General features: G+C 70.6%; 83 protein-coding genes, 1 tRNA gene and 6 pseudogenes. 52 read left to right on the top strand and 38 right to left on the bottom strand.

Going from position 1 to position 89,578, the window contains the following annotated elements; translation table 11 throughout:
- Positions 1–457: 457 nt before the first annotated feature.
- Both ACZ7OO_RS12435 and ACZ7OO_RS12430 read right to left on the bottom strand, forming a co-directional pair.
- Positions 458–1,972: a DEAD/DEAH box helicase gene (locus ACZ7OO_RS12435; protein WP_471504123.1), complete on the bottom strand. Its 1,515-nt coding sequence runs from the start codon at positions 1,970–1,972 to the stop codon at positions 458–460.
- Between the two features lie 232 nt (positions 1,973–2,204).
- Positions 2,205–2,408 carry a cold-shock protein gene (locus ACZ7OO_RS12430; protein ID WP_030224351.1) on the bottom strand — a complete coding sequence of 68 codons (204 nt, stop codon included), beginning with the start codon at positions 2,406–2,408 and terminating at the stop codon, positions 2,205–2,207.
- A 506-nt stretch (positions 2,409–2,914) separates the two neighbouring features.
- Here ACZ7OO_RS12430 and ACZ7OO_RS12425 point away from each other — a divergent pair.
- Positions 2,915–3,523, top strand: a complete 609-nt coding sequence (locus tag ACZ7OO_RS12425; protein WP_471504122.1) for a hypothetical protein — start codon at positions 2,915–2,917, stop codon at positions 3,521–3,523.
- On the opposite strand, the gene ACZ7OO_RS12420 is transcribed toward ACZ7OO_RS12425, so the two are convergent.
- Positions 3,511–4,485 carry a TolB family protein gene (locus tag ACZ7OO_RS12420; protein WP_471504120.1) on the bottom strand — a complete coding sequence of 325 codons (975 nt, stop codon included), beginning with the start codon at positions 4,483–4,485 and terminating at the stop codon, positions 3,511–3,513. The two genes, ACZ7OO_RS12425 and ACZ7OO_RS12420, sit on opposite strands and share 13 nt — an antisense overlap.
- A gap of 431 nt (positions 4,486–4,916) precedes the next feature.
- On the opposite strand from ACZ7OO_RS12420, the gene ACZ7OO_RS12415 reads away from it, so the two are divergent.
- Entirely contained in the window at positions 4,917–7,079 is a 2,163-nt protein-coding gene (locus ACZ7OO_RS12415) for an ATP-binding SpoIIE family protein phosphatase (protein WP_471504118.1), read from the top strand.
- 69 nt (positions 7,080–7,148) lie between these two features.
- Here ACZ7OO_RS12415 and ACZ7OO_RS12410 read toward each other — a convergent pair whose 3' ends face one another.
- Positions 7,149–8,333, bottom strand: a complete 1,185-nt coding sequence (locus tag ACZ7OO_RS12410) for a beta-ketoacyl-[acyl-carrier-protein] synthase family protein (RefSeq protein WP_471504116.1) — start codon at positions 8,331–8,333, stop codon at positions 7,149–7,151.
- Positions 8,334–8,819: 486 nt separating this feature from the next.
- On the opposite strand from ACZ7OO_RS12410, the gene ACZ7OO_RS12405 reads away from it, so the two are divergent.
- Both ACZ7OO_RS12405 and ACZ7OO_RS12400 read left to right on the top strand, forming a co-directional pair.
- Entirely contained in the window at positions 8,820–10,202 is a 1,383-nt protein-coding gene (locus tag ACZ7OO_RS12405) for a hypothetical protein (protein WP_471504115.1), read from the top strand.
- Positions 10,203–10,414: 212 nt separating this feature from the next.
- Complete coding sequence (locus tag ACZ7OO_RS12400; RefSeq protein WP_471504113.1) at positions 10,415–11,893, top strand: serine/threonine-protein kinase; 1,479 nt, start codon at positions 10,415–10,417, stop codon at positions 11,891–11,893.
- A 226-nt stretch (positions 11,894–12,119) separates the two neighbouring features.
- On the opposite strand, the gene ACZ7OO_RS12395 is transcribed toward ACZ7OO_RS12400, so the two are convergent.
- Both ACZ7OO_RS12395 and ACZ7OO_RS12390 read right to left on the bottom strand, forming a co-directional pair.
- A complete protein-coding gene (locus ACZ7OO_RS12395) occupies positions 12,120–13,061 on the bottom strand; it encodes a M56 family metallopeptidase (RefSeq protein WP_471504111.1) in 942 nt (313 codons plus the stop codon).
- A gap of 16 nt (positions 13,062–13,077) precedes the next feature.
- The gene (locus ACZ7OO_RS12390; protein ID WP_471504109.1) at positions 13,078–13,467 is read right to left on the bottom strand and encodes a BlaI/MecI/CopY family transcriptional regulator; all 390 of its coding nucleotides are present in this window, start codon (positions 13,465–13,467) and stop codon (positions 13,078–13,080) included.
- A 127-nt stretch (positions 13,468–13,594) separates the two neighbouring features.
- Here ACZ7OO_RS12390 and ACZ7OO_RS12385 point away from each other — a divergent pair, with 127 nt between their 5' ends.
- From ACZ7OO_RS12385 to ACZ7OO_RS12370, 4 genes are all read left to right on the top strand, one after another.
- Positions 13,595–14,251: a DedA family protein gene (locus ACZ7OO_RS12385; RefSeq protein ID WP_471504107.1), complete on the top strand. Its 657-nt coding sequence runs from the start codon at positions 13,595–13,597 to the stop codon at positions 14,249–14,251.
- Positions 14,248–15,465 (top strand): glycosyltransferase family 4 protein, encoded by a 1,218-nt coding sequence (locus ACZ7OO_RS12380; RefSeq protein ID WP_471504105.1) that lies wholly within the window; start codon positions 14,248–14,250, stop codon positions 15,463–15,465. Before ACZ7OO_RS12385 ends, ACZ7OO_RS12380 begins: the two co-directional genes overlap by 4 nt.
- Positions 15,466–15,549: 84 nt before the next feature.
- On the top strand, positions 15,550–16,386 hold the full coding sequence (locus ACZ7OO_RS12375; RefSeq protein ID WP_471504103.1) for an undecaprenyl-diphosphate phosphatase: 837 nt from the start codon (positions 15,550–15,552) through the stop codon (positions 16,384–16,386).
- Positions 16,387–16,797: 411 nt separating this feature from the next.
- Positions 16,798–17,469 (top strand): DedA family protein, encoded by a 672-nt coding sequence (locus tag ACZ7OO_RS12370; RefSeq protein ID WP_471504101.1) that lies wholly within the window; start codon positions 16,798–16,800, stop codon positions 17,467–17,469.
- Positions 17,470–17,495: 26 nt separating this feature from the next.
- Here the strand turns inward: ACZ7OO_RS12370 and ACZ7OO_RS12365 are convergent, their stop codons facing one another.
- Positions 17,496–18,182, bottom strand: coding sequence for a hypothetical protein (locus tag ACZ7OO_RS12365; RefSeq protein WP_471504100.1), 687 nt, complete (start codon positions 18,180–18,182; stop codon positions 17,496–17,498).
- Between the two features lie 274 nt (positions 18,183–18,456).
- Between ACZ7OO_RS12365 and ACZ7OO_RS12360 the strand changes: the two genes are divergently transcribed.
- The 7 genes and pseudogenes from ACZ7OO_RS12360 (at position 18,457) to ACZ7OO_RS12330 (ending at position 24,211) form a co-directional block, all read left to right on the top strand.
- Complete coding sequence (locus tag ACZ7OO_RS12360) at positions 18,457–19,662, top strand: permease (RefSeq protein WP_471504098.1); 1,206 nt, start codon at positions 18,457–18,459, stop codon at positions 19,660–19,662.
- A 338-nt stretch (positions 19,663–20,000) separates the two neighbouring features.
- Positions 20,001–20,132 (top strand): annotated as a pseudogene (locus ACZ7OO_RS12355) (helix-turn-helix domain-containing protein); the annotation flags it as partial.
- Positions 20,133–20,346: 214 nt separating this feature from the next.
- Positions 20,347–20,838: a LysR substrate-binding domain-containing protein gene (locus tag ACZ7OO_RS12350; RefSeq protein WP_471504096.1), complete on the top strand. Its 492-nt coding sequence runs from the start codon at positions 20,347–20,349 to the stop codon at positions 20,836–20,838.
- 19 nt (positions 20,839–20,857) lie between these two features.
- Positions 20,858–21,161 (top strand): annotated as a pseudogene (locus tag ACZ7OO_RS12345) (transcriptional regulator); the annotation flags it as partial.
- A 482-nt stretch (positions 21,162–21,643) separates the two neighbouring features.
- Positions 21,644–22,201 (top strand): TetR/AcrR family transcriptional regulator, encoded by a 558-nt coding sequence (locus ACZ7OO_RS12340; RefSeq protein WP_471504094.1) that lies wholly within the window; start codon positions 21,644–21,646, stop codon positions 22,199–22,201.
- Positions 22,198–23,091, top strand: coding sequence for an aldo/keto reductase (locus ACZ7OO_RS12335; RefSeq protein ID WP_471504092.1), 894 nt, complete (start codon positions 22,198–22,200; stop codon positions 23,089–23,091). Before ACZ7OO_RS12340 ends, ACZ7OO_RS12335 begins: the two co-directional genes overlap by 4 nt.
- Before the next feature lie 100 nt (positions 23,092–23,191).
- Positions 23,192–24,211: an NADPH:quinone reductase gene (locus tag ACZ7OO_RS12330; RefSeq protein WP_471504090.1), complete on the top strand. Its 1,020-nt coding sequence runs from the start codon at positions 23,192–23,194 to the stop codon at positions 24,209–24,211.
- 528 nt (positions 24,212–24,739) lie between these two features.
- Here ACZ7OO_RS12330 and ACZ7OO_RS12325 read toward each other — a convergent pair.
- Positions 24,740–25,060 carry a hypothetical protein gene (locus tag ACZ7OO_RS12325; protein ID WP_471504088.1) on the bottom strand — a complete coding sequence of 107 codons (321 nt, stop codon included), beginning with the start codon at positions 25,058–25,060 and terminating at the stop codon, positions 24,740–24,742.
- Positions 25,061–25,484: 424 nt separating this feature from the next.
- On the opposite strand from ACZ7OO_RS12325, the gene ACZ7OO_RS12320 reads away from it, so the two are divergent.
- Positions 25,485–26,240, top strand: coding sequence for an SMP-30/gluconolactonase/LRE family protein (locus ACZ7OO_RS12320; protein WP_471504086.1), 756 nt, complete (start codon positions 25,485–25,487; stop codon positions 26,238–26,240).
- Between the two features lie 56 nt (positions 26,241–26,296).
- Positions 26,297–27,211 carry a CU044_5270 family protein gene (locus ACZ7OO_RS12315; RefSeq protein ID WP_471504264.1) on the top strand — a complete coding sequence of 305 codons (915 nt, stop codon included), beginning with the start codon at positions 26,297–26,299 and terminating at the stop codon, positions 27,209–27,211.
- An 88-nt stretch (positions 27,212–27,299) separates the two neighbouring features.
- Here ACZ7OO_RS12315 and ACZ7OO_RS12310 read toward each other — a convergent pair whose 3' ends face one another.
- On the bottom strand, positions 27,300–28,541 hold the full coding sequence (locus tag ACZ7OO_RS12310) for a PP2C family protein-serine/threonine phosphatase (protein ID WP_471504085.1): 1,242 nt from the start codon (positions 28,539–28,541) through the stop codon (positions 27,300–27,302).
- 948 nt (positions 28,542–29,489) lie between these two features.
- On the opposite strand from ACZ7OO_RS12310, the gene ACZ7OO_RS12305 reads away from it, so the two are divergent.
- From ACZ7OO_RS12305 to ACZ7OO_RS12265, 9 genes are all read left to right on the top strand, one after another.
- Positions 29,490–30,134 (top strand): DUF5994 family protein, encoded by a 645-nt coding sequence (locus tag ACZ7OO_RS12305; RefSeq protein WP_471504083.1) that lies wholly within the window; start codon positions 29,490–29,492, stop codon positions 30,132–30,134.
- A 5-nt stretch (positions 30,135–30,139) separates the two neighbouring features.
- On the top strand, positions 30,140–30,304 hold the full coding sequence (locus ACZ7OO_RS12300) for a hypothetical protein (protein WP_471504081.1): 165 nt from the start codon (positions 30,140–30,142) through the stop codon (positions 30,302–30,304).
- Positions 30,305–30,310: 6 nt separating this feature from the next.
- Positions 30,311–30,511: a hypothetical protein gene (locus tag ACZ7OO_RS12295; RefSeq protein WP_471504079.1), complete on the top strand. Its 201-nt coding sequence runs from the start codon at positions 30,311–30,313 to the stop codon at positions 30,509–30,511.
- Between the two features lie 150 nt (positions 30,512–30,661).
- Complete coding sequence (locus tag ACZ7OO_RS12290; RefSeq protein WP_471504077.1) at positions 30,662–31,033, top strand: STAS domain-containing protein; 372 nt, start codon at positions 30,662–30,664, stop codon at positions 31,031–31,033.
- Positions 31,030–31,728 carry a hypothetical protein gene (locus tag ACZ7OO_RS12285; protein WP_471504075.1) on the top strand — a complete coding sequence of 233 codons (699 nt, stop codon included), beginning with the start codon at positions 31,030–31,032 and terminating at the stop codon, positions 31,726–31,728. Before ACZ7OO_RS12290 ends, ACZ7OO_RS12285 begins: the two co-directional genes overlap by 4 nt.
- Positions 31,729–32,298: 570 nt before the next feature.
- Entirely contained in the window at positions 32,299–33,456 is a 1,158-nt protein-coding gene (locus tag ACZ7OO_RS12280; RefSeq protein ID WP_471504073.1) for a hypothetical protein, read from the top strand.
- A gap of 222 nt (positions 33,457–33,678) precedes the next feature.
- Positions 33,679–34,407 carry a hypothetical protein gene (locus ACZ7OO_RS12275; protein WP_471504071.1) on the top strand — a complete coding sequence of 243 codons (729 nt, stop codon included), beginning with the start codon at positions 33,679–33,681 and terminating at the stop codon, positions 34,405–34,407.
- A gap of 11 nt (positions 34,408–34,418) precedes the next feature.
- Positions 34,419–35,126, top strand: coding sequence for a hypothetical protein (locus tag ACZ7OO_RS12270; protein WP_471504069.1), 708 nt, complete (start codon positions 34,419–34,421; stop codon positions 35,124–35,126).
- Positions 35,127–35,580: 454 nt separating this feature from the next.
- A complete protein-coding gene (locus ACZ7OO_RS12265) occupies positions 35,581–36,303 on the top strand; it encodes a hypothetical protein (protein ID WP_471504067.1) in 723 nt (240 codons plus the stop codon).
- Positions 36,304–36,784: 481 nt separating this feature from the next.
- Here ACZ7OO_RS12265 and ACZ7OO_RS12260 read toward each other — a convergent pair whose 3' ends face one another.
- Complete coding sequence (locus ACZ7OO_RS12260; protein ID WP_471504066.1) at positions 36,785–37,417, bottom strand: DUF6082 family protein; 633 nt, start codon at positions 37,415–37,417, stop codon at positions 36,785–36,787.
- Between the two features lie 411 nt (positions 37,418–37,828).
- Here ACZ7OO_RS12260 and ACZ7OO_RS12255 point away from each other — a divergent pair.
- From ACZ7OO_RS12255 to ACZ7OO_RS12245, 3 genes and pseudogenes are all read left to right on the top strand, one after another.
- Positions 37,829–38,143, top strand: a pseudogene (locus ACZ7OO_RS12255) (replication initiator); the annotation flags it as partial.
- Positions 38,140–38,355 carry an excisionase family DNA-binding protein gene (locus ACZ7OO_RS12250; protein ID WP_471504064.1) on the top strand — a complete coding sequence of 72 codons (216 nt, stop codon included), beginning with the start codon at positions 38,140–38,142 and terminating at the stop codon, positions 38,353–38,355. The pseudogene ACZ7OO_RS12255 and the gene ACZ7OO_RS12250, both read left to right, overlap by 4 nt.
- Positions 38,355–39,548, top strand: coding sequence for a tyrosine-type recombinase/integrase (locus ACZ7OO_RS12245; protein ID WP_471504062.1), 1,194 nt, complete (start codon positions 38,355–38,357; stop codon positions 39,546–39,548). Before ACZ7OO_RS12250 ends, ACZ7OO_RS12245 begins: the two co-directional genes overlap by 1 nt.
- A 79-nt stretch (positions 39,549–39,627) precedes the next feature.
- Here the strand turns inward: ACZ7OO_RS12245 and ACZ7OO_RS12240 are convergent.
- Positions 39,628–39,701: transfer RNA gene (locus ACZ7OO_RS12240), tRNA-Gly, on the bottom strand.
- A gap of 282 nt (positions 39,702–39,983) precedes the next feature.
- On the opposite strand from ACZ7OO_RS12240, the gene ACZ7OO_RS12235 reads away from it, so the two are divergent.
- The 3 genes from ACZ7OO_RS12235 (at position 39,984) to ACZ7OO_RS12225 (ending at position 41,331) form a co-directional block, all read left to right on the top strand.
- Positions 39,984–40,145 carry a hypothetical protein gene (locus ACZ7OO_RS12235; protein WP_471504061.1) on the top strand — a complete coding sequence of 54 codons (162 nt, stop codon included), beginning with the start codon at positions 39,984–39,986 and terminating at the stop codon, positions 40,143–40,145.
- Between the two features lie 99 nt (positions 40,146–40,244).
- The gene (gene dcd, locus ACZ7OO_RS12230) at positions 40,245–40,820 is read left to right on the top strand and encodes a dCTP deaminase (RefSeq protein WP_352221558.1); all 576 of its coding nucleotides are present in this window, start codon (positions 40,245–40,247) and stop codon (positions 40,818–40,820) included.
- 10 nt (positions 40,821–40,830) lie between these two features.
- Entirely contained in the window at positions 40,831–41,331 is a 501-nt protein-coding gene (locus tag ACZ7OO_RS12225; RefSeq protein WP_471504059.1) for a phosphoribosyltransferase, read from the top strand.
- Positions 41,332–41,424: 93 nt separating this feature from the next.
- Here the strand turns inward: ACZ7OO_RS12225 and ACZ7OO_RS12220 are convergent, their stop codons facing one another.
- The 6 genes from ACZ7OO_RS12220 to ACZ7OO_RS12195 form a co-directional block, all read right to left on the bottom strand.
- Positions 41,425–42,447, bottom strand: coding sequence for a Yip1 family protein (locus tag ACZ7OO_RS12220; protein ID WP_471504057.1), 1,023 nt, complete (start codon positions 42,445–42,447; stop codon positions 41,425–41,427).
- A 136-nt stretch (positions 42,448–42,583) separates the two neighbouring features.
- On the bottom strand, positions 42,584–42,754 hold the full coding sequence (locus ACZ7OO_RS12215) for a hypothetical protein (protein WP_471504055.1): 171 nt from the start codon (positions 42,752–42,754) through the stop codon (positions 42,584–42,586).
- Position 42,755: 1 nt separating this feature from the next.
- The gene (locus ACZ7OO_RS12210; RefSeq protein WP_471504053.1) at positions 42,756–44,198 is read right to left on the bottom strand and encodes an FG-GAP and VCBS repeat-containing protein; all 1,443 of its coding nucleotides are present in this window, start codon (positions 44,196–44,198) and stop codon (positions 42,756–42,758) included.
- A gap of 47 nt (positions 44,199–44,245) precedes the next feature.
- Positions 44,246–45,655 (bottom strand): FG-GAP and VCBS repeat-containing protein, encoded by a 1,410-nt coding sequence (locus ACZ7OO_RS12205; protein WP_471504051.1) that lies wholly within the window; start codon positions 45,653–45,655, stop codon positions 44,246–44,248.
- A gap of 95 nt (positions 45,656–45,750) precedes the next feature.
- Complete coding sequence (locus ACZ7OO_RS12200) at positions 45,751–47,232, bottom strand: FG-GAP and VCBS repeat-containing protein (protein WP_471504049.1); 1,482 nt, start codon at positions 47,230–47,232, stop codon at positions 45,751–45,753.
- A 215-nt stretch (positions 47,233–47,447) separates the two neighbouring features.
- Positions 47,448–48,122 (bottom strand): Type 1 glutamine amidotransferase-like domain-containing protein, encoded by a 675-nt coding sequence (locus tag ACZ7OO_RS12195; protein ID WP_471504047.1) that lies wholly within the window; start codon positions 48,120–48,122, stop codon positions 47,448–47,450.
- 237 nt (positions 48,123–48,359) lie between these two features.
- Between ACZ7OO_RS12195 and ACZ7OO_RS12190 the strand changes: the two genes are divergently transcribed.
- On the top strand, positions 48,360–48,689 hold the full coding sequence (locus ACZ7OO_RS12190; RefSeq protein ID WP_471504045.1) for an antibiotic biosynthesis monooxygenase family protein: 330 nt from the start codon (positions 48,360–48,362) through the stop codon (positions 48,687–48,689).
- 435 nt (positions 48,690–49,124) lie between these two features.
- Here ACZ7OO_RS12190 and ACZ7OO_RS12185 read toward each other — a convergent pair whose 3' ends face one another.
- The 4 genes from ACZ7OO_RS12185 to sigJ all read right to left on the bottom strand — a co-directional run bounded on the left by ACZ7OO_RS12185 (position 49,125) and on the right by sigJ (position 52,703).
- Positions 49,125–50,021 (bottom strand): COG4705 family protein, encoded by an 897-nt coding sequence (locus ACZ7OO_RS12185; protein WP_471504043.1) that lies wholly within the window; start codon positions 50,019–50,021, stop codon positions 49,125–49,127.
- 147 nt (positions 50,022–50,168) lie between these two features.
- Complete coding sequence (locus ACZ7OO_RS12180; protein ID WP_471504041.1) at positions 50,169–50,381, bottom strand: hypothetical protein; 213 nt, start codon at positions 50,379–50,381, stop codon at positions 50,169–50,171.
- Between the two features lie 66 nt (positions 50,382–50,447).
- A complete protein-coding gene (locus ACZ7OO_RS12175) occupies positions 50,448–51,647 on the bottom strand; it encodes an NAD(P)/FAD-dependent oxidoreductase (RefSeq protein WP_471504039.1) in 1,200 nt (399 codons plus the stop codon).
- A 111-nt stretch (positions 51,648–51,758) separates the two neighbouring features.
- Complete coding sequence (gene sigJ / locus ACZ7OO_RS12170; RefSeq protein WP_471504037.1) at positions 51,759–52,703, bottom strand: RNA polymerase sigma factor SigJ; 945 nt, start codon at positions 52,701–52,703, stop codon at positions 51,759–51,761.
- Positions 52,704–52,918: 215 nt separating this feature from the next.
- Between sigJ and ACZ7OO_RS12165 the strand changes: the two genes are divergently transcribed.
- From ACZ7OO_RS12165 to ACZ7OO_RS12115, 11 genes and pseudogenes are all read left to right on the top strand, one after another.
- Positions 52,919–55,063, top strand: coding sequence for a SpoIIE family protein phosphatase (locus tag ACZ7OO_RS12165; RefSeq protein ID WP_471504035.1), 2,145 nt, complete (start codon positions 52,919–52,921; stop codon positions 55,061–55,063).
- A gap of 195 nt (positions 55,064–55,258) precedes the next feature.
- Positions 55,259–57,685, top strand: a complete 2,427-nt coding sequence (locus ACZ7OO_RS12160; protein WP_471504033.1) for a SpoIIE family protein phosphatase — start codon at positions 55,259–55,261, stop codon at positions 57,683–57,685.
- 607 nt (positions 57,686–58,292) lie between these two features.
- Positions 58,293–59,345 carry a 2-dehydropantoate 2-reductase gene (locus ACZ7OO_RS12155; RefSeq protein ID WP_471504031.1) on the top strand — a complete coding sequence of 351 codons (1,053 nt, stop codon included), beginning with the start codon at positions 58,293–58,295 and terminating at the stop codon, positions 59,343–59,345.
- Positions 59,327–59,731, top strand: a complete 405-nt coding sequence (locus tag ACZ7OO_RS12150; protein ID WP_471504029.1) for an alpha/beta fold hydrolase — start codon at positions 59,327–59,329, stop codon at positions 59,729–59,731. The genes ACZ7OO_RS12155 and ACZ7OO_RS12150 overlap by 19 nt, the downstream gene beginning before the upstream one ends.
- The gene (locus ACZ7OO_RS12145) at positions 59,617–60,189 is read left to right on the top strand and encodes an alpha/beta fold hydrolase (protein ID WP_471504027.1); all 573 of its coding nucleotides are present in this window, start codon (positions 59,617–59,619) and stop codon (positions 60,187–60,189) included. Before ACZ7OO_RS12150 ends, ACZ7OO_RS12145 begins: the two co-directional genes overlap by 115 nt.
- Positions 60,190–60,714: 525 nt before the next feature.
- Positions 60,715–61,053, top strand: coding sequence for a helix-turn-helix domain-containing protein (locus tag ACZ7OO_RS12140; RefSeq protein ID WP_471504025.1), 339 nt, complete (start codon positions 60,715–60,717; stop codon positions 61,051–61,053).
- Positions 61,054–61,285: 232 nt separating this feature from the next.
- Positions 61,286–61,489 (top strand): cold-shock protein, encoded by a 204-nt coding sequence (locus tag ACZ7OO_RS12135; RefSeq protein ID WP_031482971.1) that lies wholly within the window; start codon positions 61,286–61,288, stop codon positions 61,487–61,489.
- 179 nt (positions 61,490–61,668) lie between these two features.
- Positions 61,669–63,201 carry a DEAD/DEAH box helicase gene (locus ACZ7OO_RS12130; RefSeq protein ID WP_471504023.1) on the top strand — a complete coding sequence of 511 codons (1,533 nt, stop codon included), beginning with the start codon at positions 61,669–61,671 and terminating at the stop codon, positions 63,199–63,201.
- A gap of 220 nt (positions 63,202–63,421) precedes the next feature.
- A complete protein-coding gene (locus ACZ7OO_RS12125) occupies positions 63,422–63,709 on the top strand; it encodes an SCO5918 family protein (RefSeq protein ID WP_352221538.1) in 288 nt (95 codons plus the stop codon).
- A 761-nt stretch (positions 63,710–64,470) separates the two neighbouring features.
- The gene (locus ACZ7OO_RS12120) at positions 64,471–64,623 is read left to right on the top strand and encodes a hypothetical protein (protein WP_471504277.1); all 153 of its coding nucleotides are present in this window, start codon (positions 64,471–64,473) and stop codon (positions 64,621–64,623) included.
- A pseudogene (locus ACZ7OO_RS12115) lies at positions 64,601–64,873 on the top strand (prolyl aminopeptidase); the annotation flags it as partial. The gene ACZ7OO_RS12120 and the pseudogene ACZ7OO_RS12115, both read left to right, overlap by 23 nt.
- 51 nt (positions 64,874–64,924) lie before the next feature.
- On the opposite strand, the gene ACZ7OO_RS12110 reads toward ACZ7OO_RS12115, so the two are convergent.
- Positions 64,925–65,806: an LLM class flavin-dependent oxidoreductase gene (locus ACZ7OO_RS12110; protein WP_471504021.1), complete on the bottom strand. Its 882-nt coding sequence runs from the start codon at positions 65,804–65,806 to the stop codon at positions 64,925–64,927.
- A gap of 22 nt (positions 65,807–65,828) precedes the next feature.
- Positions 65,829–66,848 carry an aldo/keto reductase gene (locus tag ACZ7OO_RS12105; RefSeq protein ID WP_471504019.1) on the bottom strand — a complete coding sequence of 340 codons (1,020 nt, stop codon included), beginning with the start codon at positions 66,846–66,848 and terminating at the stop codon, positions 65,829–65,831.
- Positions 66,849–67,030: 182 nt separating this feature from the next.
- Between ACZ7OO_RS12105 and ACZ7OO_RS12100 the strand changes: the two genes are divergently transcribed.
- From ACZ7OO_RS12100 to ACZ7OO_RS12080, 5 genes are all read left to right on the top strand, one after another.
- Entirely contained in the window at positions 67,031–67,606 is a 576-nt protein-coding gene (locus ACZ7OO_RS12100; RefSeq protein ID WP_471504017.1) for a TetR/AcrR family transcriptional regulator, read from the top strand.
- 10 nt (positions 67,607–67,616) lie between these two features.
- Positions 67,617–69,086 carry an RNA polymerase subunit sigma-70 gene (locus ACZ7OO_RS12095; RefSeq protein WP_471504015.1) on the top strand — a complete coding sequence of 490 codons (1,470 nt, stop codon included), beginning with the start codon at positions 67,617–67,619 and terminating at the stop codon, positions 69,084–69,086.
- 72 nt (positions 69,087–69,158) lie between these two features.
- A complete protein-coding gene (locus tag ACZ7OO_RS12090; RefSeq protein ID WP_471504013.1) occupies positions 69,159–69,929 on the top strand; it encodes an SDR family oxidoreductase in 771 nt (256 codons plus the stop codon).
- Between the two features lie 53 nt (positions 69,930–69,982).
- A complete protein-coding gene (locus ACZ7OO_RS12085; RefSeq protein WP_471504011.1) occupies positions 69,983–70,105 on the top strand; it encodes a hypothetical protein in 123 nt (40 codons plus the stop codon).
- 192 nt (positions 70,106–70,297) lie between these two features.
- Complete coding sequence (locus ACZ7OO_RS12080) at positions 70,298–70,924, top strand: TOPRIM nucleotidyl transferase/hydrolase domain-containing protein (protein ID WP_471504009.1); 627 nt, start codon at positions 70,298–70,300, stop codon at positions 70,922–70,924.
- A 283-nt stretch (positions 70,925–71,207) separates the two neighbouring features.
- Here ACZ7OO_RS12080 and ACZ7OO_RS12075 read toward each other — a convergent pair whose 3' ends face one another.
- Positions 71,208–72,056, bottom strand: a complete 849-nt coding sequence (locus ACZ7OO_RS12075; protein WP_471504007.1) for an LLM class F420-dependent oxidoreductase — start codon at positions 72,054–72,056, stop codon at positions 71,208–71,210.
- 224 nt (positions 72,057–72,280) lie between these two features.
- Between ACZ7OO_RS12075 and ACZ7OO_RS12070 the strand changes: the two genes are divergently transcribed.
- Positions 72,281–73,453, top strand: coding sequence for a right-handed parallel beta-helix repeat-containing protein (locus tag ACZ7OO_RS12070; RefSeq protein WP_471504005.1), 1,173 nt, complete (start codon positions 72,281–72,283; stop codon positions 73,451–73,453).
- Between the two features lie 75 nt (positions 73,454–73,528).
- Here the strand turns inward: ACZ7OO_RS12070 and ACZ7OO_RS12065 are convergent, their stop codons facing one another.
- From ACZ7OO_RS12065 to ACZ7OO_RS12055, 3 genes are all read right to left on the bottom strand, one after another.
- Positions 73,529–76,063: a hypothetical protein gene (locus ACZ7OO_RS12065; RefSeq protein ID WP_471504003.1), complete on the bottom strand. Its 2,535-nt coding sequence runs from the start codon at positions 76,061–76,063 to the stop codon at positions 73,529–73,531.
- 136 nt (positions 76,064–76,199) lie between these two features.
- Positions 76,200–76,583, bottom strand: a complete 384-nt coding sequence (locus ACZ7OO_RS12060; protein ID WP_471504001.1) for a hypothetical protein — start codon at positions 76,581–76,583, stop codon at positions 76,200–76,202.
- Positions 76,584–76,712: 129 nt separating this feature from the next.
- Entirely contained in the window at positions 76,713–77,765 is a 1,053-nt protein-coding gene (locus ACZ7OO_RS12055; protein ID WP_471503999.1) for a chitinase, read from the bottom strand.
- Positions 77,766–77,986: 221 nt separating this feature from the next.
- On the opposite strand from ACZ7OO_RS12055, the gene ACZ7OO_RS12050 reads away from it, so the two are divergent.
- Positions 77,987–79,027 (top strand): C40 family peptidase, encoded by a 1,041-nt coding sequence (locus tag ACZ7OO_RS12050; protein ID WP_471503997.1) that lies wholly within the window; start codon positions 77,987–77,989, stop codon positions 79,025–79,027.
- A 6-nt stretch (positions 79,028–79,033) separates the two neighbouring features.
- On the opposite strand, the pseudogene ACZ7OO_RS12045 reads toward ACZ7OO_RS12050, so the two are convergent.
- Positions 79,034–79,695 (bottom strand): annotated as a pseudogene (locus tag ACZ7OO_RS12045) (response regulator).
- Between the two features lie 28 nt (positions 79,696–79,723).
- Positions 79,724–79,891: pseudogene (locus ACZ7OO_RS12040) on the bottom strand (sensor histidine kinase); the annotation flags it as partial.
- A 162-nt stretch (positions 79,892–80,053) separates the two neighbouring features.
- On the opposite strand from ACZ7OO_RS12040, the gene ACZ7OO_RS12035 reads away from it, so the two are divergent.
- Entirely contained in the window at positions 80,054–81,007 is a 954-nt protein-coding gene (locus ACZ7OO_RS12035; protein ID WP_471503995.1) for a glycoside hydrolase family 26 protein, read from the top strand.
- Positions 81,008–81,013: 6 nt separating this feature from the next.
- On the opposite strand, the gene ACZ7OO_RS12030 is transcribed toward ACZ7OO_RS12035, so the two are convergent.
- The 9 genes from ACZ7OO_RS12030 to ACZ7OO_RS11990 form a co-directional block, all read right to left on the bottom strand.
- Positions 81,014–81,295: a hypothetical protein gene (locus ACZ7OO_RS12030; protein WP_471503993.1), complete on the bottom strand. Its 282-nt coding sequence runs from the start codon at positions 81,293–81,295 to the stop codon at positions 81,014–81,016.
- 59 nt (positions 81,296–81,354) lie between these two features.
- On the bottom strand, positions 81,355–82,779 hold the full coding sequence (locus ACZ7OO_RS12025) for a zinc ribbon domain-containing protein (RefSeq protein ID WP_471503991.1): 1,425 nt from the start codon (positions 82,777–82,779) through the stop codon (positions 81,355–81,357).
- Positions 82,776–83,345 carry a phage tail protein gene (locus ACZ7OO_RS12020; RefSeq protein WP_471503989.1) on the bottom strand — a complete coding sequence of 190 codons (570 nt, stop codon included), beginning with the start codon at positions 83,343–83,345 and terminating at the stop codon, positions 82,776–82,778. The genes ACZ7OO_RS12025 and ACZ7OO_RS12020 overlap by 4 nt, the downstream gene beginning before the upstream one ends.
- Positions 83,346–83,373: 28 nt before the next feature.
- Entirely contained in the window at positions 83,374–85,335 is a 1,962-nt protein-coding gene (locus tag ACZ7OO_RS12015; protein WP_471503987.1) for a putative baseplate assembly protein, read from the bottom strand.
- Positions 85,336–85,340: 5 nt separating this feature from the next.
- Complete coding sequence (locus ACZ7OO_RS12010; RefSeq protein WP_352221522.1) at positions 85,341–85,784, bottom strand: GPW/gp25 family protein; 444 nt, start codon at positions 85,782–85,784, stop codon at positions 85,341–85,343.
- A gap of 40 nt (positions 85,785–85,824) precedes the next feature.
- Complete coding sequence (locus ACZ7OO_RS12005; RefSeq protein WP_471503985.1) at positions 85,825–87,735, bottom strand: VgrG-related protein; 1,911 nt, start codon at positions 87,733–87,735, stop codon at positions 85,825–85,827.
- Complete coding sequence (locus ACZ7OO_RS12000) at positions 87,735–88,457, bottom strand: CIS tube protein (RefSeq protein ID WP_471503983.1); 723 nt, start codon at positions 88,455–88,457, stop codon at positions 87,735–87,737. Before ACZ7OO_RS12000 ends, ACZ7OO_RS12005 begins: the two co-directional genes overlap by 1 nt.
- 60 nt (positions 88,458–88,517) lie before the next feature.
- Positions 88,518–88,940, bottom strand: a complete 423-nt coding sequence (locus ACZ7OO_RS11995; RefSeq protein ID WP_093500599.1) for a phage tail protein — start codon at positions 88,938–88,940, stop codon at positions 88,518–88,520.
- 37 nt (positions 88,941–88,977) lie between these two features.
- Positions 88,978–89,578 (bottom strand): hypothetical protein (locus tag ACZ7OO_RS11990; RefSeq protein WP_471503981.1); only part of this gene is annotated, 601 nt, incomplete at its 5' end.

The following is an 89,578-nucleotide window of genomic DNA, read 5'->3' as shown; positions in this document are numbered from 1 at the left end:
CTACCCAAACACCCTTAATCTTCCCCCCCTGTCTCCCACCGACCTTCCCCCCTCCCCCCCCCCCAACACAAACAGCCCCCCGGCGAGGGGGGCCCCCCCCCCGACGCGCGTCGGCAGGGCCCTCACCGGGTCTCTGGTGGCGGTTTTCCGCCTGTCCTTGAATGCGGTCTCCGCCTGTCCTTCACGCCTCCAGGGCCGGCTGGGTTGGATCAGCGGGCGAGGGCGAGGACGGGCGGTCCGGCGAGTACGTCCCGTAGGCGGCTCCAGGGCCTGTCTGACAATTCCCGTCGTCGCCCGAAGGGCGGCCTCGCGGCGTCAGGTGCGTGCTCTCGGCGTTGCCGGGCGTAGGCCCTCGTACTGGACACGTACTTGTCTGCGGCGAGTTGGGGTCCCCCCGGCCGGAGGCTGGGGGAGCGTGCATGGCGTCGCGAGACGGACGGGAATTGCCAGACAGGCCCTAGGCGGCCGAGGCGACGCTGGGCCGCTGCTGGGCCCTGCGGCGCGCCGCTTCGCCGACGGGCCGGCCCTGGCCTGCGCGGCCCCGGCGGCCCCGACGTCCCTGGGACCGCCCCTGGGACGAAGAAGACGCGCCACCGGGACGTTCCACGGCCGGCGCGCTGACGACGACCGGGACTCCCGACGGAGCCTGGGCACCGGTGATGCGGCTCAGCTCCGCCTCGCCCGAACGTACCTGGGCGACCTGGGGGTTGATGCCTGCCGAAGCCATCAGCCGGCTCATGTCGCGACGTTGATCAGGGGTCACCAGGGTGACGACGCTGCCGGACTGGCCGGCGCGGGCCGTACGACCGCCACGGTGCAGGTAGTCCTTGTGGTCACTGGGCGGATCCACGTTGACGACCAGGTCGAGGTTGTCGACGTGGATCCCGCGTGCCGCGACGTTGGTCGCCACCAGTACCGTCACATGCCCGCTCTTGAACTGGGCCAGAGTCCGTGTGCGCTGCGGCTGGGACTTGCCACCGTGCAGGGCCCCGGCGCGGACACCGCTGCTCAGCAGGTGCTTGGTCAGCCGGTCCACCGCGTGCTTGGTGTCGAGGAACATGATCACTCGACCGTCTCGCGCCGCGATCTCGGTGGTCGTCCGATGCTTGTCCGCGTCGTGCACATGGAGGACGTGGTGCTCCATCGTGGTGACCGCGCCCGCCGACGGATCAACGGAGTGGACCACCGGGTCCGTCAGGTAGCGGCGGACCAGCAGGTCGACGTTGCGGTCAAGGGTGGCCGAGAAGAGCATCCGCTGCCCGTCGGGCCGCACCTGGTCGAGCAGGGCCGTGACCTGGGGCATGAAGCCCATGTCGGCCATTTGGTCGGCCTCGTCGAGGACTGTGATGGCGACCGCGTCCAGTTGGCAGTCGCCCCGGTCGATGAGGTCCTTGAGCCGCCCGGGTGTCGCGACGACCACCTCGGCCCCGGTGCGCAGCGCACCGGCCTGCCTGCCGACGGACATCCCGCCGACGACGGTGGCCAGCCGCAGGCTCACGGAGCGGGCGTACGGCGTGAGCGCGTCGGTGACCTGCTGGGCGAGTTCGCGGGTGGGGACGAGGACGAGAGCGAGCGGCTGCCGTGGCTCGGCGCGCCGCCCCGCCGTGCGGGCCAGTGCGGCGAGGCCGAAGGCGAGCGTCTTGCCCGAGCCGGTGCGGCCACGGCCGAGTACGTCACGACCGGCCAGGGAGTTCGGCAGGGTCGCCGCCTGGATCGGGAAGGGCACGGTCACGCCTTCATGGCCGAGCGCGGCCAACAGCCTTGCAGGCATGGCCAGTTCACCGAACGATTCGACGGCGGGCAGCGCGGGCGTGATCGTCTTCGGCGGCGCGAACTCGCCCTGTACGGCCTGTGCGGGCCGGCCGGCCTGTCGATTTCCGTAGCCCTTGGAACGGCGCGGACCAGCGGAGCGGTTGGCGCCGGCAACTCCTCCGAAGCGGTCATATGTTCGGGATTTCTGGGCACGGTTCATGCGGAACCTTCCTTGGTGCGGCGCGTAGCAAGGAATTCCCGCAGCAGAAGAGCGGCGCAGAGAATTTCGAGACGAGCCGAAGTCGATGTGGGTCGAGTCGGACCGACGGGGAATGCGTCACCGGCCGGTGACCTGGTGGAACCTTCCCGTCGCGCGCCCCGAAATGCAGCGAGCTGGGGCCCGCACCCCAGAGGTGCGGGCCCCAGCTGCGAAGTATGCGTCAGCGCCGGCGTCAGGCGGGGACGATGTTCTCGGCCGTCGGGCCCTTCTGGCCCTGCGCGATGTCGAACGACACCTTCTGGCCTTCCTGCAGCTCACGGAAGCCCTGGGCGGCGATGTTCGAGTAGTGGGCGAAGACGTCGGCGCCGCCGCCGTCCTGCTCGATGAAGCCGAAGCCCTTTTCCGCGTTGAACCACTTCACGGTGCCAGTAGCCATTTCATTTCTCCTTCGGAGACGATGTCAGGAGTTCGCCCTGTGCGAATTCCGTGTCGCCGTGATGATTACCCCGTCGGAAATGAACCTTCTGGCAACCACACCTGCAACTTTGATCGACAGTAGCACGGCGCGATCACCCCTGCACGGTGGCTAATTCCGCTCCGGCCGGCCGTCGAGGAATACTCGCCGTACCCCGCACCTATTTCTCATTCCACGGGCACAGGTATTGCTCTCCCCGCGCACGGCATTCCTGCCCCGTGCTTCCACCCACAGCCCTGTGACCTCCGTCATCGGGAGATGTGTCGTCCCCACCGCCGGCAGCGGACCGCCCGACGGTGAACGCTCCGAGACTCCCCTACCGCGATGAAGGTCACATGGCAGCGGGCCGGTTCCTCCCTCGTGACCTCCTCAAGGCATCGTGAGGGGCGGCAGCGGTGCAAGGCGGGCAGCGGGGCCGGTACCGGGCAACCGTCGCGGTAACGCGGGCCCGTGGGTAACCATGGGGTGTGCGATTCGATTCCGTGCCCATGCCGGCGACCGTCGAGGCCAGACCTCGCGACAGCCGTGGCTACCCCGTACCCGCCATCACTCCGTGGGAGGGGGACGAGCCCCAGTTCGCGATCACCGACTACGGGCGCAGCGCCGAGTGCGCGCGAAAGCGTCTGTGTTCCGTCTGCAACACCCTGATACCCAAGGGCCCGGTGTGGCGGGTGGTCGGCGCCGCGGAGAGTTCCGCGATCCGCGAGGCGCTTGCTGCCGGGCGGCCGTACCGCAACATGGCGGCGACACTGGAAGCTCCGGGGCATCGCGCGTGCATGCTCTACGCCGCGATGGTCTGCCCGTACCTGGCTCGCCCCAACGCGCGGCGGGGGCTGACAGCGGAAAGCCCGGACGACATGACCGCGCATGTCGTCCGGGGTGCCGTCCGGGGTGAGCTGGGCGCCGTGGTGGGGTTCGGCGACTACGAGTTCGCCGTCACCTCGACCCAGGTCCTGTTCCGCTTTCTCGATGTGGTCGAGTACCTGCCGCATGACACAGCCGACCAGCACCTGGCCGAGCTGAGGGCCGAACTCGCCCGCTCCGGCGGCCGTTTGGGCGGCGGTCAGCCGCGGTAGGCGGGCAGGCCGGTGTGCTTGGAGACCTTGACGGGGTTGCCGAAGCCGTGAGCGGTCTTGGTGACGGTGTACGTGCCGGTGGGAGCGCGGAAGGCGATGGTCTTGCCGTTGGGCGACCAGGTGGGCTCGGTGTAGTCGGTGGTGGCGTTGGGGGTGATGTCCTTGACGACGTTGGTGCCGGTGCTGAAGTCCTCGACGAAGAGGTGGTCGTGCCCGTGGACGGACCGGACGAAAACGACCTCCTCGTTGTCGGGGGAGAGTGCGGGCTCGGAACCCTTGGCCAGCGCGCCGCCCTGCTGACGCAGGTAGTCGTCACGGATGTAGACCTCGCCGGTGTGAGTGTTCTCGTAGACGGCCGAGCCGTAGGCACCGCCGACGTTGGGCCAGGCGTTGTCGGTCTGCGGGACGCCGCCGTCTCCCGGGTCTCCGTTCAGGCTGATCTTGGCGGGCTTGCCGTGGTTGCTGGTGGCCTTGATGCCTTCCAGGACGGTGCGGCCGTGGATCTTGGCGGCGAAGACGAGGTTGTTCTTCGCGGGGATCTGGTTCGCCTTGTCGGCCGCGGTCACCTGCCAGGTGGGGTGCGACCAGGTCTGACCGCCCGGGTTGGCGGCGACGGTGACGCGGTGGCTTCCGTCGGGGTTGGAGACGACGAGGTTGCCGTGGCCGTCGATGAAGGCGGCCTTGCTGCCGCTGGGGTTCCAGGCCAGGTCGCGGACGACGGTGCCGAAGTCGATCGACCTGCCGTTGACGAGGACGTGGCGGGTGCCGTCGCTTATGGTCAGCCCCCTGGGCACGGTGACCGTCTGGGTGGACGCGGCTGCGGCGACCATCGCGGCGCCGGCCTTGGCATCGCCCCTGGAGGGAGCGGCCGTCGCGGTGGCGGCCGTGCCGCACAGGGTGAGCAGTGCGGCGGCACCCGCGGTGATGACGGCTGCGGTGCTGCGACGGTTACGAGCGGACATCGAGGTTCCCCCAGGGATGTGGATGACGCTGTGACGAGAGTGCACGGGAACCGCCCGCCGTCCCCGGGACCTGACCGGTCCGCTCGGCTTGCCGCCCCATGCGATCAGAGGAGTCTTCCAATGGAGGATGACGGAGCTGTGCGCCCGCTGTCACAGCTGTGCAATAGCGGGCACAACGGGTGAGGAAACGACAAGAACGGGCGCCGGGCCGCTTCCGCGGGTCAGGTGGCCGCCGTGACGCGCCGGCGCCCGCCACGGGGACATCACCTTCCGTCACTGTCCGCGCCCGCTGTGCGATCCGCTGGTGTAGGCGAAGCGGTCCCGGGTGTTATTGAATGAGGTGTGCGGTCAGGAATTCGGGACCCTGTCGCCCGGGTTCTGGTACGGCCCCGGCGCTGTGCCGGGGCTGGCGAGCGAGCTGAGAGAGCCGCATGGACTCCACCCCCTCCCCCTCGTCTGCGTCGCCGTTCGACATGGTCAGCAGCGCTTTGGGACAGTACATCCCACGCGGCGGAGCGGCAGCGGCCACCGGTTCCGCCGACCCGCAGGGCGACAGCGCCGCCCGCCAGCACGTACCCGCCAACCCGACCCCCGGCCGTCAGGAGCAGATCCTCGGCGCGGTCAGCCTGGACCGGGATCTGAGAATCACCCGCAGCAATCTGGACGCCCCCGTTTTCGCCGGGGTGGAGGCCGTGACCGGGACCCCTTTCGTCGATCTTCTGCCTCCCTGGGACGTACCGGCGGTCACGCGTCGGTTGCAGCAGGTCCTCGAGACCGGTGAGCCGCACGTCGCCCGGGTCCAGCGCCTGCGGCGCGGCGACGGGTCCGAGCTGGTGGTCTCGATGAGCATCCTGGCCGCGGCGGCGCCCCAGGAGGGCCTGACCGTCTCCCTGATCGCCATGGCCAAGAGGCTGCACCTGTACGCCGCCGAGACCGCGATCGGCACGTCGCTGGACATCGGCGAGACCGCGCAGTCGCTGGCGGAGTCCCTGCTGGCCTGGGGAGACGTGACCGCCGTCGACCTCGACTTCGCCGTATGGTCGGGCGAGGTCGTCACCGAACAGCCGCAGGGGCGCATCCGGCTGCGGCGGGCGGCCCTGGTACCGGACCGGGCGTGGCCCGACGGCTACGTGACTCCCGGCGACGATCTTCCCAGCGACGCGAGTCGCCTGCTGTCGCACGCGATACGGCGTGACGATGCCGCGCAGGCCGTCGTCATACCCGACCGGGAGGCGATCGAGCGGGTACTCGCCAGTCCTCAGCTGGTACGTGCCCTGGTGCCCGGTGACCGCGCGGCGGGTGTGGCGTGCATACCGCTGGTCCTGGACGGCGCGCCGCCCGTCGTTCTGGGGGTGGCGGAGGTATGGCGGCGGGCGGACCGCCCCTTCCACGACAGCGAGTTGTTCGACTTGCAGGAACTGGTGTCCAGGACCTCTCATCACGTCGACCTGGCCCGTCAGCACCAGCGCGAGCACAGGCAGGTGCTGGCGTTGCAGCGCCGACTCCTGCCCCGGTCCGGCGGCGACACCATCGAGACGGCCAGCGTCTACCAGCCCGCCACCCCCGACAGCGCGGGCGTCGGCGGTGACTGGGTGAACAGCTTTCCGCTGCCGGACGGCCGTACCGCGCTGGTGGTCGGTGACGTCGTCGGGCACGGCCTCGGAGCCGCGGCGACCATGGGACAGCTGAGCATGGAGGCCCGCGCGCTGCTGTCCGCGGGGCTGGCGCCCGACGAGGTGCTGGAGCACCTGGACGAGACCGTGACGCTGCTGGACGACGCGGAGTCCGGGCTGGCGGCCGGTTACAGCGCCCTCGGGTCGACCTGCTGCATCGCCGTCTACGACCCGGTCAGCCACCGCGTGTCACTGTCCAGCGCCGGCCATCTCCCCCCGGTCCTCATGCCCCCGGACGGGCCCGCCGCCCCGGTCGCGGTACGCCCCCATCCCGGGCTGGGCGCCGAGTTCGCGCTGCGGGAGCCGTACGACGTACACGCGTTCGACGCACCCCCGGGCTCGCTGCTCGCCCTCTACACCGACGGCCTGGTGGAGGATCCCGCCCTGCCGATCGACGAGGGCATCGACAGGCTGTCAGCCGCCGTGTCCACGGTGCACCCCTGGGATGCCCTGCAGCAGGCCGCGCGGCATGTGGTCTCCGCGCTGGCGCCTGTGCGCCGGCGCGACGACGTGACCCTGCTGCTCGCGCGCATGCTCGGCTACCGCAAGGGGGACACCGCGACCTGGCGTCTGCCCGCCCGCGGCGACGCTGCCGCCCGTGCCCGCACGCTGGTCTCCGAACTGCTGGGGCAATGGCGTACCAGAGACGACACCCGGGACAGAGTGCTGCTGGTGGTCAGCGAACTGGTCGCCAACGCGGTCCGCTTCGCCGAGGGGCCCATCACGGTACGGCTGATCAGGGCCGGGCACGGGCTGCTGTGCGAGGTGGGCGACACCGGCAACGGCAGGCCGCGGCTGGGCCCCGGCGGGCTCCTCGACGACGGTGGCCGTGGCTTGTACGTCGTGCATGGGCTCACCTCCCGGTGGGGGGTGCGGTGGACAGACACCGGCAAGGTGGTCTGGGCATCGGTCGAGAGGTGACGCGGCTGCGGGTGGGCCGGGCGGCGTGCGCCACCCGTCAGGCGGCGGTACGGGCGGCGCGAGCTCGCACTACAGCCACTCCCCCGCCAGGGCGGTGGCCGTGAGGCCCGGGGCCGCCGCGTACAGGACGGCACGACTGCCCCGTTTCTGCCCGGCGTCGTGCGCCCTGCGCAGGATGTCGAACACGGCGGCGCCGCCGCGGTTGCCGCTGGTGTAGCTGTCCCGGCTGTAGTCCAGCAGTCCCGACGGCCACCCGTCGGGCATCGTCTGCTCCATGTACTCCAGCACTCGCGTCCCGCCGGGGTGGGCGAGCAGGACGTCGGGGTGCCACGAGTCGGGGTCGTCCTGGTAGCGCAGGCGCAACCACTCCCACATCGCGGTGACCGTCTCCTGTACGGCGCGCGGCCCGCGCCGGTCCATCACGAAGTGCGTGCCGTCCTCCCGTGTCTCCAGGCGGTGCAGGTCCTGGGTGCCCGGCAGGGTGTGGTGCCAGGCGGCGTCCAGCCGCAGCACCGACTCGGCCCTCGGGCGGCCCGTGACCACCGCGGCGACCGCGGTGTCCGCGAACAGCAAGCGGACGATCAAGGACTCCAGAGTCTCGTCCGCGGGCTGGTAGGTCGTGCTCAGTGCCTCCGCGATCACCACCAGGACCACCCGGTCGGGGTCCGCGGCCACGAGATCCGCCGCCAGCGCCAGGGAGCGGGTCCCGGCTATGCAGGCCCACTGGGTGGCCGGCAGCAGCAGCACGTCGTCGCGGAGCGGGAGTCTGTTGGCCAGGGCCACGTCCAGCCCCGGCAGCGCCGGGGTGGTGGAGTGACTGGTGATCAAGCAGTCGACGTCTGCGGCGTCCAGCCCGGCGATCTGCAGGGCCCCCCGCGCCGCCTGCTCCCCACAGGACTGCACGGCCGCCCAGGCCGGTGCGGTGCGCTCCTGGACGGTCTGCGGCGCGGGTATCGCCTCAAGCGCGGCGATCACGCGATCCACGTCCTGCTCGGTGAACCCGTCACCGGCCAGCGCCTCTCGGGCCGGCCCGATGCCGGCAGCCGGCAGACCGCTCCCGTTGCCGGGCGCGACGGCGGTCTCCAGCGGCAGCATCCACCTGCGGGTTTCGATGCCCGTACTGGCCGCGATGCCGTCAATCCGCGGCGCCCACGCCGCGTGCGGGTGCCGACCGCGCACTTCCTCCACGATCTGGCTGGTCTGCACGGTGTGCTCGCCGTGTATCACGGCAGGCGGGCACAGGTAAGCGGCCATGGTTGGCACCTTTCTACGGGGAACGAGGAGAACGCCACGAACGCTGTGTCATAGCCCACTTCGACACAGTTCGTCCAAGTCAGTGGCAGTGCGGTCCACTTCGGGCTGCATCCGTTTCGAGCATGGAGGCTAAACGGGCATTTACGCTGTGACCTGGGCAACTTGGACGACCCTTGCTTGCGTGACACGGCGCACACTGCTCCCCAGGAGGCCGGCGCTGCGCCGCGCGTACCCGACATGCCGTCAGCCCGGCGCCCGAAGGAGGCAAGCACGAGCGGACCCGCTTCCTCTGCGGTGCGTCGAGGAGCGGCGCATCCGACTCGTGAGGGTCAGCAGAACGTCCGCATCCCCGAGAGCCCCCTGTGCCCTTCGCGAGTCCATCGCCTCTCGCACCATGGGCCGCTGAAGAGGCCTCCGTCCCGCTTCGGAAGGGCTGCCGCCTGACGGCCAACAGCAAGGCGGGTGCCGGCGGGCGAGCACGCCATCATGGGCAGGTACCGGGGCTGCCTCTGCTGCACCGCGGCCCTGGCGTACTACCGGAACAAGGCGGGGTTCCGAAACCTCGACTTCGACCCGAACCCGGGCTTCTACTACTGGGAATCGCTCGAGAACCTGTACCGGCACCAGGCGCACGTCGTCAACGACCCCGATTTCAAGCGCTACATGATGGAGCTGGCCTCGCACATGCCGGCCACGCCTGCTCTGTCACGCATGCAACCACCCCTGGATGCCCACGAGAACAACGGCCCGGAGAGCATCGTGGACGCCGGGCTCGCCGCACGGCGGAACTACCGGACCCCGTCCCTCAGCGACATCGAGATGGACTACGACGAGAGCGCGCAACCGGTCTTCTCTTCCTATGACCGCAAGCAGGACGTCGCGGGCACAGAGGCGGGGGCCGCCCGCGTCGGCCACGGATCGGACCAGATCAAGTCCAGGCTCCGCGCCGACCGCATCATCACCCGTCCCGAGGACCGACAGCAGATCCAGAACACCTGGCTCAACGGGACATCGGAAGAGAAGAAGAACCTCTTCAAGTACTGGGAGGAGACGGCAAGGGCAAGCCGTCCGGAACTCGCCGAAATCATCAGCGAGGTGGAGAGCGAGCGGAGCATGGAAGCCATCAAGTCCGCCATCTACCGCTACGTGAAGGACCGAACCGGCCATGAAGCCCGCGACGGTCGCGAAGCCGGCGCGCCCGTCACGCGCAGGCCGGACAAGGGCAAATACGCGGAGAAGAAGACAGAGCCGAGCAAGAAGAAGTCGTCCAAGCCCAGCCGCAAGTCCATGAACAAGGAATCCAGCGGCTGGGCCACGATCAAATCGGTGATGGCGGCTGACGACTACTTCTACTCCGAGTGGCGCCGCAGGGAAAAGGGCAAGGAAGAGTCGTACATCGAGCCGGGGAGCATGCCTGACGCCCTGGCCCGGACCGTGGCCGCACTCAGCAGCGAGTACACCGTGTCGTCGATGGCGCGCATGCTGCACATGGCCGAACGGTCACTCACCCGTCTCGTCAACTCGGTGGAGCCAGCCAATGTGCCGGCCGGCCAGGCGTCCGGGCCGGTGTACGACGAGGACGTCCCGATGTCCGGAACGGGCGGCGACGCTCCGCACGCCGGCTACTCCCGGAGCCTGACCGCCTCGGGCAGTGGTCACCCATATGCGATCCCGGACGTGGGAACGTCCACCGGAGCAGCGCAGCACCGCGACTTCCGGGGCTATACGCGGCAGGTCGACCGTATCGGGCAGGTGACCTACGTCGACAACGAAACCGGTTCCGTCAGCATCTGGGACGAAGACACCCGGCGCATGGTCGTGATCAGGGAACCAGCCCAGCAGAGCGACATGGACTGGAGCTACTCCTAGGACCGAAAGAGGCCGCTGCGGCAGAGCCGCTGTCCGGCTGGCAGCCGGCCGGACCTGCCGCAAACGCGCCGGCCACGGAGGGAGGTAGGGCCGGTTTCGACGCTGCGCCGACTTGGGCCGGATATCTCGCGCAGGCTGGGGGTACCCGCCTCGCAGCATGGCCCATGGCCCATGGCCGAGTCCGGTACGCGGTGACAGCAACGGAGAACCAGATGAAGGCCCGCCAGTCAGCAGCCCCGCCGACACCCGCGTCGGTGCCAGCGGATGAGCAGCCCGCCGAAGTCCTCTCCGGCCGCTACCGGTTGGGCGCGAGAATCGGATCGGGAGGCATGGCCGACGTGTACGAGGGCGTTGACACGCGCCTTCGGCGTCCCGTGGCCGTCAAGGTATTCCGACCCGGTCCGGACCCGCAGACAGAGGACCGTCTCACCGCGGAGGCCGTCCTTCTGGCCCGCCTGCAGCACCCGAACCTGGTCACTGTCTACGACGCCGGCCGCCACGACGACCGCACCTACCTGGTCATGCAACTGATCGAGGGCCCCACGCTGCGCGGCCTTCTGGAGTATGGAGCGCTGCCTGAGCGGCGTGTGGTGAATGTGGGCGCCGCCCTCGCGCAGGCGCTGACCTATGTCCACCGGGCCGGCGTCGTGCACCGAGACGTCAAACCGTCGAACATCCTCCTCGATGCGGCCGGTGCTCCTCACCTGGCCGATTTCGGCATCGCGCGCCTGACCGACGCCACCCGCCACACGGCACCGGACGTGCTGCTGGGCACCGCCGCCTATCTGGCACCGGAGCAGGTTGAGGGCAGGCGGATCGGGCCGGCCGCCGACGTCTACGCGCTCGGCCTGGTCCTACTGGAGTGCCTGAAAGGCGAACTGGAGTACCAGGGCACCCCGTTGGAAGCGACAATCGCCCGCCTGCACCGCCCACCCGAAGTCCCCGCCTGGCTCCCGTCGGACCTCGCGGCCCTGCTGCGGGCCATGACCGCCCAGGACCCCGAGGCCCGCCCGGACGCCGAGCAGTGCGCGCAAGCCCTCGCCTACCGGCATGCCGGACCTGATCCCTACCCCCTGCCGCTCCCGGTGCCCTCCGAGGCGCGCCTTCCGACGCCGCCGGCCGCTCACCCCGGAACGGATGAGCACATACGGTCTCAGGGAGCGGCGGTCACCCGGCGCGACCTCCCCGGCGGCACTCGCCACAGCCGTCGCCTGGCCGCGGGCACGGCCCTGGCCCTCTCCGTGGCTCTGGGCGCGACTCTCGCCGTCACATCGAGCACGAGCGGAAGCGACGACCGGGCAGCGGCGACGCCCGCCGTGACCCCCACCCACCCGCCCTCCGGCACGGCGACTGCCAACAGCGGGCCCGGTGCCCTCCCACCCACCCGATCTCACGGCGCTCAGCCTCCCTCCAGAGCATTCGGCGCCTCCCACGCTGCGGCTGCGCCAACCGGATCTCATGCCCAGCCCGCCTCCAGGACACACGGCGCGGCGGCTGCCCTGAAGTCGAGCCGCAGCGCCTCTGCACCGCCCGCGAGCTCGAGCGGATCGGCGTCACCGCCGCCGGGATCCGTGCCGACCACAGCGACACCAACGGCGACGCCAACCGCTGGCACGGCGACCCCATCACCAACGCCCTCGAAGAGGGACGGCGCTACCGGCGCACCGCCCAGCCCAAGCCCGACGTATTAGAGGCCGTCCCGCGCCCTGCACCACCCGCGAGCGGGCTGCTGTGAGCGGCTTCGGCGAAGTCCGTACAGTTCGGCAGCGTCCAAGAGGTGCGGGCTGCATCGATGTGCGGCTCTCCCGCGGTGGGGTCCTCGCCCGGTTCGGACGCAGCCGAGAACTCGGGGGCGCGAGCGGCCACGGTGGTGCCGCAGGCGACCGACGGCAGAGTGGGGCACCTCCGGCGGAGCGCTCAGCCGACGCCGACGGTCTTCAGCAGGTGGTGGAGGTCGTGGGTGGCCTCGGCGGTGGCGAGCGTCGCGGCGGTCAGGACGGCCGCGGTTGCCGCGGTGAGGGCCGGGTGACGTCCCAGCGGTGGCGCGAGAAGCGCGGCCACGCGGCGGGGAACCGGGCCGGCGCCGGCGGATCGGCCACGCCGGCCGAGGATGCCGAGGGCGGCGCCCGCGGTGCGGGCGAGGGCCGGGGTGCGGTGGGCGGCGAGGGCGGCCTTGCCGACGGTACGGGCGACCCGCTTGCGGTCACCGGTCGAGGCGGCCGCGTTCTCGTCGGCCCAGCGTTCGATGGTGTAGGTGACGGCGGTGGCGAGGGGGCGCAGCAGGGGGTTGGCGGCTGCGCCGAGCTGGGCGAGGGCGACGAAGGCGTAGTGGTGGGCGGTCAGGTGGGCACGTTCGTGGGCGAGCAGGACGTCGTGCTCGGTCTCGTCCAGGGTGTGCAGCATGGCGGTGGAGACGACGACCCGGCCGGGCAGTCCGGGGATGGCGTAGGCGTCCGGGGTGTCGTCGTCGACGATGACCAGGCCGTCGCGCGCGGGCATGCAGGCGGCCTCCCATGCGGCGGCGGCCAGGGAGCGGGCGCGTCGCCACAGCATCCGGGCGGCCATGAGCACGGCGCCGCCGAGCAGCAGGCCGGCGATCAGCGAGATGTAGAGCTCGGCCGGGTCGTCGCGCTGGGCGGTGAGCGCGGACCAGTGGCCGAGAGCGGCGAGTTGCGGGATGCGGATCAGGCCGGCGACGGCCAGCAGGCCCAGGGAGGTCGTGCTCGCCGCGCCCAGGACCAGGGCCAGGGCAGCGAGCAGCCAGGTGGCGAGGCAGGGCTCGCAGCGTTCGGCCAGCGGGCGGGCACCGAGCGGGGCGACGAGCGAGAGCAGCAGCGGCAGGTAGACGGCGACATGCATCCGCGCGGCCCCTTTCCTACTGGCCGGGGTGGGGGTCGGGGCCCAGCAGCTGGCGCAGCAGCTCGGCGTCCGCGCCGGACAGGCCGTCGGCGAAGCGGGCGAGGACGGCCTCGCGGTCGGGCCGCTCCTCCAGGACGGTGCGCATACGGCGGGCGGCGAAGCCTGCCTCGTCGGTGACGGGGGCATAGGCGTAGGCCCGGCCTCGGGGGGTGCGGGCGAGCAGTCCCTTGGTGTGCATACGGGTGAGGATCGTCACCACGCTGCTGTACGACAGGTCGTCGCCGAGCCGCTCGGCGACCTCCCCGGGGGTCAGCGCGCCCTCGGCCCGCTGCAGCAGAGTGAGAATCTCGGCTTCACGCACGCCGTTGGCCCGCTTGGGGCCGCGTCCCTCTGTGTGGGCGCCCATGGGTTTGTCGTTCTCCCGCCCGTCTTCTACAGTCGTGTAAAACTTCTACTGCCGTGTAAATGCTGTCGTCGTCCGAGTGTGCCATGCGGCCGGGCCCGAGGACAGCAGAGGCAGGAAAGGATCCCAGGTGCTTCAGGCACTCAATCCGCTGGATGCCACCTCGGTGCTCACGGCACTCGGCGCCGCGGGCGTCTTCCTGGTGCTGTTCGCCGAGACCGGCCTGCTGATCGGTTTCTTCCTGCCCGGCGACTCGCTGCTGTTCACCGCCGGCCTGCTGGCAACGACAAGCGGCGCCGGCAGCGTGCACCTCGCCCTGCCCTCAGTGCTGGCCGCGGCCGTCTCCGGCGCGCTGCTCGGCGCCCAGACCGGCTATCTCCTCGGCCGCCGGGCCGGGCGCACGCTGCTCGGCCGCAGCCGCAACCGGCATCTGCTCGACGGCATCGCCCGCGCCGAGGACCTCCTCGCCCGCTACGGCCACGGCAAGGCGATCGTGCTCGCCCGCTTCATCCCGGTCGTACGGACCGTGCTCAACCCGCTCGCCGGGATCGTGCAGGTGCCCGCGCGCACGTTCGCACTCTGGCAGACCGTCGGCGGCCTGGTGTGGACGGTCGGCCTGGTGCTCGGCGGATACGCCCTGGGGTCGAGCATCCCGAACGTCGACCGCTATCTGCTCCCCCTGGTGGGTGTCATCGTCGCCGTCTCCCTGCTGCCGCTGGTCCTGGAAGTACTGCGCGCCCGCCGCCGCGGCCGCGCGGCAGAGCCGGCCCGAAGGCACGCGGCATGAAGATCACGTTCCTGATCCACGACATCTACGGGATCGGCGGCACCAACCGCACCACCCTCAACCTCGCCGCGGCGCTCGCCGACCGCCACGAGGTGACGATCGTGTCCGTCCGGCGGCACCGCACCCAAACCAGGTTCGGCATCGATCCGCGGCTGACGGTGGTGCCCCTGGTCGACGTGCGCAAGGGCTCCGCCGACCTGGCCGATCCGCTGCTGCAGGAACCCTCCCTGGCCTTCCCCGCGGCCGAGCAGCGCTATCACCAGTACAGCCGCCTCACCGACCGGCGCGTCGAGCAGTACCTGCGGGACTGCGACGCGGATGTGCTGATCGGCACCCGGCCCGGCATCAACGTCTACCTGGCCCGCTTCGCCCCGCCCCACGCCCTGCGCATCGCCCAGGAACACCTCACCCACGACCGCCACAGCACGAAGCTGCGCGCCCAACTCGCCCGCCACTACCGCGACTTGGACGCGGTGGTCACCACCACGGAGGCGGACGCCACCGTCTACCGGGCGAGGATGCGCCTGCCGGGGGTCAGGGTCCTGGCGATTCCCAACGCTGTGCCCGACTCCGGCCTGCCGCCCGCGGACGGCAGCGCCAAGGTCATCGCCGCGGCCGGACGTCTGGCCCGCGGCAAGCGGTTCGACCTGCTCATCGAGGCGTTCACCGAGGTCGCCGCCGAGCACCCCGACTGGACCCTGCGCATCTACGGTGCCGGCACCGAGAAGGAACGCCTGCAACGGCTGATCGACGACCATGAGCTGGACGGCCGGGCGGTCCTGATGGGCGTGGCCTCGCCGATCGAGGCGGAGTTCGCCAAGGCGTCCGTCGTCGCCTCCGCCTCCGACGCCGAGTCCTTCGGCATGACCCTGGTCGAGGCCATGCGGTGCGGCGTCCCGGTCGTCGCCACCGACTGCCCCCTCGGCCCCGCCGAGATCATCCACGACGGCGTCGACGGCCGCCTCGTCCCCATGGGCGACCGGCAGGCGCTGGCCACCGCGCTGCTCGACCTGATCGCCGACGAACCCGGCCGCCGCCGCATGGGCCGAGCCGCCCGTCAAACCTCCCACCGCTTCGACCCCGAGCGGGTCGCGAAGGTCTACGAGGACCTGTTCGCCGAACTCACCGCCACGCGCAGCTCCCGCGCCCAGCAACGCGCCAAGGCCCGTTGGCGCGGCTGGGCAGGCCGGGCCCTGCACCGACTGCGCCGCTGAAACCCGTACCCGCCCGGGCGGCAACTCCACCGTTCTCCGCCGACCACCGACACCTTCACCCACCCACCGCAGAAAAGGACCCCGATGAGCGCCATCAGCCTCGGTCAGGCCGTCGTCCTCGGAATCGTCGAGGGGGTGACCGAGTTCCTGCCCGTCTCCTCCACCGGGCACCTGAAGATCACCGAGGGGCTCATGAACATCCCGATCAACGACCCCTCCGTGGTCGGCTTCACCGCCGTCATCCAGGTCGGCGCCATCGCCGCCGTGCTCTGCTACTTCTTCAAGGACATCACGCGGATCGTCTCCGCCTGGGGCCGCGGCCTCGTCAACAAGGAGGAGCGTTACCACCACGACTACAAGTTCGCCTGGTGGGTGGTATACGCCACCATCCCGATCGTGGTGGTCGGCCTGGCCGCCAAGAAGCTGGTCGAGGGGCCACTCGGCTCGCTCTGGGTGGTCGCCGGTTCGCTGATCGTCGGGTCCGGCGTGATGTGGGCGGCCGACCAGATGGGCCGGCACAAGCGCGGCGAGGACGACACCACCTTCAAGGACGCGATGCTGGTCGGCAGTTCGCAGATCCTGGCGCTGCTCTTCCCCGGTTTCTCCCGCTCCGGCGCGACCATGTCCACGGCGCTCGTCCTGGACCTGGACCGGGTGGCGGCCACGCGGCTGTCCTTCTTCCTCGGCATCCCCGCCCTGACCGGCGCCGGCCTGTACGAGCTGAAGGACGCCGTGGGCGCCGGGGTCGGTGCCGTACCGCTGGCCGTGGGCACCGCCGTCTCCTTCGTGGTCGCCTACGGCTCGATCGCGTGGCTGCTGAAGTTCGTGGCGCGACACTCTTTCAACGCCTTCGTGATCTACCGCATCATCATCGGCGTGGCACTGCTGGGCCTGCTGACCACCGGGGTGCTGAACGCCTGACCCCGTCGACCGCCTCACCGCCGCGGCCCTGCACCGGACACCGGAGGACGACGGATGAGCCAGGCCCCTACGGTGCAGCCGGCGCCCGCCCGCCAGATGTGGCCGCTGTACGCGGCCGGGTTCACCACCGCCTCAGGGGACCTCCCGCCCCCGGCTACCGCGGCGGGCGGCGCCGAGCGCGGTGGCCGGGGTCAGGGGACCTCCCGCCCCCGGTGGTCAGGGCCTTCCGGCCCCCGGCTCCGCCCCGTGAGGCGCCCGGTCGCGGGCTGACGAAACGGGCGTGATCCGGCCAACAGGCCGCCGGTCCACCGACCTCACTTCTACAACAGGTAGTAGATTTGGCTGACGGTTGCCGTGCCCGGCACCACCGCCCAGTCCGCCCGGTAGCCTCGGTTCCAGAGGTGATCCACGATGACCGCACCTCCGTTGCCCGGCGTATTCGCCGCCCTCGCCCCACTCCTTGACCACTGGGGTTACGCGGCGGTCGGCGGCCTGCTCTTCCTGGAGGACTTCGGCGTGCCGGTCCCCGGGGAGACGGTGCTGATCGCCGCCGCCGTCTACGCCGGAGCGGGTCGGCTGAACGTCCTCGCGGTCGCCGTGATCGCGGTACTCGCCGCCGTCTGCGGCGACAACATCGGCTACGTCATCGGCCGGTACGGCGGCCACCGCCTCGTGACGCGCTACGGCCGCTACGTGCTGCTCACCCCGGCACGTGTCGCCAAGGCCGAGGCGTTCTTCACCCGGCACGGCGGCAAGGTCATCACCGTCGCCCGTTTCATCGAGGGACTGCGCCAGGCCAACGGCATCATCGCAGGGCTGAGCGAGATGCCCTGGCGCCGGTTCCTCGCCTTCAACGCGCTGGGAGCGGGGTTGTGGGTGGGTGTCTGGGTGACCCTCGGCTACGCCGCCGGAGACCACATCGGCACCCTGTACCCGGCCATCCAGCGGTACGAGCTGTACCTGCTCGCCGCGGCGGGCCTCGCCCTCGCCGTCGTAGCCGCACGCCACCTGCTCCACCGTCGCGCCGCTGGCGCGACCCAGTCCTCCCCCGCCCCGGACGATCAGGACACGCCGGCCCCGTGACTCCCGGCCCGCCGCACCGGTGTCCGTCAGCAGCGGCCGGTACCCTCTTCGGCGTCGATGCCGGTGGCGATGGCGGTGTCGATGGCGATGGCGGTGAGGTAGGAGCGCAGGGTGAGGGACGAGGTGGGCCAGGGCCGTGGGTGGGGGCGAAGCCGTCGCCAGTCGTACGGCGGATGGCCCAGCTTCGGGCGGTGCCGGTCGTAGCCGTTGATCAGCGCCCAGCCTCCGACGCACACCACGATCACCACGCGTGCGGCGACATCGACGGGGCGCGCTCCGGGCACCAGCAGGCCGCCGACCCCGGCCGTCCACAGCCAGTATCCGAGCAGCGGGTAGACGACCACTTGATGCCAGATCTTGGTGGGGGCGACCGCCTGCTGACGGGTGAAGAATCCCGACCGCAGCTCCCCGTACCACTGCACCAGACCGAAGACCAGCCAGCCGCCGGCGGACGCCAGTGCCCACCACGGGCCGGCGGGCCCGCTCGGCGGCATCGCACCCATCCGCCACACCCCCAGCCCGACCGCCGCGGCCAGCAGCGGATCGCCGAGCAGCACCGCCACGAACCCGGTGCGAAAACCCATCAGACGGCGCTCCAGCACCAGCGCCAGCACCCACAGACCACCCGGTGTGACCGCCAGCGCCGCGAGGGCCGCGACCCAGGGGCCGTGCTCCAGCGGTACACCCAGCCAGGGAAGATCAGGTCCGCTCACAACAGAAACGATTGCCCGGCGCGCCCGCCCCCATGCCCGGGGTGGAACATCGCCGCTCGCCGGCGCTGTTTTGTGAGAGGTCACCGGTGACAACGGCGGCCCGGACCTGACCTTCCACGCCGAGCTGCCCACCTCGGGCAACTGGCGACTGTCCCTCCAGTTCCAGACCGGTGGCAAGCTCCACCCCGCCGCCCTGACTCTGCGCATCGGCTGACGCCCGGCGGTGCCGCGTGTCGTGACCCGTACGCCGCTCCGGGAAGGGAAGGCTTCACAGATGCACGCCGTCCTGCACGCACTGTCGATCACGGGATCCATGACCTGGGAGATCACCTGGGCCCTGATCCTGGGCTTCGCCCTGTCCGCCGTCGTCCAGGCCGTGGTCCGCAAGTCCACGATCGTCTCCCTTCTCGGCGACGACCGGCCCCGCACTCTCGCCGTCGCCGCCGGCCTCGGCGCCGCCTCCTCCTCGTGCTCCTACGCCGCGGTGGCGCTGGCGCGCTCGCTGTTCCGCAAGGGCGCGAACTTCACCGCCGCGATGGCCTTCGAGATCGCCTCCACCAACCTCGTCGTCGAACTCGGCGTGATCCTCGCGCTGTTGATGGGCTGGCAGTTCACCGCCGCCGAATTCGCGGGCGGCCCGATCATGATCGTCGTGCTGGCCGTACTGTTCCGCCTGCTCCTGCGCGACAAACTGCTGCGTCAGGCCCGCGAGCAGGCAGAGAGGGGGCTGGCCGGGTCGATGGAGGGGCACGCCGCGATGGACATGTCGGTCCAGCGCGAAGGCTCCTTCACTTCTCGGCTGCTCTCCCGCGAGGGATTCACCGCCACGGCGCACGTCTTCGTCATGGAGTGGGCGGCGATCCTGCGCGACCTGGTCGTCGGCCTGTTCATCGCCGGTGCCATCGCCGCCTGGGTGCCCGATGCGTTCTGGCGTGTCTTCTTCTTCGACGGCCACCCGCTCGCGGCCAGGCTGTGGGGCCCTGTCATCGGCCCGCTGGTGGCGATGGCGTCGTTCGTGTGCTCCATCGGCAACGTGCCGCTGGCGGTGGTGCTCTGGAAGGGCGGCATCAGCTTCGGCGGCGTGGTGGCGTTCATCTTCGCGGACCTGCTGATCCTGCCGATCCTGAACATCTACCGGAAGTACTACGGCGCCAGGATGGCCCTCTTCCTCCTGGGCACCTTCTACATCGCGATGGTCACCGCCGGATACGTCGTCGAATTCGCCTTCGGCGGACTCGGCCTCGTCCCCGACCGCAGCCACGCGAAGATCCCCATGGAAGGCGTCTCCTGGAACTACACCACCTGGCTGAACATCGCCTTCCTCCTCCTCGCCGCCGCCCTCCTCGCACGGTTCTTCCGTACCGGCGGCCTGTCGATGCTTCGCATGATGGGCGGATCACCGGACACCGGTCACGATCACGACCCCCACACGCAACACGGGCATCCAGCAGGGGGCGGGCACGGCGAGCACCATCACTGACGACGACGCTCCACCCATGGGTGGAGGGCTCATTCGACCGCCGGCCGATCCACCTGATGTGACGTCGGACTGACCGCAATGGGCCACTGCTGAGCCCGCTCCGCCTGACGGCGAGCCCGGTCCAGTTGCGCGACTGAGGGGGCGACCGTACGAGATCGTGTCGTACGCCGCGTACTGGTACGCCGTCGATTGCCGCCGAGGGGACTCGCTGCGTAGAAGGGGCCGAGCCCGGTCGACATCCTGGCGCCGCCACCGCCCACGCTGAGCCTCGCCGCACGTGGCCCGATCGAGGTGCGCCACTCCACGAGTGGAGACCCGCCAAGCGCCGAGGCATAAGCGTGGCCGACTTCACCCTCACCGGTCTCCGCGTCGTCCAGGCAGTGGTCGACACCGGATCGTTCATCGCTGCGGCCGACGCACTCGGATACACGCAGTCAGCGGTGTCCCGTCAGGCGGCGGCGATGGAAGCCGCCGCGAGCGCACCGCTGTTCGTCCGGGGCCCACGCGGGGTGGCTCCCTCTCCCGCGGGCCTGATGCTCGCCCGCCGAGCCGCGACGGCCCTCAACGAGATCGACGCCGTCAGCACAGACCTCGCCGGACTGCAGGACCACGTCACCGGACGAGTCGCGATCGCGGCGTTCCCCTCGGCCGCCGCCGTGCTCGTCCCCAGGACACTGGCCCGCCTTGGAAACGATCACCCGAGTGGCGGTGATCGGCGTGGGACCGGACCTGCCCGCCTACGATTTCGAGGGCCTGCGCCGCGACCTGCTCCTCGACGGCGGCCTTCTGCTCGCCGTCCCTGCCGACCACCGGTTCGCCGGCCGCGGAACCATCCCGGTGACCGAGCTGAGGGACGAACCCTGGATCGTCGGCAAGGGCCTCCGTGACGACCCCCAGTTCGGCGCCTGGCCCACCCTCGACCACCCGCGGATCGCCTACACCGCCCGCGAATGGCCCACTCGCCTCGGCCTTGTCGCCACCGGTCTCGGCATCGCGGTACTCCCCGAAGTGGCCGCGGCCGCGGTCCCCACCGGAGTCCGCGTCGTTCAAGTCGACGACCCCGCCTGGCTCGGCCGAGCCGTCGTCGCCGTCACGGTCCGCGACCGCTCTTCCGAAGTGACGGCCATCGTGGGGGCACTGCGCCACGAGGCCGCACAGCTTCGTGCGGCGCCATGACGTTCACTCCGCCGTCGCCCCGCTGGGCGTGGTGGTCGTGACCACGTTCGACCAGGACGACTATGTCTACGGGGCGTTGAGCAACGGTGCCTGCGGGTTCCTGTTGAAGGACGCGGGCCCCGGACTGCTGGTGGAGGCCGTACGCGCGGCGACGCGCTGATCTCGCCGTCCGTGACCGTACGGCTGCTGAAGCGGATCAGCGAGCAGCGGCCTGCCTCCAGCGACGAGGTGTCCTCGGGTCCGTTGAGGAACGGGAGTTGGATGTGGCCCGGCTGGTCGCCGACGGGCGGACCAATCAGGAGCTCTGCGCCGAGCTCTGCGTCTGTTCGGGGTCGTCGGCGCGCTGGGCGAGGGCGGAGGTCTCCAGGGCGAACCGGGCCAGGGCTGCGCTGCGCAGGTCGTCGGGTGTGGCGCCGAGATCTGGCGCTGCCCTTGACGGTCCCGACGAGCTTGACGCCCTTCAGCCCCGCCATCGCCTTGAACAGCCCTGCCCGCAGTTTCGGGCTCGCCGGGGACCCGCCGAGCAGGGTGACCGCCTGGTCGAAGGGGGAAATGCTCTTGGGCCTCGGCGGAGTCCGGAGCAGCTTCGCCGGGTCCGTGGTCAGCTGGTCCAGGGACTTCCAGTCGAGGTCCTTCGGCCCGAACTGCCAGTCGGGCCGACGCGCCTGCGCTCGGCCCCGCCGCGAACAGGCTCGGCTGTCACTACCGAGCCTGTTCACGTGCGACGCACCCTCCCCACAAAAGGAACGGACATTCTGTTAGTGTCTCCCTGCAAGCAGAATATCGATTCTTTTTGTGGGGTGTGATGCCGCGGCTCACCGACGCGCGCAAGGAACTCCGGCGCGCCCAGATCACCGAGGCCGCCGTCCGCTGCTTCGGCCGCAACGGCCTGGAACGGACCTCGATCGCCGACATCATCGCCGAGTCCGGACTCTCGGCCGGCTCGATCTACGCCCACTACCGCAACAAGGCCGACCTGGTCCAGGCAGCCGCCCGCGGGGTGCTCGCCGAGCGCGCCAAGGTCCTCGGAGAGCACGCCGCGAGCGACACCCCGCCCGACCCGGACGAACTGCTCGCCCGCCTGATCGCAGCGATCGACCCGGCCGAGGCCCGGGTAGGCGTGCAGACCTGGGGCGAGGCGACCACCAATCCGGCCATCCGCGACATCGTCGTCGACATGACCGACCGGATGCGCGCGATGCTGCACGACTGCGTCACCGCCTGGCTCGTCAAGGTCGAGCACCACGAGCCGGCCATGGCTCGGGAGAGCGCCACCCCGATCGCCCACCGGGTGATGGCGCTCTATCAGGCCGAACTGCTGTACACCGCTTTGCGATCACCGACCGAGGAGACTGCGCCATGACCACCCCGACCGCTTCGTTCGCCGGCCGCACTGTCTTACGCGTCGGCTACGGCGCGTTGCAGCTTGAGCGCCTGCGCGACCGTCACGGCGAGGCCGTCGCGCTGCTGCGCCGCGCGGTCGAGCTGGGCCTCGACCATGTGGACACCGCCGAGTTCTACGGCTTCGGTTTCGCCAACGCCGTGATCCGCGAGGCGCTGCGCCCCGAGGACAGCGTCCTGGTCGTCACGAAGGTCGGCGCCGACCCCGACCCTGGCGGGCGCCGGCCGTTGCGTCTGGCGCAGCGGCCCGAGCAGCTGCGCGCCAGCGTCGAGGACAACCTGCGCAGCCTCGGCGTCGAACAGCTCCCCGTGGTCAACCTCCGCCGTTGCGACTCCGGCCCCGGCCTGCGTCCCGAGGGCGACCAGGTCGTCGACCTCGACGACCAGCTCGCGGTGATGACCGCCATGCGCGACGAGGGCAAGATCGGTGCGATCGGCCTGAGCAGCATCACCCTCGACGGCCTGCACCGTGCCCTGCCGGCGGACATCGTCTGCGTGCAGAACGCCTACAGCCTCGTCTCCCGAGACGACGAGGACATACTGCAGCTCTGCGCGGCCCAGGGCATCGCCTGGGTGCCGTTCTTCCCGCTCGGCGGAGCCTTCCCGGGCCTGCCCAAGGCGACCGACGAACCGGCGGTGCGCGCCGTGGCCGGGTCCCTGGGCGTCACGGCCTCCCAGGTCGGCCTCGCCTGGCTGCTGCACCACGCCCCACATGTGCTGCTGATCCCCGGTACCGCCGACGCCGCCCACCTTGAGGCGAACATGGCGGCCGGCGAGATCACCTTCGACGCCGCATCCCTCGCCAGCCTCGATGCCGTCGAGTCCCGTTCCAGCGAGGTCCCCATCGGCTGACCGGAACCAACGAGACCCGGGCGCGACCACGCGCCGGGCCCCCTGGCGGAACTCCCGGCCGCACCGGGAACCCCTTCTTCACCAGCTACCAGGACGGATCATGAAGGCCATCATTTACCGCGACAACGGCGGCCCCGACGTTCTTCAGCTCGTCGACCGTGACCTGCCCGCGCCCGGCCCCGGCGAGGTTCGGGTCCGGGTCGCCGTGTCCGGGGTCAACCCGACCGACTGGCAGGCCCGTTCCGGCGCCGCCCACCCCAAGCACTTCTCCGAGGTCACCCCGCACCTCGACGGCGCCGGCACGATCGACGCCATCGGTGAGGGGATCGATCAGAGCCGGCTCGGTCAGCGCGTCTGGCTGTTCATGGCCGCCGCCGGGCGGCCCACCGGTACCGCCGCCGAGTTCACTGTCGTGCCCGCCGAACGGGCCGTGCCGCTGCCCGACGAGTCTGATTTGGACGTCGGTGCCTCACTCGGCGTCCCCGCGCTCACCGCGCACCGTGCGCTCACCGTCGCCGAGGACGGGCCGCGTCGTCTGCGGCCCGGGGCGCTCGACGGCAGGGTGGTGCTCGCCGCGGGCGGGGCCGGGGCGGTCGGGCACGCGGTGATCCAGCTCGCCCGATGGGCCGGCGCCACCGTGATCAGCACGGTCAGCAGCCTGGAGAAGGCCCGGCTGGCCACCGCGGCCGGGGCCCACCACGTGATCAACTATCGCGAGGGCGACCCGGCCGCCGAGATCCGCAAGATCGCCCCGGACGGCGTCGACATAGTCGCCGAGGTGGCGCTGGGCGCGAACCTCGCACTGGACCTGGCCGTGCTGCGGACACGCGGCACGATCTCGACCTACGCCAACGATGGTGGCCGGCCGGTCGAACTGGACGTGCTGCAGAACATGGTGCTGAACGCGCGCTTCCAGTTCCTGGTGCTCTACACAGCCGGACCGGAGGCGCTCGCCGCGGCCGTTGAGGACGTCGCCGCCGCAGTGAAGGACGGCGCCCTGCCGGTCGGCGAGGAACACGGTCTGCCACTGGTCCGCTTTCCGCTCGACCGCACCGCCGACGCACACCGGGCGGTGGAGAACGGCGCCGTCGGCAAGGTCCTGGTGGACATCACGCCGTGACGTCCAGCCGGCCGCCGTCGATTCGGCCGAGGCCGGCGCTCCCGGCGAGCTCTCCACCGACCTCCACGGAGCGCAGCGGGTCGGCGACCCGCTCGTCTCCGACACCGGCACGCGCGGTACCTATGACCGGGGCGCGGTCGAGTTCCAGGACCCGCTGGCCCTCGGAATAGCCGTCCGCTCGTCATGGGCCGTGTACGTCGGCGTGCCGGTCACCTTCTCGGCCGCCTTCGTCGACCCGTGGTCGGACTCCCTCGACGGTTACAGCCACACATTCGACTTCGGGGACGGCACCACAGCCACATCCACCACCGGTTCGGCCACGCACACGTACACGCAGCCCACAACGAGCACCAACATCCACGCCACGGTCACGGTGTACCGGCCGGACGGCACCAGGACGGGGACCGAGGTCAGCTCCTACTTCTCCGTCAATCCCCTTCCGCCGCTGACCGGGAACCTCACCTGCCACACCGGCCCGGCTCTCCCGGACACCGCGCTCTGCCACTTCAACGCCTCCGGTTACTGCGGCTATCCGATCACCAGTGACCGGATCACTTCGGCGACGGTTCGGCGGCCGTCTCCGTCACCGGTTCCAAGGGTTATGCGCAGCACGCCTACGCCGTCGCCGGCACGTACACCGTCACCCAGCAGCTCACCGACTCCGACGGACGTACGGCCACCGACACCACCCGGACCACCGTCGGCCCGGCCTACGTCGCCACCAGCCCGAAGCGCATCCTCGACACCCGCAACGGCACCGGCGCCGCCAAGCGGCGGGTGGGAGCCGGAGGCGTTGTCCGTCTCAAGGTACTCGGCCTTCGACGCGAACCCGACGTCGGTGGCGGTCAAGGATGCGACGTGTACGTGGCGAGCGGCGCGTGCTTCACGCCCACGGACCCGAATCTGCTGCTCGCGCACATCAGCTGAATCCGCCGGCCCTAGCGGGCGGCGCGGTCGGCACGGCGATAAGCGGGTTTCTCATGCGAATCCTGGACTGTTCTCAGACAAGGTTGCGAGCATCAGGCCCGTCAACTGCTCGCATCGGTCCACAAACGACCCGGGAGCCATCATTTCCATTCGCCTTCGCCGCTATCGCCGCTCCCTCCTGCTGAGCGCGGTCACGCTCACCGGACTGGCCGTCTGCACACAAACCACAGGCGCCGCTTTCGGTGCCACCGCACCACTGAGCGATGCGCGCGAGGTCGTCCATTTCGACATCGCCACCCTGCAGCAGCCGGAGAACATCACGCTGGAGCCCGGCGGGGCCGCGGATGTGACGTTCCAGAAGTCCCGGCAGGTGGCCCAGGTGGCCACGAGCGGGACGATCACCGTACTGGCGACCCTTCCCGCGCCGACCACCGGCAGCGCGACGGCGTCCGGCATCGTACGCACCGCCGACGGCACGCTCTACGTCAACTACAACGCGGGCGCCCATTCCGGTATCTATCGGATCCCGGCGGGCGGTGGCACTCCCGTGCTGGTGGTGGCGATGCCCGATGTGAAGGTGCTGAACGGCCTGGCGATCGACGCGAGCCATGACACCCTGTACGCGACCGACTCCTCGTCCGGCACCGTGTGGAAGGTGTCGCTGAGGACGAGGGCCGCCTCCCTGTGGACACAGGGAGGCGACTTCCAGCCCGGTTCGACCTCGACGTCCTCGTTGGGGGCCAACGGTGTCAAGGTGCACAACGGCGCCGTGTGGGTGACCAACACCGGCAACGGCACGTTGCTTCGGGTACCGATCAACAAGGACGGCACGGCAGGTACGGACACCGTCAAGGCGACCGGCCTGTCCGGGATCGACGACTTCACCTTCACCGGCCGCGGCGACCAGGTGCTGGCCGCCCAGAACGGCACCAACCAGGCCAGCATCGTCAGCTCGGACGGCACGGTTCAGACGGTGCTGACGGCGGCGGACGGGATCGAGAACCCGACCTCGGTGGCGGTCAAGGGCTCGACCGTGTACGTGGCGAGCGGGGCGTACCTCACGCGCACGGATCCGAATCTGCTGCTCGCGCGGCTGCGCTGAATGCGGGCGGGCCGGGGACAGTGAGCTCTTTCGGTGTGACCACTGTTCGGGTGACGATGTCGGCGTCCGCAACGGACAACACTCTCGCCGCGGACACCGACCCCGACCAGCATCTGACCGTCTGGACCGCCGTGCCCGGCTCCAAGACCGCCACGACCGATGCGGACGCGGTCGACCTCCTCAATCGCATCGCCGAGGTCGCCGCCGCGAAGAAGTCCGTGCGCGTCAGGGACGACCAGTACATCTATGCCCGCACTCAGGGCCCCATGAAGTTCTCAGAGAAGGACATCCGGATCCTGCGGGAAGCGAGTTGGACCGCCGTCGACGGCAAGCGCGCGGGACTGCGCCGGGTCACGGTGCTGGTGGGTCCGCCGTTCCGGCCCCGGGACCCGTTCTCCTCGTACTCCAAGGGCACTCACGACATGAGGCTGAGCCCCGACCCGAACGTCACCACGTTCCGTGAGCTTCAGGCGCTGCCCACCGACCCCGATTCGCTGCTGAAGAAGATCTACGCCGGCACGAGGGGGGAGGGGCAGACCAGGGAGAGCGCGGCGCTGGAGAAGATCGGCGACATGCTGCCCGACGCCGCGCTCTACCGCGCGGCCGCGAAGATCCCGGGCGTCTCGGTCGTCACCGACGCCAAGGACTACACCGGCCGCTCCGGCATCGGCTTGAGTTTCAAGGAGCGCGACGGCCGCACGGTCTGGTCTTCGACAGGAAGTCCCTCGACTTCCTGGGCTCGGCGGACGAGGCGCTGCTGGCTGTCGGGGTCGCAGACAAGGCAGGCGAGACACCGGCCACATGATTGCCTGTTTCTGGAGAGCAGTCCTGTCTCGCAATTGAAGCGGCCTGGACAACAAACAAACCTCAGGTCGCTGACCTGGGGTTTCATCATGGAGCGGGTGACGAGAACCGAACTCGCGCTCTCAGCTTGGGAAGCGGCGGCGCTTGCGCGGCCGTATCGCTTTTGACCTGCGTGGACTCGGCCGAGGCGGCCGGCCGGCAGACCGTGCTGGGGTGGCCGCACCCGCCCAGGCCCGGCGCGTCTTCGTCGCGGGCTCAGTCGAGGACGGCGAGATGGTCGGCGTCGCCGCCTCGCCATTCGATGAGGAAGATGGTCGCGTCGTCGCTCGTGGTGCCGCCGCGTTCCTGTTTCAGGGCGTGGGAGAGGGCTCGCACCACCGCCCGTACCTCGGTGCGGTCGCGGAGGATCCGGTTGGTCCACTCGACGAGCTGCTCCTCACCGAACTGTTCCCCGCCGGCCTGGTGCTCCTCGATCAGGCCGTCGGTGAAGCACAGCAGCCGGTCCCCGGGGCGCAGCAGCCGCTCGGTGACCACCGGCTCCTCGCCGCCGAAGCCGACCGGCAACGTGGTCGGGCTCTCCAGCCGGTCCACCACGGCGCGGTCCCGGATCAGGAACGGAGCCGGGTGGCCGGCGTTGACCCAACGCAGCAGGCCTGTGGCGATGTTCAGAACCATCATCTGCGCGGTCACGAAGTGGTCGGGGCCGAACTGGTCATTGATGGCTCTGTCCATGAACGCGTACACCTGGGACAGATCCGTGCCGGACCGTCGCGTGTGGCGATAGGCGCCGATGGCCACCGTCGCCATCGTCGCGGCATCCAGCCCGTGGCCCATCGCGTCGATCATGGCCACGTGCAGGATGTCGCCGTTGAGGGCGTAGTCGAAGCTGTCTCCGGCCACGTCGTAGGCGGGCTCCAGGATTCCGGCCACCTCGACCTGGGGAACGGTCATCGACAGCGGGGGCAGCAACGACCACTGGATCTCCGCGGCCACGCTCATCGGGGCGCTGCGGCGGGCCTGGAAGAACAGGTCGGTATAGGCGTCCTTGGTGACGATCATGTCCGCGACCAGACCGGCGAGTCTGCGGAGCAGTCGCCGGTCGTCGTCATCGACCCTGTCCAGGGTGACGGCCATCGCCCCGATCTGGTCGCTGCCGTCCAGCAGCGGCAGGTACATCCGCACACTGCCGTCCTGTGGCACCTCCACCGTTCTGCGGCTCAGGAACGCCTCGCCGGCGGGCGAGTCCTCGACCGACTCGGGGCCGCCGACCCTCAGCCTCCGGCCCGGCAGCGGCACCAGCAGCACCTGTTCGTAGTCCTGCAGGAGGATGGAGACCTCCCGCCCCCCGACCCTGGCCACCTCCTCCGCGACGAGTGGGGCGATCAACTCCGGCGGCATCTCGTGGGCCCGGTCCACCAGCACACCCAGCAGTCGTTCGCCGAACCCCTCCGACCGGTCCACCCCGATCCCGCCCGGCTTGTGCCCACCGTCCGTCATCGCTGCTTGCTTCCCTTCGCCCCGCGGCGCGATCCACGGGGGGAACCCATGGGGCGGCCGTGTCCACGCAGTGTTCGCCAAGCGGCCCGGTGCCCCGGCCTCGTCGAACCGCAGCCGGTGGGGGGCGGTGACGGCCGGAACGGGCGCCGGCGCCTACAACGTCCGACCACCTGTTCCGACTCACGGCGCCCTGACGCAACGCGCACCCCGCCCCTCTCGGATCCATCCGGCAGTCAGCGGCGACCGGCGTGGCACAACGCTGCCGACCGGCCCAGGTTTGCACCGCCGACCGGTCCGACGAGCCGATTACGCCATGGGCGGCATGTCGGCCCCCAACTGCCCGTCGCCACAAGACGCCGGGGCGAAGAGGACATCGGTACGCCGGTGAGCGGGCCCGGCCCGGGGTACCGATCTGATCGAACCGGGCCGACGGTGGCCACAACCTGCTTCCGATGGCGCGTCGGCCGTCCTCCAACGACCCCGGCGTATACACACCGGGGTCGCCCTTCCAGGCCGGTCGCACGTGAGAGTGTGCCGACCTGCTTTCACCCTATGCCCGATGCGTATTTCGGGCATCAGGGGTTTCATGCTCCGCTCGGGGGTCGCTGGGAGTGGGACGTATGACCGGGTCCCCCCTTCCCCCGGCGATACGCCGCCTGCAGCCGCCTTGGGGGGACCTCGTCCTCGCCATCGGGCATCGATTGTCTCCGCCTGGTGCTCAGTCGGTTCTCCGGACGGCGTCTTGGGACTGGGCCCGTCCGAAGGAGACAGTCCGGAAGAGGAGCGCGGGGGGCGGTTCATCCGCCGGCACGACGGTCCGTTCGGCTTGTCCGAGGAGTACGGTGGGCTTACCGAGGATATTTCGCGCACCGGCTACCACGCCCGTGTCGTTTTCGGCGATTGAATAGGCCGGGCCGATCGCGGTCGGCCCGGGGCAGGGTTCGCGTCATGACTGCGGCCATCTCCCTCTCGCCGACACTCGAAGACCGGTTGTCGTCGTCGCCCCCACCCTCTTCGCCCCCTCTCCGCCTGTCGCTGGCTCCCGTCGGTCCCGCACCTGCTCTCCTGGACGGCGCATGGTGGCCCCGCTCCCGTGATCTCGGGGCCGAACTCCCCACCCTGACCGCCGTGCTGGATCCGCTGTGGGGGCGGATCACCCGGGTCACGGTGAATCCCACCCACTGGCCGGTCGTTCCACGCAAGGTGCCCGTCGCCGGGCATGTGGTGAAGGTGGGCTGGTTCCTGGCCCAGCAGGACCCGCACGAACTGCTGCTGCTCTCCTACCGCGTGGGCCGGTGGAACCTGCTGGTGATACCGCCGGCGACGGACCAGGTCTCGGCCGCCTGGCTGATGGCCGCCGCGAGCGACCCGCTGGGTACGTCGACCGCGAGCCGGTTGATGGAGGAGGCGGCGCGTCTGCGGACGGTGTCCGAGACCGACCGGGCCGTGGAGGCGGTCTGGGACTCCGAGGGCGGACACGGGGCCCATGATCCCGCCGCACTGCCTCGACCCCGGATCCCGGCAGTCATGGCCACGGGCAGAGACCGATCCGCCGCACCTGCCGCGACTTCCATTCGGCCGTCGGGGATGTGAGGGCCGTGGAGACCTTCGTGGCCGTTGTCGTCGTCATGGCGATGATCGCTCTGGGCGTGCTCCTCATCCACCTGCTCAACCGGCAGCACAGCGACGGCATCGCCGCCTTCCACCACGGCCGCTCCCGGGCGACCGTGCGGGGACGCCCCATCCGGAAGCGAGTGGGGTGAGTCCCCGTGGCTCCCCTGAGGCTTCTGGCGGACACCAGCGGGCAGCCGGTACTCCCCGGCACCGCGGTCCTGCGGATGGAGACGACGCCCGCGATGGCCATGGCCCTGCGGGACGAAAGCGGCGCCTCGGCCGGGCGGCTCCTCACCACCACCGGCGTCACCCCCGCCGACCGGACGCGTGTACCGGCCGGCGCTCCCGGCCCGTAGCCCATCCGATCGCACAGCGCGCAGTCCGTCGCCGGAGGCCGATATCGGGACCGGGTTCATCAACCCGGTTCGCCGCATCGGGAGTTCCTTCCGTCCGTCACCGCGCACGGCCACCCGCACCCACACCCCATACGTCCGAACAGAGGATCCATGCCCCTCCCACAACTGAACGTCTACCGGCACGACCGCGACACCCGCGCTCTGTTCACCCTCGCGGGAGAGATCGACCTCGCCACGGCACCGCAGGTGAGCGAGGCGCTTGCCGAGTGCCTGAGGGACGGCATCCGCAGCATCGACGTCGACCTCACGGCGGTCACCTTCTGCGACGCCAGCGGACTCGACGCCTTCCTCACGGCATTCCGGCTTGTCACGGACGCCGGTATGACCCTGCGACTGCACTACCCGTCGCAGGCCATGGCCCGCGTCATCGAGATCACCGGCTCCGGATTCCTGCTTCACCCGGTACTCACCGGTCGCGCACGATCGCGCCGGATTCCCGTCACCGCGGGCGGTACGCCGTGACGGCCTCGCCCCGGCGGGATCGGCCGCCGCACGGCGACGGAAGCAGACCGCCCACCATCGATGCGCTACGCCTGCGCCGGCTGAACCGCTGGCAGGCCGAGACCCTCAAGGAGGACCTGGCCGATCTGTACGTGGAGTCCTCCCGGGCGCAGCCCGGCGAGGAGTACCGGGACCGGGAGGCGTTTCTACGGCGGCTGACCGGCGCCATCAGGCAGCCCGGCTTCGCCCTGCTGGTCGCGGAGAACAAGGCCTTCGCCGGGTGTGCCTACGGATTCCCGCTACGGCGCGAGGGGACGTGGTGGCGGGGGTTCGGCGGGCCCCTGCCACGGAGCGTCGAACAACTCACCGCGTCCGGACACGTCTTCGCGATCACCGAGACCCTGGTGCACCCTCACACGGACGCCCCGGACCTCGCCCGCCGCCTCCAGAAACGCCTGCTCGCCGACCATCACGCCTCGCTCGGGGCGACGTTGGTGGATCAGGCCGACTCGGCGGCCTGCGACGCCCTCCTGTCGTGGGGCTGGCAGGACATCGGGACGGTCCGTCCACCGCCGGACCGTTCCGGTCTCCGGCCTCCCCGGCCGTCGGACGCGGTTGTGCTCCGGGCCCTGGTGCTTCCCTTCGGGCTCGGGCAGCGTACGGCGGCCCACCCGGACGGGCTGGCTCACGAAAACCGCACACAACGGCCCGACTGAAGCCGACGCTGATCACGTCCGCCGAACGAGCCGCTGCCTCCGCCACGCCAGGGCGATGAGGGCGACTCCGCTGTCCGGCCGGGGATCCTCCGACAACACATAAGCCCCAGGTCACTGACCTGGGGTTCGCTCTGGAGCGGGTGACGAGAATCGAACTCGCGCTCTCACCTTGGGAAGCGACGGCGCTTGCACGGCCTCCTACCTTCTGACCTGCGCAGATTCATTGTGCTGCTACGGGCGTGGGAGCCTGGTGACGCCGTTGTCGACCGTGGTTGTCCGCTCTGAAGGGCACGCTATGGGCACGACGCCGTGACGTGGGCGAGCGCCCTGCCCATGCCGCCTTCTCCCGGTCCGGAGCTCTTTGACGCGCAGGTCGGCTGGGAGGAGCCGTCGACTGCGCATGGGATGGACCGGCCGCATCCTTGCGAGCCTCAGCCTGGCCGGCTCAGCGGCCCGGGCGGCCGCTTCTTACCTTACGCCGAGAACCTGCCCTGCCTTCCGGCCATCTCACAGAGGGGCGCATGACGCAGGGGAACCGAGCAAGGCGACAAGAACCGAAAGTGAGAAAGCGTGTCGGCCATCAGCCAGCGGGTACACCTGCTGCTGCTCACCGCCTGGACAGTCCTCTGGTTCGCCGTGGTCCAGCCGCACGGAGGGTTCTCCTGGCACTACCTGCGTACTGGTGGGGAGTTGCTCTACGCGGGCTCGGGCAGGGCGGATGGCGGCCTGAATCTGTACGCCCACCACCCCGAACTCCAGATGGGTCCCGTCAGCTTCCTGGCGGCGGGCCTGTTCAACCCTCTTTCCGAGTCCGTCGGGCAGTTCCTGGCCGCCGGTGTGATGTCGCTGCTCGGTCTGCTCATCCTGGTGGTGGTCGGACGCAGCGCCGCCTGGCATCTCCTGGGCACGGGCACCAATCACCAGCGACTGCGCCAGCGGGTCCTGATCGCGGGCCTGGCCTTCATCCCGATGTGGATCGAGGTCGCCGTCCGTTTCGGCCATCTCGACGACGTACTGGCACTATTCTTCACGTCCCTTGCCGTATGTACTCTCACCCGCGGCAACCCCGTTGCGACGGGCGTCTTCCTGGCTCTGGCCATGGACTCCAAACCGACCGCGCTGGCCTTCCTGCCGCTGCTGCTCGCACTGCGAAGGGAGCAGTGGCTGCGCGCGGGTCTGTGGTGCGCGGCTCTGGTCGCGCTCGCCTGGCTGCCGTTCCTCCTCAGTGCCCCGCAGTCGTTGACCGCAGCCCAGTTCACCATCCCCACCCAGCCCGCGTCCGCGCTGCACTGGCTCGGCGTCAACAATCCGCGAACCCCTCCCTGGGACCGGCCGGCACAGGCCACGGTGGGGCTGGCGCTGGGTTGCATCGCGGTCTGGCGAGGCCGCTGGCCAGCCGTCGTCCTCCTCGGCGCCAACGCCCGGATCGCCCTGGACCCCAGCGTCTACACGTACTACACCGCCTCCGTCCTGCTGGGCACACTGCTGTGGGATGTGATCGGACAGCGGCGCCTGGTGCCCTGGTGGAGCTGGATCGGTCTGATCACCCTGTACGGCACGGTCTTCGTCGTTCCCGGTGACGCGGCCCGCGGCCTGATCCGGCTGGGCTTCGTCGTCGTCTCCACCGCATATGTCCTGCTCTGGCCGGTACGAGACCGGCGCCGGCGACCCTCCCGGCCCCGCAGCAAACGGATGGGAACCGATCAGGCACTGGGCACGGCGAAATGAACCACGCTCGGCGCGCCGCGCCAGCTCCTGCGCCGTTCGGGACGGGCATGCTGGGTGCTCTCACTGCGCCCACCTGCCGATGGTTGACGTGAAGCCGCAGGTCAGCGCCGTACTCCAACGTGAGAGGGCTGTACCCGAAAGGATCCGGCGCGATGCCGCTGACCACGGCATCCTCCGGCACCAAAGTGCCTCGCATCAGAACACAGGAACATGGGGGAATACGTGAAAGCCAAACTGGCTTCGTTTGTGCTGCTCGGATCCGTGACACTCGGAGCTGCCCCGGCGTACGCCGACGGTTCCGGTGTCACCGACGGGACCACAAACTCGGTACAGACCAGCACTGTTTACAGTACAACGGACGCGGGTGGAGACCGGGGGCAGCTTCTCCTCGCTTCCGAAGAGCAATACGTCCAGACCTTCGGAGCCGCCAGAGCAACCCAGCAGGGGCTCACTTACGAAGCCGTGGCCGATTCGGACTCCGTGGCAGATTCCGCCGCGGCGGACAACACGAACAGGGCCGTCGCCGCTGTCGACTCCGATACCGGCGAGGGTGACGCGGCGGCAGACGATGATGCCGCGAGCAGCCACTGGAGCGTGGTGAAGTTCGTGGCCCATGACAAGGACGGGCGCTACATCCCAACCCGTCAGGGAAACCGGTCCTTCGGCTGGGTCCACTTCTCCGGACCGCACAACATTCACAGCGAGAAAGTCATCAAGGCAGCGGTGAACGAGCATCCCGAGCGAGGGAGCACGAGGACCCGCAAGGTGTACGGCGCTGTGCTGTACGACACCCTCGGGATCATTCTCGCCAAGGTCAAGGTCATTGCGCAGTACCACTGGGAGACCAGCGACCACAAGTACAAGCTCGCCGACACCGACGACAAGATCGGTGTGATCACGGCGTTCTGCCAGGGTGTCAACAAATGCCCGGACGCGTTGAACCGAGTATGACGGAGCACTCGATGGCATGGGACGAGACGGGCCTTTCCGGTCTGCAGGCAGGGCTGGCACACGAAATGCTCAGCCGTGTCACGGCCTTCACGTTCGGACCGGACGTCCGGCTGGTCCGAGGCGTGGTGATCTCTCCGGACCGGCCCGGCGCCGGCCGCGTCGTCCTCTGGGACGGGCAGCGACTCGACAGCTCCGTCGCCTTCGACGTACCGCTCACGGACACCCAGGGCGGGAACATCCCCGCAGGGGACCTAGCAGCCGCGCTGCGCGGCGTGACGGCCGACCGCTCGGAACGCGAAATCTCGGAGGCACCGCGCGACGCCTTCGGGATCCCCGTGATAGACGCATCCGCCCTCGTTCAAGCCTTTGTCGCCGAGCCACGTTTCGAGGTTCCGGACGCACTGCACGCCGCGGCGGCCGCATTCTCCCTCCCTCCGGAGCCGGAAGAGCCTCCAGAACTGCGCCTGCGCGGCTTCTTCCTCCTCGACCGGACAACGTGCCGCCTCTACCTGGACACCCCCGAATCACAGGACGCACCCCCGTTCGGCATCGACCTCCCCCTCCAAGACGAGAAAGGCTCCGTCACAGTCGGCGTAACAGCGGTGCACGCCGCGCTCCCGGTCCTTCTGCTGGGCGAGCTGGAACGCATGCGCAAGGACGTCCACGACCCCTACTGCCACACCGTCTACGACTTGGCGGACTGGCTCTCCGGCAGCTGACCACACGGTACCGAGAACCGCTTCGCACGTATCGACCCGCGCTTGGGGAGTCCATCAGCTCCCCGAGCGGACGGACCTACCAGGAAACTACGGCCATGCGGTACGACAGCGCCGTCGATCCAGACGGCCAACGCTTCGGCACGAATCCGGCACGCGACAACTGATCACGATGGACAGCAAAAAGGCCCGGGTCTCTGACCTGGGCCTTCTCCATGGAGCGGGTGACGAGAATCGAACTCGCGCTCTCAGCTTGGGAAGCTGCGGGCATTTGGGGGTCGTCCAGGCGCTGGCCTGGGCGAACGGTCGGATTATGGCTCCGCCGGGCTGGGCTGCTTTTACCGTGGTTCCCCGCTGTTCCCCGCTCGATCTGGTGCGGTTGTGGTGCGATGCCGTATGCGCATCCTGTCGAAGGCACAGAAGTAGGAGTCTCCGCGCCTCGTGCCATGATCCTCAGGTGCTGCAGATCCCGGGATACGAAGGCGGCCCTCTGGTCGCAGGGAGCGCCTATCTGGACGACCCCTTGTTCTGGCCGGTGCACCTCGGTACTTGCTTGCGCGGTGAGGACGCGCAACGAGCCGCGTTCGGTGCCGACTGGGACGCGGCCATGGAGCTGTACCGCGCACTCTCCGCCGACCATGAGTGGCCGGTGTTTAGCGTGCCCCTGCGCTCCGGCCACACCATCTACGTCGTCTACCGCAACTTCGAGGGAGACCGTGGGGTGGACTACCTGATGCATCACCCCGCTTGGCCCGCAGCGGAAACCCTCGCAGTGGAGGACGGCCACTTCATGGGGCCCGGCACGGCCTGGACGGAACTGCTGTCCGCTGCTCGCCAGCCGGCACCAGAGGGCGTCGGCGATACCGACGCTCGCCTCCTGTTGCTCTTCCCGACGCTCGGCGATGCGCGGCTCCCGGACGACGCGGCGGTTCCCCTCACTGCCGCGCTTGCCACTCTCACCTTGATCGAAGAGCCCGCCGAAGTAGCCGGGATGCTCCTGGAGAACCAGGGCCAATGGGAGCTTGCTCACTGGAGGTCAGCAGACGGCGTCTGGATCAACGACGGCGGGCACTCCTACCGAAACCCCCGCAACGCCTTCGCCCTGACCGAAGGGCGCCTGCGGGAGATCAGCAACGCGTTGAACGCCGAGGAGCGACAACCGCGCCGGGCTTCCAACTGAAGCTCTGAGCTTGGGAAGCTGAGGTGATCCAGGGCCGATCGCTCTGCTGACCTGGGGCGGAGCGGTGTCGGCGTCCGGCCGACCGCTGGCTCAGTCCCCGGTATTCCCCGCTGCTCCCCGCCCGACCTGGCACGAATCTGGCACGTCCAGCGTCGGCACCAGACGTGGCCTCAAGCCCATTGTCAGCGGCGGCTGTTAGCTTCCCTAGCGGAGATGGGCCGGTTCGATGTCCTCACCGAGGAACACGGCGGCCAAGGGGGGTGGCCGGATAGGAGTCTCCGGACCGGCACGGTCCCGGGAAGCCGAATGGCTCCGTACCCACCCCCCTCACACCTTGTGATCCGTAGGTCTATAGAGATCGGTCATTGAAGGTCATGCAGGTTGCCATGACGCTTATGAGAGCCGGTGCGGGGCGTTGCCGTTTGCTGTGGTTGCTGTACTCCGCTGCTGTACAAATTCATCACAGATCCACGCGGGATTATTATCCGGGATCAGTGGCGAAATAAGAGGAGGCTGCTATCGACGGTCCGGCAGCTACAGCATTTTCGTATGCCTCATCCATCAGGCCGACAAATCGAATCTGCCGCGCATCCCCTGTCGCCTCTGCAAACTCGCGCCAACCTACGGAACGATCGACCCAATGATCTCGTGCTCGCTCGCCCCGGAAGTGCAACTCAAGCTGGACGCGCGTTGCCTCGTCATTCACACGCTTGAGCAAGTAATCGGAGTAGTATTGCGTAACGATCAAGTGCGTGAAGTGGAGTTGCCTTGTTAGGGCCAAAGGGAGTGGGCTTTGTGATGGTTGCCAGCAAACGAGAAGCTCAGGATCATTGATCGACATAAGCGCCAGCTCGCGGTGCGCGGCCCGCCGCTCTTCCTCGTTGGATATGTTGGTCTGGTGGGCTTGATAGGTGAGAGATATTGCAACCCCAATTAGTGCTGCGCCCGAGAAGATCACAGATAGGAATCCGTAGGCTTGTCCGACGTTGCTGAGCGATTGCCAGTCTCCTCCGAGGAATGAGAGACCTTTGAGGATTACTGGGGTCAGCGCGACGGTGGCGATTGTAGCAACAGTAATACCCCATGAGAGGTGCCTGTTTCGCCAAAATTCCATGTTTTGCCCCTTGTTTCTTTGTTCTGCCGGAATCTGCTACCAAGCCGTTCGTCCATGCCTCGTTTGAGGGGGATGATTCCCAGCTCTGTGCGGCGCCATACGAGCGGCCGGCGGAGCGATTTTGGGCTGGAGCTGCTTTGGCGCGAGTGATCATGGCCCCGTAAGCTTCCGGCGCGTCGGGCAGGTGGCGGACCTGCCCGGTAAAGCACGACGTTGGGGCCATGATCTTCGAGGCTCGCGCCAAAGTGGCTGCCTAAAATCGCGGAGCTGACCGCCCCAGCCACGACGTACCCCCTCTCTGGCATCAGGCGGCTGATTGCTGTGCGCGGCACGGGCGCCGGCCGGGCTGGAGCGGGGCGGAGACAGGAGCGCAGGCCCGGCCGGGGGCCGGGCCGCGCGCGGTGAGCGGAGCGAGCCGCCTTGACCCTCGGCGCACGCAAAGACCTTGAACACCTCCGCCTGCGCGCCTGGGCCCACATGCTCGGCTTCCGCGGCCACTTCTCCACCAAATCCCGCCGCTACTCGACCACCCTGGGCGCCCTCCGCGACGCCCGCGCCGAATGGCGCCGTGCACAGGCGGCGACAGCAGCCGCCAACTCTCAGCCGGACACGACGTACGTCCTCGCGCACTGGGTCTTCGCCGGCACCGGCCTCAGCGCCGCCGAGACCTGGCTTGCCGCATCCATCGAACCAGCCCTCGGAACGGAAGGGGAACCGACCGCATGACGACCGACCGCTACCTGTCCGTCGACCAGGTCGCCGAGCTGCTCGGCACGTCCGCCCGCTTCCCCCGGCGGTTGATCGAAGAGCGGCGCATCCGGTACGTGAAGGTCGGCCGGCACGTACGCATCCCGGAGAGCGCGGTCAACGAGTACATCGGCGCCCGGACCGTCGAACCCATCCGGCTTCGCCGCACCGTCGTGCGGAGGGCTGCCTGATGGCCAACAAGAAGGGCAACCGCAGACGTTTCGGGGCGGTTCGGCAGTACCGCTCTGGCCGCTGGACGGCTTCCTACCTCGGGCCCGACGGTGAACGCACCCGCGCGGACGACACCTTCGAGACCAAGAAGGACGCGGAGATCTGGCTGTCCCAGGTAGAAGCGGATCTCACCCGTGGCAACTGGCGGGCCCCCGACGCGGGAGCGGTCAACTTCCGGACGCACGCCGAGAAGTGGGTCGAAGAGCGGGAACTGTCCGTTCGTACAGTGGACCTGTACGAAGACCTCCTCAGGGTCCACATCTTCCCGGCCTTCGCCGCCCTCGACCTGGACGAGATCACCGCCCCTCGCGTCCGTGAGTGGCGCACTGAGCGGCTGCGGGCGACCGGTGCCAAGACGACCGTCGCCAAGGCGTACCGGCTCGTCAAAGCCATCATGGAAACCGCCGTCGACGACGAACTGATCAGCCGCAACCCGTGCCGGATCAAGGGCGCGGGCAAGGAGTCAGCCGCCGAACGTCGTATCGCCACCGTCGCCCAGGTCGACGCCCTCGCCGAAGCGATCGGTATCCGCTGGCGCCTCATGATCTACCTCGGCGCCTACGGCCCGATGCGCCCCGAAGAACTCGCGGGCCTGCGTCGCCGAGACGTCGACCCCGACAATCTCGTGATCCGCGTCCGCGTCGCTGAGCCAGAACGGACCAACGGCAAGCGCGCCCCCGGCGAGACCAAGTCGGACGCGGGTGTCCGCACCGTCGTCCTCCCGGCCTTCCTCCACAGGGACGTGAAGCGGCATCTCTCCTGGTACGCCGAGAAGGGGCCGGATGGTCTGGTCTTCGTGGGCGAGAAGGGCGCGCCCTTCCGGCGGACCTCCTTCGGGCGCAAGTGGCGACGGGCCCGCGCGGTCGCCGGCCTCCCGGACGGCTTCCGCTTCTACGACCTTCGTCACACCGGCCACACGCTCTCGACGCGTTCCGGCGCAACCCTCAAGGACACGATGGTCCGCGCGGGCCAGTCCTCCGAGAAGGCCGCGCTGATCTATCAGCACTCCGACGAGGAGAGGCAACGCGAGGTCGCCGCCGGCCTCGACGACCTGGTCCGCGCCGAGCGTGCGAAACGCCACAACGACGAGAGCCACCACGACACCCCCGCGCACCACGACGCGCACCACAACGAGGAGGCCGCCGAGAGCTAATGGTGCGCTAGTGGTGCGCACCCACCCCACCGGTCTAGACAACAAAGAACCCCCGGGCCTCTGGCCTGGGGGTTTCTGCTGGAGCGGGTGACGAGAATCGAACTCGCGCTCTCAGCTTGGGAAGCTGATGTTCTACCATTAAACTACACCCGCGTAAGACGCCGACCCGGTCGGTGCCCGAATGCCCGCTCACTGTACCTCATCGAGGACCCCCGGCGCTCAGACCGTGGGGTTCGCGTGCGTTTCAGGGGTGGGTCAGGGGTGGGATCCGCGTGCGGACGGCCGGAGTTGGGGCGTACGGTGGAGACGTGGGAGAGGGGCCGGGTGAGCCGGAGTGCCGCCTGGAGAGCCGTCTCTTTGATCCCGTAATGTGGCTTTCCGTCGTCACGGCAGTAAGCCCGACGCGGCTCCTGGGGAAGGGACTCAAGGGACTTGATGGAACGCACCGTCGTCCGCTGTGCCGAAGGGCACGTGTTCAGCACCGCTTCGTTCCCGATGCAGCAGGCCGAGCGGCTCGGCCCCGGACGGCTCGTCCGGTGTCCCAAGTGCGCCCGGCTGCGCAGCGTCGTACCCGTCACACTCGAGAAGCAGCAGTAGCGGGAAGCAGTACCGGGCAGAGCAGACAAACAGCAGTACCAGGGGCGCGTGGACTGTCACGATTGTCGTGGGTCCGCGCGCCTTGCGTATCCTCGGGACGTGCTTCTCTCAGACAAGGACATCCGGGCCGAGATCGACGCCGGGCGGGTACGGATCGATCCCTACGACGAATCCATGGTGCAGCCGTCGAGCATCGATGTGCGGCTGGACCGCTTCTTCCGGGTGTTCGAGAACCACCGGTACCCGCACATCGACCCCTCCGTCGAGCAGCCGGACCTGACCCGGCTGGTGGAGCCGGAAGGCGACGAGCCGTTCATCCTCCACCCCGGGGAGTTCGTTCTCGCGTCGACGTACGAGGTCATCTCGCTGCCCGACGACCTCGCCTCGCGGCTGGAGGGGAAGTCCTCGCTCGGGCGGCTCGGGCTGGTCACGCACTCCACCGCCGGGTTCATCGACCCGGGATTCAGCGGGCACGTCACCCTTGAGCTGTCCAATCTCGCGACCCTCCCCATCAAACTGTGGCCGGGCATGAAGATCGGGCAGCTGTGCATGTTCCGGCTCACCTCCCCCACCGAGCACCCCTACGGCAGTGAGCGCTACGGCTCCCGTTACCAGGGGCAACGCGGGCCCACCGCCTCCCGCTCCTACCTCAACTTCCATCGGACGCAGGTGTGAGGGACCGGCCATGAGCAGTGACGTACGGGAGAACCTCACCTACGAGCGGTTCGGCGTCGCCGTGCGCGAGCTCGCGCAGACCATCGTCCACGACGGCTTCGAACCCGACATAGTGCTGAGCATCGCCCGCGGTGGTGTGTTCGTCGCCGGCGGTCTCGCCTACGCCCTCGACTGCAAGAACCTGCATCTGGTCAACGTCGAGTTCTACACGGGCGTGGGGACCACCCTCGAGATGCCGGTCATGCTCGCGCCCGTCCCCAACGTCATCGACTTCAGCGACAAGAAGGTGCTGATCACCGACGACGTCGCCGACACCGGCAAGACGCTGAAGCTCGTCCGCGACTTCTGCCTCGACACGGTCGCCGAGGTCCGGTCCGCGGTGATCTATGAGAAGTCCCACTCCCTCGTGAAGTGCGAGTACGTGTGGAAGCGCACCGACGACTGGATCAACTTCCCGTGGAGTGTGGAGCCGCCCGTGGTGAAGCGGGACGGGCAGGTTCTCGACGCCTGACAGGTGCCGACAGAGGCATCGGACACACCCGAAGGACCATCGCAAGGGCCCCCGGCCGAGTCGCCGGGGGCCCTTCTCGTACCAGCGTGTGGGCTAGAACGTGCCCAGTTTCACGATCGACAGCAGGGCGATCAGCTGGATCGCCGACGCGCCCAGGGCCTTCGGCCAGGGCAGGTCGTGGGACTTGCCGACCATCAGGGTGAGGAGGGCGCCGGCCGCGATCCAGGTGGCCCAGCCGAGGATCTGCACGAAGCCCGCGTCGCCGCCGAAGAACATGGCGAAGAGGAGGCGGGGGGCATCGGTGATCGACATGATCAGCATCGACAGGCCGACCGTCGGCTGCCAGGCGCCGTCGCCACCCAGCTGGCGGGCCAGGGTGTGGGTCACCACGCCGAGCACGAAGGAGGAGAGCACCATCGCGATCGCCGTCGTCAGGACGATCGGGACGGCGTTGGTGAGGGTGGCGTTTATCGCGTCCGCGCGGGCGCCGTCGAAGCCGAAGACCGCGAGCAGGCCGTAGAGGAAGGTCACGATGAGGGCGGGGCCCCACATCGTGTAGTCCCGCATCTGGAGGAACGTCTGGTTCGGGGAGAGGACTATCCCCTTCAGCAGGTCCTTCCAGTGCAGGCGCGGGCCGACGGGGCCGGACGGCGCGGCCGAGCCGGCGTGGTAGGTCGCGCCCCGGGTGTAGCCGTCGGCCTCGTCGACCGAGAACGCCTGGGTGTGGCCCGGCTGGTTCGCCGCGTACGGGTCCGGAGTGCCGGCGCTCTGGCCGCCGTAGCCGTGGTCGTCGCCGAAGTACTCGGGGCCGTCGCCGCCGGGCTGCCCCTGCCCCGGGTGGCCTCCGCGGCCCTGCGGCCAGCCGCCGCCACCGCCGTTCTGCGGGTAGGGCTGCGGGGCCGACGGGTACGACGGTCCCGCCGGCTGCCCGCCGAAGCTCTGGGGCGGCGCCTGCTGCCCGTACGCGGGTTGTTGCGGTCGCGTGTGCGGGGCACGGTCGTCCCGGCCACCGCGTCCGATCCTGAATCCAGCCACGTCATCGAACGTACCTGGTCCCGGAGATCCGTGGGGCGGGCTCGGGCGCCCGAGCCCGCCTTTGCCGCAGAGCTGTGACATCCCCTAAGGGATCCCCAAGGGATGTCCAAGGGATGTCCACGGGGCTCCCCGCGGGGGCCCGGGCGTCACTGGCCGATGGTGAATCCCAGCTGGGGCGCCCCCGCCGTCGACACGCCCACCGACGTCGGCCCGAGGGTCACCGCTCCGGGTTGAGGTCGGCCAGGCGGACGGCGGAGCCGAAGTCGCGGTAGCCGCCGCCGTTGAAGTCGTCGGCGTACCTGGCCGGCGCGGCGGAGGCGGGGCCGGCCAGCGGGACGAGGCCCGCGGTCAGGAGTGCGGCGAGGGCCGCCGCCGTACGCGTACGCATGTCAGCCCTCCAGTACGTCGCCGAAGTAGGCGGTCCCCGACGGGCCGCCCAGGGTGGTGCCGGTGAAGGTCCTGGAGCCGCCCGCAGTGATGCCGGCGGTGGTGGACTTGAAGAGCCAGACGGCGCCGGCGCCCTTGTCCTCGTTCGAGGCGGAGGCGACCAGTTCGGCTCGCCCGTCGCCGTTCGCGTCGATGAGGCGGACGGCCGCGCCGAAGTAGTCGAGGGTCTCCGCGGTGCCGGGAACGCCCGCCGTGTTCTGGGCGAAGAGCTTGGCACCGCCGCCGGTCAGTCCGGAGGCGGAGCCGCGCAGGATGGTGACCGTGCCCGCCTTGCGCGCCGAGCCGAGGGTCTCGTCCTCGGCGCCGACGGCGATGTCCGGGTACCCGTCGCCGTTCACGTCCCCGGCGGACAGGCTCCAGCCGAAGCCGTCACCCTTTTCGCCCTTCTCCGGGACGCCCGCCGTGTCCTGGGTGATCCTGACGGGCGTACGGCTGCTGACGCCGCCGGCCGCGCCGTACGTCACCGTGACCGCCCCGCCGAGGCCGCCGTTCGGCTCGGTGGTCGACTTCTCCATGAAGTTGCCGGTGACGATGTCGCCGTAGCCGTCCTTGTTGATGTCGGCGATGACCGCGTCGTAGCCGCCCGCGAGCTTCTTGCCGACCTTCAGACCACCGCTGGTCCCGGTGTACAGGACGCTGCGGGTGCGGTAGTCGCCGGAGGCGGTCTCCTCCTGGCCCATGACCAGCAGGTCGGTCTTCCCGTCGCCGTTGACGTCGCCCGCGATCAGCTTGTCGGAGTAGATCGTGGTCTGGGCGACCGTGTCGATGCCGACCAGGGCGGCTGCCTTGCCCTTGCGGGTGAAGGGCCCGCGGAAGATGTTCAGGGACGGCGTGGAGTTGTTGCCGACGGCCAGGTCGGTGTGGCCGTCGCCGTCGAAGTCGCCGGCCGCCAGCGCCCAGCCGAGTTCGTTGCGGTACCTCGGCATCGGCGAGGAGAGGTTGCTGGCGCCCTTGAGGCCGCTCGCCCCGCCCCAGAGCACGGTCACGTTGCCGTAGGAGTCGGTGGTGCCGATCCGCTCGCTGTGGACGCCTACGACCAGGTCGGTGTAGCCGTCGCCGTCCAGGTCGCCGGTGGTGATCCGGTCGCCGAAGTAGTCGCCGGAGGCCGGGTTGCCGGGGACGCCGGTGGTGGCCTGGCTGATGATCTGGCGCTTGCTGGTGTCGAGGCCGTTCTTGGTGCCGTAGACGACGGCCACGTAACCGGCGCCGGACTTGCCGGAGATCTTGGCGACGGGCGCGGCGATCGCGAGGTCGCGGTAGCCGTCGCCGTTGAAGTCGCCGGCCAGGCCCGAGGGGGCCGCGGAGGCGGTGGCGGCGGGCAGGGCGGTGAGCAGGCCGGTGGTGGTGACGGCCGTGGCGAGCAGGATCAGGGTGCGCTTGCGCATGGACTTTCCCCGTGAAGTGGTGAGGTGACGGATCCGCTGCGGATGCGTCACTGGGTGATGACGGCGCCGAAGTAGCCGTTGCTCTTGAGGCCCATGTCCGCCGCGGTGAACGTCTTGGCGCCGGACGCGGTCAGGCCGGTGGTGGCGCCCTTGAGGACGGTGAAGGCGCCGCGCTGGCCGTCCTCGCCGCCCGCCCCGACGACCAGTTCGGCGCGCCGGTTCTTGTTGAGGTCGATCAGACGGACCGAGCCGCCGAACTCGTCCCAGGTCTCGGCGGTGCCGGGGACGCCGGCGGTGTTCTGGGTGTAGGTCTTGGCGCCCTTGCCGGTCAGGCCGGCGGCGGAGCCGTACAGGATGGTCACGGCGCCCGCGCTCTTCTTGCCGCTCACCCCCTCGCCGGGGACGCCGACCGCGATGTCGGCGTAGCCGTCGCCGTTGACGTCACCGGCGCTCAGGGCGGCCCCGAAGCGGTCGGCGGCCTCGCCCGTGTCGGGTACGCCGCCCGTGTCCTGGTTGATCACGGTGGGCGTCTGCGCCGGGTCGGGGCCGGTGGCGCTGCCGTACCAGACGTAGATCTGGCCGCCCTTGTGGCCGGAGGGCTTGCCGGTGCTCGGGTCCTCGTAGTCGCCGAGGACCAGGTCGCCGTAGCCGTCACCGTTGACGTCGCCGACCGTCGCGGTGGTGCCGTCGGCCTTCGGCAGTTCCTTCCGGACGTACTTGGCGCCGGTGTACGTGAAGTAGCTGATGGAGCCCGCCAGGTCGTCGTCCGTGGAGACCGGGTAGAGCCACTCCGCCGCGCCGTCGCCGTCGAGGTCGCCCGCGGCGACCTCGAACGTCGAGCCGACGTTGGGGGTGAAGCTGCTCGCCGCGCCCCTGCGGGTGAACGGGCCCTTGTAGACGCGGGTGCCCCACGCGCCGGTGACGGTGACGTCCTTCCTGCCGTCGCCGTCGAAGTCGGCGACAGCGACGGTGTGGCCGTAGCCGCCCCAGGTGGGGAGGTCGGCCGGCTGGCTGAGTGTGGTGCCGCCGGACAGGCCGGACCTGCCGCCCCACAGGACGGTCGCCTGACCGACGCCCCTGCGGCTGCCGAAGCTCTCGAACTCGGCGCCGACCACCAGGTCCGTGTAGCCGTCGCCGTCCAGGTCACCGGTGGCCAGGCCGCTGCCGAAACGGTCGCCGTCCTCGGCGGTGTCCGGGACGCCGGCGGTGTTCTGGGTGATCACCGCGCGCTTGGCGGCCGACACCCCGGTGGCCGAGCCGTAGAGCACCACGACCGCACCGGCGGAGTCCGCGGAGCCGACGGCGATGTAGGGGGCTGCGATGGCGACATCGCGGTAGCCGTCGCCGTTGAAGTCACCGGCCAGGCCCGAGGGGGCCGCGGAGGCGGAGGCGACGGGGAGCGCGGTGAGGAGCCCGGTGGTGAGGGCCGTGGCGAGGAGCAGGGTGCGCTTGCGCATGGGGTCCTGTGTCCTTCGGGAGGGGCGGGCCTGTCGGCCGTACGACCGGCAGGCCCGCCCGACTGCCGGGTGGGAAGGGGTACTTGACGCTCGGGTCAGTCGGCGAAGACGGCGCCGAGCTGCGGGGTGCCGGTCGTCGACACGCCCAGCTTGCTTGCGGCGAGGGCACGGGAACCGGTCGTGGTGATCTTCGAGCCGTTGGACGGCAGGTAGGTGACCGCGCCGTCGGCGCCGTTCTCGTACGAGCCGATGACCAGGTCCGCCCTGCCGTCGCCGGTGACGTCGTCGAGCTTGACGTCGGCGCCGAAGAGGTCGTTCTTCTCGTCGTCGCCGGGGACGCCGGCCGTGCTCTGCGCGAAGGACTGGGCGCCGGAGGTGATGTTGATCCCGGTCTTCGAGCCGTAGAAGACGGTGACCTGGCCGGTGTTGGTGTTCTTGCCGATGTCCTCGTTCGGGGTGGAGACGGCCAGGTCGGCGTAGCCGTCGCCGTTGATGTCGCCGAGGTCGAGGTCCCAGCCGAAGCCGTCGCCCTTCTCGGAGGTGCCGGGGACGTTCGCGGAGTTCTGGTTGAACATGGTGGCCTTGGCCGGGCCGGAGGCGGAGCCGTAGGTGACGGCCACCCGGCCGCCGTTGGCGGAGTCCGGGACGGCGGCGCCGTCGTCGGTGGTGGTGTCCCATGAGGCACCGCTGACGATGTCGCCGAAGCCGTCGCCGTTGATGTCACCGACACCGGTGACGATGCCGTTCTTCAGCGCCTTGGCGCCGGTCGCGGTCAGGCCCCTGGAGGTGCCCGGCAGCCAGTAGTTGGTGTTCCAGTGCCGCGAGGTCTTCGTCTCGTAGCCGTCGACGATCAGGTCGGTGCGGCCGTCGCCGTTGACATCACCGGCGGTGAGGTTCATCGGGCCGTACGGGTCCTTGTCGGTGCCCGGCTCGATCGGCGGCTTGACGGTGTAACGGCCGCCGGGCGTGCCGTTGCTCGCGATTCCGCCCTTGAACACCCACAGGGTGGCCGCCGAGCTGCCGACGGCCAGATCGGCCTTGCCGTCCCCGTCGAAGTCACCGGCGGCGAGGTTCAGCCCCCAGTAGTCGTGGCCGCTCGGGGAGGGGTCCTTGAGGTCCACGCCCTTGCCGGTGAGGCCGCTCTTGGAGCCCCACAGGAGGGTGACCGTACCGCCGTTGGTGTCGCTGCCGACCTTCTCGTACGGGGAGGAGACGGCGAGGTCGTCGTAGCCGTCGGCGTTGAAGTCGGCGTACGCCAGTTCGTAGCCGAAGGCGTCGCCGGCCTCGGCGGTGCCGGGGACACCGGCGCTGTTCTGGCTGAGGGTGGTGCGCTTGGCGGTGGTGACGCCGGAGGCGGAGCCGTAGAGGGCGACGACCTGCCCGGCGTCCTTGTGGCCGCTGACGTAGGCGGTGGCCGCGGAGGTGGCGATGTCGCCGATACCGTCGCCGTTGAAGTCGGCGCGCGCGACCTTGAAGGAGTCCGCGGCCGTGGCCGAGGCCGCCGAGAACGTGAGCAGACCGCCCGTCAGCGCGGCAGCGGTGGCCGTCGCGAGGGCGAGTCGCGGGAACGTGTGCATGCGGGTTGTCTCCTGCGGCATGCGGGGGCCGTCCGCACCCGGCGGACGGCCGGAGTCAATGGTGTCCGGCGATCAGAAGACCCGCGTCAAGAGGTAAGGGTTGTACGTGGGTTGGATGAATTTCTTTGAGGCTGCTGTGGCATGGTCGAACACCCCAGGGATGAACCCGTCGGCGCAGCCAGGAGCGACGTACGGAACGGGAAGGTCGTCGGCGTTCATTGTGCCGGGTTGAGCTGCTTCCAGTGCCCCTCGGAGACGACCTCGACGCCGCCGTCGGTCACCTTGATGGCGGTCTGTGCGTCGATGGCGTACGCCGGACCCTGTATCCCGGCGGCCCACCGTTCCGCCTCGGCCATGGTGTTCTCCGGACAGTCCGGGCTGTCGAGGTGCGGGAAGATGGAGAAATCGACGACTCCCAGTGCGCTGTCGTCACCGGTGGGCGGCTTCCAGCCGATGAATTCCTCCCCGATACGCGGAGTCAGGACCATGCTCCCGGCACTGAGCCCTACGTAGACCGTGTCGCGCAGCGACGGGAAGAGGCCGGCCAGTCCGGACTCCCGCATCCAGTGGCACAGGTACAGCGCGTCGCCGCCGTTCACCAGCAGGGCGTCTGCCTCTCGGACCCAGGAGACCCAGCGTTCGTTGTCGATGCCGGGCAGCGCGGTGAGCTCCAGCACGCCCACCGACTTCCACCCCAACTCGGTCATGGGGCTGGGGGACCGTCCGCTGATGAAACGCCATGGCCCGCCCGGTTCCCCGTACTTGCCCCCGTACCCCGCGGTCGGGATGCAGAGGGCGCCGGCCTCGGCGATCGGTTTGCCCAGGAGATCGACCAGCGCCGCCCGCATGCTTGCGTTCCTGACACCGGAGTCGGTAAGGAGAAGCTTCATCACGCCCCCGCGCTGATTGCACAGTGAAATTAATTGAGCGACGTCAACACAACCGAGTTGCGAAGTAGTTTCACAGTTCGATGGCTGACGTGGGAGACCCGGTGCACCGGTCGGCAGGCCCGATCAACCTGGCGGTCGAGGTGCCGCTGTGGCGAAAGGATGACGAGGTCACCGTCGAGGAAGCGGGCTGGCTGGTCGCTCACGCCCTCCTGATCACCCTTGCGGCAGGATGGGCTCATGAGCGTAGTCAAGATCAACGTACTGACCGTGCCGGCCGAGCAGCGGGAAACGCTGGAGAAGCGGTTCGCCTCCCGGGCCCACGCGGTGGAGAGCTCCGACGGATTCGAGTGGTTCGAGCTTCTCCGGCCGGTGGAAGGCACTGACAGCTACCTCGTCTACACGCGGTGGCGCGACGAGGAGTCCTTCCAGGCGTGGATGGAGGGGCCCATGAAGGCGGCGCACCAGGGCGGCGATTCGGAGCGTGACGAAAAGCCGAAGCCGGCCGCCACGGGGTCGACCCTGTGGTCCTTCGAGGTGGTCCAGCAGGCTGCACCCAAGAACTCCTGAGTGATGTAAGCCCTCCGCTGGGGCGCGATGGGACACGGCAGGGTCCGCACCGGCATCCCGTCCGCGACGACCTGCATCACCGGACCGTCGAGCCGAGCCTCACGCGTTGCCCGGCCAGCGGAACTCCGACGGTGATCTGCTGTCCGGCAGGGCCCACCACCCCGGAGGCATTCACCGTGCGGGCCACCTCGATCGGGCATCGGGCCGCCGGCGGACCCGCACAACCGTTGGTTCCCTTTGCGCTCACGCGCAGACTGGAGCGGCCGGGGCCTCGACCATGTAGTTCATCGGCAGCTCTGACGCGCCTCACAGCACGTGCAGGTGAATCCGAGATCACCGGCTGGTCATGGCCACATCAAGATCACAGACCCCGCCGCGCCATCGGGGACGAGGTCTCCTTTGATCCCGAGTACCGTTCCGGGGCCCGGTTCAAGGTCAGCCTGCCCACTCGCTGACGGGCTCGGGCTGGGCTTGTGCGGCGAGAGCCTTGCGCTCGCGTCGGTGGGCGTAGGCCATCATGCCGAGGAGAACCGCGAGGAGGACGGCGGAAGATCCCAAGGTGCCGAGGTTCAGGCCGCCCTTGGCTACGGGTTTGGTGAGGAAGTCACCCGCGGTGGCGCCGAGAGGACGGGTGAGGACGAAGCCGATCCAGAACAGCGCCACGTTCGGCACTGCGGGCACCTTCATCAGCACGACGAGCACCAGGAGCAGCCCGGTCACCAGGAGCGCGGCGCCGGCGTAGCCGAGGCCGGAACTGTCGGACAGGAAGTCACCCATGGAGGTGCCGAGCGTGTTGGACACGAGGATCGCTGACCAGAACAGGACCTCGCCACGGAAGGTGACGATGTCGCGGATCTGGAACGTCATCCCGCTCAGCTTCCAGACCAGGAAGATCGACAGGAGCATCGAGATGAGGATCGCGGCCCCGGTGGGGTAGCCCATCCCGAGCCCTTGCGGTCCCCACCCCAGGGAAGTCGCGCCCGACGACAGGTACTTGGCGCTGGCGTCGCGGTTCATGAAGTCGGACATCGTGGTCCCGGCCATGCTGGTCGACAGGATCACCGTCCAGTAGAAGAACGGGTTGTAGCGATTGGACCGCAGCTGGACCACCAGGGTGACCACGAAGATCCCGAACAGGGCGATCGTGGTGAGGAAGTAGCCCAGCTTCAACGTCTGCGCGAAGAGGTCGCCTGCCGTCTCCCCGAGAGTCGTCGCGGCGATCTTCATGATCCAGAACGCCAGGGTGACCTCAGGAAGTTTCTTCACCACAGATTTCGTCGTGCTCGCCACACGCGGTGCGTCGAAGTCGGTGGTGGTCTCCGGTTCACCCATCTGCACGCTCCTGTTCGTCCGACGGCAGAGCGCCCACCCCGGCTCTCGGTCGAGCACTCCGTTGAACTGAGCTGCCCCGAAACGGGCGCTATTGTGACAACCGTGACATATCGAACCTGAAATCTGCCTGAATGCCTGCTGGCCGAGTCAGGCCGTGCTGGCGACGCCCTGTGCGTCGTCCTCCGTCCGGAAGAGCGGGGTCAGCCTCGTCCGAACCGGCTTGCGCCGCCCGACTGCCGGGCTGACCAACACCGCCGTGAGTGTCTGCTCTGGCAGGGTGAGCCCCGCCCGGGTCTCCGCCACCTGCCAGGCCGGGTGATGGATCAGGTAGTCCACGCCGTGTCCCGGTATCCGCAGCACGTACGGATCATGGCACGGGCCTGCGGAGCGGCCGGTGAGTCGCGGCTCCCCGGCGCCCGGGGCGGGTCAGGCCGGGGTGGTGGTCTTCTCCGGTGTCCGGGGCGGCTTCGCGACCGCGCGGCGGGTGCGGGTCGGGAGGCCGAGTGTCGGGTTGGCCACGGCCCAGGCCGCGCCCTTGCAGACCAGTTCCTTGTAGAGGGCTGCGGTGCGTCCGGTCAGCGTCGCCCCTACGGCGCGGTCGTCCGCCGTGACGTACTGGATCAGGCCTTGCCCGCGGCCCAGCGAGATGCACTGGTTGAAGTAGCGGAGCGGGACCTTCGGGAGCTTTCCGCCGGTCAGGCGGGCTGCGATGGTGTCGGCTGCCTGCCACGCCATCGGGGCGCCGGTGGCGCACGACATCCGCAGCGGCTTGTCGCCGGGGCCCGTCGCCATCGCCGCGTCGCCGACGGCGTACACGTCCGGGTGCGAGACCGACCGCATGGTCCCGTCGACCACGATCCGGCCGGAGCCGGTGACCTCCAGCGTGGTGGCCCGCGCGAGGGGGTGCACGGTGAAGCCGGTGGTCCACACCGTGACCACCGCTGGGATCGTCCCGCCTTCGGCGGTGGTGACCCGGTCGGCCGCCACGGCGGTGACGGCGGTGTGCTCGTGCACGGTGATGCCGAGCCCGTCGACGACCTTCCGCAGGTGCCGGCGGCCCTTGGGCGAGAGCCGGTCGCCGAGGCCGCCGCGGGCGGCGAGGGCGACGGCGAGGTCCGGGCGGGCCTCGGCGATCTCGGTTGCGGCCTCCAGGCCGGTGAGCCCGCCGCCGACCACGAGCACCGGCTGTCCGGCCGTCAGGGCGGCGAGGCGCCCGCGCAGCCGGAGCGCCCCGGGGCGGCTCGCGATCTCATGGGCGTGCTCGGCGGTGCCGGGTACGCCCTGGTCGTTCCAGGCGCTGCCGAGGGCGTACACGAGGGTGTCGTACTGCAGCATCTCCTCGGCGCCGCCCGCTTCGACCGTGGTGACCGTCTTCCGGTCGGCGTCCACGGCGGTGACCCTCGCGAGCCTCAACTCCACGCCCGTGCCCGCGAACATCTCGGCGAGGGGCCGGCCCCTGAGGTCCTGGCCGGTCGCGAGCTGGTGCATCCGGACGCGTTCGACGAAGTCGGGTTCGGCGTTGACGAGGGTGATGGCGGCGTCTTCGCGGTGCAGCCGCCTGGCGAGACGGCCGGCGGCGATGGCTCCGGAGTATCCGGCTCCGAGGACGACGATGCGGTGCTGCATGTCCGTGCTCCTGTCAGCGGGCTCTGTCAGCGGGTCGCCCCTTGAACCGGACGGCCCACCGTTTCCTGACAGGAACGCGGAGTGAAGCAGCTCACAGCAGATGCCGTGAAGTCAGAAGAGGCGGAGCAACGGCTCGCCGTGGTCGGTGGCCGCCCACCGTCTGGTCGCGCGTTCGAGCTTGTCGGGGTTGACCTGGTTACGGAACGCGGCGATGCCCTCGGGAGTGATCTCCAGGCACACGACGCCGAAGACCCGGCCGTCGACGACCGCCACCAGGGCGGGGCCGCCGTTGGCGGTCGTGGCGTAGAGCTCGACCGGGCCGCCGGCCAGGGCGCGCTGGGCCGGGCCCGGTTTGAACAGGCCCCGCATGAACGTCGCGACCGCGAGGGCGCCCTCGAACGCCTTGGCGCGGGCCGGCACCTTCCCACCGCCGTCGCCGACCGCGACCGCGTCCTGGGTGAGCAGCCGGACCAGCGGCTCGGTCCGGCCGCTGGTGGCGGCCACGAGGAACTCCTCGATGATCCGCCGGGCGGCGGCCTCGTCGACCTCGGCGCGCGCCTTGCCGGCCGCGACATGCTTTTTGGCCCGGTGGAAGGTCTGCTGGCTGGCGGCCTCGGTGATGTCGAGGATGCGGGCGATCTCCCGATGCGGGTAGTCGAAGGCCTCCCGCAGCACGTACACCGCGCGCTCGCCGGGTGTGAGCCGCTCCAGCAGGGTCAGGACGGCGTACGACACGGACTCGCGCCGTTCGGCGGTGTCGGCCGGGCCGAGCATCGGGTCCCCGGCGAGCAGCGGCTCGGGGAGCCACTGGCCCACGTAGGTCTCGCGCCGCGCGCGGGCCGAGGTGAGCTGGTTGAGGCACAGGTTGGTGAGGACCTTCGTCAGCCATGCCTCGGGGACCTCGATACGGCCGGTGTCGGCGGCCTGCCAGCGCAGATACGTCTCCTGAACGGCGTCCTCGGCCTCGCTCGCGGAACCGAGGAGGCGGTAGGCGAGGGCCGCCAGCCGGGGCCTGGCCGCCTCGAACCGGTCAACCTCGCTCATGGTCTGCGCCATGGCCCGGATCCTAGCCCGCACGGTGCACGGCGGCCGCGGCCCCGCCCGCCTCCGGCCGACGACCCGGGCCGCTAGTGCCGTAAGGAGGTAGGCCGGAAGGAGCTAGGCGTGAAGGAGGTATACGCATATTGTCGCGAATGCGTGGTACGCGTCACCCACCGCGGGGGACGGTACGGCGCGTGCCTCCCACGGCACAGGACCGGAGGACGACCGTCATGGGGCACCGTGCCCGGCCCAGGGGTGAGCTGCCGGTCGACGACGCCCTGGGCGTGGCGCTGGCCGGCATGGTGCGCCGGACGGGGGCGGCGATCGGCGGGGTGTATCTCATCGAGGAGCCGGCCGCGCTGCTGCGCCTGGTGGCGCTGTGCGGACTGCCCGTCGGCTTCACCGCCCCGTGGCAGCGGCTGGCGCTGACCGCCCCCGTCCCGGTGGCCGACGCGATCCGCGAGGACCACCTCGTCTGGGTCGGCGGCCAGGAGGAGATGGTGCGCCACTATCCGCGTGCGGCGGCCGTCCTGCCGTACCCCTTCGCGCTCGCCGCGGTGCCGTTGCGCGGGGTGCGCCGCTGCTGGGGCGGGGTCGTGCTGATGTGGCCCGCCGACCATCCGCCCCGGGCCACGGCCCGCGAACGGCAGCACATCACCGCGAGCGCCCGCCGCCTGACCCGGCTCCTGGACGACTCGCCGGTACCGCCCGGCCTCCCCGACCGGCCCCGGGTCGTACCCGTGGAGGTCCCGCGCCATCCCGACCAGACCGGGCTGGCCGCCGCCGACTACCTGGACCGTCTCCCGGAGGGGGCCGTGGCCCTCGACCTGGAGGGCCGTGTCACGTTCGTGTCCGCCGCGGCCGCCCGGCTGCTCGGCCGGGAGCCGGACCTGCTGCTGGGCACCCGGCCCTGGCAGTCCCTGCCGTGGCTGGACGACCTGCGCTACGAGGAGCGGTACCGCATGGCGGTCGTCAGCCGCGCGCCGGTGTCCTTCAGCGCACGCCGCCCCCCGGACCGGTGGCTGACCTTCCATCTGCACCCCGACCACAGCGGCATCAGCGTGCGTATCACCCCCGGGGCGGAGACGGCGGCCGCGCCGCCCGCCGGCACGGAGCCGGCTCCTACCACGCCCGGCCGCCTCTACCAGCTGATCCACCTGGCGGCCGCGCTCACCGAGACGGTGACCACCCAGGACCTCGTCGCTCTGATCGCCGACCAGATCCTGCCGGCGTTCGGCGCCCAGGGGCTGGTGCTCAGCATCGCCGAGGCGGGCCGGCTGCGGATCGCCGGGCAGCACGGCTACCCCGCCGACGCCGTCGAGCGCCTCGACGCCCTCCCCCTCGACACCGGCCTCACCCCGGCCGGCCGGGTCCTTGCAAGCGGCGTCCCGGCCTACTTCGGCAGCCCCGCCGAACTGGCCCACAGCCACCCCCGCGCCCCGCAGATCAGCGGAAAGCAGGCGTGGGCCTTCCTGCCCCTGGTCATCTCGGGACGCCCGGTGGGCTGCTGCATCCTCTCCTACGACCGCCCCCACGCCTTCACCGCCGACGAACGCGCCGTGCTCAACCCGCTGTCCGGCCTGCTGGCCCAGGCCCTGGACCGGGCCCGCCTGTACGACACCCAGCACCACCTCGTCCACCAGCTCCAGCAGGCGCTGCTGCCCCGCGGCCTGCCCGCCCTGCCCGGCCTCGACGTCGCCGCCCGCTATCTGCCGGCCGGGCACGGCATCGACGTCGGCGGCGACTTCTACGACCTGCTGCGCCTCGACGCCACCAACGCGGCGGCCGTCATCGGTGACGTGGAGGGCCACAGCATGGCCGCGGCCGCCCTGATGGGGCAGGTCCGCACCGCGATCCACGCACACGCCACCGCCGGAGCCACCCCGGACCAGGTCATCGCCCGCACCAACCGGCTGCTCGCCGATCTCTCCTCCGACCTCCTCGTGACCTGCCTCTACGCCCACCTGGACCTCGTCCGCCAGGAACTGACCCTGGCCAGTGCCGGCCACGCACCGCCCCTGCTGCGCCCCGCGCCCGGCCGGGCCCACCCGCTCGACCTCGCCCCCGGACCGCCCCTGGGCGTCGATCCACGCGCCCGCTACCCGGTCACCCGGGCCGCGGTCCCGGCCGGCGCCGTCCTGGCCCTCTACACCGACGGTCTGATCGAACGCCCCGGCACCGACGTCGTGCACGCCACCGCCGACCTCGCCGCCCACCTCGCGCGCGCCGGCGTCGACGACCTTGAACACCTCATCGACAGCCTCGTCCACCACGCCTGGCCGGCCGGCGGCCACACCGACGACGTGGCCGTGCTGCTCCTGCGGACGGCGGGGACGGGCGAGGGAGTCAGGCTCAGCCGTGGCCGTGCGTCGTAGTCGTGGTCCCGGCGCGGGTGGCCGTCTCGGCGGCGCGGTTCCTGGCGTGAGCGGCCTCGTCGGCGTGGCCGCCACCGTCCAGCTCGCCCTGCGCACCCTGCCCCCGGCGTCGGTTGAAGGGCGCACGGTGGGGCGGAATGCTGGGAGCGGATGCGGGCACCCGGACAGCCGGGAACCCGGGCATCCGGAGGCACCATGCAGGGACGCGTAACGGAGGACCTGACGGTCGTACCGGATGACCTCGCGGTCGTCGTCGACGCCGACGGGGCGGTCCTGGTGTGGAGCGCCGGTGCCCAGCAGCTGCTCGGGTACCAACCCGCCGAGATCGTCGGCCGTCCCGCCCGGAACCTGCTCGCCGCCGACCTGCCCGCCTCCGCGCGCCGCCACATCGCCAAGGGGCACCGCTGGTCCACCGAGGTTGCGCTGCGGCATCGCAACGCCGACCGGATCCTCGTACGCCTCCAGGGCACCCCCCTCGCGGACGCGGGCGCCAGGCCGCTCTGGCTGGTGACCGGTGCCGCGCGGACGGCCGTGTCCGGGCGGGACCAGCCGGGGGCCGCGGCCCTGTGGGACCTCACGCTCGCCCAGCTGCCCATGCCGGTGGCGATCTACGACCGCGAGGCCCGGCTGGTCGCCGCCAACGAGGCCATGACGCGGATCATGGGCCTGCCCGTGGCGGAGATGCGGGGCCTGACCCTGCGGGAGATCGAGCCCGGCTGTCACTTCGACGAGTACGACCGCCTCCAGCGGCAGGTCCTGCGCACCGGGCGGACGGTCTTCCACGAGCAGCACGGCCAGGCGCCCGGGGAGACCCGGGAGCATTCCTGGTCGATGTACTTGTCCCCGCTGAAGGACGAGTCCGGCACGGTGCAGGGCCTGTCCACGACCGTCTTCGACACCACGGAGCAGTACTGGGCCCGCCGCCACCTGGCCATCCTCAACGACGCCAGCGTGCGCATCGGCAGCACCCTGGACGTGACCCGGACCGCCGAGGAGCTGGCCGAGGCGGCCGTGGGCGGGTTCGCGGACTACGTCACCGTCGACCTGCTGGAGTCCGTCGCCCTGGGCGACGAGCCGGGACCGCTGCCGCCGAACGAGCCGGTCACCGTACGCCGTACCGCACAGCGCTCGGTCCTGCCGGGCTGCCCGGAGAAGGCGGCCGACCCCGGCGACGCGCTCCGCTACCCAGTGGACACGCCCCCGATGAGGACCCTGCTCGCCGGCCACGGCACCCGCCACCAGCCGGGCGACCCCGGCATGCCGGAGTGGATCGGAGCCTCCAAGGCCCGCGCCGACTCCGTCGCCCGGTACCAGATCCACTCGATGCTGATGGTCCCCCTGCGGGCCCGCGGCGTCACCCTCGGCCTCGTGCACTTCCTCAGGCACCGCACACCCGAGCCCTTCACCGAGGACGACCAGCGGCTCGCGGAGGAGATCGTCGCCCGGGCCGCGGTGAGCGTGGACAACGCCCGCCGCTACACCCGGGAGCGCCGCACGGCACTCGCTCTCCAGCGCAGCCTGCTGCCCGGCCGGCCGCCGCCCGGCCTCGAGGCGGCCGAGGTGGCCTACCGCTATCTCCCCACGGGTTCCGGCGGGGATGTCGGCGGCGACTGGTTCGACGTGATCCAGCTGTCCGGCGCCCGGGTCGCCCTGGTCGTCGGTGACGTCGTCGGCCACGGCATCCGCGCCTCGGCGACGATGGGCCGCCTGCGTACGGCGGTGCGGACGCTCGCGGACGTCGACCTCGCTCCCGACGAACTGCTCACCCAGCTGGACGACCTCGTCATCAGGCTCGCCCGGGAGGAGGACCCGGAGGCCACTTCGGGGGACGTCGGCGCGACCTGCCTCTACGCCGTGTACGACCCGGTGTCCCGCCGCTGCACCCTGGCCCGCGCCGGCCATCCGCCGCCCGCCCTGGTCACCCCCGGCGGCGACGTCCGCCTCCTGGACCTCCCGGCCGGCCCGCCGCTCGGCCTCGGCGGCCTGCCCTTCGAGTCCACCGAGGTGGAACTGGCGGAGGGCAGCCTGCTCGCCCTCTACACCGACGGCCTGGTGGAGACGGCCGACCACGACATAGAGGTGGGCCTTGCCCTCCTCCGCCGGGCCCTCGCCACCCCGGCCGCGCCCCTGGAGGAGACCTGTGACCGCGTCCTGCACACGGTCCTGACCGACCGCCCGGCCGACGACATCGTCCTCCTCCTCGCCCGCACCCACGCCCTGGACACCACCAAGGTCCGCACCTGGCAGCTCCCCCAGCACCCGGCGGCGGTCGCCGGGGCCCGCAAGATGGCGGGCGAACAACTGGAGGCCTGGGGCCTGACGGGCGCGGCCTTCGCCACGGAGCTGATCGTCAGCGAGCTGGTCACCAACGCGGTCCGCTACGGCGACGGCCCGATCGCCCTCCGTCTGATCCGCGACGCGTCCCTGATCTGCGAGGTCTCCGACGGCAACAGCACGGCCCCGCATCTGCGCCGGGCCCGGGTCTACGACGAGGGCGGCCGGGGCCTGCTCCTGGTCGCCCAGCTCGCGGAACGCTGGGGCAGCCGCCAGACGCCGACCGGCAAGACGATCTGGGCGGAACAGCCGCTGTCCGCCTCAGCGCTCGCGCGCTGGGCTTCGTGATCACCTTCGCCTTCCGGGTCGAGACCCGCGGCCGCTCCCTCGACGAACTGTCCGGCGCGCAGGCGGCCGCGGTCGCTCCGCGGGTGACGCCGCCGTGAGCCGGCCGGCTGTTCGCCGGCCACCTCCCCGTGACGCGGCCCTTAAGCGGGCCGCGGGATTCGCAGGGGGCGGTGTGCGCGCCGGGCGCGCGGCCAGTTCCAGGAGTTCGTCGACCGACCACTGGTCGTAGCCGTGCTCGCCGTGCTCGGCGGCGAGGACCTGGCCGCCGGGGGCGATGAGGAAGTCGGCGGGAAGGCCGAGCCGGCCGCCGTGCGGTTCTCGGCTGCGGACATGATGTGCTGCTCACCTGACGGAAACTGACGGTGGATCAGGGGCGGACGTGTACATCAGACCGCGAGGGCGGCATGGGCGGCGGGGAGAAACGCCGTCTGCCGGTACGGCGGGCACGACCCCGGAGTCCGGCCCGACGGCGGCCGAGGAGATCCGGACCAGGGTGGCGGCCCTGGGGGACGAGGTGCCGCGCCCCGGATCGCCGCCGGGTGACGCCGTCGCCAAGTGGGCGTGAACGTGAGTACGGTTGATCGTGAGCCTTCCGCAGGAGCCATCCATGCCCCCCGCCCCCGTGCGCCTCGTGCCCAAGCCCCGCTTCGCCGTTCTCGGTGCCGGCACCATCGGCTGTCATCTCGGCGGCCATCTCGCCGCCGCCGGGTACGACGTGACGCTCATCGGCAGGCCCGCCGCCATGGACGTGCTGCGCGAGCGGGGACTCACCCTCAGCACCTCCGTCCGGCCCCCAGTCCAACTGGCGCCGGAGCAGCTGACGTTGGCCACCGGCCCGGAGGCCGCGGCCGGCGCCGACCGTGTGCTGGTCACCGTGAAGACCGCCGGTACCGAGGCCGCCGCCAAGGACCTCGCCGCCCATCTCGCTCCCGGCGCGGTCGTGGTGAGCTTCCAGAACGGGCTGCACAACCCGGCCACCCTGCGCGCCGCGCTCCCCGGACACACCGTGCTGACCGGGATGGTGCCGTACAACGTGGTGCAGTCGGAGCCGGGCACCGTGCACCAGGGCATGGCCGGCAGGCTCATGACCGAGCCGGACGACACGCTCGTCGCCGCCTTCCGCGAGGCGCACCTGGCCATCGAGGCCCGCACCGACATGTCCGAGGTGCAGCACGCCAAGCTGCTGATGAACCTCAACAACGCGATCAACGCCCTTTCCGGGCTGCCGTTGCGCGACCAGCTCGGCGAGCGTGCCTACCGCCGTTGCCTCGCCCTGTGCCAGCGGGAGGCCCTCGCCGTCTACCGCGCCGCCGGGGTCGTCCCCGCCCGTCTCGGCCCCACCGCGCCCGCCGTCACCCCGTACGTCCTCGGGCTGCCCGACGGTCTCTTCCGGCGGCTGGCGGGGGCGACCCTCCGGATCGACGCCCACGCCCGCTCCTCGATGTGGGAGGACCTGCAACGCGGCCGGTCCACGGAGATCGACTCCCTTCAGGGCGAGATCGTCGCCCTGGCCACCGCACACGGACTGAAGGCACCCGCGAACGCGCGTCTGGCCGACCTGGTGCGCGAGGCGGAGACCACGCCGCGCACCTGGCCGGGCCCGGAGCTGTACGCCGAACTGCGCGCGGCACGACGAAAGGCGTGGGCGACCCCGCGATGAACCTCACCGACTGGATCGCCGGCGGCTCCGAGGCCGAGCTGAGGGTCCACCACGTATTCGTCCGCCAAGACGGTCAGGACGGTACGGACAGACCCGTGACCCTCGTCCACGGCTTCCCCACCTCCTCCCACGACTGGGCGCCGACCGTCCCGCACCTGGTCGCGGCCGGATGCCGGGTGACCACCCTCGACCTGCTCGGGTTCGGGCAGAGCGACAAGCCGCGCCGCCACCGGTACTCCGTCCACGAGCAGGCCGATCTGGTCCAGGCCCTTTGGAAGCGGCTGGCATCGGCCGAACCGCCCTGGTCGCCCACGACTACGGCGTCTCGGTCGCCCAGGAGCTGCTGGCCCGTGACCCCGCCCGCATCATCCGCGCCGCCTTCCTGAACGGCGGCCTCTACCCCGACCTCCACCGCCCGATCCCGGTCCAGCGCCTCCTGCACAGCCGTGTCGGCCCGCTGCTGGCCCGGTTCACCGACGAGAAGAGGTTCACGGCCGGCCTGCGCGGCGTACTGGCCCGACCCGTCCCGGACGAACTGCTGCACGAGATGTGGACGGCCATCGCCCGCCAGAACGGCCACCGCCTGGCCCCCCGTCTGCTCCGCTACATCGACGACCGCCGTGTCCACGGCCCACGTTGGACGGGCGCCCTCGAACAGTACGACGGGCCCCTTCTGTTCGTCTGGGGCCCCGAGGACCCCGTCAGCGGAGCCCACGTCCTGGACCGCCTCCGCGAGCGCTGCCCCCGCGCCGCGTTCACCGTCCTGGACGGGGTCGGCCACTACCCGCAGCTCGAAGCACCCGAGGAGACGGCGAGGGCCCTGGCCTCGTTCCTCGCTGACTAGGGACGGGGCCTGGCTCCGCTGCGCCACGGGGACTGATCGCCGCGCCGTGCCCGGGGAGACCGACGAGGCGGTCGGCGGCCTCGCCCCGGCCAACGGACGGCCGACGCGAGCGGGTCCTGAAGCCGCGTCGGACGACCGCCGTCACCGTTGGCGCCCTCGGCAGCGAACCCGCCGCTGCACGGACCCGCCCTCGCGGCCTCGCCGGTCGCCGCCGCGCTGGTGCGGGACGCGGCCCGGACCCCGGCGGTGGACCCCGGCGGCCGTGCCCCTGACGGCCCTGATCGCCGCGACCCGGTGAAGGTGACGGCCTGGGCGGTACGCCGAACGGGCTGATCATGCCGACACTCACGCCGGCCACGCACGACGCGCGCGGGCTCAGCGGCGAACGGAAATCTGTCACGGCGGAGGCAAATCTCCATGGCTGTCGGCGTTAGGGTTTCCGTGCGACGCGCATGGTGCCGAATCCTTCGGAGAGCGGTGCCAGGCCCGCCCGGGTCCCCGCCGCGTCCCCGAAACGAAGGTGTCATGCCCGCTGAGAACGGCCCTGCCGCCGGCAACCTCGACGATGACGACTCCCCCGCCCACACCATGGGACGGGCCGCCGCCGTTCTCGGCACCACTCCCGCCTTCCTGCGGTCCGTCGGCGAGACGGGGCTGATCGCTCCCCTGCGTTCGGAAGGTGGTCACCGCCGGTACTCCCGCCGTCAACTGCGCATCGTCGCGCGCGCCCGGGAGCTGGTCGACCAGGGCACCCCCGTCGAGGCCGCGTGCCGGATCATCTCCCTGGAGAACCAGCTTGAGGACGCCCTCCGGCTGAACCGGGAGACAAGCCGGAAGCTCGACGGACACGGCGCGAATATCTAGTCCCGCCAGCACAGAAATACAGAGTACGGCGACACTAGAATTACCGTGCGGTACCAAATACACATGGCCGCTCACAGCCCACCTGTGTTAGCGTGGTAGCAGTTGCAGTTTTGGTTGCCAGAGAAATTTTTTCTTTGTAAAGCTTTCCGGATCTTTCCGGAGGGGTGATCATCGCGGCGACTCGGCTTCGTAAAGTGCGGAGTCCGGCACTGCCCCTCAAGGGAGATTCAATATGGCATCTGGCACCGTGAAGTGGTTCAACGCGGAAAAGGGCTTCGGCTTCATCGAGCAGGAGGGTGGCGGCCCCGACGTCTTCGCCCACTACTCGAACATCGCCACCCAGGGCTTCCGCGAGCTTCAGGAAGGCCAGAAGGTGACCTTCGACGTCACGCAGGGCCAGAAGGGCCCGCAGGCCGAGAACATCGTTCCCGCCTGACGCTGACGCGAACCGACGCGAGCCACGTGCTCGCGCGTCTTGAGGCTGGGGCCCGCGCTCTTGGGGTGCGGGCCCCAGCTTTTCTCTTTTTTTCTCCGGCTCATTCTTGTGATTCCTCGTGCGGTCACCCGTCCGCCGGCCGGAATTCCTCGATACGCCGCATCGAGGAAGGTTCCTTCTTGAACCGCACCCGCCGCACCGGCGGCAGTTCCGGCCGCCACCGCACGGACCGCACCACCACACACTCGGCAGGCTCCACCCCCGGCAGCCGCTTTCGTACCCAGGGATCTGGCCACCAGGGCCCCCGTCAGGGCACCGGCACCGGCCGCAAGAGCGGCCAGGACGCACGCTCCGCCCCGCGCCGCCAGGAGTTCGCCCTGCCGGTCACCCTCACCGAACCACTGCCCGCCGTCGAGACGTTCGCCGAACTGGACATGCCCGAACGGCTGCTGACCGCCCTCCGCACCGAAGGCGTGACCGTCCCGTTCCCCATCCAGGCGGCCACCCTGCCGAACGCGCTGGCCGGCCGGGACGTCCTGGGCCGGGGCCGCACCGGCTCCGGCAAGACGCTCGCCTTCGGCCTGCCGCTGCTGGCCCGCCTCGACGGGCAGCGCGCCCAGCCCAAGCAGCCGCTCGCCCTCATCCTCGTCCCCACCCGGGAACTGGCCCAGCAGGTCACCGACGCCCTCACCCCCTACGCCCGCGCCCTGCGGCTGCGGCTCGCCACCGTGGTGGGCGGCATGTCGATCGGCCGCCAGGTGAGTGACCTGCGCGCCGGCGCCGAAGTCGTGGTCGCGACCCCCGGCCGCCTCCGGGACCTCATCGAGCGGGGCGCCTGCCGGGTGGACCAGGTCGACATCACCGTCCTGGACGAGGCCGACCAGATGGCCGACATGGGCTTCATGCCCCAGGTGACCGCGCTGCTCGACCAAATCCCCTCCCACGGCCAGCGCTTGCTGTTCTCGGCCACCCTGGACCGGAACATCGACCTCCTGGTGCGCCGCTACCTCCACGACCCCGTCGTGCACTCGGTCGACCCGTCCGCGGGCGCGGTCACCACCATGGAGCACCACCTGCTGCATGTGCGGGACACCGAGAAGGAGACCGCCGCCACCGAGATCGCCGCCCGTGACGGACGCGTCCTGATGTTCCTGGACACCAAGCACGCGGTGGACCGGCTCGCCAAGCGCCTGCTCGCCGTCGGTGTGCGGGCCTCGGCCCTGCACGGTGGCAAGTCCCAGTCGCAGCGCACCCGGACCCTCGCCCAGTTCAAGGACGGCCACGTCACGGTCCTCGTGGCCACCAACGTCGCCGCCCGCGGCATCCACGTCGACGGCCTCGACCTCGTCGTCAACGTCGACCCGCCCGCCGACCACAAGGACTACCTGCACCGCGGCGGCCGTACCGCCCGCGCCGGCGAGACCGGCACCGTCGTCACCCTCGTCCTGCCGCACCAGCGGCGCGCCGTGGACCGCCTGATGACGGACGCCGGGGTCACCGCGAGTGCCGTCCAGGTCCGGCCCGGTGAGGCCGAGCTGCAGCGCATCACCGGCGCCCGCACCCCCTCGGGCGTACCCGTCACCATCGCCGCACCGGCCGCCGACACACCGCGCGAGGGCACGCGATCCTCCGGTCGTGGACGGGGCCGTGGTCGCGGAGGCCGGTCGTCCGCCGCGCGAACACGCCGTAGCACCTCAAGGACCGACTCGTAGCCGAAGGAGAACCGGACTCACAGCCGGAGCACGGGGATGCGTTCCCGGCGGACAGACCGAGCCCACGCCCGTCCCGTCCGCCCCGACGCCGGACCGCACCCCGGACGTGTCCAACGTGATCGACGAACACGGACACCCCGGGCGTTCTCGCCCTGACCCTGACCGCCGTCCGACCCCCCCGTCCCGCCGCGTCCCGCGGTCGCCCCCCGAGGAGGCATCCATGCGCGTTGTCATCGCCCGTTTCCCCTTCGACCTCACCAAGAGCGAGGTCGAGCAGTCAATGAGCAGCCACACGCCCGAACCCGTCACCGGCGTGGGTGTGACCATCGACGGCCGTGTCTACCCCGTGATGCAGGTCGGGGAAGTGATCACCCGGCAGAACCGCCGTGACTTCACCACGCTCGAGATGCGCCGGGCACTGACCCGGCTGGGCTTCACCTGCCATGACCCCCGCCCGGTCGCCCCGCCCCGGGAGGCGCGAGCCGACGAGGACGCCCTCGGCTGGTGACGCCTTCCGGGTGACCGCGAGTAGTGGGCGCTTCGCGGGTTGGAAAGCCGGAGATGTGGCACCCGGCTCTTGAGCGGGCCGGACACGCATACCGCGTCCGGTAGGGCAACGGTTCAGCAAAGAGCCGCACACCGCACGGGCCCGGCACGGCCCGCTCAGCCGGTTGTCGCCGCGGGGTTGCCCGGCGACAACCGGTACGACACGCGTGCCGAACGGCCGGCGAAGCAGGCCCGGGGGACGGCCGTGAAGCGGGTCCGGCGAACGGCTGGCGGAACAGGCCGGGGAACGGCCGGTGCACCGGGCCCGGCGAACGGCTGGCGGAACAGGCCGGTGCAGCAGGCCGGGGAACGGCCGGTGCAGCGGGCCCCGCGAACGGCTGGCGGAACAGGCCGGGGAACGGCCGGTGCACCGGGCCCCGCGAACGGCCGGTGCAGCAGGCCGGGGAACGGCCGGTGCAGCGGGCCCCGCGAACGGCCGGCGGAACAGGCCGGGGAACGGCCGGTGCACCGGGCCCCGCGAACGGCCGGCGGAACAGGCCGGGGAACTGCCGGTGAAGCGGGCCCCGCGAACGGCCGGCGGAACAACCCTGGCGGCGCCGATGGCACCCGTGGCGCCTGGCCTTGCGTCTCCTCTCCTCCCGTCCTCTCCCCCCGTCTGTGGCGACGAAGGCCCGGGCCGGCATCCCGGGCTCCCCCGATATTCCCCGGCCAACTCCGTCAAGGAGTAAGGCTGTTCCCAGCAGCCTTGGAGGGGAGATCACCATGCCCGAGCAGTTCCCGCCCATCGAGCCGTACGCACATGGGCTCCTCGATGTCGGTGACGGCCAGCGGATCTACTGGGAGGTCAACGGCACCCCGGAGGGAAAGCCCGCCCTGTGCGTGCACGGCGGTCCCGGCGCACTACTTCGCCCATGACGCCTGGCTGGAGGACGGCCAACTGCTGCGGGACGCCGATCGGTTGACCGGGATCCCTGGGGTGCTGATCCACGGCCGGCTCGACCTGGGCAGCCCGCTCAAGACCGCGTGGGAACTGGCCAGGGCCTGGCCGGACGCCGAACTGAAGGTGATCGACGACTCGGGCCACACCGGCAGCCCCGCGATGCACGAGGCGGTCCTGACGGCGGTCGCACGGTTCGGTGAGAGGGACCATAGGGGCGAGGGGTGAGGGTGACCCGGCGACCGGTAACCGGAGCTGGGCCGCCTTGCCCGTGGGTGGTCAGGCCTCCTTGCTGATGATTTCGTCTGCCACCCAGCGGGCGACTCCCTCCGGATACGGCGCCGGCAGGCCCAGGACTATGTGCCGGAAGCCGGCGTTCAGCGCCTCTGCGATCGCGGCCCGGGTCGTCTCCGGGTGGTCGTAGGAGACGGAGAGGTGGATGGAGCGGGTGATCTCGGCGGGGTCGCGGCCGATCTCTGTGCAGTAGCGGTCGAGGAGGGCACTGCGGCGGACGCAGTCCTCGATGTCGCCGCCCGGGATGTTCCAGAGGTCGGCGTGTTCGGCGGTCACCCGGAGGGTCGCCGCCGAGCGGCCGCCGATCAGGATCGGAGGGTGGGGGCGCTGGACGGGTTTGGGGTTGGCGAAGGCGCCGGTGAGCTGGTGGTGGGTGCCGTGGAAGTCGAAGGGTTCGGCGGCCGTCCACAGGCGGCGGATCAGGGCGCAGGCCTCGGCGAGGCTCTCGACGGCCTGCGCGGGCGGGGTGAAGGGCAGGCCGTGCGCCGGATACTCACGGCGGGCCTCGGGCGGATGCGGCCGTGAGCCGACGCCGATACCGAAGTCGAGCCGGCCGCCGGAGACGACGTCCACGGTCGTGGCGATCTTCGCCAGTATCGCGGGCGGCCGGAAACGGTTGCTGGTCACCAGGAGGCCGAGGCGCAGGCGTCGCGTCTGGGCGGCCAGGGCGGACAGCAGCGTCCAGCCCTCGTAGATCGGCCCGTCGGGATCGCCGCCGATCGGCATGAGGTGGTCGAACAGCCACGCGTGCTCGATCCGGGGGATCGCGTCCGCCTCCCGCCAGACCCGCAGGAGGTCGTCGTACGACACCTGCATGGGAGCGGTCATGATCCCGAAACGGGGTGGGGTCGTGGTCGTGGATGCCATGGAGCGGCCTTTCTGCCGCGGGTCAGCGGCGGCGCAGTGCCGGGTCGAGCAGGGCGGGCGTGGTGTCGAGCTTCTCGTGGGCGGCCAGGTCGGTGCCGGGGGCGACGATCGCGTCGATCGCGTCGAGGACATCGGCGGAGAGCACGGTGTCGGCGGCGGCGAGCTGGGAGTTCAGGTGGTCCTGGGTGCGGGGGCCGATGAGGGCGCTGGTGACGGCGGGGTGCGCGGTGACGAAGCCGAGCGCGAGCTGGATCAGGGTCAGCCCGGCTTCCTCGGCGACGGCGGCCAGCCGCTCCACGGCGTCGAGCCGGGCCTGGTTGGCGGGCAGGGTGAGGTCGAAACGGTCGGGAAGGAGCTTGGACCGGCTGGTGGTGATGGACCGGCCCTTGCGCACGGCGCCCGAGAGCCAGCCCGAGGCCAGCGGGCTCCACACCAGCACACCCATCCCGTACTCCTCCGTCACCGGCAGCACATGGGACTCGACACCGCGCTGGAGGAGGGAGTAGCTGGGCTGTTCGGTGACGTAACGGCTCAAGTGGTGCTCGCGCGCCACCCACTGGCCCTGCACGATCCGGTACGCCGGGAAGGTGGAGGAGCCGAAGTAGCGGATCTTCCCGGCGCGTTGCAGATCTGTCAGCGCCGACAGGGTCTCCTCGTCGCTCGTGGTCGGGTCCCAGCGGTGTATCTGGTAGAGGTCCACATGGTCGACGCCGAGCCGGCGCAGGCTGTTCTCCAGCTCGGTGACCAGCCACCGCCGTGAACCGCCGCGGTGATTGCGCTCGTCGCCCATCGGCAGGCCCGCCTTCGTGGCCAGCACGATGTCGTCACGGCGGCCGGCGATCGCCTTGCCGACCATCTCCTCCGACTCGCCCCCGCCGTACATGTCGGCGGTGTCGATCAGGTTGATCCCGGCGTCCAGGGCGGCGTCGACGATCGCGGTCGCCTCCTCCTGCGTGGTCCGGCCGACCGCGCCGAAGTTCATCGCGCCGAGCGCGAGCGCGCTGACCTGCACACCGGTACGGCCCATGGTGCGGTACTGCATGACCGAGTCTCCTCACATGACGTACATGACGTAAGTGGCATACATGGCATAGGTGGCATATATGACGCACAGACAAACGGGACCTCGTCCCGTTTCATGTCTCCGACGATACGGAACGACGTCCCGTTTAGCAACGCCCCGATAGGGTGAGAGCGGAGGAAGCACACGATGAGGGACGCACGATGAAGGACGAGGAGCAGGCGGTCCGACCCCGCCGGGCGGACGCCCGGCGCAACGAGATGACCCTGCTGGAAGCGGCCGCGGCGGCGTTCGTCGCGTCGGGCGTGGAGGCACCGGTACGCGACATCGCGGCCCGGGCGGGCGTCGGCACGGCGACGATCTACCGGCACTTCCCGACCCGCGCGGATCTGATCATCGCCGTCTACCGGCACCAGGTGGAGGCCTGCGTCGAGGCGGGCCCGGCCCTGCTGGCCACCGCCCCGAGCCCGTACGACGCGCTGCGCCGGTGGATCGACCTCTTCGTGGACTTCCTGGTCACCAAGCACGGGCTCGCCGCGGCCCTGCGCTCCGACCAGGCGGGCTTCGACACCCTCCACGCCTACTTCCTGGAACGTCTGGTCCCCGTCTGCGCCCGGCTCCTCGATGCGGCGAACGAGTCCGGCGAGATCCACACCGACCTGGCCGCCCTCGACCTGATGCACGGCGTGGGCAACCTCTGCATCGGCGCGGACCACGACCCCGGCTACGACGCCCGCCGTCTGGTCGGCCTTCTCGTCACGGGGCTGGGCCGGACATAAGGTGCCCGGCATGAGAGGCAGTTGCGAAGTCTGCGGCAACCCGATCGAGAGCGGCGGCGGCCCCGGCCGTACCGCGTCGTACTGCTCCCAGGCCTGCCGCCAGCGGGCCTACCGCGAACGGCGGCGGGCGGGCGGCTCGCCACCGGCCAGGCAGCTGCTCTCGGACCTCGGGGACCGGCTGGGCCGGGTGCGGCTGGCGCCCGGGACCGCGTTCCACGCGGATGTGGAGGGCCTCACCACCCGCTTCGCGCAGCTACGACGGCTCGCGCGGGAGGCGGGACAGGAACCGGGCCCTGCCCGGCAGACGGGCCAGGAGCCCGGCCTCGCCCGGCAGGCGGGAAAGGCGCGCGGCCGGGACGCCGTCGGAGGCGCCGGCGCGGAAAGCGTCACCGGAGCCGACGCGAAAACCGTCGCGGAAACCGGCACGCCCCCCACCCAGGGAAACGTCACACCCACCGCCCCCGAAAACGTCACACCCGTCGCCGTGACGAAATCTGACGACACCGACTTCACCGCCCTCGTCGAAGGCCACCGGCGCGAGCTGCGGGTGCACTGCTACCGGATGCTCGGGTCGTACGACGAGGCCGAGGACCTCACCCAGGAGACGTTTCTGCGGGCCTGGCGGGCCAAGGAGACCCTGGACGGCGTCGACAACACCCGTGCCTGGCTGTACCGGATCGCCACCAACCTGTGCCTGGACTTCCTGCGCAGGCAGGACCGGCGCCCGGTCCCCTACGAACCCGTGCCGGGAATGGACTCGGGCGACGGTCCGCCGCCGCCCCGTATGCCCTGGCTGCAGCCTTTCCCCGACGACCAGTTGCCCGAACCGACCGCGCCGCAGCACGAGCCCGACGAGCAGGCCGTGGCCGGCGAGACCCTCGAACTGCTCTTCCTCACCGCCATCCAGCACCTCCCGCCCCGCCAGCGGGCCGCGGTGATCCTGCGCGATGTCGCCGGCTGGTCGGCGCAGGAGACCGCCGACCTGCTGGGCGCGAGCGTGGCCTCGGCCAACAGCGCGGTACAGCGCGGCCGTTCGGCTCTGCGGGAGGCGCTGCCGGGCCGCCGGGAGGACTGGGCGGCCCCGGCCACGGCACCCAGCGCCACGGACATGGCCCTGCTGCAGCGCTACATGGACGCCGCCGCCCGAGCCGACATCGACGCCATGGTCGACCTCGTCCGCGAGGACGCGGTGCTCACCATGCCGCCGAACCCCTACTGGTTCACCTCCCGCGACGCGCTCTTCGGCTTCGTACGCCCCAACCTCGACCCCGCGTCCCCGATGTTCGCCGGCCACTGGCGCCACCTGCCCGTACGCGCCAACGGCCAGCCCGCCGTGGCCGGTTACCTGCAACGCCCCGGGACCAGTGTCTTCCGGGCCCAGCTCATCGACGTACTGCGGATCGAGGACGGCCGGATCGCCGAGATCACCACCTTCGAGCCCCACCTCTTCCCGGCCTTCGGACTGCCGATGACTCTCTGACCGATGAGTTCACGGCTGTGGCGCGTCCTATGAGCGACGGACGTTCACAAAGCCGAACGGAGCTCACCAGTCATGTTGCTGAAGGACAGGGTCGCGGTCGTGTACGGCGGAGCCGGTGCGCTCGGGGCCGGGGTGGCGCGGGAGTACACGCTGGCCGGGGCGCGGGTGTTCCTCGCCGGGCGTACGGAGACCACGCTGCGGGAGGTCGCGGCGGAGACCGGCGCCGAGTACGACGTGCTCGACGCGGAGGACGAGGCGGCCGTGGAGGCGCACGCGGCCGCCGTGGTCGAGCGGGCGGGCCGGATCGACGTCTCTTTCAACCTCGTACCGCGGGGGGACCTCCAGGGCGTCCCGCTGACCGAGATGTCGGTCGAGGACTACACCAGGCCGGTGGTGCGAGGCATCGCCTGCCAGTTCATCACCGCCCGGGCGGCCGCCCGCCGGATGGCCGCACAGGGTTCGGGCGTGATCCTCGCCCTGAACAGCGGTTCCCACAACGGCACCCCGATGCTCGGCGGTACCGGCGCCGCCGACGGCGCGATCGACGCGCTGATCCGCCAACTCGCCCAGGAGCTCGGGCCGTCCGGCGTCCGGGTCTGCGGGATCTGGACCGCCGGGGTCACCGACACCCTCACCCCGGAGAAGCTGAGCGCGGCGGGCGCCCCGGCGATGGACGAGGCGGCGGTGGCCGGTATCCGCACCCACCTGGACTCGCTGCGGATGACAAAACGCTCCCCGCGTATCGCGGACATCGCGGCACTGGCGACATTCCTCGCCTCGGACGCCGGAGTCGCCCTCACAGGCACCTGGATCAACGCGACCGCCGGGATGTTCCCGAGCTGACACCGACGGCCCCGGCCGTCGCGAGTGCACGCCATCGTCGCCGCAGCCCGGGCATGGCTCGCCGCCATGCCGAGTGCCACCACCCGGGCCGGGCGCACGACGGCTACATCGGCCTGATCGAGGACGTCGAGGCGGTCGTTCAGCGCGAGGTAGGGCGGCCGTACGAACTCCTGTGACGTTCGTGGAGGGGTTCGCCCGGCCGGCGCAGCGGCTCTCCCTGGTGGGGGAGGCCGGTGGGCTCGCCGTGATCGGCCTTGGTTCCACCGTCGCCGCTACCGGGCGCAAGGACTGACACCCCGGCCACTGATGGCCTCGCGTAGGCGGATATTCCCTGGCATCGACGCCCGCCCTGGGCGGAGACTCGTGCCATGGCGGACATGGGGGCGTTCCGGGAGGCGGTCGCCGGGTGGGCGGGTGGTGGGCCCGAGGGTCCTGCTCGTGAGCTGGTCGATCGGCTGGGAGTGCGGGTCGCCGTGCTGCTCGAAGGGCCGAGCGATGTCGCCGCCGTCGACGCGCTGGCTGCGCGGCGCGGGCGGGAGCCGGCGGCCGAGGGGGTGTGCCTGCTGTCGATGGGCGGTGCGATGAACGTCGGGCGCTACGCCCGCCTCCTCGGACCACCCGGCCTGGGCCTGCGCCTGACCGGGCTGTGCGACGAGCGGGAGCGGCCCTACTACGCCCGCGGCCTGGAGCGGGCCGGTGCCGCACCACACGGGTTCTTCGTCTGCGCCGCCGATCTGGAGGACGAGCTCGTCCGCGCCCTCGGGCCATCCCGGGTCGCCGAACTCGTCCGCGCCGAGGGCGACCAGCGCTCCCTGCAGACCTTCCTCAACCAGCCAGCCCAGCAGGGCCTACCCGCACAGCGGCAGATGCGCCGCTTCCTCGGCACGAAATCGGGGCGGAAGATCCATTACGGCCGGGTCCTCGTCGAGGCCCTGGAACCCGACCGCGTGCCCGCGCCGCTGGACGGGCTGCTCGCCTGCCTTTTGACGGATTGACGGAGCAGCGCGCGAACCCCTGGTGGAGCTGAGCCGTTGATTCGTCGGCAGTCTGCGGCGAGGGTGCCGAGGATCCGGCGATGGCGGACTACCCGGCACGCTCGTGATCGATGAACGCGGTCAACGCGGCCGCAGCTGCGTCAGGTTGCTCGAAAACGGCGCAGAACTGTGGTGTCTCCCCCGCCCTCGGCGCACGCCAAGACGGTCCGCGAGCGCAGCGCCAACACCCGAGCGGTGGTACGCCGCCGCGACCAACCGCCGCGCGTCGCACGCTCCGACTCGGTCAGCCCGCCAGCCCCAGCGCCTCCGCCAGCGCCCGGTACCCCGGCAACGGGTCGGTGTCCTCGGGGTGCAGTAGCTGGAGCGCCACATGGTCGGCGCCCGCCTCCTGGTGGGCGCGGACGCCCTCCACCACCCGGGACGTCTCGCCGTGCAGGATCAGCGCGTCGAAGAGGCGGTCGCTGCCGCCGTCCGCGAAGTCGGTGTCGTCGAAGCCCAGCCGGCGGAGGTTGCTGAGGTAGTTGGTCCGGTTCAGGTAGAAGCCCAGGGTGGCGTCGCCGATGGCGCGGGCCCGGGAGCGGTCCGTCTCCAGGACCACCTTCTGCTCGGGGGCCAGGATCGGTCCGGTGCCGAGGATCTGGCGTGCCTGGCGGGTGTGGTCCGGGGTGACGAGGTAGGGGTGCGCGGCCGCCGCGCGATCGCGGGCCAGGCGCAGTACCCGGGGGCCGAGGGCTGCCAGGGCGCGGCGCGCCACCGGGACGCCGGCCTCGTCGAGGACGTCCAGGTAGTCGTTCAGGGCCTGGTACGGCCGTACGAACTCCTTGTTCGCCTCCGGGTGACCCGCGCCGATGCCCAGCAGGAAGCGGTCCGCGTGGCGCTCGGCGATACGGCGGTACGAACGCGCGACCCCGTCGGCCGGGTTGGCCCAGATGTTCACGATGCCGGTGGCGACGACCAGGGTCTCGGTGGCGTCGAGCAGCCGCTCGACCACGGTCAGGTCGGGGTCGGTCACGTTGCCGAGCCACAGCGTGCCGTAGCCCAGGCGTTCCAGCTCGACGGCGAGTTCGGGCTCGGTGTTCGCCAGGCGCCACACGCCGAAGGCACCCAGGTCGATCCTGTCCGTCTTGTCCATGGTCTCGTTCATATCAGGCGCAACCGAGGGTCAGCGACAGCCATTCCGATCGCCATCGAAATAAGCACCTTCACATCACCGGCGATCACATGTCTGAACAGACTTTACATACATGGCCCTTGACGCGTCCGCGACATCATCTCTAGCTTCGCAGAGAAAGCGCTTTCCGTCTCTATCTCTCCCGCACGTCCGGTCACACCCCTGAACCCGAACGGAGACGAACGATGCATGTGAGACCAGTCATCGCGTCCGTCGGCCTCCTCGCCGGCACGCTCGTCGCACTGTCCGGCACCCCCGCGCAGGCCGCGTCCACCGTGCTGTACGTGTCGCCGAGCGGCACCGACAGTGCGGCCGGCACCCAGTCGGCGCCGACCACGCTCACCTCGGCGATCGGCCGTATCGCCTCCGGCGGCACGATCTACCTGCGCGGCGGGACCTACAACTACTCCTCGACCGTGACCGTCCCGGCCGGCTCCAACGGCACCTCCGGCGCCCTCACCACCCTCTCCGCCTACCCGGGCGAGAAGCCGGTGCTCAACTTCTCGGCGCAGAGCGAGAGTTCCGCCAACCGGGGCATCCAGCTGTACGCCAACTACTGGCACCTGTACGGCCTCACCGTCGAGCACGCCGGTGACAACGGCATCTACGTCGGCGGCAGCGACAACGTCATCGAGCGTGCCGTCACCGCGTACAACCACGACACCGGGCTGCAACTCGGACGGATCTCCTCCAGCACGCCCAGCAGCCAGTGGCCCGCCAACAACCTGGTCGTCAGCTCGGAGTCGCACGACAACGCCGACAGCGACGGGGAGGACGCGGACGGGTTCGCCAGCAAGCTGACCACCGGGACCGGGAACGTCTTCCGGTACGACGTCTCGCACCACAACATCGACGACGGCTGGGATCTCTACACCAAGACCGACACCGGGGCGATCGGGCCGGTCACCATCGAGTACTCGCTCTCCTACGGCAACGGGACGCTCAGCGACGGCAGCCAGAGCGGGAACGGCGACCGCAACGGCTACAAGCTCGGCGGCGACGACATCGCCGTCAACCACGTGGTGCAGCACGACATCGCCTACGGCAACGGGCACCACGGGTTCACCTACAACAGCAATCCCGGCACGATGACCGTCTCCAACAACGTGGGCATCGACAACGCCGAGCGCAACTTCTCCTTCGACAAGGGTACGTCGGTGTTCCGCACCGACACCTCGTGCCGGTTCGCCGTCGACGGCTCCAACGACAAGACCGTCGGCAACACCGACAGCTCCAACCAGTTCTGGACGGGCACCAACGGCTCCCGGTGCGCCTCCTACGCGGGCACCCTCGGCTGGTCCTTCGCCTCGTCCGGCAAGCTGAACGTCACCTTCGGCGGGACCGTCGTCAACCCGTAGCCCCCTCCGCACACGACTCGGCCCGGGTGTCCACAGGGTGTGGACACCCGGGCCGGGTCGTGCGGTGCGCGGGGCTCAGTTCCGTACCGTCAGGTACAGCCAGCCGCCCCAGGTGTCCGCGTTGCTCGTGTCCTTGGTGCTGTGGACGTACTCCGTCCGCACCCGGAACCGCTGGTTCACCGCGTGGGTGAGGGCCAGGTGGGTCACGCCGGTGCTTCCCGGCGCCATCGAGAAGCAGGACGACGTGCCGATGGTGTGCCAGGCGCCGCTGTAGTACTCCTGGGCCTGGAACTTCATGCACTGCCCGGACTTGTCCGGCGTCACCGTGCCCACCACCTGCGGCTGAACGGTGTGGTGGTAGACGCGGTAGGTGACCCCGCTGTAGGTGGTGCTGGTGTCGTAGCCGCCCAGCTTCTCCGCGATCTTCACCTGGGTGGCGGCGGAGTGGGTGGCCGTGGCGGGGGCGTAGCGGTAGTCGCCCGCGAAGGACGCCGTGTAGACGGTGTTGCGGGTGGGCTTGTACGTCGTCTTCAGGTTGCCCTTGCTGTCCACGGTGCCGGTCTTCAGCAGCGTCTTCTTGCCGCCGGCGGGCGTGGCGTAGACCGAGAGCGTACGGCCGTTGTACGTCGCGCCGAGGTGGGCGGTGACGGTCGCCGTCGCGTCGTAGGCGTACGTCGACTTGTCCGTGGTGACCGTGACCGTCGACTTGGCGCGGGACACCTGGACGATCGCCGAGGCGGTGGCCGCCTGGTGGGCCGCGTCGCCCGGGTAGCTCACGGTGTAGGTGTCGGCGCCGCCGACGGCCGGGGTGTCCTTGACCGTGATCGTGCCGTCGGCCGCGACGGGCGCGGTCCAGGTCGCCGGGGTCGTGGTGTTTGCGGCGTCGGTGCGGGTGACGGTGACCGTCTCGCCGGCGGGGTAGGGCGCGTCGCCGAGTTTGCCGCTGAAGGAGAGGGCCGTGGCGCGGGTGGCGGTGGCGGGGGCCTTCAGGGTGAGGGCCGGGGCGTAGGCGGAGACCGTCAGGCTCGGGTCGTCGGCGCTCGGCTCGTGAGTGGCGTCACCCGCGTAGGAGAGGTGGTAGGTGAACCACCCGGCAGCCTCCGGCGCGTCGGTCACCGTGAACTCGTCGGTGGCCGGGTCGACGGTCACCGAGGGGAGCTGGACCGTCTCGTGGGTGTCCTCGTTGATGCGGGACACGTCGATCGTGGTGCCCTGCGGGAAGGTGCCGAAGCCCAGTTCGGCGGTGAGCGTGCCCTTGATGACGACCGAGTGCGGGCTCGCCGAGTCGATCTCCGGGGCCTCGACGGTCGTGGGCAGCCGTGCCACGTACACCTTCAGGTCCGCCGTCGCGGGGCGGTGGGTGGCGTCTCCGGCGTACGACACCCGGTAGGTGTACGTGCCCGCGTCCTGCCTGGTGTCGCTGACGCTGAACGTGCCGTCGGCGCCGACCGTGGCGTCGGGCAGGGCCTCGCCGTCGCGGGTGACCTGGAGGGCGGCCCCGGCCGGGAGGAAGCCCTTGGTGGCGAGGGCGCCGGTGAAGGTGAACTGCTGGGTGGGGACCGCGTACTGGGGCGGGTTCAGGGTGAGGGTGGTGTCGCTGAGCTTCGCGGAGCCGAGCACGTCGAGGGTGTAGGCGCCGGAGGAGTCCTTGGTGACGGCGTAGAGGGTGGTGCCGTCTCCGCCCCACGCCAGGCCGTCCGGGGCGACGGTGGTGCCGGAGGGGAAGGTGACGTGGTTCTCCGCCAGGGTGGAACCGGCGTAGAGGTAGAGGCCCGCGGTGCTGGCCGAGGCGATCGTGCCGTCGGTGTCGATCGCGAGCGAGGCCGGGCCCACGGCGCCGGTGTAGTACGGGGCGGGGTTGGCGCGCAGCAGGTCCGAGGTGCGGTAGATCTCTAGGGCGGGCTGCTGGGTGGCGGCGAGCAGGACCTTGGCACCGTCGGAGGTGACCTGGAGCCCGGTCGCGGTGCCGCCGTAGACGTCCGTGTCGGCCTTGGCGGTCGCCGTGCCCGAGGAGACGTCGAAGGTCGCCACGTGGCTGAGGCTGTTCAGCGGCTCCTCGGCGGCGAGCACTCCGCCGCCGGCCGCCAGCAGCGGCGGGACCGACCAGTGGGACAGGGTGGGCGTGGACACCGTACCGGAGGCGTCGACGGAGCCGATCGCACCCTTGCCGTCGGCCGTTTCGTAGCCGTACCAGACCTTGTCGCCCGCCACGGCGACGGAGACGGGCGCGCTGCCGGTACCGGTCGCGTAGCGGGCGGTCTCCGTCAGGGTCGCGGTGTCGATGGCGGCGACCGCGTCACCGTCGGCGAGGGCCGCGTAGAGGGTGGAGCCGTCGGCGGACAGCGCGAGCCCCGTGGCACCCTGCTCGTCCGCGATGGTGGTGACGGGGTTGCCGGACAGGTCTGTGACCAGGATGCCGGTCGTACCGGTGCCCTGGCTGAAGAAGAGGTGCTGGTGGGCGGGGTCGGCCACCATGTGCGCGTAATGCGACAGCGGGAGTGCCGCAGTGCTGTCTGCCGAGGCGGCAGGTGCGGTGAAGCCGACGGTGGCGGTGGTCAGCCCGACGACGATGGATATCGCCGTCGAGAGCGAGACCTGCTTGAGGCGCATGGAGCTCCGGGGAAACTGGTTTACCTGTGTGCGGAGGCCGGGCGGATGACAACGACCCTCGGTCACGGGGGTGTTCGCCGTAAACCCGTCGCATGTCATGACCTGGCAAAACTTGGAAGCCATCGAAAGCTGTGGGTCAGTCGGCCAGGACCGCGCCGAAGCAGGGGCGGGTGCCCGGGCCCAGCCGCTGGCCCGTGTGCAGGGGGCCGGTGCCGGTGGGGCCGGTCGCGGTGCCGGGGAGGTAGTGGAGGCGGCCCTTCTCGTCGGCCCTGGCAAGGAGTTCGGCCCGGCCGTCGCGGGTGGGGCCGTGTGCCGTGCCCCGGACGACGACCACGGCGCCGGCCTGCTTCCTGCCGCCCACGGTGGCCGACCTGTCGCCGAGGACGAGGTCGCGGTGGCCGTCGCCGTTGAGGTCGTCCGGGAACTTCGCGGTGGCCTCGGCCGCCGGCGCGGTGAGCGCCGGCGGCGTCCGCCCCGAGGCGGGGAGCGCGGCGGCGAGCAGAACGGTGCGCGTGCGCAAGGGGTCCCCCGTGGACGAGACATGGATGAGTCGTGGATGAGTGCGGATGGTGCCGGTGCTACTGCGAAGACCCCTGGGGACGGCGCTGGGTTGTACGGGATTTCGGTGAACTCCGAGGTGGCTGCGGCCCTACGGCCGGCGACCCGCGAAGTGGGCGAAGGTGTGGCTGAAGTACCAGGTGTCCTGGGCGATCCCGGAGCAGGAGTTGGAGCCGCCGGTGCCGACGCAGCCGCCGTTGTCGCGCTGGAGGGCCCAGAAGGAGAGGGTGTCGATGCCCCGGGCGGCGGCCCAGTGCTCGACCTGTACGGCGTTCTGGGTGGTGAAGGTCTCCTCGGGGCCGTAGTCGTCGATGCCGGGCATCTCGGTGACGCCGACCATGCCCCACAGCTCCTTGGAGCTCTTGTACGGGTAGAGGGCGGCGAGTTGGGCGTGCAGGCCGTCGGCCGCGGTCGTGGTGTCGGCGGCCATGTCGTGGGTGGCGCCGTCGTAGTAGTCGAAGGTCATGATGTTGACGACGTCCACGCGCGCGTGGTGGGCGACGGCGTTCTGGAGGACGGCCAGGCCGTTGGCCTCCAGGCCCTTGGTCGTGGTCGGCAGGGTGTAGGAGAACTGGAGCGGGTGGCCAGTGCGGTCGGCCCAGTGCTCCGCCTTGGCGATCGCCTGGTTGCGGCGGTCGATTCCCGCGGTGTCGGCGAGGGAGTCGGCCTCGATGTCGAGGTCGATGCGGGAGATGCCGTACGTCGTGACGAGCTTCTCGTACACCCCGGCGATGGCGTCCACGTCGGTGCAGCTGTCGGCGAGTTCGGTGCCGGTGGTGTCGGCGCCGTAGCCGCCGAAGGAGGGGATGGCGTTGCCGCCGCGGGACTGGAGGGTGGCGATGTCGGCGCCGAAGGTCGACCCGGAGATGGGCTGGGTGGTGTCGCCGTTCCAGTCGGCGGTGCAGGAACCCGCGTTGGGCGTCTGGAGGAAGGCCAGGGTGAGGTACTTGTTTCCGGACTCGGCGGCGAGCGCGGCGGGGCTCTGGCCGGTCCAGGCCTCGACGTAGGGTGCCGCGACCCGCGCGGGCATGGGCTTCACGGCGGGGTGCGGGGAGGCGTGCGCGGCGCCTGACCCGAGCGCAACGAGCGCGGTGGACAGGGCGGTTGCGGTCAGGGCGGCGTGCAGGGCACGAGTGCGTCTCATGGACGCCCATATTTGGACTAGACCAATTTACTGTCAAGGTTCCTTACAATCGCCGGCGCGGCACCCTCAACCCGATCGGTGGAGAACGCCAGTTGGCAGCCGGTGGCCGGATCTTTTCCATGCGGAGATTTGAACTGAACATAAGAGAGTCATTACTGTCTGGGATCCGTACTACAAGTTGATCCTTCGCTCGACTCTTCGCTCGGAAGGAGCTCGCCTCCGTGGCGTTCCACCGTCGTCCCAAGCAGCCGAGCCGTGCTCGCGTCACCGTGCTCACCACCGCCGCCGCTGCCGCCATGGCCCTCTCCTCGCAGGCGGCCGACGCCGCGCCCGGCGAGAAGCCGGGCAAGGACGAGGTGAAGTCCCGGGTGGACAAGCTGTACGAGGAGGCCGAGCAGGCCACCGAGAAGTTCAACGGGGCCAAGGAGAAGCAGGAGAAGCTCCAGAAGCAGATATCCGCGCTGCAGGACTCGGTCGCGCGCGGTCAGGACGAGCTCAACGCACTGCGGGACGGCATCGGCGGCATGGCCACCGCCCAGTACCGCAGCGGCGGCCTCGACCCGTCCCTCCAGCTGTTCCTCTCCGCCGACCCGGACGACTATCTGGACAAGGCGGCCACGCTGGACCAGCTGAGCGGCCAGCAGGTCGAGTCGCTGAAGAAGATCCAGGCCAAGCAGCGTGAGCTGGCCCAGGAGCGGGCGGAAGCCACCGGCAAGCTCAAGGACCTGGCCGCCACCCGCACCGAACTCGGGGCGAAGAAGAGGGAAGTTCAGGCCAAGCTGGCCGAGGCGCAGAAGCTGCTCAACAGCCTCACCGCCGCCGAGAAGGCAGCGCTCGCCGCGGAGCAGGACCGCGCCAGCCGTTCGTCCAGCGAGCGGGTGGACCTGGGCGACGACACCTCCGCCACCGGCCGGGCCGCGGCCGCCTTCGCCGCCGCCAAGACCAGACTGGGCACGCCGTACGTCTACGGCGCCACCGGCCCGTCCTCCTTCGACTGCTCGGGCCTGACCTCCTGGGCCTACGCGCAGGCCGGGGTCTCCATCCCGCGTACCTCCGAGTCGCAGACGACGATCGGCACCAGGATCTACTCGACGTCCGACCTCCAGGTCGGCGACCTGGTCTTCTTCTTCAACGACCTGCACCACGTCGGCCTGTACGCGGGCAACGGGCAGATCCTGCACGCCCCGCGCACCGGCACGGTCGTCCGTTACGAGTCGATGAGCACCATCGGCGGGCCGTTCATGTTCGGCGTCCGGGTGTGACGGACGTCAGCGGGACCTGATCCTGGCGTCCTCCAGACAGTGCAGGACCGCCGCGACCCGCGGTCCACCCGGTGGGCCGGGGACAGGTCGAGCTTGGCGAAGACGCTCCGGATGTGCTTGTGCACGGCGCCGTCGGTGACGACGAGGCGTTCGGCGATCGCGGAGTGGCCGAGGCCCTCGGCCACCAGGGGGAGTACGTCGCGTTCGCGCGGGCTCAGCCGTTCCAGGCGGGTGTCCTGGCGGGAGCGGGTGAAGAGCTGGGCGACGACCTCGGGGCCGATCGCGGTACCGCCGTCCGCCACCCGGTGCAGCGCGTCGAGGAACTCCTCGACCCGGCCCACCCGTTCCTTCAGCAGATAGCCCAGACCGCCGACCCTGCCGGTGAGCAGCTGGGTGGCGAAGCTCCGCTCGACGTACGCCGACAGGACGAGCACGGCGAGGCCGGGGTGGCGGCGCCGGGCCTCCACAGCTGCGCGGATCCCCTCGTCGGTGTGGGTGGGCGGCATCCTGACGTCGGGGATGGCGATGTCCGGGCGGTGGGTGTCGATGGCGGCCAGGGCGTCGTCGGCCGTTCCGCTGGTGGCCGCCATGTCGAGGCCCTCGGCGCGCAGCAGCAGGGCGAGGCCCTCACGGAGCAGCGGGTCGTCCTCGGCCATCACGATCCGCAGGACGCGCTCCGCGTTGTGCACGACGTCGGGTTCCACAGGGCAGTTCCACTTCCAGGGTGGTCGGGCCGCCTGCCGGGCTGGTCAGGCGGAGGGTGCCGTCGTGCGCCGCGACCCGGCGGCGGATGCCGGTCAGCCCGGAGCCGCCGGCCGAGTCGGCGCCGCCCCGGCCGTCGTCGGTGACGGTCAGGGTGAGCCGCCGGCCGCCGTCCCGACCGGGACTGGATCCGCACCCTGACCGAGCGGGTCGGGCTGGCCGACCGGCTCCACCAGCGCCCCGCCGGGGCCGCCCGCTTCGCACAAAGTTCGAAGATGTCCGCACGGCGCACACCGCCGCCCCGGAACGGCCAGACTGCACCCCATGGCTCGTCTGAGGTTCGCCCTCGTCCTCGCGATGGTCACCCTCCTCCTGCTCCCCGTCTCCCGGCCGGAGACCCCCCGCCCCTCCGCCGCGCCCGGCCCCTTCGGGGCGTACGTCGGTTATGGCGCCGAAGGGGTACGGCGGGTGAGCGACCTGGGCGCCTGGCTCGGACCCGACGAACCCCGGGTCGGACACACCTATCTGCCCGGTGACGTGTGGCGGAACGTCGAGGGCGCCCCGGACTTCGTACGGCTGTGGGCACGGTGGCGGCGGGCCGAGCGGGACCGGCTGCTCGTGCTCAACGTGCCGATGCTGGAACGGACCGAGGACCATCTGCCCGACGCCGAAGTGCGACGCCGACTGCGCCTCGGGGCAGGCGGGGTGTACGACGGCCACTTCCGGGCGCTGGCCCGGCGGCTGGTGGCGGTCGGCGCCCCGGACACCGTCGTCGTGCTCGGCTGGGAGATGAACGGGGTGACGTACACCCACCGCTGCGGGCCGGACCCGGCCGCCTGGAAGGCGTACTGGGTGCGGATCGTCACGGCGATGCGGTCGGTGCCGGGCCAGCGGTTCCGGTTCGACTTCGCGCCCAACCGGGGGCGGGACGCGATCCCCTGGACCCGGTGCTATCCGGGGGACCGGTTCGTGGACGTCATCGGCATGGACGCCTACGACTCCCCGCGCGGGACGTCCTTCGCGGAGCAGGTCGCGGAGCCGTACGGGCTGCGGGCGCAGGTGGAGTTCGCCCGCGCCCACGGGAAACCGGTCTCCTATCCCGAGTGGGGGCTGTACGAGAACGGCGACGATCCGGCGTATCTGCGAGGCATGCTGGAGTGGTTCGCGAGCAACAGGCCCGTCTACCAGACGATCACCGACTACTGCCCGCACGGGGTGTGGCGCTGCCGCGACAACCCCCGGTCCACGGCCGTCTACCGGTCCCTGATAAGGAAGTAGTGATCTTCAGCCCTGCGCGCTGGGCCCGCGCTTCCTCGATCTGAGGCGGGCGAAGAGCCAGAGGAACAAGCAGGAGAACAGAAGGCCCCCCACTAGGTCGATCACGGCGTCCAGCAGCTTCCCGGCGGAGAATCCGGACCCCGAGGCGAGGGCGAAGGCGAGGAAGAGCAGGGCGCCGAGGAACTTGAGCAGCGTGTTGCCGACCATCAAGAAGGCCACGGGTGTCAGCGGTACGTCGCGCCAGCTCTTGCGCGCGGTGCGTCTCCTCCCTGCGTCGTCCCTGTCCATGGCCGGATTCTTGCATCACCGTGAACCCGGTGAGGCCTCCGTTGCCCTGCGTCATCCCTTCAGGAGGAGTTCGCACTCGACGGGCCGAAGAACTCGATCTCCGCGATGGCCACTTGGGTGCGGCTCGATTCCTGGTACGCCGACTCGATCGTGAAGCGGACGGAAATGACGTTCTTCGCGCGGAAGTCGCGGGTCTGGCCGCCGGCCGTCTGGTCGAGGGTGATCTCCCGGGTCTCCGTCTTGCCGTCGGACGTCTTGATGGTCGCCTTCATCCGGTGCGGCAGCGCCGACTTCTTCAGCTGGTCGAAGTGGGTCGACTCGCCGGAGGTGATGACGACGTTCAGCAGGGGGGTCGGTTCGTTGAAGCGGGCCTCGAGCCACTCGCCCTCGCCGCCCTGGACGACGCCGGGGCCCCACCAGGTGTTGTTCAGCTTGTCGAAGACGAGGTCCGGCTTGTGACCGGCGTACGAGCGGGACGCGCTGACCTTGTCCGGGGAGACCTGGGCGCGCTTGGCGAAGTGGTCGCGGGTGGCGCTCACCGCGTTCGGGATGTTGATCACCAGGACCGTGACGAGGGCGATGACGACGGCCGCGACGATCCAGCTCAGCACGCGGTCGAAGGTGCGGCGGAGGCGGGGGCGGTCGCCGGCCCAGGGGGTCTCGCGGTTGCGGAAGTCGAAGATGCGGCGCCACCAGGGGCGGCGGGCCGCAGGGTCGGTGTGGCCGTTGCCGGCCATGGGCATGGCGCAGCGGGTGCAGAAGTGGCGGTCGGGGCGGTTGGGGGTGGCGCACCAGGGGCAGGGGGTGCCGCCGTGGGCGCCGAGGTCTTCGCCGGGGGCGCGGACGGCCTGCGGGCGCTGGGGGGTGGGGCGGCCGGGGAGTACGGGGGTGATGGAAGGGGGCGCCGGGGCAGGGGGGTTCGGGTCCGTTACGGGGATGAGCAGGCGGCGGGCTCGGTCGTGGTCGCCTTCGGCGGGTCCCTGCGGGGGCTGGGGGGCGTCGGGGGCTTGTGGAGTGGGGGTGGGTGCAGAGGTGGACGTGGGTGCGGGGATGGGGGTGGTTTCGGCCGTGGGTGTGGTGGCGGGCAGTGGGGGCTGGTCGCGCTCACGCGGCGGTAGCCGCACATCCGAATCAGCCCCGCGCCCCTGAAGGGGCGCTGTCGTTGCCGTTCCTCGTAGGTCCCGCTGGGCGGAGGCCAAGCCCGTGACGCCGTCACTGCGAGTGAAGGCGTCCCAGCCCGGGGCGGCCGAACCAGGTGCGGACGCCGAACCCGGGGCCGGAGTCGGTGCCGAAGCCGGGGCCGGAGTCGGTGCCGAAGCCGGGGTCGGGGTCGGGGTCGGGGTCGGGGTCGGTGCAAGGGTGGCGGGCTGTTGGGGCTCGCCCCCCGTCGCCGCCCAGCTCAGTACCGAGCCGCACGCGTCGCAGAAGGACTGGCCCGGTTCCGCGACCGTGCCGCACTCCGTGCAGTTCCGGTTGGTCGTCATCGCTGCGGGGTCCTTTCGGCGGACGAAGAAGAAGCGGTCACCTGGACCGTGTAGGGCATATGAGCGGGGCGGGCTGCGGCCACGAGGTGTTCCAGGCGGACCTCGTCGGCCGGAGTGGGGGAGGGGAGCGTGAGGTGGACGTGCAGGCGGGGGCGGGGTTCCCCTGGGACGGGGCCCAGCGGGCGGGCGCTCCAGTCGGCGCCGCCGCTCTCCGTGATCTCCGGTGTCACGCCGAAGGCCAGCCGGACCGTTTCGGAGAGACCTCGGCGGGTGCCCCGGATGCGGTGCAGATGCGCGGCTGCCGCCACGGCCGCGCGCAGCAGGGGTTCCGCTTCCGTGCCGTCCGTCTCCGCGCCGACCCACGTGCCGAGCCATTCCGCGAAGTCCAGCGGGGCCAGGGCCGGGTCGAAGTAGCTGGGCAGGCAGTCGAGGGCGTTCGGGATCGGGGCGATCACGTCGTCCAGGCCGGCTACGAAGCGCAGCGCGAGGTCGTCGTCGGCGAAGACCGCCGGGAGCATCGCGCCGATGGGGGCGGAGGAGCCGAGGCCGTCGATGGAACCTCTCAACGGACGTCTCCTGTCGATTCCTTGACGGTCATTCGCCGATCACCCGGACCCGGTGGTCGTAGGAGAAGACCAGGGACGGGGCGTCCAGGTCGATACGGTCGGTGGGGTCGCCGCGCTTGCCGTTGAGCGGGTCGGCGGGGTGCAGCACGACCTCGTCGACGAGCTCGATGCCGGGGACGCGTTGCAGCACCGCGAAGATTTCGCCCGACTGCACCGGGCGCCCGAACGGCCAGCCCTTGCCGTCCGCGCCGCCGGTGAGGGGGTCGAGGTGGCGGTAGAGGGCGTCGTGGGCCTGACGGCGGACCCGGTCGACGTCCACGCCACGGAAGGCATGGACGGTGGCGACGACGGTGACGCCCTGGTAGAACGGCGGCCCGACGGCCAACCGGGTGCCGATCAGCCGGCGTTCGTCCAGGTGGCGGGTGATGCGGTCCAACAGGGCGTCGCCGGGGACGAGTTGCTCGAAGCGGAGACGGCCGCCGGGGTCCGGAACCGCCTGGGGCACGACCAGCACCCGTACCGCGTACGCCCCGTGCTCGCCCTCCTCGCCCTCGAGGCAGGTGATCCGGGCCGTCTCGGGAGCGGCGCGGCGGGCCAGCTCCTCGTAGTCGCGCAGGGTCACCGCCCGCTCCTGGGCGCGCAGGGTGATCGGGGCGCGGACCTTCGCCTCGGCGACCGTCTCGCCGTCCACTCCCCCGCGCGCGGCCTCCCGGTTGACGACCTCCGAGACATACGGGATGGAGGAGCGCAGAATCTGTACGGCCCCTCGCGCCACGTTGCCGTCCCGGCCGCCGCCCGTGCGGTAGCGGCGGGCCCGGATGACCGCCCCCTTCGGGGCGACCGCGCCGTACTGGCGCAGTGAGCCGTCCGGTTCGCGGACCGCGGGGCCGAAGGCGATCTCGCCGGTGGTCGCGTCGAGGGTGAGGTGCCGGTCGTACGGGCCCGAGGCCGCGAAGTGCGGGACGACCTGCCAGTCCACCCAGCCGCCCTCGCCGTCGTGCTCGGCGGTCTGGAGGAGGAGCGGCGGGGTGTCCCCGACGACGGGCGCGTGGGCCAGCCGCAGCCGCTGGCCGGGCAGGCCCGTCGACTCGCCGAGCGCCTCGTCCTCCACCGTCTCCGCGTGTACGGCCGCGGTCGTGCCGCCCACGGTGCAGGCCTCGACGAACCGGACCGTCGGAGAAGTCGTGTAGAAGGGCTGGTCGGAACGCGGCTCGGTGACCCGGCAGCGCAGCCAGCTCGCCTCCAGGCCACCGTTGCGGGACAGGACGTGACCGCCGGGGACGTGCAGCACGACCTCGCCGGGGCGGTTGAGGCCACCCGTGCCGTCCCGGTCGACCTCGCACTCCCGCCAGCCGTCCTCCGTCCACGCCTCCCACACCAGCGGGGGCTGCCGCGGGTCCACGCCGACACCGTCGACCCGGCTGTCCAGATCGAGGGCGACCGCGCAGTGCGGGACGGCGGCGGAGAGGCCGAGCAGCATGCAGTCACCGGGGTTCGGGGACTCGGCGAAGCACAACAGGTCCTTGCCCTCGGCAAGTTCGTGGGTGAGGTCGACGACGGCCGAGCCGTGCTGCTGCCGCAAGAGGTGCCGCAACTCGCTCGGCACGATGGTCAGTTCGCGTTCGGTCGCGAACACCACCGCCTCCTGTGTCTCGGTACGGCGGGTCGCCACCTCGGTGCCGACCGGCACCGGAACCGGATCCTCCTGGGCCGCCGACAGCCAGAACGTCACGTCCGTACGGGCCGCCGACGGCGGGAACAGTGTGATGCCGACCAGGTCCAGGAAGGCGAGATGGTTCTTCTCCGGGACCCGGTTGAGGCGGTACACGATCTGGTCGGCCATGTGCGCGACCGTCTCCACCAGCGTGATGCCGGGGTCGGAGACGTTGTGGTCGGTCCACTCCGGGGCGCGCTGCTGGATGTAACGCTTGGCGTCGTCGACGAACTGCTGGAAGCGCCGGTCGTCGAGGTTCGGGGAGGGCAGGGCCATCGGGATCAGCGGTCGCTTTCCGAGGAGTCCGAGGAGCCGGGAGGCAGGTCCGGCTCGTCGTGGGAGGGGATGACGTAGAAGGGGAAGACCAGGCTGCGCGGATTGTTGGTGCCGCGGATCGAGTAGCGGACGTCGATCATCAGCACGCTCGGGTCGGCGCCGGTGGTGACCTCGACGTCCTCGACCTCGATCCTGGGCTCCCAGCGGTCGAGGCTGACGTACACCTCGTGCTGGATACGGCCTGCGGTCTGCTCGTTGACGGGGGCGAAGACGAGGTCGTGGATGGCGCAGCCGAACTCCGGCCGCATCGGGCGTTCGCCGGGGGCCGTGGAAAGGATGAGGCGGATGGCCTCTTCCACCTCCTTCTCGCCGCTGACCAGGGCGATGCCACCGGTGGGGCCGATACGCAACGGGAACGACCAGCCGGAGCCAACGAACTGCTCTGCCATCAGCCCCGCACCCGCCCCTCCGGGAAGACCTCGCGCCCGCTCATGCCGGGATCACCATCACGGTCAGTCCGCCCATCATCAGGTTGCCCAGGACCGGCACCTCCGGGGCCTGGATCGCCACGGTGGCGAGGGAGCTGATCGCGACGGCGGCGTTGCCGCGCAGCGACAGGGCGGCGTTGGCCATCACGTTCACGGCGGCGGCGTTCACGGAGACCGCGCCCGCCGGGGACTTGATGTCGACGAGTTCCGCGCTCTGGATGGACAGCGGTCCCCCGCTCCTGAGGCTGAGCGCGCCCCCCGCCTTCAGGGACAGGTTGGCGCCGGCCTCGACCGACACCGACCTGCTGCCCTTGATGGAGACGCTGCCCTTGCTGTCCACGGTGATCTCTGTCTTCTGCCGGTCCAGGAAGACGGTCAGTCTGTCGTCGCCGCTGGCCAGCCGGACGCCCTGTTTGCGGCCCCGCTGGTCGAGCAGGTCCATGCGGTTGCCGACCCGGTCGGAGACGGTGTGGCGGGTGGCCCGGCCGCGCATGCCGTCGTGGAGCGGTACGTCCTTGACCCGGGTCGGCTTGTCCTTGCCGTTGTAGAGGCCGCCGATGACGTACGCGTGGTCCAGGGCGCCCCGGTCGAAGGCGACGAGCACCTCGTCACCGACGTCCATCGGGAAGACCCCGCCGCCGCGCACCCCGCCCCACTGCATGGTCCGGGTCCAGTCGCTGACGTAGGTGTCGTCCAGCCACGGGAACTTGAGCTTCACCCGCCCCTGCTGCAGTGGGTCCTGTACGTCGGTGACCAGGGCCTGGGCCACGCTGAGCTGCCGGTCGGCGCCGGCGCCCGAGGCACCGCCGGAGGCCACGCCGTACAGCGACCGCCACTGCCGGCCGCTGACCGTCACCCAGGTCTCGTAGTGCTTGGCGTCGCCGAAGACATGCCGTACCGAGGTGACCGTGTACTTCCCCTCGAAGGGGTCGCCGACGTCCGCGAGCGCCACCGGAACCCCCGGCCGCAGCTTCGGGTTGCCCCGGACGACCACCTCCACCTCGGCGAACGTCGACGTGACGTCGTCGGAGAGGGCGTCGGCCGCGTACTTCACCTCGGACTGCTTGTCGTACGGCGTGCGCGTCTCGACCAGCTTCGACGTCTTGAACTCGCCGGCCGCGTCACCCGGGGTGGTGCCGATGCTGTAGCCGGTGTTGGCGGCGGGTGTCACGGTCGCCGTGAGCGTCTTCTTCGTCCGTACGTCCCAGCCGCGCGACTCGACCTTGTTCACCTGGTCGGAGGCGGTGACCGCGGTGCGCAGCCGCAGGATGTCGTGCCCGGCCTCCAGTACGAACGGGCTCTTGTCGCCGTCGGTCTGCGGCGACGGCGCCCCCGAGGCGCTCTTCTGCTTCACGAACTGGAACTTGCCGTCGGCGTCCACCGACATGACCATCTCGTTCTCGTCGGCCAGCCGGGCCAGGAAGTCCCAGTCGCTGACGTTCGACTGGCTGATGAACTCGTAGACGGTCTTGGTGGCCTGGATCCGCCCGATCGGCACGCCGTCCTGCGCGGCCAGCTTGCGGGCGATGTCGGAGGCGGTCTGGTTGCGGTAGGCGACCACGCGGCGCTGCCGCATCAGCCGGAACCCGTAGTCGTAGCCCCGGACCACCGCATAGCTGCCGGTGCCGTCGTACTCGGCCTCCATCCCCGTGACCTCGCCGGTGAGCAGCGGGTCACCGGTGCCCTGACCGTCGGAGACCGGCGTGATCACCACCGGGGTGCCGAACTGGACGTCCAGCTTGCCCAGCAGCTTGCGGGACGGGTCGCGGAAGGTCAGCTGGAAGGCGGCCGGTACCCCGACGCCCTGGTCCACGTGGGCGTCGACGAGGTACCGCCCGTACTCCGAGGTGGCGGTCAGTTCCTTGCCGCCGATGACGACCTTGACGACGTTCGAGAAAGCGTGCTTCACCATCAGGACCGCACCTCCTCGGCGGCGGGCAACACCAGTTCCGTCCCCGCGGGCAGCCACCCCGGGTCGTCGATATCGTTCGCGTCCGCGATCGCCCGCCAGGCGGCCGCGTTGCCGTACTCCCGCCAGGCCAGCGACTGCAGCGAGTCCCCGGCGACGACCCGGTGCACGCGCTGCGCGGTGAGCGCGCCGGACGTCGGGTTCTGTCCCGCGGTCTTGCTCGGGATCTCGTGCAGCTGAAGCCGGCAACTGGCCCGGATCGGCATCCCGCTCGTCCCGAACAGGGAGTAGGAGACATCGACGGAGGCGACGTACGCCGTGAAGTGGGCGGTCGAGAACGAGCCCCACTGGAACACCACCCAGGGCGGCGACGGCTGCTTGGCCGCGATGCTCTTGCTGGTGACCTCGCAGCAGGCCAGCAACGACTCCACCTTCTTCATCACGTCGTTGCTGTCCGGGTCGTCGGACCGGTCCAGGAAGATCTCCACGCTCATCTCGCGCGGGTGGGTGCCGAGGAACTCCGGCAGCGCGCCGTCCCGTTCGATCGGCGCCGCCGACGACTTCCAGTCCGCCCGGCGGGCGATCGACAGCTCCGCCGGGTTGAACTCGAAGCCGAACGTCTTGATGATGCCGCCCGGGCTGGTACCGGTGCCCACGGGCGGTTCATGAATCGCGAGGGTGGCCCGCACGAGGCTCTTGCCGGCGCCCCGGCTGCTCCTGGCCATGATCTGATCTGCCTCTCAGTCCGCTCTGCTCGCTCTGTCAGCTCAGTCAGCTCAGTCGGCTCAGTCGGTGAAGCCGTGGTGGGCGATCTCCAGGACCTCCGTGGCCACGGACGGATTGCCCGCGTCCAGGGACGGCCCCTGCCAGCTCACCGGCAGCACGTCGAGCAGCCCCCACCGGGCCACCTCCGAACCGTCCGCGCGCAGCGCCGTGATCTGCCCGGTGGGCCGCTCGATCCCCGTCTGCACGGACGAGATCCACTTCGCGACCTTCGAGGTGTCCGGGGTGAGCGGGCGGGTCAGCCGGATGTGGGAGAAGGTGACACGGGTCGGCAGCTGCCACACGAACCCGTTGTTCCCGCCCTCCTGCCGCTGCTCGATCTCCACCTGCGACGACAGTCCCTCGCACCCGTTGAAGTAACCGAGGTCCTCACCGTCGATGGAGAGGCTGAACCAGACTGTGGTTCCCGGGTCCTGGCGATCCATCGGGGGCCTTTCTGTGGGTGGTGCGCGGTCGTCGTGGTCAGGGCCGGAAGTCGCGGAGCTTTCCTACGCGTTCGCGGTCGCGGCGGAGTTCGGTGCGGACGTGCCGGGTGACCCGGTCGATGATCCGGTGGACGAGGGCGTCCACCTGGAACTCGGTGAGCGCACGGGGGTCGAACCCGCCCGCCTCGACCGCCGTGTATCCGGGCGGCGGCTCGTCGGAGGACGAGCCGGAACCGGAGCCGGAGGACGAGGATGGCGGTTCGTAAGGAGGTGGCGGCTGTCTCCCGGCCTGGGTGAGGGAAGCCTCGGGGCGGCCGGCGGTGATTGTCGTGCTGGTGACCGGCGCCGTTTTCAGGGTGCTCGTGGGGATGTCGACGGGCAGGGCGGTGGGCAGAGCGTCGCGCTGGATGGTGGTGGGGCGGTTGAGGGGGGCGACGGGGAGGGGAGTGGTGGCGGAGATCGAGGTGAGGGGGCGCAGGGGGACGGGGTGAGCGGGTGTGGGGGCGGCGGTCGGCTTCACCGGCAGGGGGGCGTTGGCGGCGGGAGTCGCGGCTCGCTGCACGAAGGGGGGCAGGGGCGCCGCCGTCGGTCCGATGAGGGGCGCGGCACCGGCGCCCGGCTGGACTGACGGGGAGACG

It is taken from the genome of Streptomyces sp. NPDC111744, from assembly GCF_055634995.1.
The sequence above is the reverse complement of the archived record's forward strand: the minus strand, read 5'-3'. Positions and strand labels throughout refer to the sequence as shown.

Bases quoted from the DNA above. Each gene is read 5' to 3' on its own strand.
- ACZ7OO_RS12435 (WP_471504123.1), bottom strand. From the start codon at position 1,972: ATGAACCGTGCCCAGAAATCCCGAACATATGACCGCTTCGGAGGAGTT.
- ACZ7OO_RS12430 (WP_030224351.1), bottom strand. From the start codon at position 2,408: ATGGCTACTGGCACCGTGAAGTGGTTCAACGCGGAAAAGGGCTTCGGC.
- ACZ7OO_RS12420 (WP_471504120.1), bottom strand. From the start codon at position 4,485: ATGTCCGCTCGTAACCGTCGCAGCACCGCAGCCGTCATCACCGCGGGT.
- ACZ7OO_RS12415 (WP_471504118.1), top strand. From the start codon at position 4,917: ATGGACTCCACCCCCTCCCCCTCGTCTGCGTCGCCGTTCGACATGGTC.
- ACZ7OO_RS12410 (WP_471504116.1), bottom strand. From the start codon at position 8,333: ATGGCCGCTTACCTGTGCCCGCCTGCCGTGATACACGGCGAGCACACC.
- ACZ7OO_RS12405 (WP_471504115.1), top strand. From the start codon at position 8,820: ATGGGCAGGTACCGGGGCTGCCTCTGCTGCACCGCGGCCCTGGCGTAC.
- ACZ7OO_RS12400 (WP_471504113.1), top strand. From the start codon at position 10,415: ATGAAGGCCCGCCAGTCAGCAGCCCCGCCGACACCCGCGTCGGTGCCA.
- ACZ7OO_RS12395 (WP_471504111.1), bottom strand. From the start codon at position 13,061: ATGCATGTCGCCGTCTACCTGCCGCTGCTGCTCTCGCTCGTCGCCCCG.
- ACZ7OO_RS12390 (WP_471504109.1), bottom strand. From the start codon at position 13,467: ATGGGCGCCCACACAGAGGGACGCGGCCCCAAGCGGGCCAACGGCGTG.
- ACZ7OO_RS12380 (WP_471504105.1), top strand. From the start codon at position 14,248: ATGAAGATCACGTTCCTGATCCACGACATCTACGGGATCGGCGGCACC.
- ACZ7OO_RS12375 (WP_471504103.1), top strand. From the start codon at position 15,550: ATGAGCGCCATCAGCCTCGGTCAGGCCGTCGTCCTCGGAATCGTCGAG.
- ACZ7OO_RS12370 (WP_471504101.1), top strand. From the start codon at position 16,798: ATGACCGCACCTCCGTTGCCCGGCGTATTCGCCGCCCTCGCCCCACTC.
- ACZ7OO_RS12360 (WP_471504098.1), top strand. From the start codon at position 18,457: ATGCACGCCGTCCTGCACGCACTGTCGATCACGGGATCCATGACCTGG.
- ACZ7OO_RS12340 (WP_471504094.1), top strand. From the start codon at position 21,644: ATGCCGCGGCTCACCGACGCGCGCAAGGAACTCCGGCGCGCCCAGATC.
- ACZ7OO_RS12335 (WP_471504092.1), top strand. From the start codon at position 22,198: ATGACCACCCCGACCGCTTCGTTCGCCGGCCGCACTGTCTTACGCGTC.
- ACZ7OO_RS12330 (WP_471504090.1), top strand. From the start codon at position 23,192: ATGAAGGCCATCATTTACCGCGACAACGGCGGCCCCGACGTTCTTCAG.
- ACZ7OO_RS12315 (WP_471504264.1), top strand. From the start codon at position 26,297: ATGTCGGCGTCCGCAACGGACAACACTCTCGCCGCGGACACCGACCCC.
- ACZ7OO_RS12310 (WP_471504085.1), bottom strand. From the start codon at position 28,541: ATGACGGACGGTGGGCACAAGCCGGGCGGGATCGGGGTGGACCGGTCG.
- ACZ7OO_RS12305 (WP_471504083.1), top strand. From the start codon at position 29,490: ATGACTGCGGCCATCTCCCTCTCGCCGACACTCGAAGACCGGTTGTCG.
- ACZ7OO_RS12290 (WP_471504077.1), top strand. From the start codon at position 30,662: ATGCCCCTCCCACAACTGAACGTCTACCGGCACGACCGCGACACCCGC.
- ACZ7OO_RS12270 (WP_471504069.1), top strand. From the start codon at position 34,419: ATGGCATGGGACGAGACGGGCCTTTCCGGTCTGCAGGCAGGGCTGGCA.
- ACZ7OO_RS12260 (WP_471504066.1), bottom strand. From the start codon at position 37,417: ATGGAATTTTGGCGAAACAGGCACCTCTCATGGGGTATTACTGTTGCT.
- ACZ7OO_RS12250 (WP_471504064.1), top strand. From the start codon at position 38,140: ATGACGACCGACCGCTACCTGTCCGTCGACCAGGTCGCCGAGCTGCTC.
- ACZ7OO_RS12245 (WP_471504062.1), top strand. From the start codon at position 38,355: ATGGCCAACAAGAAGGGCAACCGCAGACGTTTCGGGGCGGTTCGGCAG.
- ACZ7OO_RS12235 (WP_471504061.1), top strand. From the start codon at position 39,984: ATGGAACGCACCGTCGTCCGCTGTGCCGAAGGGCACGTGTTCAGCACC.
- ACZ7OO_RS12225 (WP_471504059.1), top strand. From the start codon at position 40,831: ATGAGCAGTGACGTACGGGAGAACCTCACCTACGAGCGGTTCGGCGTC.
- ACZ7OO_RS12220 (WP_471504057.1), bottom strand. From the start codon at position 42,447: ATGTCACAGCTCTGCGGCAAAGGCGGGCTCGGGCGCCCGAGCCCGCCC.
- ACZ7OO_RS12215 (WP_471504055.1), bottom strand. From the start codon at position 42,754: ATGCGTACGCGTACGGCGGCGGCCCTCGCCGCACTCCTGACCGCGGGC.
- ACZ7OO_RS12210 (WP_471504053.1), bottom strand. From the start codon at position 44,198: ATGCGCAAGCGCACCCTGATCCTGCTCGCCACGGCCGTCACCACCACC.
- ACZ7OO_RS12205 (WP_471504051.1), bottom strand. From the start codon at position 45,655: ATGCGCAAGCGCACCCTGCTCCTCGCCACGGCCCTCACCACCGGGCTC.
- ACZ7OO_RS12200 (WP_471504049.1), bottom strand. From the start codon at position 47,232: ATGCACACGTTCCCGCGACTCGCCCTCGCGACGGCCACCGCTGCCGCG.
- ACZ7OO_RS12195 (WP_471504047.1), bottom strand. From the start codon at position 48,122: ATGAAGCTTCTCCTTACCGACTCCGGTGTCAGGAACGCAAGCATGCGG.
- ACZ7OO_RS12190 (WP_471504045.1), top strand. From the start codon at position 48,360: ATGAGCGTAGTCAAGATCAACGTACTGACCGTGCCGGCCGAGCAGCGG.
- ACZ7OO_RS12185 (WP_471504043.1), bottom strand. From the start codon at position 50,021: ATGGGTGAACCGGAGACCACCACCGACTTCGACGCACCGCGTGTGGCG.
- ACZ7OO_RS12175 (WP_471504039.1), bottom strand. From the start codon at position 51,647: ATGCAGCACCGCATCGTCGTCCTCGGAGCCGGATACTCCGGAGCCATC.
- sigJ (WP_471504037.1), bottom strand. From the start codon at position 52,703: ATGGCGCAGACCATGAGCGAGGTTGACCGGTTCGAGGCGGCCAGGCCC.
- ACZ7OO_RS12165 (WP_471504035.1), top strand. From the start codon at position 52,919: ATGGGGCACCGTGCCCGGCCCAGGGGTGAGCTGCCGGTCGACGACGCC.
- ACZ7OO_RS12160 (WP_471504033.1), top strand. From the start codon at position 55,259: ATGCAGGGACGCGTAACGGAGGACCTGACGGTCGTACCGGATGACCTC.
- ACZ7OO_RS12155 (WP_471504031.1), top strand. From the start codon at position 58,293: ATGCCCCCCGCCCCCGTGCGCCTCGTGCCCAAGCCCCGCTTCGCCGTT.
- ACZ7OO_RS12140 (WP_471504025.1), top strand. From the start codon at position 60,715: ATGCCCGCTGAGAACGGCCCTGCCGCCGGCAACCTCGACGATGACGAC.
- ACZ7OO_RS12135 (WP_031482971.1), top strand. From the start codon at position 61,286: ATGGCATCTGGCACCGTGAAGTGGTTCAACGCGGAAAAGGGCTTCGGC.
- ACZ7OO_RS12125 (WP_352221538.1), top strand. From the start codon at position 63,422: ATGCGCGTTGTCATCGCCCGTTTCCCCTTCGACCTCACCAAGAGCGAG.
- ACZ7OO_RS12120 (WP_471504277.1), top strand. From the start codon at position 64,471: ATGCCCGAGCAGTTCCCGCCCATCGAGCCGTACGCACATGGGCTCCTC.
- ACZ7OO_RS12110 (WP_471504021.1), bottom strand. From the start codon at position 65,806: ATGGCATCCACGACCACGACCCCACCCCGTTTCGGGATCATGACCGCT.
- ACZ7OO_RS12105 (WP_471504019.1), bottom strand. From the start codon at position 66,848: ATGCAGTACCGCACCATGGGCCGTACCGGTGTGCAGGTCAGCGCGCTC.
- ACZ7OO_RS12100 (WP_471504017.1), top strand. From the start codon at position 67,031: ATGAAGGACGAGGAGCAGGCGGTCCGACCCCGCCGGGCGGACGCCCGG.
- ACZ7OO_RS12095 (WP_471504015.1), top strand. From the start codon at position 67,617: ATGAGAGGCAGTTGCGAAGTCTGCGGCAACCCGATCGAGAGCGGCGGC.
- ACZ7OO_RS12090 (WP_471504013.1), top strand. From the start codon at position 69,159: ATGTTGCTGAAGGACAGGGTCGCGGTCGTGTACGGCGGAGCCGGTGCG.
- ACZ7OO_RS12085 (WP_471504011.1), top strand. From the start codon at position 69,983: ATGGCTCGCCGCCATGCCGAGTGCCACCACCCGGGCCGGGCGCACGAC.
- ACZ7OO_RS12080 (WP_471504009.1), top strand. From the start codon at position 70,298: ATGGCGGACATGGGGGCGTTCCGGGAGGCGGTCGCCGGGTGGGCGGGT.
- ACZ7OO_RS12075 (WP_471504007.1), bottom strand. From the start codon at position 72,056: ATGGACAAGACGGACAGGATCGACCTGGGTGCCTTCGGCGTGTGGCGC.
- ACZ7OO_RS12070 (WP_471504005.1), top strand. From the start codon at position 72,281: ATGCATGTGAGACCAGTCATCGCGTCCGTCGGCCTCCTCGCCGGCACG.
- ACZ7OO_RS12065 (WP_471504003.1), bottom strand. From the start codon at position 76,063: ATGCGCCTCAAGCAGGTCTCGCTCTCGACGGCGATATCCATCGTCGTC.
- ACZ7OO_RS12055 (WP_471503999.1), bottom strand. From the start codon at position 77,765: ATGAGACGCACTCGTGCCCTGCACGCCGCCCTGACCGCAACCGCCCTG.
- ACZ7OO_RS12035 (WP_471503995.1), top strand. From the start codon at position 80,054: ATGGCTCGTCTGAGGTTCGCCCTCGTCCTCGCGATGGTCACCCTCCTC.
- ACZ7OO_RS12030 (WP_471503993.1), bottom strand. From the start codon at position 81,295: ATGGACAGGGACGACGCAGGGAGGAGACGCACCGCGCGCAAGAGCTGG.
- ACZ7OO_RS12025 (WP_471503991.1), bottom strand. From the start codon at position 82,779: ATGACGACCAACCGGAACTGCACGGAGTGCGGCACGGTCGCGGAACCG.
- ACZ7OO_RS12015 (WP_471503987.1), bottom strand. From the start codon at position 85,335: ATGGCCCTGCCCTCCCCGAACCTCGACGACCGGCGCTTCCAGCAGTTC.
- ACZ7OO_RS12010 (WP_352221522.1), bottom strand. From the start codon at position 85,784: ATGGCAGAGCAGTTCGTTGGCTCCGGCTGGTCGTTCCCGTTGCGTATC.
- ACZ7OO_RS12005 (WP_471503985.1), bottom strand. From the start codon at position 87,735: ATGGTGAAGCACGCTTTCTCGAACGTCGTCAAGGTCGTCATCGGCGGC.
- ACZ7OO_RS12000 (WP_471503983.1), bottom strand. From the start codon at position 88,457: ATGGCCAGGAGCAGCCGGGGCGCCGGCAAGAGCCTCGTGCGGGCCACC.
- ACZ7OO_RS11995 (WP_093500599.1), bottom strand. From the start codon at position 88,940: ATGGATCGCCAGGACCCGGGAACCACAGTCTGGTTCAGCCTCTCCATC.